A 115343-nucleotide genomic window follows, 5' to 3' on the forward strand; every position below is an offset into this window, starting at 1 on the left:
GTTTTTCCAGCCGTTTGGTTAACGCATCAACTGCGCGCTCAACTGCCGCGGTCTCTTCTGCAAACCAGGCGACTTCTAAAGGCCCCGGCGCCATACGCCACTCTTCGGTCAGCACCTCGGCAGCATAGCGCTGTTGACGGAGCAGACCTTTACGCAGAAAAGCGGAACCTGTGCGCAGCGTTTTGCTTATACCTTCAGCCGCGATATCGCCGATATACGGCGCCAGCAGTTCCGCCGGGTCGAATTCAGCCTGATCGCTGAGTGCAACGAAATTCTGAACCACCTGAATATCGCCTTCGACCTCCAGTTCACCGCTGCGAATAAGTGCCGTCATCTGCTGACGGTCACGCAGTTTTGGCAAAACGCTCATATGCGTAATTACCGAGCAGTCGGCCTCGCCTTCCCACTCCCCCAGAACGTCAAGCTGGCGTTCGCTGAAGACCAGCACAAGCGGCGTCGAGAACTCCTTTAAAACGATACGCAGTACCTTTCCGTTAAGCCGCTGACGTGCGGTTTTCAGCGCAGGTGCGCGATACAGAAAGGCATTCAGTACATTCTCGATGCCTGCGGTGACTAAGGGTTTAATGGGCACGGGAAACCTCCACTCAGAACTTGTAACCACGATGCAGCGCGACGACACCCGCCGTCATATTGAAGTATTCCACGTTCTCAAACTCCGCATCCTGCATCATTGCTTTCAGCGTGTCCTGATCCGGGTGCATTCGGATGGATTCGGCCAGATAACGGTAACTTTCTGCATCGTTCGCCACCAGCTCGCCAATGCGCGGCAGGACGTGGAAGGAATAGGCATCGTAAGCTTTGCTCAGCGGGTCGATAATCGGTTTAGAAAACTCGAGCACCAGCAGTCGGCCACCCGGCTTCAGCACACGGTACATTGAGCGCAGCGCTTTATCTTTATCGGTCACGTTACGCAGACCGAAAGAGATGGTGATGCAGTCGAACGTATTGTCCGGGAACGGCAGCGCTTCGGCGTTCGCCTGAACATATTCAACATTGCCTACCACGCCGATGTTACGCAGCTTTTCGCGCCCCATTTTCAGCATGGAGTCGTTGATATCCGCCAGCACCACACGACCGGTTTCGCCAACCAGACGGGAGAATTTTGCGGTCAGATCGCCTGTTCCCCCGGCTAAATCCAGCACCGTTTGTCCACGGCGCACGCCGCTGCAATCAATGGTGAAGCGCTTCCACAAGCGATGAATGCCGAATGACATCAAATCATTCATCACATCGTACTTCGCCGCCACGGAATGAAATACGTGGGCCACCATGTCAGCTTTCTGCGCTTTGGCGACAGTCTGAAAGCCAAAGTGCGTTGTGTCTTGTGAATCGTCAACCATCTCAGAGCCTGCTAATCAGTCAAATGTTCGTGAAGTGTAACAGATTGGGCGCATTTGCCCTACGTTTCAACTACCGTGAAAGAAACGCGCTGGCTGGGATTCAGGGGATAAACTCGCCGCTAAATCGTTGTCTTCATTGCGGGTCTTTTGTTCAGCGTCGCCTTCGCGAAGACGAAACTCTTCATCCTGAGCGGTAGCCTGCTCCACCAGTTCCGGATTAATCTCGCGTTTCACTTCCACCCCAAGGCTGCGAAACGCCTCCGCCTGCGCCAGCAAATTGCCGCGCCCGGAGGAGAGTTTTTTCATCGCCTGGCGGTAGTTATCCTGCGCGCGATCCAGGCTTTGCCCCACCGAGGACATATCGTCCACAAACAGCCGCATTTTGTCGTACAGCTTGCTGGCGCGATCGGCAATCTGCTGCGCGTTACGGCTTTGGTGCTCATAGCGCCACAGGTTGGCAATGGTACGTAACGCCACCAGCAGCGTGGTGGGGCTGACCAGCATAATGTTATTTTTCAGCGCTTCGGTGATCAGTTCAGGCTGTCTGTCGAGCGCCAGCAGGAAGGCTGGCTCGACCGGAATGAACATCAGCACATAATCCAGCGATCGCAGCCCCGGCAGTTGCTGATAATCTTTCCTGCCCAGCAGACGGATATGGTTACGCACGGAGGCGATGTGCTCCTGCAACGCGGATTCGCGGGTGTAGTCATCCTCCGCGTTGAAGTAGCGCTCATAGGCCACCAGCGTCATTTTGGCGTCGATGACCACATCTTTGCCCTGCGGCAGACGAACAATGACATCCGGCTGCATCCGCGAGCGGGCATCGTTCTCAATGCTGACCTGCGTTTCGTACTCGTATCCTTCGCGCAGGCCAGAGGCCTCCAGCACGCGCGTCATGACCACTTCGCCCCAGTTTCCCTGCGCTTTGTTATCACCTTTGAGCGCGCGCGTCAGGTTAACCGCCTCCTGCGCCATCTGGGCATTCAGCTGCTGGAGGTTACGAATTTCATGCGCCAGCGTGTGGCGTTCCCGGGCTTCCTGACCAAAGCTGTCCTGCACCTGACGGCGAAAGCCGTCCAGCTGTTCGCGCAGCGGTGTGAGCAGGCTGTTCAGACTCTGGCGATTCTGTTCGTCAACGCGGCGGTTGCTGTGCTCAAAAATGCGGTTGGCGAGGTTCTCAAATTGCTCGCTAAGGCGCTGCTCGCTGTTGATCATCTGGCGGATTTTGTCTTCCGCATGCAGTTGGGTGGATTCAAGGCGGGTAGTCACTTCGCGGAGATCGGCCTCCAGCGAGGTATTGATATCACGCAGGTTGCGTAGCTCGTTATTAAGCAGTTCGCACTCGTCGCGCCAGTGGTCGCTCAGTGCAAGCTGCTGTTTCGTCGCGCTGAGTTCGGCGACGATCTCTTCGCGCTCTGCCAGCTGTTCGGCTTTCTGCTGGGCGTGCTGGTAACTGGCAATGAGCCAGCCCATTCCCACGCTCACCAGCGCAATTACCATATAAATCAGGACTGAGATATCCACAATGCCCCCTGCATCCACGTCTGACCCGCACAAAATAGAATTGTGCTGTATAAACGTCCAGTTTGAAAGGGTTTTCCTGCGAGGCGCTACGCAAAAAATAAAGGCCGAACGTGTCGGCCTTTTATCTCAGAGAGGAGGACTAGATCAGACGACGAGCCGCTTCCACCACGATTTTCACCGCATGGCTTTCGGTCTGCTTCATGGTTTCGGCGTTCGGGATCTCCTGCTGGGTACGGTTGACGATAACGCCCGCCACCATACCGGCACGCAGACCCTGGCTTGCGCACATGGTCAGCAGCGTTGCAGATTCCATCTCGTAGTTCATCACGCCCATGGACTGCCACTCTTCCATAGAGCCTTTGAAGCGGCTCACCACGCGACCAGAGAAGGTGTCGTAACGCTCCTGGCCCGGGTAGAAGGTATCAGAAGAGGCGGTTACGCCCACGTGAGTGGTTGCGCCCACGGATTTCGCGGCTTCAACCAGCGCGGTGGTGCATTCGAAATCAGCCACTGCCGGGAATTCCATCGGCGCAAAGTGCAGGCTTGCCCCGTCCAGACGCACGGATGCGGTCGTAACCAGCACATCGCCGACGTTGATGTGCGGCTGAATGGCGCCGGTGGTGCCGATACGCAGGAAAGTACGAATGCCCAGCTGCGCCAGCTCTTCAACTGCAATAGAGGTAGACGGACCACCAATACCGGTAGAGCACACAATCACCGCTTTGCCATCCAGCTCTGCGCGCCAGGTGGTGAATTCACGATGGGCAGCCAGCTTGACCGGCTTATCCATCAGCGCGGCGATCTTTTCCACACGCTCCGGATCGCCAGGGACGATAGCGAGCGTAGCCCCTTGTAAATCGTTTTTAGTGAGGCCGAGATGAAAAACATCAGACTTAGACATAGGTGACTCCTCTGTGGGTCGGTTTGTCAGAAGAAGTAAAACGGTACTTTACAGAAGCGGTAAGCATAATTTCGTGACACACCTCACCATGAATGAAAATGATTGCATTAAATTTCCATCAAAAAGTGATTCACATCACATTAACAAGTTATATCGACAGGTGCTGCACAAAAGATAGACCGTTTAAGGCACTGTGGGTTGTTAACCTGGTGTCTATATTTACCTTTGCGCTAACTCATTGGTACGGAGAATGCCATGACTGAAAAAACCGGATTTGCACCTGCTGCGGCTCCGCATGCTTCAACCATCGTCTCAACCTCAGAAGAGGCCATTACCGCAGGCGAGACCTCCATTCCCTCACAGGGGGAAAATATGCCTGCTTATCACGCGCGGCCAAAGTCGGCAGACGGCCCGCTGCCCATCGTGATTGTGGTTCAGGAGATTTTCGGCGTTCACGAACATATTCGCGATATCTGCCGCCGTCTGGCGCTGGAAGGGTATCTGGCCGTTGCGCCAGAACTCTATTTTCGTCAGGGGGATCCCAATGACTACAGCGATATCCCAACGCTGTTCAGTAACCTGGTGAGCAAAGTCCCGGATGCGCAGGTGCTGGCCGATCTCGACCACGTTGCCAGCTGGGCGGCGCGCAACGGCGGTGACCCGCATCGCTTAATGGTGACCGGCTTCTGCTGGGGCGGACGCATCAGCTGGCTTTATGCCGCGCACAATCCGCAGCTGAAAGCGGCCGTGGCCTGGTACGGCAAACTGGTGGGCGAAAAGACCCTGAACTCGCCGAAACATCCGGTTGATATCGCAACGGATTTAAATGCCCCGGTGTTAGGGCTTTATGGCGGCCAGGATACCGGCATTCCGCTTGATACCGTCGAGACCATGCGCCACGCGCTACGCGCGGCAAACGCGACGGCGGAGATCGTGGTGTACCCGGATGCCGGGCACGCGTTTAACGCCGATTATCGTCCGAGCTATCACGCGGAGTCGGCGAAAGATGGCTGGCAGAGGATGCTGGCGTGGTTTAGCCAGTACGGCGGGAAGAAATAATTGCTTTGCAGCCCCGGCAAGCGTCGGGGCTGCGTCTGGCCTTAATTCAGGCCGAGATGTTTCCACAGATCGTCCATCGGCAGCGTGGCCAGTGCGATACACTCGTCCGCCGCGCCATACCAGATATGCAGCGTGTCATTACGGACCAGCGCCCCGCAGGTAAAGACGACGTTACCGAAAAAGCCTTCACGCTCATAGGGCGCACTCGGCTCCAGCAGCGGCACAGACGATTTGGCGATGAGGGTGAGCGGGTCTTCAGGATCCAGAAGCAGAGCGCCCAGGCAGTAACGCTGGCTGGCGTCCACGCCGTGATAAATTTCCAGCCAGCCGCGCGCGGTCTTGATCAGCGGCGCACCGCCGCCAGATTTAAGCGCATCCCATTCGTCTCCCGAGCGTCCCAACAGATGCCGATGGTTTCCCCAGTGCAGCATATCGGGTGACTCGCAGATCCATATTTCCGGGTGGCCGAAATGGCAGGGCGCAGGCCGGGTAAGCGCCCGGTAGGCTCCGCCAACCTTCTCCGGGAAGAAACAGACGTCGCGGTTATCAGGGCAGAAAATCAGCCCTTTCTTCTCGACGGAGACAAAATCTACGGTGGTCGCCAGAGCGGTGGAGATACCCAACGATGACACGGCGGAGTAATTGATGTACCAGACATCGTCAATCAGGGTAATGCGCGCATCTTCACAGCCAAACTCCTCATAGCGGCTGTCGGCAGTTATGAAAGGCTGTTCATCGATGGTAAAATTCACCCCGTCCCGGCTTCGTGCCAGGCGCAGGTGGGACATTGACGTCAGCCAGACCTGAGCCGGGTCGCTTTTCAGCACGATGGTACGCGGGTCGCTAAAATCATAGCGAGGGTCGTTGCGGTCAAACGTTTTTGTCGCTGGCTGCCAGCCGCCAGGCTGCTGCACCAGAAGCGGAACGACGATCTTCTGTGGGTCATCATTTATCACGCTCTCGGCAACCCGAAGCAGCAGGATAATCTCCCCGTGATATTCCGTTACCCCGGCGTTAAAGACGCACTCCACTTTCCGTCCTGGCAGAGAAGGCACCACGTCGCCTGGGGTGATCAGCGGATTATTACCGTGTCTCTTCATATACACTCCTTTTTATCAGAATTTGATTTTTGTCCAGCTGCGGCGCGTTTTGCCCGTACAGGACATCCGCTTCAATGGCCCACAAGGGGTTTTGTACCGGCTGGCCAAAATTCACGGCCACCCAGACCTGCTCCTGCGGCGTGGTTCGGGTAAACCAGACGCACTCCTTATGGCGTGTCAGTGGGCTGCACTCTCCATGCTGTAGCGCCCCGATGGCGGCACGAAGCGCAATGAAGGTCTGGTACTCACGCCATAACGATCCGGGCGTCGATAACTGATGTTCGGCATTGAGGAAGGGATAGTCCTGGCTGACGGGCATCCACGGCGTGCGGGTGGAAAAACCCGCAAACGGGGCGTCGCGCCAGAGGAACGGGCCGCGGGACCCATCCCGGGAATGCTCAATGGCCTGCGCCAGCGCGTCGGCGGCACTGCAACCCTGCCGCATGGCCGTGTCGTAGTAGGTTTTCCCCTGAATATCAAAAATCTGTTCGACCGTCTGCGGCACGTAGTCAGGCATCCCCAACTCCTCGCCCTGAAAAATAAACGGCACGCCGCGCACGGTCAGCTGTAGCGCCAGGACAGCCAACGCCCGGGCGGTGTCGTGCGGGCCTTCGCCGAAGCGGCTAATCATGCGCGGCATATCGTGGCTGGAAAAGAACAGCGTCGGCAGACCAGACTGCATCGCCAGCGTGGCGTTAATCTCGTCGCACAGGCGTGCCGCATCGAAGGTTTTCTGACTGCCAATATTGAAGTTAAAGACCACGTCCATCAGCGACGGAGCCTGGTAACGCGCCAGGATCTCCCTCTCCTCGCTGCCAATTTCGCCAATCAGGAAAACATCACGTTGCTGCCTGGCATGCTGGCACAGGCGTTGCAGCGTGCCGATAAGTCCCGGCTGATTCACGTCATGTTCATGCTGTTGCACGCCAGCTTTCGCCGGGTTATCAGGCCCGATGCCGCGAGTGCTGAGGAAGTTAATCACGTCGAAGCGGAAGCCATCGACGCCCAGCCCCTGCCAGAAATCAATCACCTGAAACATTTCCTGCTCTACCGCGGGGTTCGCCCAGTTTAGATCCACCTGCTCTGGCGCGAATTTATGGTAGTAGAACATGCCGGTGTCCGGCTCCTGGCTCCAGGCGCTGCCGGAAAAAAAGGACTCCCAGTTGTTAGGGTGGGCGCTGAAGATGAAATAGTCCCGATAGCGGCTTGCGGGATTATTCCAGGCATCCTGAAACCACGGATGCTGCGAAGAGACATGATTAAGCACAAGGTCGATAATGACGCGGATCCCCTTTTCATGGCAGCGATGAACGACGTCGCGAAAATCGTCCAGCGTGCCGAACCGTGGATCGACGGCGCAGTAATCGCTGATGTCATACCCGTTATCCACCAGAGGAGAGGGATAAAACGGGGTGATCCAGATGGCACCGATACCTAACGCGCCCAGGTAATCCACTTTTGAAAGCAGGCCGGGGAAATCACCCAGCCCATCGCCATTGCCATCGCAAAACGAGGGCAGATAAATTTGGTAGCAGGTGCAGGCCTGCCACCAGGGTTGCTTCTTCACCGTACGTTCCTTATTTCAGTGATAACGACATGCCCTGAAGGAAATATTTCCGGAACAGGATAAACAGCACGATGACCGGTAGCATTTGTACCACGGCCCCCGCCATCACAGGCCCCAGATAAACGCCGTAGGATTTGCTGAAGGTAGCCAGCAGCACCGAAAACGGCATCTTGTCGGCATCGCGCATGACAATCAGCGGCCAGAGGAAGTTGTCCCACGAGCTTGAGAAGGTAAATAACGCCACGATCGCCAGAATGGACTTGTTCAGCGGCATCATGACGTGACGCAGAATGGCCCACAGGCTGGCATGATCCAGACGCGCGGCATACAGGTAATCGTTGGGCGTGCCCTTGAAGCTCTGGGATACCATAAAGATCCCCCAGGCGCTCATCGCATAAGGCAGGATCATGGCACTGTAGCGGTTGATCAGCCCTAGCTCACGCATCAGCACAAACTGCGGAATGATGAACATAAACACCGGGAAAACCATCTGCACAATCAACAGATTACGGAAAGCGTTTTTGCCTCTGAATTCCGTTTTTGCCAGCGCATAGCCCACCAGCATGGAGGTGACAGTCACGCTCGCGGTCACGGTGGCGGAGACGAAAAGCGAGTTAAACAGCGTGCGCAGAAAGGGTTTATCTGCCCGGTTGCTGTTATCGAAAAGGAAGGTGTAATTTTCGAGCGTCAGCGTGCCCGAAAAGAGATCCGTGGTGTAAATCTGCGCCGTGGGCTTCAGGGATGACACCACCATCCAGACGAACGGATAGAGCCAGCTTAACGCCAGAATAAACATCAGCGCATGAATTAGCAGGCTCAGGGGCGTGAGTTTTTTCATTCATACAATCTCAATGTGCTTTTCGAATAACCGACGAAATAGCCAAATCATCAAAAAACTACAGGCAGCGACAATAATCGACATGGCAGCCGCCCAGGTGGGTTTCATATTTTGAAACGCGGCTTCGTACATCACCACCATGGGGCTGGTGGTACTGTTCAGTGGCCCGCCGCCGGTAATTAAATACGGTTCTGTAAAAATACTGAACGCCACCGTAATAGCCAGCACCATAACCATCACAATTTGCGGATTCATCATCGGCAGCGTTATTGCCCACCCTTTCTGAAAACGTCCGGTTTTATCGAGAATGGCCGCACTGTAAATATCTGCCGGGATAGCCTGCATACCGGAATAGAGAATTAACCCGTAATAGCCGACAAATTTCCAGGTCACAATAAGCGCAATAGAGAGCATCGCGCAGTCAGGGTTGGTAAACCACGGCACGGAAATACCAAACCATGCAGATAATAAGCGGTTGATCGGGCCATACTCATTAAACAGGCGCGAAAAGACAATAGAGTACGCCACCCCAGACGAGATATTGGCCAGCAAAAAACTTAAGGCGATAAACCCTCTGCCAAAGTTAATTCTGCGTAACCCGGCGGCAAAAAGCAGGGCGGTAATAAATACGATCGGGATATACCACATTAAAAAGCGGCAGATGTTCCACATGGATGTCCAGAATAGCGCATCGTGCAGTACGCCAATAATATTCTGCAACCCTGTAAATTGCGGCATGCCAATAAACTGCCAGCGGGTCACGCTCAGTACCATTAGCCAGGCAAGCGGGTAAAACCAGAACAGCAGCGAATAGCCAATCCAGGTGGAGGCCAGCAGGCCTCCGGTTCGGGATTCATATCCAGCCATTATGCCCCCTACTGGCCCGCGAGCGCGTTGATTTCCTGCTGAGATTGTTTCAGCGCGTCGGCAGGTGTACTGGTTTTGAATATCACGCGCTCAAGCATCTGCGTCATGCTGCGCTGGACTTCTGTCGTCTGGTTTGTTGCCGCAGGCGGAAGGGCGACGTCCACCCAGGAGGCAATCTGTTTCTCAAGCGGATTTTGTTTGAAGTAACTGACAAAGATCGGATTACTCATGAGATCCGCGCGCGCGGGCGGCATCCCCGTCAACTCAAGCCACAGACGGTCATGCTCCGGGTTGCTAAAGACCCACTTCATAAATTGCCAGGCCTGCGCCTTCCGCTTGCTGGAACTGAAGATCACCAGACCTTTACTGTCGCCGAACGTATACGGGTGTTCAATGCCCTTCTCGGTCAGCATCGGGCCGATCTGAATCGTTTTTAAAATATCCGGATACTGCTTGCGATAGCGGGCTAAATCCCACGGCCCGCGCGCAGAGGCGATAACCTGCCCCGTGGCGAGCGGATCCTCGGCGGAGGTGAAGTCGTAGCTGCTCCACTTATTATTAAACACGTTAGCCATGAAGGTCAGTACAGCCTCGCCAGCAGGCGTAGTCAGCGCAGGTTTTTTGTCGATGAGATACGGCTTGCCCTGGCTCTGGGCGTAAAACAGCGGAATGAAGTCGAACCAGCGCTCCCACCAGTTTTTACCGGCCGTAAGCTGTATCACGTAGCCGTGATTATCTGCCGCACGACGCTTCGCCAGCGCATAAAGCTCATCGTAGCGAACCGGTACCCGATCAAAGCCGTAACGCTTCAATAAATCACCGCGCCACCACCAGACAATCGGGTTGATATATACCGGCAGTACCGTTTGTTTACCGTTTAATTCCCATGCGGGCAGCAGAGAAGTCATTTGCCGTTTCTGAATCGTTTCCTGAAAACCCGGCATTTTGGATAAATCTTCTATCTGCCCGACATCCACCAGCTGGCTGGCAAAGCCAATAAATATATTGGTAGAAATATCCGGCTCAGTACCTGACGCCAGCGCGTTCATTATTGCTTCTTCTGAACTGTTTGCGGCAGGAATAGCGGTAAATTCGACGGGCATATGGGCGGGATCTTTATTCCATTCGGCAACAATTTTACTCCAGAATGCTTCTTCGTTGACGGTGGGCGTAACCCACATTTTGATTGTTTCGCGCGCCCCGGATTGCGCCTCTTTTTTATCATCAGGCCCGCAGCCGGTAAGAAAAAAGAGGAGTATTACCGATGCTATTAATTTCGCTGCTTCTGCAACTCTCACGTTATATCTCCCTGATGTCGATAAGTGTTAATCGCTAACTGCTGCCCTCTGTGAATGGTGCGTAAGCTAACACCCCTTTTTTATGTTTAACGTTAAACAAATCACAAAACTATTTATATTTAACGATAAACTCAGCCGCTATTATTTATTTAATCACATTCCATAAATAAGTTGCGTGAATATTAAATGCCCAAATCATTTAGCAAAATAAAGAATAAAAAGGTGACGATTAAATCGCTGGCAGCGGAGATGGGTATTTCACATACCACGGTGTCAAATGCGTGGAATAATCCCGAAAAGCTCTCTGTCGAATTACGTGAAAGGATACTCGGGCACGCCCGTCAGGTGGGATTTCAGGGGCCGGATAAACTCGCCCGGGCATTACGCACCGGAAAATCCGGTGCGATCGGCGTTATCTTTAACGATGCCATGAGTTATGTCTTTATCGATCCGCATGACGTCAGCCTGATGCGCGGCGTCGCGACCCGCTGCGAAGATCGTAATATCAATCTGGTTCTCATCCCGCTTCAAAAGGGGCCGTCATCGCTCACCACTCTGGTGGACGGGTATATTCTCAACGCCACGCATAACAGCGCCGCCATTATTCAGCAGACATTGGCCCGCAATCTGCCGGTAGTGACGCTCGATTTTCAGCTTCCGCAGTTCAGCAGCGTGTCGGTGGATAACATGCGCGCCATGCATGATATCGCCACCCTCCTGATTCAAAAAGGTCATCGCCATTTCGGCATTATTGCCTTCCCTTCTCACCCGAATGCGCGCGGGATACGCCCACTGACGCACCCCATAACGGGCGATAACCATCTCATGCTGACCCGCGTGAATGCCTGCCGCGATGCGTTTCTACAGCACGGTATCGCGCTCAGCAACTGCTGGCTGTGCGAAACCCATCACGATGAGCCACACGGTGAACAGGCAGCAGAAGCATTGCTGACGGCACACCCGGATATCACGGCGCTGATCTGCTTATCCGATCGTTTTGCCATCGGTGCGGTGAATTATTGCCAGCGGCAGCGTCTCGCTATACCTGGCCGGGTCGCCATTACCGGGTTCGACAATACCGCCCGGCGGCTCAACGGGCCGGGGCTTACCACCGTGGCGCAGAACGCCGAACGTAAAGGTGAAATTGCGGTTGATCTGCTTCTGAACACTGGCCCTGTCACCCACGTTGTGCTGGAACACCAGCTTATTGAGCGTGATACGGCATGAGATAACCCTGCTTAAGATAAGAGTGAACTATGGATGAACTAACGTGTTTTAAGACTTATGACATTCGTGGCGACGTTGGCGTCAATCTCACGCCCGACATTGCGCGTCGCATCGGGCGGGCGTATGCCGTCTGGCTGCATCCCCGGCGCGTGGTGGTAGGGGCTGATGTCCGTCTCAGTTCGGAGGCGCTAAAAACGGCCCTGATCGACGGGCTTACCGCAGGCGGCGTTGATGTCATCGACCTGGGCATGACCGGTACGGAAGAGGTCTATTTCGCCACCCGGGAATTGAGGGCAGACGGAGGGATCCAGGTGACGGCCAGCCACAATCCCGCGCATTACAACGGCTTTAAGCTGGTCGGTCTGGAGGCGCGCCCAATCAGTAATGACAACGGTCTGCTGGAGATCAAAGCACTGGCGGAGCAAAACCGCTTTCCGCCATGCGTGCGCCGTGGGGGGATTTTTCCCTATGACAATCGCCCGGCCTGGGTGAACTGTCTGCTGCGATTTCTCACTACGCCCCCGAAACGCACGTTACGCCTGGTGGTCAACGCCGGGCACGGCACCGCCGGTCCGGCGCTGGATGCCCTTGATGAGGGCCTGAAGCGTGCGGGCGTGCCGGTCGAGTTTATCCGTATACATCACCAGCCAGATGGCCGCTTTCCCGCTGGCGTACCTAACCCCATGCTGCCGGAAAACCGACAAAGTACCCGGCTGGCCGTCATCGAACATCACGCGGATGCTGGCATCGCCTGGGACGGTGATTTCGATCGCTGCTTTTTCTTCGACGAGCGCGGAAATTACGTTGAAAACTATTACCTGGTGGGGCTGTTTGCTGAACATTTTCTGCGGCGCTATCCCGGCAGCCGCGTCATTCTGGACCCCCGCTTAATCTGGAACACGCTCGACGTGGTCGCACACTGCGGCGGTAACGCAATCGTCAGTAAAACCGGGCATGCCTTCATCAAAGCCCGGATGCGCAAGGAAGACGCCATTTACGGTGGCGAGATGAGTGGCCATCACTATTTTCGCGATTTTAACTACTGCGATAGCGGTATGATCCCGCTGATCCTGATGCTCCAGATCCTGGGCGCGGCCGCGCAGCCGCTCTCTCATTGGGTGCGCCACGCGCAGGCCCGCTATCCGGTGTCTGGCGAGATCAACCTGACGGTCAACGACCCGGCTGCCCTCCTCCATGACGTCGCCGCGCACTATGCCCCCGCCGCAGACGGGCGCGACGACTGTGACGGCCTGAGCCTGGCCTTCGCAGACTGGCGTTTTAACCTGCGCGCCTCCAATACCGAGCCACTGGTTCGCCTGAACGTTGAAACGCGGGGAGATGCCGCCCTGCTTGTCCATAAAACCCATGAAGTTTTGATGCTGATTTCTGCCCTGCAAGCGGCTAAGGAGACGTTATGACCTCTCTGTCATTACGGCATATTCATAAAAAGTACGATAAAAACGTCATCGTGGCGGATCTGTCACTGGAGATAGCCTCGGGAGAATTTATCGTTCTCGTTGGCCCCTCCGGGTGTGGGAAATCGACGCTGCTGCGCATGATTGCGGGTTTAGAGACGCCCGACAGCGGCATGCTGATGATGGGCGATGAGGATGTCACCCATCTGGCGGCGGGCAAGCGAAGCCTGTCGATGGTTTTCCAGTCCTACGCCCTCTATCCGCATATGACCGTGCGGGAAAACCTCGCTTTTGGCTTGCGTAATATCCGTACCCCGGAGGCCTGCATTGCGCAGCGCATCTCTCATGCCGCCGCCATGCTCAGGCTGGACGAACTGCTCGACCGGCTTCCGCAACAGCTATCCGGCGGCCAGCGCCAGCGCGTGGCGATAGGTCGTTCTATCGTCCAGCAGCCCGCGCTATTCCTCTTTGACGAACCGCTCTCCAATCTGGACGCCGCTCTGCGGGTTGAAATGCGCCAGGAGATCCAGCAGCTCCACACTACCCTGAAAAACACCATGATTTACGTCACGCACGATCAGGTCGAAGCGATGACGCTGGCCGACCGTATCGTGGTGATGTGTAAAGGCAATATTGAGCAGACGGGTACGCCGCTTGAGTTGTACAACGCCCCGGCGAACCGCTTTGTGGCTGAATTTATCGGTACGCCAAAAATTAATATGCTTCCCGCCGTCTGGCAGCAGGGCGCATTGCATATCGACTCTGATACCGTTTTTCCGCTTTCGCGGCAGCCCGCAGGCATTCAGGAGGGAGCGCCGGTGTTTGTCGCGATCCGCCCTGAACACCTGCGTTATCAGCAGCCGGGGGATTTTAGCCTGACCGGAAAAACGCGGTTATGCGAACTGCAAGGGGATTCCACGCTGGTGTGGCTGGACGTAGCAGGGCACGCCGTGTGTCTGAAATCCTTCCAGCAGCTGAGTCTGCCCCCGCAACAGCGCATTACGCTGACCGTGCAGGAGGCTCATCTGCATCTCTTTGACGCGGCAGGTCAGCGGATTGCATTGTCCGAAAATGCCGCCTGAGCGCGATGTCAGGCGGCAAGGAACGCGCAAACTTACGCCTGACGCAAGTTCTGCGCCGCCTGCACCATATTCGCCAGCGCTGCACGCGTCTCCGGCCAGCCGCGGGTTTTGAGTCCGCAGTCCGGGTTCACCCACAGGCGTTCCGCCGGGATGCGCTGGGCGGCTTTTTTCAGCAGCGCTTCAATCCATTCCACGCTCGGCACGTTCGGGGAGTGAATGTCGTATACGCCCGGCCCGATTTCGTTCGGGTAGTCGAACTCTTCGAACGACTCCAGTAGCTCCATGTCTGAACGCGAGGTCTCGATGGTGATCACATCGGCGTCCAGCGCGGCAATGGAATCCATGATGTCGTTAAATTCGCAGTAACACATGTGGGTGTGGATCTGGGTGTCGTCCTTCGCCACGGCCGCGTTGAGGCGGAACGCCTCCACGCCCCACTGTAAATACGCATCCCAGTCGCTACGACGCAGCGGCAAGCCTTCACGCAGCGCCGGTTCGTCGATCTGAATAATGCCGATCCCTGCCGCTTCCAGATCCGCCACTTCATCACGCAGCGCCAGGGCGATCTGTCTGGCGATGGTTTCGCGGGATACGTCTTCACGCGGGAACGACCAGCAGAGAATGGTCACCGGACCCGTCAGCATGCCTTTTACCGGTTTGTCGGTCAGAGACTGGGCATACTTCGCCCACTCCACCGTAATCGGTTCCGGGCGGCTGACGTCGCCGATCACTACCGGCGGCTTCACGCAGCGGGAGCCGTAGCTTTGCACCCAGCCGTTCTGGGTAAAGACGAAGCCGTCCAGGTGTTCACCGAAGTATTCCACCATGTCGTTACGCTCGGCCTCGCCATGCACCAGCACGTCCAGACCCAGACGTTCCTGCTCGACGATCGCCTGCCTGATGTGTTCCGCAATGCCGGTGCGGTAGTGATTCGCATCCAGGTTGCCCTTTTTGAAGTCCAGACGCAGGCCGCGGATCTCGGTCGTCTGCGGGAAGGAGCCGATGGTCGTGGTAGGCCATGCGGGCAGGTTGAAACGGGCGCGCTGCGCTTCGGCGCGCACCTCATACGGGCTGTGGCGCTGGCTGTCCCGGGCGGTGATGGCCGCCAGACGTTTTTCGACTGCCGGGTTATGTACGCGCGTTGAGTGACGACGTGCCTGGATCGGGGCGCTCCAGTCGCTAATCGCTGCCGTGTCGCCGCTGTTCAGCGCGTCGCGTAGCAGGGCCAGCTCCTCACACTTTTGCAGGGCGAAGGCAAACCAGCTTTTCACCTCAGGGTCGAGGCGGGTTTCCACGCTCAGATCGATCGGACTGTGCAGCAGCGAGCAGGATGATGCCACCCACAATTCACGTTTGCCGACGATGTCCTTAATTTGTGCATATTTCTCGGTCAGATCGGCACGCCAGACGTTACGACCGTTCACCAGACCGGCAGAAAGCAGCCACTCCGCAGGCAGCCGCTTGTGCAGTTCTGTCACGTCGTCTTTGCCGTGAACGAGGTCAACGTGCAGGCCCTGAACCGGCAGCGCGGTAATGGTGTCGAGGTTCGGCGTTACGCCCTCGAAATAGGTGGTCAGCAGCAGCTTCACCTGGCCCGTGAGTGCGTCATACGCCGGTTTAAAGGCATCCAGCCACGCCTGCGGCAGCTCCAGCACCAGCGCCGGTTCATCGATTTGCACCCACTGAATGCCGCGCTTGCCCAGCTCAATCAGCACCTGTCTGTAGACCGGAAGAATATCGTTCAGCAGGCTGAGGCGGTCAAACTGTTCGCCCTTCACTTTACCCAGCCACAGGTAGGTGACCGGCCCCAGCAAAACGGGCTTCACCTGGTGGCCCAGCGCCAGCGCTTCGTCTACTTCGTCCAGAAGCTGGGTCCAGTTCAGCTTAAACTGCTGACCCTTAACGAACTCCGGCACCATATAGTGATAGTTGGTGTTAAACCACTTGGTCATTTCCGCCGCTGCCGCTGGCTCACCCGTTGGCGCGCGGCCACGGCCAATGCGGAACAGGGTATCGATATCCACCGATCCATCGCTGTTCTGATGACGAGCCGGCACGTTGCCCAGCAGCAGGCTGGTGGTCAGAACATGGTCGTACCAGGCGAAATCGCCCACCGGCAGCAGGTCTACGCCCGCCTGTTTTTGCTGATCCCAGTGGCGGGCACGCAGCTCGCGCCCTACCGCCAGCAGTTCTTCGCGGGTGGCGTTGCCCGCCCAATAGCTTTCTTGCGCTTTTTTCAGCTCACGACGCAGACCAACGCGAGGGAAACCGAGAGTGTGAGTGCGGATTGTCATTTTTTCTTCCTCTAATGTGTTGTAAATCCTTTGGATTTTGAATTCAGGGAAGGCGGCAAGTTTGCTCATCCCCGGGAGCTTACATGAGTAAGTGACCGGGGTGAGTAAACGCAGCCAACGCACCATAAATTTAAAAGACGAAGGATTTTAGCCGTCCAGATGTTTACACTTCTATAATTGGCGGGTACTGTATATTCCTCAAGCGCAAAATGTTCATGGCGGAGTGAAGGACTTTCATGATCGAGATAAAACACCTGAAAACGCTACAAGCGTTGCGGAACTGCGGTTCTCTTGCGGCGGCGGCGGCCACGCTGCACCAGACCCAGTCTGCCCTTTCTCACCAGTTCAGCGATCTGGAACAACGCCTCGGCTTTCGTCTGTTTGTGCGTAAGAGCCAGCCTTTGCGCTTTACGCCGCAGGGCGAAATTTTGCTTCAGCTGGCGAATCAGGTGCTGCCGCAGATTGCCAGCGCGTTGCAGTCCTGCAACGAGCCGCAGCAGACCACCCTGCGCATCGCCATTGAGTGTCACAGCTGTATTCAGTGGCTGACCCCCGCGCTTGAGAACTTCCGCCAGAAGTGGCCGCAGGTGGAGATGGACTTCAAATCCGGCGTCACGTTTGATCCGCAGCCGTCGCTTCAGCAGGGTGAGCTGGATCTGGTGATGACATCAGACATTCTGCCGCGCAGCGGTCTGCACTATTCGCCGATGTTTGATTTCGAGGTGCGTCTGGTGCTGGCCCCGGATCATCCGCTGGCCGCCAAGACGCGCATCACGCCGGAAGATCTGGCAACGGAGACGCTGCTGATTTACCCGGTGCAGCGCAGTCGTCTGGATATCTGGCGTCACTTTCTGCAACCCGCGGGCATCAGCCCACAGCTGAAAAGCGTGGATAACACGCTGCTGTTAATTCAGATGGTGGCGGCCAGAATGGGGATCGCGGCGCTGCCGCACTGGGTGGTCGAGACGGTTGAACGCCAGGGTCTGGTGGTCACCAAAACCCTGGGTGAAGGACTGTGGAGCCGTCTGTACGCCGCCGTGCGCGACGGCGAGCAGCGTCAGCCGATTACGGAAGCGTTTATTCGCTCAGCGCGGAACCACGCGTGCGACCATCTTCCGTTTGTGCGGAGCGCGGAGCGACCCAGCGGCGATGTACCCACAGTGAAGCCAGGATCACCGATCCCCCAATAAGGAAACTCGGCCAGTGCGGCTGCTCCTGCCAGATGGCGAGGTTTACCAGTAGCCCCGCTGGCACATGGACGTTGTTCATGATCCCCAGCGTCCCGGCGTCTACCTGCGTAGCGCCGTAGTTCCACATAAAGTAACCCAGCCCCGACGCCACCACGCCCAGCCAGACCAGAACGCTCCATTGCACGGTAGTGGTCGGCAGCTTTTGCGGATTGCCGAGCATAAACCACGCCGCTACCGCGACAATCGCCGCGCCCATATAGAACCACGCAAATGCGTTATGCTGCGGCATCGGGCGGGTTTCCATCAGGCGTTTGTAGCCCACCATCCCGATGGCGAAGCTGATATTGGCGAGCTGGACGAACATCAGCCCGGTCCAGAAGTGATCGCTGACTTTGTCATAGCGAATAATCGCCGCGCCAATCACCGCCAGCGCGGCGCTCAGCAGGTATCCCCAGCGCAGACGGCGCTTGCTGAGCAGGTCGTAAATCAGCGTGATGTAGAGCGGCGTCAGCACGGTAAAGAGCAGGAATTCGGAGACGGACAGATAGACGTAGGCCCGGAAGCTGAACAGATACATGATGCCGAGCTGCATCGCGCCCACCAGCATATAGAGCAGGATCGTTTTCAGCGATTGTCCCCGCGTGCGCAGAAACGGCAGGAACACCAGCGCCGCCAGCCCTACGCGCATCAGCACGGAAAAGTAGCTGTCGACCGATCCGGCAAGGTATTCGCCAATCAGACTAAAGGAGAAGGCCCACAGGATAGTGGTGATAATGAGTAGCGCCACAATGCTTGTCTCTGAGAAAGAAGGAGAGGCATTGTAGCGAACTCTTTAGTTGACATCTGAACAATAAACAACCGAATGAAGATTATTCAAGGAACAGTTTGCGCAGATACTTAGGCACGGCGTTATCGCCGTTGGTGCCGATCACTTCCAGCTCCGGGTGCAGATCTTTCAGACGCTGGTGTGCGTTCTGCATGATGCAGCCTTTGCCCGCCATCGAGAGCATCTCGGCATCATTCATGCCGTCACCAAAGGCGATGCAGTCTTTCAGATCGAAGCCCAGCCGTTTTGCTACCGCTTCCAGCGCATGGCCCTTGGAGACGCCGCCCGCCATCACTTCCAGACAGGTCAGCGTGGAGAAGCTTACGTTCACGCGATCGCCCCAGCGGGCGTTGATCGCCTGCTCCAGCGGCAGCAGCGCTTCATGGCTTTCACAGGTAAAGAAGACCTTGCTGATCCCTTCAGGATCCAGCAAACCCGGCTCGTACAGTGAGTACTGGAATACGGCTTCCTTGAAGAAACGCATTTCGTCCGGGCGATGACGGTTCATAAACCACTCATCGTCGCGGTAAACGTTAGTGACGATATCCGGGTTGCTATGCACAATGCCGAACAAATCGGTGGCGATGTCGCGATCGAGATTGTGGGTAAAGATCAGGTTGCCATCCGTGTCATGTACGCGCGCGCCGTTGGAGGTGATCATGTACGACTTGATCTCCAGATTATCGCGGATCTGCCCCACGTCCACGTGGTGGCGGCCGGTAGCGAAGACAAAGTTCACGCCACGGGCAGTCAGGAGTTTTAAGGTCTCTTTCGCGTAAGGCGACAGGGTGTGGTCGGGGGAAAGCAGCGTGCCATCTAAATCAGATGCAACAACCTGGTACATAGGGATTTCAACCTCTGGTGGAAAACAATAATCAGTTATGCCTGTTGAAAAATTCAACAATGGCGTTGAGCGCGACTGAGCGCATAGCGTCCTTTTCAAAAAGGATCTCATGGTACGCGCCGTTGATGACCAGCGGTTTACCCCCTTCACAGGGATGGCCCGCCGCGGCGCGCAGTTCACAATAGCGGTCATGCATGCGGTTATCCACCACACGCTCTTCTTCCGCCTGAATCAGAAGCGTCGGCGTGTCATCATCGCCTACGCCCGCCAGCACCTGCTCACCGGCATGAATACCTTCCCGCACCCAGTGCCAGGTGGGGCCGCCAACGCGCAGACGCGGTTCATCAGCATAAAAACGCAGGTTGCGGCGATAACGCTGCCGACTGTGGGTTAAGACGTTGATGGCAAACGGCAACGCCCGCCAGCGTCCTGTTCCGATGGCATAGCCTTCACGAATGCGCTGATGGCCCTCAGCCCAGTCGAGAAGATGGCGCACCATCCAGTCAGGAAAACGTATCACAATACCGTACATCGGCGCGGTCAACGCAATGGCATCGCACTGGTGCTGATGGCGCTGCAAAAACAGCGTCGAGATGGCGCCGCCCATGGAGTGGGCAAGAATATAACGCTTGCGCCACGGGCCGGGCTGCACTTCCTGCTGCCAGAACGCGGCCAGATCGTCGACGTAATCGCTGAAGTTATCCACGTGACCGCGATGGGTATCCGGCAACATCCGGCCAGAAAGCCCCTGCCCGCGATGGTCGATAATTAACACATCAAAGCCCAGATGGAACAGGTCATACGCCAGTTCAGCATATTTGATGTAGCTTTCGATGCGCCCGGGGCAGACCACAATCACCCGGTCATTTTTTTCATCACGGAAACGAACGAAGCGCACCGGGATATCCCCGACGCCCATAAACTCATCTTCCTCACGCTGGCGCCAGAAGTCGGTCAGCGGCCCCATGGAGAAAGCAGCAAATGCGTTTTCTCGTGTTTCCCAGTCCTTTTTCTGCTGAAACATTGGGTTTCCACCCCCGTAATTCAGGGAATATCGTTTTTTTCGTCACCGGTCACAAAATGACTCAACAATAGCGTATTGTGGCATAAAAACAGACGATCCGGGAGTTTCAAATGACCTTCGAGTGGTGGTTCGCTTACCTGCTGACATCCATTATCCTCAGCCTTTCGCCTGGCTCGGGTGCCATTAACACCATGACCACCTCCATCAACCACGGCTATCGCGGTGCGGCGGCGTCGATCGCCGGATTGCAGACCGGGCTTGGCATTCACATTGTGCTGGTGGGGATTGGTCTGGGGACGCTGTTCTCCCGTTCGGTGCTGGCCTTTGAGGTGCTGAAATGGGCTGGCGCAGCGTATCTTATCTGGCTGGGTATTCAGCAGTGGCGCGCCGCAGGCTCGATTGATCTGCATACGCTCTCCCGGACGCAAACACGCGGCCACCTGTTTAAACGCGCGGTGTTCGTTAACCTGACCAACCCGAAAAGCATCGTGTTCCTCGCCGCCCTGTTCCCGCAGTTTATCGTGCCGCATCAGCCACAGGTGATGCAGTACGTGGTGCTGGGCGCGACCACCATTATTGTCGATATCATTGTGATGATTGGTTACGCGACGCTGGCGCAGCGAATTGCGGCGTGGATCAAAGGGCCTAAACAGATGAAGGCCCTGAACAAAGTCTTTGGTTCGCTGTTTATGCTGGTTGGCGCGCTGCTTGCGTCAGCGCGTCATGCTTAGCGAGAAATGATGAGATGAATGCCGAAGCCGGCGAACAGCGCGCCGGCAAAGCCGTCGATCCACTTCGCGATGCGCTGGTAGCCGCGACGCATCGCCGGTAAGGCAAACAGGCTTGCCACAACGGTAAACCAGGCGAACGTCTCAACAACGATCAGCAGGAAGATCCCCCAGCGCGCGCCCGCGCCGACGTTATCCCCTACAAACAGCGAGAACACAGAGCCGAAGTAGATAATCGCTTTCGGGTTCGCCAGGTTGGTCAGCAGCCCTTTCACAAAGCTACGGCCGCCCGTTGCCAGCTCAACCTTTGGCTCTTCCGGCTTTTTCTCTTCTTTCTTCAGCGCCCCGCGCAGCATCTGGTAGCCCATCCAGCACAGGTACAGACCGCCGCCGACCATGATGATGTTATGCAGCCACGCCATTTTCGCCAGGATCAGGTTCAGACCGAGCAGCGCAACCGCCGCCCAGACCATGACGCCCATGGTAATACCGAGCACACCCATCATTGCCTCTTTGCGGGAGCGGCTGACGGCCGTTTGTGACACGAAGAAAAAGTCAGGGCCAGGGCTCATCAGCGCCACGATGTGCACTAACGCCACGGTGAGAAATAGCATTAACATAATTAGCTCGCGGGGAAATAATACAGTGAGTCACCATCCTGGCACTTTTTCGCCCGGCTGACTACTCCTCGTCATCACCGTCGGCGTGAGAGCGGATGAGCGCCATAAACTCTTTCCCGAAGCGCTCCAGCTTACGCGTGCCAACGCCGTTGACGCTGAGCATCTCGCTGGCGCTGAGCGGCATTTGCTCGGCCATCTCGATAAGCGTCGCGTCGTTGAACACCACGTATGGCGGGATGTTCTCTTCATCCGCAATGGCTTTACGCAGCTTACGCAGCTTGGCGAACAGCTTGCGATCGTAGTTACCGCCGTAGGATTTCTGCATCACGCGCGGCTTCAGGGCGACGACGCGCGGAACGGCGAGCTTCAGTTCAACCTCGCCACGCAGGACCGGTCGCGCCGCTTCGGTCAGCTGAAGCGCAGAATGCTGGGCAATGTTCTGCGTGGCAAAGCCGAGATGGATCAGCTGGCGGATGATACTCACCCAGTGCTCGTGGCTCTGGTCTTTCCCGATGCCATAAACCGGCAGCTTGTCGTGGCCCATGTCGCGTATACGCTGGTTGTTAGCCCCGCGCAGCACTTCGACGACATAGCCCATCCCAAAGCGCTGATTGACGCGATAGATTGTTGAGAGCGCTTTACGCGCGTCCATCAGGCCGTCGTACTGCTTCGGCGGGTCAAGGCAGATATCGCAGTTGCCGCACGGTGCCTGACGCCCTTCACCAAAGTAGTTGAGCAGCACCAGGCGGCGGCAGGTTTGCGCTTCAGCGAAGGCGCCCATCGCGTTGAGCTTGTGGCGCTCAATGTCCTGCAACTGCCCCTGCGGTTTCTCTTCCAGGCAGCGGCGCAGCCACGCCATATCCGCCGGATCGTAAAATAGCATCGCTTCCGCAGGCAGGCCGTCACGCCCGGCGCGGCCGGTTTCCTGATAGTAGGATTCGATATTGCGCGGAATGTCGAAATGCACCACAAAGCGCACGTTGGGCTTGTTGATCCCCATCCCGAACGCCACCGTTGCGACCACGATTTGCAGGTCGTCGCGCTGGAATTTCTCCTGCACGTCAGCGCGGATGTGGTTCTCCAGCCCGGCGTGATACGCCGCGGCGCTAAAGCCACGGTTTTGCAGACGCGCGGCGGTATCTTCCACTTTCGCGCGGCTGTTGCAGTAGATGATGCCGGACTTGCCGCGCTGCTCCTGCACGTAGCGTAAGAGCTGATCCAGCGGCTTGAACTTCTCCATCAGCATATAGCGGATGTTCGGGCGGTCGAAGCTGCTGACCTGAATGTACGGGTCGTTCAGCCCCAGCAGGCGAACGATGTCCAGACGCGTGGTGTCGTCCGCCGTGGCGGTAAGCGCCATAAACGGCAGTTCGGGGAAGCGCTGACGAAGCTGGCCGAGGGCGGCGTATTCCGGGCGGAAATCGTGCCCCCACTGGGAGATACAGTGCGCTTCATCCACCGCCAGCAGGACCGGGTTCCAGTGCGCCAGGTGATCGAGGAAGTTATCCAGCATCAGGCGTTCTGGCGCGATATACAGCAGGCGGATTTGTCCGGTGCGGCACCCGGCCATCACCTCCTGCTGCTGCTCGCGAGTTTGCGTCGAGTTCAGGCACGCCGCCGCCACGCCGTTGGCGAGCAGCTGATCGACCTGGTCTTTCATCAGGGAAATAAGGGGCGATACCACGACCGTCAGGCCGTTAAGCACCAGCGCGGGAACCTGATAACAGAGGGATTTACCGCCGCCGGTCGGCATGACCACCAGGCAATCGCGGCCTTCCAGCACGGTTTCAATGATGGTTTCCTGGCCGGGGCGGAACTGCTGGTAGCCAAAGGTTTCATGCAAAACCTGTTTAGCCAGCGACTCCTGATTCAATACTTCCGCCTGCGCCACATTAACCCCATATGCCAGAAATGAAACAGGCGCTATTTTCAGCGCCTGAGAGAGAAACTTCAACGTTTAACGCAAAAACATTCGAGCAGCTTAGAAAATATCGTTCAGCATGACGCCCACACCGACGCGGGTCTGGTTGAAGTTGTAGTCGATAAGCGACTCGCCGTAACCGCTGTACACCTGCGTATAGAGACGCACGTGTTTCGTCACCGGGTAGCTCAGGCCCAGCTCTGCGCCGCCGTAGCCGGTATTCCAGTTGTACTGGCCTTTGGCGCTCAGCACCGCGTCACCCAGCTGATAACCCACTTTAAGCTGATAGTAACCCATGTATTTGGTGATATCCGGGTTATCATCGGTGCTGCCCACCACGTACCACGGCTTCACTTCCACCATGAAATTGCCGTTCTGCGCCATCAGACGCGTATAAACGCGGTTCAAGCTGCGTGAGGTTGGGTCGGAACGACCGTTGGAATCGTGGTTATAGCCCACTTCGACGTCGCGCAGCGTCCAGCCTGCAAACTCATAATCGGTGGCGAAACCGAGGAACAGCTGCGGTTCATAGTTGGTTTCGCGGAACGGTGAAGATTCCCCGCTGTTGGAGAGTTGCCACCATGACTTCTGCGTGTAAGACGCACCAAGCACCGAGTTCGGCCCCAGGATACCGCGCCAGAACGGGAAGGCGAGGCTGAGCTGGAACTTCACCTCATCCTTACGCGCATTATCAGACCAGTTATAGGAGCTTATCGCCTCTTTGTTGAGATCGCTGGTCTGGGTGTAAATCACGTAGTTTGTGTCATACGGGTACAGCGTGAACGGATTGTCATGCTCCTGAAGCATATTGGCGATGATGCTGCCCTTAACGGCAGGTTTATCATGCACCTCTTTGATCGTCGCTTCCTGCGCATATGCTGTGAGGGGCAGCGCAACCGCCGCCAGTAACCAACCCAGATACGTCCGCATCGGTGGTGTTCTCCTGAAATGGTGACATTTAATGAATAGTTTTGTCCGGGCATTCTACAGACTTCTGCGATAACTTCCGCTTCCTCGTTTCTTAAAGTGGCATTCCTTTACCCTGAAGCATAAAATCAACATTTTATTAACAACAAGGATGCCACGTCAGATGTCAGCCACACTCACCGCCGAAGAAACCTTAAAGCTCGTGGGCGAGATTTTTGTGTACCACATGCCGTTCAACCGTGCACTGGGTCTTGAGCTGGAGCGATACGAAAAAGATTTTGCTCAGTTGAGTTTCAACAATCAGCCAATGATGGTCGGTAACTGGGCGCAAAGCATTTTGCACGGCGGGGTGATTGCCTCTGCGCTGGACGTGGCGGCCGGTCTGGTGTGCGTGGGCAGCACGCTGACGCGCCACGACACCATCAACGAAGACGAACTCCGCCAGCGCCTGTCGCGCATGGGTACCATCGATTTACGCGTCGACTACCTGCGTCCGGGACGCGGAAACCGCTTTACCTGCACCAGCAGCCTGCTGCGTGCCGGGAATAAAGTTGCCGTCGCCCGCGTTGAGCTGCATAACGAGGAGCAGGTTTATATCGCCAGCGCAACCGCCACTTATATGGTGGGTTGAGGCGGCAATTTCGGGTAAAATTACTTCACTTCTTTGTAACGGATTTTCCCGATGGATGCTAAACAGACGCGGCAGGGCGTTTTACTCGCCCTTGCCGCTTATTTTATTTGGGGTATCGCGCCAGCGTACTTCAAGCTTATCGCCTATGTACCGGCGGACGAGATCCTCACTCACCGCGTTATCTGGTCGTTTTTCTTCATGATTGCGCTGATGAGCATCAGCCGTCAGTGGTCCGGCGTCAAAACGCTGCTGAAAACCCCGAAAAAGGTCTTCCTGCTCGCGCTCTCTGCGGTGCTGATTGGCGGAAACTGGCTGCTGTTTATCTGGGCGGTGAATAACCATCACATGCTCGAAGCCAGCCTGGGCTACTTTATTAACCCGCTGGTGAATATTTTGCTGGGGATGATTTTCCTCGGCGAGCGCTTCCGCCGGATGCAGTGGGTGGCGGTGATTCTGGCCTTCTGCGGCGTGCTGGTACAACTGTGGACCTTCGGCTCACTGCCGGTTATCGCCCTCGGCCTGGCGTTCAGCTTTGCGTTTTACGGCCTGGTGCGTAAGAAAATCGCCGTGGAAGCGCAGACGGGAATGCTGTTTGAAACCCTGTGGCTGCTGCCGGTTGCCGCGATTTACCTGTTCGGTATTGCCGACAGCGCCACCAGCCACATGGGCAGCAACCCCTGGTCGCTGAACCTGATGCTGATGGCGGCGGGCGTAGTGACCACCATTCCGCTGCTGTGCTTCACCGGTGCGGCAACGCGTCTGCGCCTCTCCACGCTGGGCTTCTTCCAGTACATAGGCCCGACGCTGATGTTCTTGCTGGCGGTTGTGTTTTACGGCGAAGTGCCGGGTGCGGATAAGATGGTGACCTTCGCCTTTATCTGGGTGGCGCTGGCGATTTTCGTCGCCGATGCGATTTATACCCAGCGCAGAACCCGCAGAGGAATGTAGGTGTTTTGTAGGGCGGGTAAGCGCAGCGCCACCCGCCAGATTTTAAAGCCAGTTCTTCCGCTTAAAGTACAGATACGGCGCCAGCCCGGCGAGGATCATAAAGATAATCGCCCCCGGGTAACCAAAGCTCCACTTCAGCTCCGGCATAAACTCAAAGTTCATCCCGTAGCTGGACGCCACCAGCGTCGGCGGCAGGAACACCACGGACACCACCGAGAAGATCTTGATGATGCGGTTCTGCTCGATGTTGATAAAGCCCATCGCCGCCTGCATCAGGAAGTTCACCTTCTGGAACAGGGATTCATTGTGCGGCAGCAGGGATTCGATATCGCGTAAGATCTCACGCGCCTGCTCCAGCTGACCGCCCGGCAGACGCGCCTTGCGCACCAGGAAGTTCAGCGCGCGCTGGGTATCCATCAGACACAAACGCACCTTCCAGCCGATATCTTCCAGCTCCGCCAGCGTGGACAATGCTTCGTCGTACTCATCGCCCTGATGGCCTTCCATGATCACGCGGCTCAGCTTTTCCAGGTCGCTGTAGATGTTTTCGATTTCATCCGCCAGCTGTTCGATTTTGGTTTCGAACAGATCCAGCAGCAGCTCATAGGCGTTGCCGTCCATCATCGCCTGGCTGCGGGCGCGCATGCGATAGAGACGAAACGCAGGCAGTTCGCGCTCGCGCAGGGTGAAGAGGCGGCCATCGCGGATGGTGAACGCCACGGTGGAGTTCCCCGCGTGGTCTTCCGCATCTTCAAAGAAGAAGAAGGAGTGAATGTGCAGGCCGTCTTCGTCTTCAAAAAAACGGGCGGATGCTTCGATGTCTTCCAGCTCCGGGCGTGTCGCCAGACTTTGCCCCAGTTCAGATTGTACGCGAAGGCGCTCATCGTCGTCCGGCTCGACCAGATCCACCCATACGGCATCAATGAGGGGCTGTGACTCTTCGGCTTCAAGCCGAGTCAGTCGGTTATTTTCGAGTTGAAATGCGCTCAACATGACCGGGACTCCCAATGCAAAAAATATCGGACAGTTCGGTGGGCACACAGAAACAAATTGGGTTTCAGACCATTAAACAGCCTGACTCAGCGCGACGGGAATGATGCAGTCGCTGACAACCACTAAGGCCATCAGCAAGAGGAGATAGCCTTAGGAGTTGTTCCTGGATGACAGGGAATTGAGCCAGTATCTACTGGGTGTGTCCAAGGCGAATGTCCTCTTAGCGTAATCGTGCGCGCATGTTACGCCAGCAATAACTGTGGCGTCAACACGCAACGGAACGCTGAAGGGCATTAATTGACCTTCAACGTATAAGGCTAGCAGATTATTACAAAATAGTGATATTTTTCTGAAAGTTACACACTTTCCAGCTTAGCATAGGCTGCCACCAGCCATTTAATCCCCTGCCCCTGGAACGCCACCTGCAAACGGCTGTGCTCGCCGCTGCCTTCCAGATTCACGATGGTGCCTTCGCCAAACTTCGAGTGGCGCACGCGCTGGCCCAGCTTGTACCCGGTGTCGGTTTCAGAGATTGGCGACCCCATACGCTGATGGCTGACCGGACGGCTGATGCTGGCGCGCAGGCGCACCTCTTCCACGCACTCCTCCGGCAGTTCACCGATAAAGCGCGACGGACGGTGATACACCTCTTTCCCGTACAGGCGGCGGGTTTCGGCGTAGGTCAGGGTCAGCTTCTGCATCGCACGGGTCACGCCCACGTAGGCCAGACGACGCTCCTCTTCCAGACGCCCGCCTTCATCCAGCGACATCTGGCTCGGGAACATCCCCTCTTCCATCCCGACGATGAACACCTGCGGGAACTCCAGACCTTTCGCAGAGTGCAGGGTCATCAGCTGAACCGCATCCTGCCAGGTGTCCGCCTGCCCTTCACCCGCCTCAAGCGCGGCGTGAGAGAGGAATGCCTGCAACGGCATCAGGTCTTCGTCTTCTTCGTTGTAGCTGAACTGGCGCGTTGCCGTCACCAGTTCCTCTAAGTTCTCAATACGGGTCTGGCCCTTCTCACCTTTTTCCTGCTCGTACATGGTGCGCAGGCCGGAATCTTTGATCACCCGGTCGGTCTGGACGTGCAGCGGCATGTCGGCCGTTTCCTGCGCCAGCGCGTCGATTAACTCCAGGAAGCGCTGCAACGCGCTGGCGGCGCGTCCGGCGAGGGCTTTTTCCTGTAACAGCTCGCGGCACGCCTGCCACAACGTGAGCTGACGATCGCGCGAGGCCTGACGCACCACGTCCAGCGTACGGTCACCGATGCCGCGCGTCGGCGTGTTCACCACGCGCTCAAACGCCGCGTCGTCGTTACGGTTGGCAATCAGACGCAGATACGAGAGCGCATCTTTGATCTCCTGACGCTCGAAGAAGCGCATACCGCCATAAATGCGGTACGGCATGCTCACCTGCAACAGCGCCTCTTCCAGCACACGCGACTGGGCGTTGCTGCGATAGAGAATGGCGCACTGCTCCAGCGCGCCGCCGTTCTCCTGCCAGGTTTTAATGCGGTTCACCACGAAGCGCGCTTCGTCAAGCTCATTGAAGGCGCAGTAAATCGAAATCGGTTCGCCGTCGACGCCATCGGTCCACAGCTTTTTACCCAGGCGCCCGTTATTGTTCTCAATCAGGGCATTGGCCGCGCTCAGAATGTTGCTGGTTGAGCGGTAGTTCTGCTCCAGACGGATGGTTTGCGCGCCGGGGAAATCGTTGAGGAAGCGCTGGATGTTCTCTACCTGCGCGCCGCGCCAGCCGTAGATAGACTGGTCGTCATCGCCTACGATCATCACCTTGCCGGTATCCCCGGCCAGCAGGCGGATCCACGCGTACTGGATGTTGTTGGTATCCTGGAATTCGTCCACCAGGATGTTGGTGAAGCGTTCACGGTAGTGTTGCAGGATATGCGGTTTGTTCAGCCACAGCTCGTGGGCACGCAGCAGCAGCTCGGCGAAATCCACCAGACCGGCGCGATCGCACGCTTCCTGATAGGCCTTGTAGACGTTCTGCCAGGTCTGTTCGACTGGATTACCGAAGCTCTGGATATGATGTGGGCGCAGCCCTTCGTCTTTCTGACCGTTGATGTACCACATCGCCTGACGCGGCGGCCACTGCTTCTCGTCGAGGTTCATCGCCTTGATCAGGCGCTTCAGCAGGCGGAGCTGATCTTCGCTGTCGAGGATCTGGAAATCCTGCGGCAGGTTAGCGTCCATATGGTGCGCACGCAGCAGACGGTGCGCCAGGCCATGGAAGGTGCCAACCCACATGCCACCCTGGCTGGTGCCCATTAGCTGCGCGATACGGTGGCGCATCTCTGCCGCCGCCTTGTTGGTAAACGTCACCGCCATAATCGAGTACGGCGAACAGTTCTCCACGCTCTGTAGCCAGGCGATACGGTGAACGAGCACGCGCGTCTTACCACTGCCCGCTCCAGCCAGTACCAGCAGGTTTGTACGCGAGGCGGCAACCGCGTCACGCTGTTTATCATTAAGGCTGTCGAGCAGGTAAGAAACGTCCATTGGCACCGTCACGTCATGTCGGGCAGGCAAATGTTTCCATTCGCCAAAACCCTGTTAATTTATACAGAACAATTGATGATTATATCAGCGTCGTGAGGGATGCCAACCGTGAAATTTCCACGTGCGGCAGAAGACGGCTGTCCGGGGTGATCATCAGATCGGCGTTTTCCGGCTTGATCCAGCAGGCCTGCATGCCGCAGCGGATCGCCCCGGCGACGTCCGTGGTCAGGTCGTCGCCCACGTGCAGGATCTCACCGAGCGGCAAATCGAGTTTTTCCGCCGCCAGATGGTACATATCGTTGAACGGCTTCGAGCGACCGTGCGGACCCGCGCGCAATACGAACTGAAAATAGTTCCCCAGACCAAACAGTTCAGGCTGGGCGTTGCCGTTGGTGATGGCCACCAGCGGCCACTTTTCGGCGAGCTTTGCCAGCGTGTCGTGGGTCTCCTGCGGCACGTCGATCCGGCTGCGCCATTTGGCAAAGTTTTCCATAGCCGCTTCGGCTCCGGTGGCCGCATCCTGCGCGCTAAGGCCAGCATTGCGCATCGCCTGCTCAACCGCACGGCGGCGCCATTCGGTCACGTCATGATAAATGTCCGGTTCGGTTTCCCGCAGGGACTGACGCAGCTTCTGGAAGTCTTTGTTCTGCATCGTTTTCAGCGCAGGATGGTAGTTCTGCACAAACGCCAGCGACTCCTGCTCGGTACGCAGGATCACGGGACGGTTGTCGTAAAGAGTGTCATCAAGGTCAAACGTCAGGGCTGAGATCTGACCAAGTGGGCGGTAAAAACGCATTATTTCCCCCGTTTGGCGCGTGGATGCGCCGCGTCGTACACCGAGGCAAGGTGTTGGAAGTCTAAGTGGGTATAAATTTGAGTGGTCGACAGATTGGCGTGGCCAAGTAGCTCCTGTACGCCGCGCAGGTCGCCGCTTGATTCCAGCATGTGCGTCGCAAAGGAGTGGCGCAGCTTGTGCGGGTGAACGTGGCTGTTCAGCCCCTGTTTAATGCCCCATTCGGCAAAGCGTTTCTGCACGTTACGCGCCGAGATCCGCTTGCCGAGCTTCGATAAAAACAGCGCCTCCTCGTCGGTGCCAAACAGCCCGCGCAGGTCCAGCCAGTGCTCAATCCAGGAGACCGCGTTGCGGCCAATCGGCAGGCGGCGCTCTTTGCTGCCTTTGCCCATCACCCACACTTCACCTGTTTCCAGGTCGAGATGTTTTACGTCGAGATTGACCAGTTCAGACAGACGCAGCCCGGCACCGTACATCACTTCCAGCATTGCGCGGTCGCGCACGGCCAGCGGATCGTTAAGATCGATATCCAGCAGGCGGTTTACGTCGTCGACGTCGATATTTTTCGGCAGATGGCGCGGGGCCTTTGGCGTGGCGATACCTTTTGCCGGGTTGGCTTTCAGGTTGCCCTGGCTGACCAGCCAGTCGAAGAAACTGCGCAGCGCAGAAAGCCGGAGCGCCAGGCTCGCCGGGCTGAGATTTTTTTTACGGCTACGCACAACAAACCCGCGTACCGTAGCAGCGTCACATTGTTGCCAGCTTTTCAGGCCGATTTCATCGGCAATTTGCATGATGGCATCAAGCTGACGCTGATAGTTGAGTAGCGTAATGGGGCTGAGCTGGCGCTCAACGCCCAGATAGCGCAGAAAACGGGTGACGTCAGTGGCGAGCAGTCCGTCCGTCATACGCGTTCAATCCAGCGCTCCAGCAGCTCAGGCAGCATCAGGGCGATCTCCTGCAACAGTTGCGTGCCCTGCCCCTGTTCGTAATGATGCGCGTCGCGGCTGGTAAATAACATCACGCCCAGGTCACCATCGCGCCCCATCAGCGACATTGCCACTGAGCCAATCGCTTTGGCTTCCGGCAGCACCACCAGCAGTTCTGGCCCGTTAAGCGGCCCCAGATAGTGGTGCTCATGGCCCAGACGCTGAATGCGCAGCGGCTCAAATGCCTGACGGCTCAGCGCCAGATGGGTAAAACCGGACGGCGCGCCAATGCGCCAGCGGTCAGGGAACAGACGGATCGTTGCCCCCGCCAGCCCCAGCTCGCGCGCCCAGCGGTGGAAGCGGTTGAGGAACTCGTCGAGACTGTGTGCGGAAGCCAGACGCGCCTGGAGGTGCAGAAGGCGGTAGAACAGGCTTTCGTTATTGCTGGCCTGCTCCATCAGCAGCGTCATGTTCTCTTCGAGCTGATGGATGTGGTTGCGCGAGCGCGCCATGTGCCATTCCACCAGCGACACGGTCTCGCGAACCGGATGCGGCACGCGCATCCGTTCGACGACGCGTGCATTGCGGATAAAAAACTCAGGATTGTGCAGCAGGTAATCCACAACAGCGCTGTCGTCCAGCTCCGTTACGACTTCCCGCAGTTCTTCCCCTGGTTGCTTCATAGATGGATAAACCCGTCATAAACATGTGTCGCCGGGCCAGTCATATACAGTGGATGGCCCGCTCCTTTCCAGGCGATATCGAGACGCCCGCCCGGTAATTCCACGCGAACCTCTTCTGCCAGTAACCCCTGCGAGATACCGACGGCCACCGCCGCACAGGCGCCGCTTCCGCAGGCCTGGGTTTCGCCCGCGCCGCGCTCGTACACCCGCAGGCGAATGTGTTCACGCTTCACCACCTGCATAAAGCCGATGTTCGCCCGCTCCGGGAATCGCTCGTGGCTTTCCAGCACCGGGCCGAGCGTTTCGACCGCCGCGGTTTGCACATCATCCACCTGAATCACGCAGTGCGGGTTTCCCATTGAGACGACGCCGCACAATACTGTCTGCTCGGCGGCACGCATAATATAGGTCTTTTCCGCTTTGTTTGCGCGAAACGGCACGGCAGAAGGCTCGAAGTTCGGTTCGCCCATGTTCACGCGTACCAGTTCGTCGTCAGTGACGCTGAGCACCATCCGGCCATTGGCGGTGCTGACGCGGATATCGCGCTTGTTGGTCAGCCCTTTCAGCCGAACAAAGCGGGCAAAACAGCGTGCGCCGTTGCCGCACTGGGAAACTTCGCTGCCGTCGGCGTTAAAAATGCGATAGTGAAAGTCCAGGTCAGGATCGTAAGGCGGCTCCACCACCAGTAGCTGGTCAAACCCCACGCCCACGTGTCGATCCGCCAGACGACGGATCAGTTCCGGGGAGAAAAAGACATTCTGCGTTACCGCGTCGACGACCATAAAGTCGTTGCCAAGGCCATGCATTTTAGAGAACTGCATCATTTGCTCCATTGCGCGGGTACAGAACGTAATTGTCAGAGATTGACCTGAGTCGGGCCGCCGTTATTGCCGCGATCGTTGGTATCCGGCGTAGATGACTCGATACCACTTTGCACCGGTTTTGTCGGCGGTGGTGCGTTTTTATCCTCTGGCGGGAAGTAAAGTGGTCCCTTCAGTCCACAGCCGGTCAGGCTAAACAGAGTGACAAGAACGGCAAGCGTTCGGAAGACGTTTTTCATGTAGAGGTTGCCCGTAAGTTCAAATCTGTTTCTATCATCGCAGGAGAAGACACAAAAGCAAGAGTTTGCCGCTTTCCTGCAACGGGAATTATTTAGCGTTATACTGCCGCCATCACGAAAAACAGGAATAAAACCATGAACGACAGTGAATTTCATCGCCTTGCCGATACCCTGTGGATGACCATCGAAGAGCGTATCGACGACTGGGACGGCGACAGCGATATCGATTGTGAAATCAACGGCGGGATCCTGACCTTAAGCTTCGAAAACGGCAGCAAGATTATTATTAACCGTCAGGAGCCGCTTCACCAGGTGTGGCTGGCGGCGAAACAGGGCGGTTATCACTTTGATCTGAAAGGTGATGAGTGGGTCTGCGATCGCAGCGGCGAAACGTTCTGGGATCTGCTGGAGCAGGCGGCGACGGCGCAGGCGGGCGAGGCAGTGAGTTTCAGGTAGTTTCGTTGCCCGGTGGCGGCTACGCCTTACCGGGCCTACAACGGCTCTAACCGTAGGCCGGGTAAGCGTTAGCACCACCCGGCGAAAAGCCTCAGGAGAAATACTGCTGCAACAGCGGCGCGGTATCCTGGTTAGCAGGCGCCACAGGGGTAATCGCCTGCGTACGGAACGGGATCACCTGCGCTCGCCCATCTACGTTCACTATCTGGTAGAACTGCGGCAGGTTGAAGTTGATAAAGCTTGAGCCGTAGGTAAAGCGATCGTGCGAGGACGAATAGAAGCGGCTGACGTCGCGTACCAGCTCCTCTTTACTGCCCTCACAGTGGTGATACACCTCGGCGCGGTTAGTTTCATCCAGAATGTAGATGTTAAACCCGGCGTTATCGCCCGACTCTTCGAAGAAGAACTGAATAATCCCTTCACTCGCAAAGCCATCCACTACCTGCGGCAGTTTGACGTGGTTGGTTTCCACCTGAACGGACAGGCCATGCAGTTTGTTGTGTGAAATCGCGCCGTAGAATTCAATGGCGTTTTCCAGTTTTTGTACCGACACATTCAGGCGCTCAAAGAACAGGCCCCAGGTCTGCCCGGAGACGCGCAGCGCTTTAAAGCGCCCGGTTTCCTGACGGGTGCTGGAGAGACGCAGTTCGATGCACTCAGACACCAGCTGCTGCACGCGGGTACGAATCAGGCCGCGCAGGTGCTGGCTGTAGCAGAACACCTCCACGCTGTCCGGCGGCGCGGCGTCCTGGTGCATCTTGCCGAGGATCGTTTTCAGCGCCTCGATCATCGCCTGCTCGCCGTTAAAGTGCAGGGTACGCACTTCGTTCCACGAGTTGCGGTACAGCAGGTCAACGCTGCCCACCAGGCAGTTTTGCTGCTCACCGAAGCTAAAGACGTCCAGCTTGCGGAAGTCAAAATGGACCACCTGATTGCGGAAGGCCGCCGTCGGGTCGTATTCCAGGTTGACGATGATCGCCAGATGGCGAATCTCACACGGGCTGTAGAGCGCTTTTGGCGTTGGCGCAGGCAGACGCAGCGGGAAGTGGTGCGAGACATCCGCCACCATCTCCTGCAACTTGGCTAAATCGACCACCTCGTTGCCTTTGATAAACAACCGGGTGCGTGAGGTAAGAAGACCGTTAAACCACGCCCAGGCCACCAGCTTGTTCAGATAGCGGTTATATTCCAGCGGCTGATGGCTGATGATCGAATCCATGCTTGGCGCGCGGTTGTACAGATACCACCCGGTGCGGTTTGCACGGCCCGGCGGCACGTAGATAAAGGTCAGATTCGGTTCAGACAGGTCTGGCGAAATCTGCGGGTTCACCAGGGTCACTTTGCCCGGCAGCGCTTCAAAGGCAGCGTACAGTTTACGGGTCAGCACCCCGATATCCTGTGGGCTGGCCGAAACGCTGAGATTGTTACGACGCGCAAAGCGGATCAGGTTACGGTAGCTCTGCATCATCGCATCGAGCAGCTCGTTGTGCGCCTCACGCACCTGATCGATCTTCCAGTTGGCGCGGTTGTCGAGCATGGCGAGACGCTCTTCGTCCCATCCCCACTCTTTGACTAACTGGCTAACCACTTCACGACGCCAGCCCACGCAGGCGCGTTCGCGGCTCAGTTTTTCACAGACTTTGAGATAGAAACATCGACGCACCAGGTCAAGACGCGTGGCGTCCTCAATGGCTGTCAGGTATTCGGTAACGCGTTCCAGCATCATGCAGTAGGCATCAAGCCCGTAGGAGACGATCTCCCCGTCGTGCAGGCGCTGTTTAATATCTTTTGCCAGCAGGCGCGGCGTAGGGTATTCCCAGGAGTAGGCTTCCAGCAGCAGGGTTTTCAGCACCGCTTTGTACGGGGAATCAATGCTCTTGTACAGCTGCCAGAGGCTTGCGCCAAAGTACTCTTCGGCGGACAGGGAGCTTAAGCCGCCCAGGTCCAGCCACTCGTTTGGCGTCAGAACGCCCTGCGAGTAAAGCGACATGACGTAATCGTCATAATTCTCTTCTTCATCGCACGGCACCATATTCCACAGAATACGCTTCCCGGCCAGGCGAACGGCAGTACGGTAAAACTCATCCAGCAACAGAATGTGCTGAGTCGAGCCGCAGTCTTCACCACCCAGACTGCCGCTTTCGTTATGGCGGAAACGGTTTTCATCAATCAGGAAGAAACTCACTTCCACACCAAGCGATGCCGCCCAGCTCTCCAGCAGGCTGCATTTACGCTGCAACAGCTGGCGCTCTTCATTGTCGAGCCAGGACTGATGGCAGACCCAGATATCCAGGTCAGAAGAACAGCTCTGCCCTACCGATGAGGTGCTCCCCATCGAGTAAACCCCGGTAATCGGCAGCTCACCTTTCGGCGAGACCTGCGGCGGCATACCCCGGTAGAGTTCAAGTTCAGTCAGATAATGCTGTTGGGTTTCATCAGGCGTGAAGAGGCAAATGCCCTGGGGAACGTTACCATCGAGGTAACCCGGCATTAGCGGATGGTGATAGTGCAACAATGTCGGCAGTAGACTGTATACCTGCTGGAAAGCAGGGCCCATGGCAGCAAGCGCGCGATCGACACGCAATTGATTGATGGCATCCAGTCTCTGTTTCAGAGTCTCAATATAGAGGTACAAGACGTATCGCCTGATGTTTCCGGGTGTCGCATGCCAGTCAGAACACAAAAAGCAGCGGACCCGCAGTATTTCAAAAAGATAACCGTTACCCTTTTTCGCCTTTTGCTTTTCTGGTGGTACAGACGAAAAAATGGTCTAAAACGTGATCAATTTAACACCTTGCCGGTTGACCGTAAAGAAAGATGCGCTACATACAAGTGTAGCACCGTTCTGTACATGTAAATTCCTGAATACGGCGATGGCTGACGAGTACGCCGCCCTGTCCCTCTCACGCTTCATCAACCGTAAAACTGCCATCCGAGTGTCAACAATGTTAGGATGGTTAGCGATTGATAATGACGGTAACAAGCATGTTAGACAATGTTTTGAGAATTGCCACACGCCAAAGTCCTCTTGCGCTCTGGCAGGCACATTATGTTAAGCAGCGCCTGGAAGCCTGCCACACCGGATTGCGCGTTGAGCTGGTGCCAATGGTCACGCGTGGCGATGTCATTCTTGATACGCCGCTGGCCAAAGTGGGCGGAAAGGGTCTGTTTGTCAAAGAGCTGGAACTGGCATTGCTTGAGAACCGCGCCGATATCGCCGTGCATTCGATGAAGGATGTGCCCGTTGAGTTCCCGGAAGGGCTGGGGCTGGTGACCATCTGCGAGCGCGAGGATCCGCGCGATGCGTTTGTCTCTAATCGCTATGACTCGCTCGATGCGTTGCCAGCAGGCAGCGTGGTTGGCACGTCCAGTTTACGCCGCCAGTGTCAGCTGGCTGAACGTCGCCCGGATCTGGTGATTCGTTCGCTGCGCGGGAACGTCGGTACACGCCTTGGCAAGCTGGATAACGGCGATTACGATGCCATTATTCTTGCGGTTGCGGGCCTGAAACGCCTGGGACTGGAAGAGCGCATCCGCGTGGCGTTGCCGCCGGAGCTGTCGCTGCCCGCCGTCGGTCAGGGTGCCGTTGGCATTGAGTGTCGTCTGGATGATGCGCGCACTCAGGCACTGCTGGCACCGCTGAATCATGACGATACCGCCGTTCGCGTAAAAGCCGAGCGTGCGATGAATACTCGCCTCGAAGGAGGCTGTCAGGTGCCAATTGGCAGCTATGCTGAATTAACTGGCGATGAGCTGTGGCTGCGTGCGCTGGTTGGCGCGCCGGACGGCTCGCAGATGGTGCGCGGTGAACGTCGCGGCAAGCCGCAAGATGCCGAGGCGCTTGGCGTATCGCTGGCGGAAGAGCTGCTGAATAACGGCGCGCGTGAAATTCTGGCCGAGGTCTATAACGGAGAGCCCCCTGCATGAGCATACTTGTCACCCGCCCTTCTCCCGCAGGAGAGCAGTTAGTGAGCAGTCTGCGCGCACTGGGGCAGGTGGCCTGGAGTTTTCCACTGATTGAATTCTCCCCCGGTCGCGAGCTGCCTACGCTCGCTGACCAGATGCGTCTCTTGCAGGAAGGCGATCTGCTCTTTGCGCTGTCGCAGCATGCCGTGGAGTTTGCCCATGCGCAGCTGCAACAACAGGGCGTTACCTGGCCTCACGCCCCCCGCTATTTCGCCATCGGGCGCACCACGGCGCTGGCCTTACATACCGCGAGCGGAATCGATGTTCGTTACCCGTTAGATCGGGAAATCAGCGAAGTCTTGCTACAATTACCTGAATTACAAACTATTGCCGGAAAGCGTGCGCTCATTTTGCGCGGCAACGGTGGCCGTGAATTGCTGGGCGAAACGCTGCGGGAACGCGGCGCTGACGTGACGTTTGTGGAGTGTTATCAGCGCTGTGCGAAACACTACGATGGTGCGGAAGAGGCCATGCGCTGGCACGCGCGCGGCATTAATACGCTGGTGGTCACCAGCGGTGAAATGTTACAACAGCTTTGGTCGCTGATACCGCTCTGGTATCGCGAAAACTGGTTACTCCGCTGTCGGCTGCTGGTCGTCAGCGAGCGTCTGGCGAACCACGCCCGGGAACTGGGCTGGCAGGATATTCGGATCGCTGATAACGCCGACAACGATGCGCTGCTGCGCGCATTACAATAACTCTCAAATGGGAAGCCATAATGACGGAACACGAAAAATCCTCCGCCGTGGTTGAAGAGACCAGGGAGACTGTGGACACCACGTCACAGCCAGAGACGACAGACACAACCGTTGAGAAGAAAAACGGCAGCAACAAAACCAGCCTCACGCTGAGCGTGATTGCCATCGCGATTGCGCTGGCCGCAGGCGTGGGTCTCTACGGACTGGTGAAGAAACAAGGCACCAACCAGACGGCCACCAGCGACGCGCTGGTTAACCAAATCACTGCCCTTCAGAAAGCGCAGGAGACGCAAAAAGCGGAGCTGGAAGGCGTGATTAAACAGCAGGCCGCCGCTCTCGCCGACGCGAACAGCAAACGTGAAGAGTTGACCAAACAGCTGAGCGAAGTGCAGGAGAAAGTCGCCACGATTTCGGGGACCGATGCCAAAACCTGGCTGCTCTCACAGGCCGATTTTCTGGTGAAACTGGCCGGGCGCAAGCTCTGGAGCGACCAGGATGTCACCACCGCGGCCGCGCTGCTGAAAAGTGCCGACGCAAGCCTGGCGGACATGAACGATCCGAGCCTGATCAATGCTCGTCGCGCTATTACGGAAGATATCGCCAGCCTGTCTGCGGTTTCTCAGGTCGATTACGACGGTATCATCCTTAAGGTGAATCAGCTCTCCAACCAGATTGATAACCTTCAGCTGGCCGATAACAACGACGATGACTCCCCGATGGATTCCGACGGCACCGAGTTGTCCAGCTCCCTGAGTGAATGGCGTATCAACCTGCAAAAGAGCTGGCAGAACTTTATGGACAGCTTTATTACCATCCGCCGCCGCGATGAAACTGCCGTGCCGCTGCTGGCGCCGAACCAGGACGTCTATCTGCGCGAAAACATTCGCTCCCGCCTGCTGGTGGCTGCCCAGGCCGTACCGCGTCACCAGGAAGAGACCTACAAACAGGCGCTGGATAACGTTTCAACCTGGGTACGTGCTTACTACGATACCAATGACGCAACCACGACCGCGTTCCTTGAAGATATCGACAAGCTGAGCCAGCAAAACATCACCATGAACGTGCCGGACAAGCTGGAAAGCCAGCCGATTCTGGAGAAAATCATGCAGACGCGCGTGCGTAACCTGCTGGCCCAGCCGGGCGTTCCGGCAGAGCGTCCGGCTGAAGCACCTGCCGCCGCGCCAGCGCCTGAAAGCGCGCCGCAAGGAGAGTAATGATGCTAAAAGTCTTCTTACTCTTCATCCTGCTGATCGCCGGGATTGTGCTGGGGCCGATGCTTGCGGGTCACCAGGGTTACGTATTGATCCAGACCGATAACTACAACATCGAAACCAGCGTGACAGGGCTGGTGATTATCCTGATCCTGGGTGTGGTCGTCCTGCTGGCCGTGGAGTGGCTCCTGCGTCGTATTTTCCGCACCGGCGTACATACGCGCGGCTGGTTCGTTGGTCGTAAGCGCCGTCGCGCCCGTAAGCAGACCGAGCAGGCGCTGCTGAAGCTGGCGGAAGGCGACTATCAGCAGGTTGAAAAGCTGATGTCGAAAAATGCCGACCATGCAGAACAGCCGGTTGTTAACTACCTGCTGGCCGCTGAGGCGGCGCAACAGCGAGGCGATGAGGCCCGCGCCAATCAGCATCTTGAACGCGCGTCTGAGCTTTCTACTAAAGATCCGATTCCGGTTGAGATCACCCGCGTTCGTCTGCAACTGGCGCGGAATGAAAACCATGCGGCACGTCACGGCGTTGACCGTCTGCTGGAAATTACCCCTCGTCATCCGGAAGTGCTGCGCCTTGCTGAACAGGCATACATCCGCACCGGAGCATGGGGATCGCTGCTGGACATTATCCCTTCCATGGCGAAAGCCGACGTGGGCGATGATGAACACCGTGATGAACTTCAGCGTCTGGCGTGGATTGGCCTGATGGATCAGGCGCGTGCCGATCTCGGCAGCGACGGCCTGAAAACCTGGTGGAAAAACCAGAGCCGCAAAACGCGCCAGCAGGTCCCTCTCCAGGTGGCGATGGCAGAACATCTGATTGAGTGTGACGACCATGACACCGCGCAGGAGATCCTCCTCGACGGTCTCAAGCGACAGTATGATGACCGCCTGGTGATGGTCATCCCGCGTCTGAAAACCAACAATCCGGAACAAATTGAAAAAGCACTGCGCCAGCAGATCAAAACCGTGGGCGATCGTCCACTGCTGTGGAGTACGCTGGGCCAGTCTCTGATGAAACACGGCGAGTGGCAGGAGGCGAGTCTCGCCTTCCGCGCCGCGCTGAAGCAACGCCCGGACGCATTTGATTACGCCTGGCTTGCTGATTCGCTGGACAAGCAGCACAAGCCGGAAGAGGCCGCAGCCATGCGCCGGGATGGGCTGTTATTGACGTTGCAAAATAACGGAACGCAGCAGTAATTAACAGGAGGCCAGATGGCCTCCTTTTTTACGCCCATAAAAAAACGCCTGCTATAAAAGCAGGCGTTAAAACAGGTCTGTAAGACAACATATTTGGTGCTTCACTCAACGTTGTGTCCATGGTGTCTGATGAGGCCGAAGCGACATCTGTCAGTGGACGATAAGCACCGTAAACGGCTCTGCGTCATTCCTGAGTTTATGAGGCCTAAGGCGAACATAAGAGATGGAATGAGCATCTACACATATATTATTGCACGTAATGTGCCAGGTTTACACGCAGAACTTTTACATCGCGCAACATTTTAAGATAAAAGGAAATTATGCTGTTAAGAGCCGTCTTACGCCATACAACATCGCGCTGAAGGCGGTGATCTGTCGTCACCAGGAGACAGGTTAAGCGATAAAATAATAAATCATTTAATATTATGGACTTATATGTCGCTGAATCGCGACAAGGATGTAGAGTGTTGTCGGGGAAGGGCTACAGAATGAAAAAGCGCAGAAAACAAAAAACCCCGCCGAAGCGGGGTTCAAAATTGGTCGGCGAGAGAGGATTCGAACCTCCGACCCACTGGTCCCAAACCAGTTGCGCTACCAAGCTGCGCTACTCGCCGATGTACTGCTTTTTTGAATTTTTAGTTCAATTCATTAAAAGTCGTGGTGCGAGGGGGGGGACTTGAACCCCCACGTCCGTAAGAACACTAACACCTGAAGCTAGCGCGTCTACCAATTCCGCCACCTTCGCAATTCACAACTCTTTCAATAATGGGGTGGCTAATGGGATTCGAACCCACGACAACTGGAATCACAATCCAGGGCTCTACCAACTGAGCTATAGCCACCACTGTATTCTTTCACGCGGTTCTGACTACTTCTCAGACCACCGCAGCTCTAGCGCCGGGACTAAAATGGCGCGCCCGACAGGATTCGAACCTGAGACCTCTGCCTCCGGAGGGCAGCGCTCTATCCAGCTGAGCTACGGGCGCTTAGCGCCGTTGCGGGGCTGGATATTACGTACCTCCGCCCCCGCTGTCTAGTGCTTTTTTGAAAAAAATGCGCGTTTGGTTATGGTTTGCACATTTTGCCGCTTATTCCTCCACTTTATGGGCGGAGCCACGGCGACCCAGGCCAAAAAGTTTATAGGCAGCTGTCACGGCAGCCAGGAAGATCATCCCGACAAACAGCGACATGCGGGTATCTTCATTAAAGTACATTCCAATTAATACGCAAATCAGGAACGCCATCGTCAAATAGTTCGCATACGGGAACAGAATGGAGCGGAACGGATGGCTGGCGATCGCTTTTTTGTGCGCCTGCCGGAAACGCAGCTGGCTAATCAAAATCACAAACCACGGTACCATCCCCGGCAGCACGCTGGCGCTATAGACATAAACAAACACGCGCTGCGGATTCGGGATGATGTAGTTCAGGCAAGAGCCGATCAGCAGAATGGCAATTGACACCGCCACGCCCGCCACCGGCACACCCACGCGGGAGACTTTTCCCATCACTGCCGGTAACTGTCTGTTTTGCGCGAGGGCGTAAAGCATGCGTCCGCAGCTGTACATCCCGCTGTTACAGCCGGAGAGCGCTGCCGTCAGCACCACAAAGTTGATAATGGCGGCCGCCGCCGTGATGCCAATCTTCGCGAAGGTTAAGACAAACGGGCTGCCGGTGGTGCCGATCTCGTTCCATGGGAAAATGGTCACGATAACGAAGATAGCGCCCACATAGAAAATCAGGATACGCCACAGCACCTTGCCTACCGCGCTACGCAGCGTGACCTGCGGGTTTTTCGCCTCACCTGCGGTAATGCCGATCAGCTCAACGCCCTGATAGGAGGCGACAACAATACAGAGCGCCGTCAGGAAGCCTTTCCAGCCGCCAGCAAAGAAGCCGCCGTGCCCGGTCAGGTTGCCAAAACCAATCGCGTGCCCGCCGTTACCGAAACCAAAGAAGATGACACCCAGACCCACAACAATCATTACGATAATGGTGGTGACTTTGATCATCGCAAACCAGAACTCGATTTCACCGTAAAGTCGAACAGCGGCAAGGTTCGCCAGCGCCACCAGCCCTACGGCGATAAGCGCGGGTATCCACTGGGCCATCTCCGGGAACCAGAACTGCACATAGACCCCGATGGCGGTAATCTCCGAAATTCCGACGGCCATCCACATAAACCAGTACGACCAGGCCGTGAGATAGCCAAAGAACGGGCTCATATAACGGTGGGCGTAGACGGCGAAAGAGCCTGTTACCGGCTCCAGAAACAGCATTTCGCCCATGGAGCGCATGATGAAGAAGACGAACAGTCCGGCGATAATATACGCCAGCAGGACGGAAGGCCCCGCCCATTTCAGCGTGCTTGCCGAGCCCATAAACAGGCCAACGCCGATAGTCCCGCCCAGCGCGATCAATTCAATATGTCGAGCTTCCAGCCCACGCTGAAGCTCCGGTTTTTTCTCTGCCATAATTCCTCGGTTGTGTTTGCTGTTTCCCGACTTGTTGCCGGGTATTATTTTTGAGGGGTACTGAAATACGGAGCGAATGGTTTCTTAAATTCTGGCAAATGGCAAACAATGCATTAAAAAAATGAATGCATTGAACATAAAGTCAGCAGTTTTGCAGGGGGCGTTGCAGCGCGAACAGCAGATCGCGCTGCGTATTGATTACAATTTCCCGGTGTAGTGCCAGGCGAGGTAGCGCAGCAGACGAATCTGTCGTTTGATTCGTGTCGGTTGAGAGAGCAGGCGGTACAGCCACTCCAGCCCCAGGTTTTGCCAGACCCTGGGCGCACGCTTAACGTGGCCGGTAAAGACGTCGTAAGTGCCGCCAACGCCCATATAGAGCGCATCCGGGCTGACCCGGCGGCAGTCCCGCATCAGAATCTCCTGGCGCGGCGACCCCATGGCGACAGTGACAATTTTCGCGCCGCTGTCGCGCACGCGTTCATATAACCCCTGGCGATCTTCCGGCCTGAAATAGCCATCCTGACTGCCCACGATGTTAACATTCCACTGGCTACGCAGCTTTTGTTCGGTCTGCGCCAGCACCTCTGGCTTGCCGCCGATCAGAAATACCGGCGTGCCTTCAGCGCCTGCGCGTTCCATAAGCCGCTCCCAAAGGTCAGCCCCCGCCACGCGAGACACATTAGCGTCAGGAAACTTTTTACGAATTGAACGCACGACGCTAATACCGTCTGCGTATTTAAACTCCGCGGCCTCAATCAGGCTTTTCACTTCCGCATTATCTTCAACCGCCAGCATCTTTTCTGCGTTGATGGCCACCAGCGTGCCCGATTTCATCTGCCCGTCCGCGAACAGAAAATCCAGCGCGTGTTGCATGTCACGCCAGCCAATAAGCTGTAGCCCACGCAGCGCATAACGCGGGGCTGAAGTTGTATCCGTCATGATAATCCCTACTCATACTTGCGACAGCGATGTGCTGCCCTGTGGCTCACGTCTGTGCACAAGCCCTGCACTGTCAAACAACCAGTACAGCAGTTTTGCCAGCAGCAGACAGAGACCGAAAACGACCATAAAGAACACCACGCGTGAGACAAACGAATCCAGCCCCTCGCGTGCCAGAACGATCATATTGAAAATGGCACCAAAACAGAAACTGTGCAAAACAGCGGCTTTGTAGCGGTTGGTCTCTTCGTTACCCAGCGTGTACAGCCAGTCGAACCATTTTATGATCAGCCCGACCGCGATCGCGCCAGGCAGGATAAACCACGTTCCGCCCATCACCACCAGCGAGCCAATCAGCGTTGGGGAAATCGCCAGACCCGAATGGTTGTTCAGCACTTCCCAGGTGAAGTAGTTCGCCGTGTTCAGGACGATGCCGGGACGATCAGGCCACAGCCACGTCGGTATAAAGACATAGAAATCGCGAACAATCGGCGCCAGCCCCTGGAACTCGATCTTGTCGTAGTTTTGCAGCAGTAATGCCAGATTTTCCCACGGAGAGAAGGTATCGCGCGTCAGATACAGGAAGGTGTAAAACGCTTCGTCACCGGCCACGTTCAGCCCGTAGCGCTTCAGCGCCAGCCAGAACATCCCCACGATGCCAAAGACCCCTGCCGCCGCCAGCATCCACAGTGAGATCCAGCCACGAATGATGCCGATAAACAGGAAAATCGCGAAGGCGATAATGATATTGGCGCGGGTCCCGCCGACGATCATGTAGGTCAGAATGCCAAATGCGACGGTGCTGACCAGGAAGAACAGCCAGGCTTTGCTGTCCTGACGCAGGAAGAAGACCACCAGCATCGCCGGAATGAAGAAATAGAAGAAACGTTTGAGCGCGACGCCGGAAACTTCGGCGGAGAAAATCTGGCTATAGGACTGCAACTTAAAGAGTAAAAAGCCGTTATGCATGAAGAAAATCGCCACGCTGACGAGGGCGATGGTCATCAGCATCACCCACGTCAGATGGGTTTCTACCCGGTTCATGGTAAACAGCGGACGGCGGGGTGCAGTGTCTTTCGCCGCGCGCAGGCGCGTTTTATAGGTGACGTAGTACACCGCGTAGAAGCAGGTCGCAGAGAGCAGCGCCTGCAACAAGATGTCCGGCGGAGCGACGCCAACATCAAAGCGGAACACGAGGATGCTGGTCAGCGGGAAGCCAAAGAAAAAGGTCAGCAAAAACAGCAGCGAGAAGAATACGTTGAAGTTAAAACGTACGCGCCGGAACTCAAACCAGGTGAGCGTGGCGATAAACAGCGTGCTCAGCAGCCAGACCACCAGCAAGCCGCTAAATTGCAACTGGCTCATGCGTTGTCTCCTGAAGCAATACGCAGCGCGCGGTGCCACGGCGTGAGGTAGTTCGGGCTGAAAAAGTCGATGCTATTTTTATCCACCAGCGTGAGCTGACGCTGCGCTTCCCGTACCACCTCGACATTAAGCGTGTCAGAGGTAAACAGCACCGGAATATGCTGTTCGGCCATGTCCTGCCAGAACGGGTTTTCGCGGTTGAGCACGCACGGTACGCCCGCCTGAATCAGCAGACACAGCGTACCAATCCCCTGTTGACGGGCGAAGATGAAATAGCCCAAATCGCATTTTCGCAGCAGCGCGAGATAGTCATCAAATTCCAGCTTATCGCTAAGAATGTGCAGGTTTTCCGCGCTGAACAGCGCAAGCCCCTGCTGGCGAACCTCGTCGATGTAGGCGTCGTTATTGGCGGGATAGCCCATCGGCACCACCACGTTCACCGTGTCGCCAAACTGCTGATGCACCGCCCGCAGCGCCGCGACATGCTCGTTACTGCGATCGCCGGAATTTCCCACCAGGATGGTCAGTTTGCCCTCACGAACCGCGTCATTCGCCAGGGTGTTCAGCGCCGGATCCATACGGGTTGGGAAATAGAGCAGCTCACCGCGAACCTTCGGGTGCTGTTTAGCAAAATAGGTGAGATCGCCACGGGTAGCAAAAACGCAGCCCACGCGCGCCTGCGCCAGACGACGCAGCGGATAGAAAAGACGAAATTTCCAGCCACGGGAGACTTCGTAGAGATCCGCTCCCCAGATATGCCAGCTGAACTGGGAAGGTTTTATCCCGCCGCTTAACAGCGCCAGCCACAGGCCGGTATTGAACTGTCCGTGGAAGAAGAAACGCTGGCTTCGGTCCGCTTTGGCTTTCGCGACAACGGCTTTGGTCAGGGCCGCTTTGTCTGGCCAGAAAGTGATGTGCAATGCCGGACACGCCGCGCTCAGGCCGTTATCGCGTCCAACGACCATGAACTCGCGCGCATCGGGCGTACCGGATGCCAGCTCATCGTTGAAAAACCGCAGTACGGTCTGGTTATGATGCGGGATATCCGATCCCAGTATGTGTATCAGTGCAGTCATGCGCGTTTACGCCAAAGTAAAAATACGCCGCAACAGGCAGCGAAATAAACGATATAAGTTGCCATATAGGCCTGAGCCGCCCCCAGCGCACCGTGGGTGGGGATCAGCCAGTGAGAAAATGCCGTCAGCAGCGCAAACTGGCTAATCTCTGCCAGGATATACAACCGCAGCGACGCCTTCGCAATCACCAGATAGCCGAAAACGTATGCCCCCACTTTCAGCACATCGCCGACCAGTTGCCAGGCAAACAGATCGCGCATGGCGGTAAACTTCGCCGAAAACAGCAGCCAGATAGCGACATCGCGCAGTAACCAGACGGTAAAGCTGGCAACCGCAACCGCCGGCAACACAAAACGCAGGGAGCGAAAAATCTCGCGTGTAATATCCTGCCTGGAAGTCAGGCGCGATAAGGTTGGCAGCAAATAGACGCTAAAGGAAGCCGTAATAAATTGGAGGTAGGCATCTGAAATGCTGCTCACGCCCTGCCAAATCCCCACTTCATCCCAGCTGTAATGCGCTGCCAGCAGGTTTCGCATCATCACGTAAGCAACCGGAATGGTGATGGACGTAATGAGTGCCATCAGCGTAAATTTCGCGAGCTGGCCCGCCAGCATCTTGTCCCACTGCGGTTTAAGATAACTCAGCGGAACATCGCCCCTGCGGATCATCATAAACGCCGCCGGAATGACAACGAGTGCAGGCACCAGCGCCAGCCCCAGCAGCGCGCCTTCATAGCCGCCGAGACGATAGCAAACGTAATAGGCGATAACGCCGATAATGCTGCCGAGGATCAGCGCCAGCGCATTCCCCGCGGCATCACGGAAGCCTTTCATTAACGCCAGCAGCAGGTTCGCCCAGGCGATCCCCATCTGAACGAGCGCCACCAGGCGCACCAGCCCCTGATAGTGCGTGTGTCCGAACAGTCCCTGGCTAACAGGTGCCGCCGCCAGCAAAAAGACGAAGGCCAGCAACGTAGAGAAGCCCAGCACCATAGCAGAAGACGTACCCACCACCGTGCGGAGCTTTTCGGCATCGTCATGATGCTGCGCGACGTATTTGGTGACGCCATTGAATATCCCGGCCCCCGCCAGCACGCCAAGCACCGTGACCAGCTGGCGGAAATTCCCTGCCAGCCCAACGCCTGACGGACCAAATGAGACGGCCAGCAGCTTGACGACCAGTAACCCGGCGCCAATTTTTACAAGCGTGGACGCTGCCGTCCACACCGACGCTTTTGCCAGAGACATATCAGGCGAAATAACTCAGAAGCGAATTGATCACCGTACGCTGGTTCACCGGCGCGAGGTTGTAGAACAGGGGCAGGCGAAGCAGACGTTCGCTCTCTTTGGTGGTGTAGCGGTCTTCACCGGCAAACATCCCGAAGGCTTCGCCAGCCGGGCTGGAGTGCAGCGGAATGTAGTGGAATACCGCCATAATTTCCGCCTCTTTCAGCCAGGCAATCAGCTTGCTGCGATCGTCGTTATCGCGCAGTTTGATATAGAACATATGGGCATTGTGGACACAATCTGCCGGAAGGGTCGGCAGTTCAATACGTCCGGCTTTTGCCAGCGGCTCCAGCGCGTCGTAGTAGGTTTGCCACAGGGAGAGGCGTTGCAGATTGATGCGCTCTGCCGCTTCCAGCTGCGCCCAGAGATACGCCGCCTGCAAATCCGCCATCAGGTAGCTTGAACCGATATCGCGCCAGGTGTACTTATCTACCTGACCGCGGAAGAACTGGCTGCGGTTGGTCCCTTTTTCACGGATCACTTCCGCACGCTCCACCAGGGCACGATCGTTAATCAGCGTCGCGCCGCCTTCGCCGCCAGCGGTGTAGTTTTTGGTTTCATGGAAGCTGAAGCAGCCGATGTGGCCGATGGTGCCCAGCGCACGTCCTTTGTAGGTGGACATCACGCCCTGCGCGGCGTCTTCCACCACAAACAGGTTGTGCTTATTAGCGATGGCCATGATGGTGTCCATTTCACAGGCCACGCCCGCGTAATGCACCGGCACAATCGCCCGCGTTTTGTCGGTGATCGCCGCTTCAATCAACGTTTCGTCGATGTTCATGGTATCCGGACGGATATCCACAAACACGATTTTCGCCCCGCGCAGGACAAACGCATTCGCCGTAGAGACGAAGGTGTAGCTCGGCATGATCACTTCATCGCCGGGCTGGATATCCAGCAGCAGCGCCGCCATCTCCAGCGATGCGGTACAGGACGGCGTCAGCAGCACCTTGGCACTGTTAAAACGTTGCTCCATCCACTGCTGGCAGCGGCGGGTAAAACCACCGTCGCCACAGAGTTTGCCGCTGCCCATAGCAGACTGCATGTAATCAAGTTCGGTGCCCACGACGGGAGGCGCGTTAAATGGAATCATCTTGTCACCTGTATAACCAGTAGGCGGTGGCGTCGATGCTGGCACCACTCGCAATATAACGTTTAAGCGCAGCGGTGTTACCCATCTGGGTCGCTACCCGCAGCGTCGATACCTTTTGTTGCTCCGCCCAGTGCAGCGCCGCCTGCATGAGTTTCTCGCCCATGCCGCGCCCGGCTAATAAGCCAATGCGCGCCTCGTGCTCGTTGAGCCTGCGAAGCGAAACAAAACCCTGAATCTGTCCCCCGGCAGCACGGAACACCAGGCAGACGTGGTCAAACGTGCCTTTAACCGCATTCTCAATCCACTGAGCATAAAAACGGCCGCTGTCATCGGGTGCATACCAGGGCGTCCGGAAACGGCTCTGCGCGAAGGCCAGCGCCGCCATCTTGCGCAGCGCGGGGATATCCTGCTCTGATGCACTTTCCGCGCCCGGGGAGGCGTGCCGGGTTACGGTGATGGAGAGATCAACTTCCCCTTCAACCAGCCGGAATCCGTGCTGTTGTAGCGCGTCCAGGAGATCCGAGCGGTCCGCCGGGATCTTAGCCTGTATGCGCGGCCAGGCGCTGAAGTCTGCTTCCTGCAACGCTGGCGCATTGTCGCGCAGACGCACTATCGCTGAGGGACGCGCAAAGAATGCGCTTTCCCACTCAAGGGACTCCAGTACGCCGTTGAGGTTACTCAACGCCACACGCCTTTAGTATCAACAACATACTGCTGACGCACGGCATCACCGGAGACCGCTTTAAACGCATTGTGATCCACCAGCAGCACCAGCACATCCGCCGTCGCCAGCGCGTCATCCAGTGCGGTAAGGGTGCAGTGACCGGCAAGTTTTGTCGGCAATGCATGAATATTCGGCTCAACCACCAGCGTTTCACCGCTGTGCCAGGTAGCGATCATTTCGGCAATTTCCATCGCCGGGCTTTCGCGCAGATCGTCAATATTCGGTTTGAAGGCCAGACCAAAGCAGGCGATTTTCAGCTCACTGGCGCGTTTGCCGCTGGCGGCCAGGCAATCCGCAACCGTCGCTTTGACCTGATTGATAACCCAATGCGGTTTGTGGTCGTTCACTTCACGCGCGGTGCGGATCAGGCGTGCCTGTTCCGGATTTTGCGCCACGATAAACCACGGATCGACCGCGATACAGTGCCCACCCACGCCCGGCCCCGGCTGAAGGATGTTTACGCGCGGGTGACGGTTAGCTAGGCGAATCAGTTCCCAGACGTTAATCCCCTGATCGGCGCAAATCAGTGACAGTTCATTCGCAAACGCGATGTTAACGTCACGGAAGCTGTTTTCCGTCAGTTTACACATCTCGGCGGTGCGGGAGTTGGTCACCACGCATTCGCCTTCCAGGAAGATCTTATACAACTCGCTGGCGCGCGCGGAGCAGACTGGGGTCATGCCGCCAATCACGCGGTCATTTTTAATCAGTTCTACCATCACCTGGCCTGGCAGCACGCGCTCAGGGCAGTAGGCGATATTGATATCAGCCTGCTCGCCTGCCTGCTGCGGGAAGCTGAGATCGGGACGGGCCTCGGCCAGCCACTGCGCCATCTGCTCGGTTGCCCCAACAGGTGAAGTGGACTCGAGGATAACCAGCGCCCCTTTCTTCAGCACAGGCGCAATGGATTTTGCCGCCGCCTCGACGTAAACCATGTCAGGCTCATGATCGCCTTTAAAAGGCGTTGGCACCGCAATCAGGTACGCATCGGCCTCTACCGGCGTGGTGCTGGCGCGCAGGAAACCCCCGTCCACCGCCTTTTTCACCACGCGATCGAGATCAGGCTCCACGATATGAATTTCGCCACGGTTGATGGTTTCCACCGCGTGCGCGTTGATATCTACGCCAACGACCTGCTTTTGACGAGAGGCAAAGGCCGCCGCAGTAGGCAGCCCGATATAGCCAAGACCCACGACAGAGATGGTAGTAAAACTCATAGCGTTACCCGATTGTGTTTAAGTGCGTGCAAAATACGACCACAAGCCTGCCCGTCACCGTACGGGTTATGGGCACGGCTCATCGCCTGATACTCTTCATCGTCATGCAATAAGCGCGTGACCTCTTCGACAATACGACGCGGATCCGTTCCCACCAGACGTACGGTACCGGCAGTGACCGCTTCCGGACGTTCGGTGGTTTCGCGCATCACCAGTACCGGCTTACCGAGGGAAGGTGCCTCTTCCTGAATGCCGCCAGAATCGGTCAGGATCAGCCAGGCGTGGTTCATCAGCCAGACAAATGGCAGATAGTCCTGCGGCTCAATCAGGAGCACATTTTCCACGTGGCCGAGGATACGGTTGACCGGTTCGCTGACGTTCGGATTGAGGTGCACCGGATAGACAATCTGCACATCTTCGTTCTGCGCGGCAATTTCAGCCAGCGCGTGGCAGATTTGCTCGAAGCCACGGCCAAAACTTTCGCGGCGGTGGCCCGTTACCAGAATCGTTTTCTTGCCGTTGTTCAGGAACGGATAGCGCGCAGCGAGTTCTGCCTGAAGTTCGCTGTTAGCCAGCACGCGGTCACGCACCCAAATCAGCGCATCGATGACCGTATTGCCGGTGACGAAAATCTTGCTGTCGCTGATATTTTCTCGCAGCAGGTTCTGACGTGAGTTCTCGGTTGGCGCAAAATGGTACATCGCCAGGTGACCGGTGAGCGTACGGTTGGCCTCTTCCGGCCAGGGAGAATAGAGATTGCCGGTACGCAAACCCGCTTCAATATGACCAACCGGGATACGCTGATAGAACGCGGCCAGGCTGGTCGCCACGGTGGTGGTGGTGTCGCCGTGTACCAGCACCACATCCGGCTTGAACGACTCCAGAATAGGCTTTAATTCTTGCAGAATACGGCAGGTGATTTCCGTCAGTCCCTGCCCCGGTTTCATTATATTGAGATCGTAATCCGGGACGATAGAAAAGAGGGTTAAGACCTGATCGAGCATCTCGCGGTGCTGGGCAGTTACGCACACTTTCGCTTCAATATCAGGATCTCTGGCCAGCGCATGAACCAGAGGTGCCATCTTGATGGCCTCCGGCCTGGTGCCAAATACGGTTAGTACTTTCACATCGATTCTCTTCGATTAGACGATGAAGGCCGCAGCCTTCATCGTAGACGGCGTTCTTAGTTTGTGCGGCGACGCATTAAGGCCACGCCAGCGCCAGTCAGTGCGCCCACAATCCCCCACATGATCATCAGGAATGCGCGACGCGGACTATCGCGTTTTACAGGCTCTTCAGGCGTTCTTAAATAACGATAGGTCTGAAAACGCGGGTCCAGCGTTGGACCGACGTTGAGCGTGTTGAGCATGGCGCGGTTTTGGTCGTAATCGAGGTCAAAATCAGGGCCAACGGCCTGAATATTTTCAAGACGTGCCTGAAGCATCGGACGACCAAGGAGGAACATTTCTGAATCCGGGAGTTCGTCAGCCGGAACATCCGTTTCGCTACGGGAAATATTGTGCTGTTCCGCAATCTTCAGCGCCTGCTCAATATTATGCACGCGACGGGCGAAGATGGCCTTAGCGACCTCTTCCTGACGTTTGACCTGCGCTTTCATCTGGATAGTACGCGCAGCCCAGGCGCCTTTCAGCTCATCGTTCAGGTGACTGGCCGCGCGCTGGCTGGCGAACGCAACATACTGACGCAACAGGTTATTGGCGTCCGGCGCCGTTTCCGCAATCAACTTCACGCTGTCGCTCACATTACGGAGCACATCGCCAGGCATAAACTGAATGTTATTGATTAAATCATCCAGCAGCGCGGCATCCGCTTTGCTGTTACCGACCATGCGCTGCTTGTAGTAGTCCGTCTGAGACCAGAAATCGCGGCGTGTATCCCACGACGCCAGCTGCATCACGAACTCTTTGTAGGATTCATCCATCACCGAGGCCTGATCCGGGGTCGCCAGATTGGCCTTGATATCAAGATTACGCAGGAATTGCTGCTGGGAGTAGTAGCCCCCAAGCATATTCACCGTTGGTCGGTCTGTGATCGCCGTGGCGCTCCACTCTTGTTTTGCAAAGAAGGTGTAGGCAAGCGCTAACAGCGCAAACCCAAGGGCAATCCCCACAATCCACAGTTTGCCTTGCCATAACACTCGAAACAAACCACGAATATCCAGCTCGTTCTCAGTGCCCACTGATTTCGCTCCCGCCAACGGTTGAGTCATCATAGTCCCGGTTTTACTTAGTTAATGTTGTGTTTTTGCCACTGTTCCGACGCATCCTGCGTTTTAAGCGTTTAATAAAACGCGCGACTTTCCATGCACGCTTGATGCAGTAACCGTACATGAAAAATGCTAGCAAGAATAATACCAACATTACCCATTCAGGAATGAAATGTGCGTATTCTGCGGCAACGCCAATCGCAGCCAGAATAGCAGCCGCAAGCGTAATCAACACAAATGCCTGACGAGACGTGAAACCGGCGCGCATGATTAGGTGATGAATATGCTGCCGATCGGGAGAGAACGGGCTCATCCCTTTACGCAGACGGCGGTACATAATAGCAACCATGTCCATCAGCGGGATGGCGATAATCCAGAGAGCCGTTACCGGGCTAATAGGGTGAGTTTTACCCTGCGTGGTCTCCAGCAGAACCCAGATAACCGTAAAGCCAATCAGGGTACTGCCCGCATCGCCCATAAAGACTTTATAGCGACGCCCCAACACACCCAGGTTAAGGCAGATATAAGGCAGGATGGCTGCAATCATGGCAAAGCACCACATTGACAGGCTGTACTGGCCGTCAAACCATAAAATGATGCCGATTGCGCCAAACGAAACAGAGGACAGCCCGCCGAGCAGACCGTCGATACCGTCAACCATGTTAAAGGCGTTGATAGCCGCCCACACGGCAAACAGCGTCAGGAAGAAGCCGAATGGCCCAAGTACCAGCTCCCAGGGACCAAACACGTAGCCCAGGCTTCTGAGATAGAGGCCGCCTACCACCATCATAATGATGCCAATGGCCGCCTGTACCGTGGCGCGGAACTTCACACTGATATCAAAACGATCATCAAGGGCGCCGACCAGTACCAGCACACCGGCACACGCCAGATAGAGTGCGGCATGGGGGATATAGTAATCCGCGATCCCGAATGTGAAACAGATGCCTGCGTATACCGAAATGCCGCCCACCAGCGGAATAAGCCCCTGATGACGTTTACGGAAATTCGGTTTGTCCACTAACCCAATTCTTTTTGCTACCTTGCGCGCAATGAACAAAAAACAGGTTGTGAATAAAAAAATACTGATCAGCTCAGTTACTGCAGTGAGTAGATTCACAATGGATTGCTCTCAACAAATGTTAGTCCCGGAAGTATAACCATGAAGCCCCCTGCCTCAGAAGGATTAAAGACGGCCTCTCACAACTCCCTTTGTATGTTTTTCAATCAATTATTGCTTTGACTGTGCAAACCTTCTTATTGTCGCACCGACAGGTCAAAATTGGGAGTGTGTGGTAATAGCGTATAGTCCATAAATAAAAAACGCCACGTAAAAACGTGGCGTTGACTGGGATTATTTGCGTTACGAGCGTTTCATCATGTCGAAGAAATCGTCGTTCGTTTTGGTCATCGCCAGTTTGTTAATGAGGAATTCCATTGCGTCGATTTCGCCCATTGGATGGATGATTTTGCGCAGGATCCACATTTTCTGAAGCTCTTCCTGAGTGGTAAGCAGCTCTTCTTTACGGGTACCGGAACGGTTATAGTCGATCGCCGGGAAGACGCGTTTTTCTGCGATCTTACGAGAAAGGTGCAGTTCCATGTTGCCTGTACCTTTGAACTCTTCGTAGATAACTTCGTCCATTTTGGAGCCGGTATCGATCAGCGCCGTCGCGATGATGGTCAGGCTACCGCCCTCTTCCACGTTACGCGCCGCACCGAAGAAACGTTTCGGACGATGCAGGGCGTTGGCATCCACACCACCGGTCAGTACTTTACCGGAAGCTGGCACCACGGTGTTGTAGGCACGCGCCAGACGGGTAATGGAGTCGAGCAGGATGATCACGTCTTTCTTGTGCTCAACCAGGCGCTTCGCCTTCTCGATAACCATTTCCGCAACCTGAACGTGGCGAGATGCCGGTTCGTCAAAGGTAGACGCAACCACTTCACCTTTCACCAGACGCTGCATCTCGGTCACTTCTTCCGGACGTTCGTCAATCAGCAGCACCATCAGCACACAGTCTGGATGATTGTAAGCAATGCTCTGCGCAATGTTTTGCAGCAGCATGGTTTTACCTGCTTTTGGCGGCGCCACAATCAGACCACGCTGACCACGACCAATTGGCGATGCCAGGTCCAGCACACGAGCGGTTAAGTCTTCAGTAGACCCATTACCACGCTCCATGCGCAGGCGAGAGTTCGCGTGCAGCGGCGTTAAGTTCTCGAACAGGATCTTATTGCGGGAGTTTTCCGGTTTGTCGTAGTTAACTTCGTTAACCTTCAACAGCGCAAAGTAGCGTTCACCCTCTTTTGGAGGACGAATCTTACCTGAAATGGTGTCACCAGTGCGGAGGTTGAAACGGCGGATTTGGCTAGGGGATACGTAGATGTCGTCAGGGCCGGCGAGGTAGGAGCTGTCTGCGGAGCGGAGGAAACCAAATCCGTCTTGCAGTATCTCCAGCACACCGTCGCCAAAGATATCTTCGCCACTCTTAGCGTGCTGCTTCAGGATGGCGAAAATGATGTCCTGCTTGCGCATACGAGCCTGGTTTTCCAGTCCCATATTTTCGCCGAGAGTGATCAGCTCAGAAACCGGCGTATTCTTTAATTCGGTAAGATTCATAATGGTGTGGGTTCTTAAACTCGGGGTGATTCTCGAACTTAATGTTGTGAATGGTATGGCAGGGTCATCCATGCCTGTTTAGCGGCCATCACCTCATGTCTGTTCGCTGTCTGGTCACAGGGAAAGAACGCAGAACTGAAACGACAAGACGGATTGAGTGACAAGCCCGGAATCTAGCAACTTCACGCACTGTTTAAGTTAACAACGGGAAGTATCGGGTAAAACAAGATTCAAACAACAAGATATGTTTAAAACGTAGTCATAGCTAACTTAGCACGACTAAAGCCGGGCGTCCAGAGTTCACCATTAATTAGGCGCTCTGGACGCTCAGCTGAGAAACCTTACGCCAGGTTAGCGTCCAGGAACTCTTTCAGTTGACCTTTGGACAGTGCGCCCACTTTGGTCGCCGCCACGTCACCGTTCTTGAACAGCAACAGGGTCGGGATGCCACGGATACCGTATTTTGGCGCGGTGCCCGGGTTCTGGTCGATGTTCAGCTTGGCAACGGTCAGTTTGCCCTGATATTCGTCAGCGATTTCATCCAGAATCGGAGCGATCATTTTGCAAGGACCACACCATTCAGCCCAGAAATCAACGAGGATCAGCCCGTCAGCTTTAAGTACGTCCGTGTCAAAACTGTCGTCAGTCAGGTGAATAATTTTATCGCTCATATATAACTCCACAGGAATAAGCCTGGTACGTTGGTTTTGTCTCCACCAACGACGTGTTGATGTCGCATTAACCAACTAAAGGTTGACTTTATTTCACCGGATACGCTTTCGTAAAGCAATAGTAAGCTGATATTCTACCACACTATGAGCAAAACACATTTAACAGAACAGAAGTTTTCCGACTTCGCCCTGCACCCAAAGGTGATCGAAGCCCTTGAAACTAAGGGGTTTCATAACTGCACGCCCATTCAGGCTCTCGCCCTGCCGCTGACGCTGGCCGGTCGCGATGTTGCAGGGCAGGCGCAAACCGGTACTGGCAAAACGATGGCGTTTTTAACGTCAACGTTTCATTATTTACTTTCTCACCCAGCGATTGCAGACCGCAAAGTTAACCAGCCGCGCGCGCTAATTATGGCCCCGACGCGAGAACTGGCGGTACAGATCCACGCAGACGCTGAGCCCCTGGCGCAGGCCACCGGCCTGAAACTTGGCCTGGCCTATGGCGGCGACGGCTACGATAAACAGCTGAAAGTGCTGGAAAGCGGCGTGGATATCCTGATTGGGACCACCGGCCGTCTTATCGACTACGCCAAACAGAACCATATCAACCTCGGCGCAATCCAGGTCGTGGTGCTGGATGAAGCAGACCGCATGTACGATCTGGGCTTCATTAAAGACATCCGCTGGCTGTTCCGCCGTATGCCTGCGGCAAACCAGCGTCTGAATATGCTGTTCTCCGCAACCCTTTCTTATCGCGTTCGCGAACTGGCGTTCGAACAGATGAACAACGCCGAATATGTGGAAGTGGAACCGGAGCAGAAAACCGGGCACCGCATTAAAGAAGAGCTTTTCTATCCTTCAAATGAAGAGAAAATGCGCCTGCTGCAAACCCTGATCGAAGAGGAGTGGCCGGATCGCGCCATCATCTTCGCGAACACCAAACACCGCTGTGAAGATATCTGGGGTCACCTGGCGGCAGATGGTCACCGTGTGGGCCTGCTGACCGGCGACGTGGCGCAGAAAAAACGCCTGCGTATTCTCGACGAATTTACTCGTGGCGACCTCGATATTCTGGTCGCGACCGACGTGGCGGCCCGTGGCCTGCATATTCCAGCCGTGACGCACGTCTTTAACTATGACCTGCCAGATGACTGTGAAGACTATGTACACCGTATCGGTCGTACCGGTCGTGCTGGCGCAAGCGGTCACTCCATCAGCCTTGCGTGTGAAGAGTATGCGCTGAACCTTCCGGCTATTGAGACCTACATCGGTCACTCTATCCCACAGAGCAAATACAATCCGGACGCGCTGTTAAGCGAGCTGCCGCCACCTAAGCGCCTCACCCGTCCACGCTCCGGCAATGGCCCGCGTCGTTCAGGCGGTGCACCGCGTAATCGTCGTCGTTCAGGTTAAGAAAATATGCTCAGCTCCACCTCGCTTTATGCGGCAATTGATCTCGGTTCGAACAGTTTTCATATGCTGGTTGTGCGCGAGGTGGCGGGAAGCATACAAACGCTGACGCGCATTAAGCGCAAGGTCCGCCTCGCGGCGGGCCTGAGCAGCGATAATCACCTCTCTCCTGAAGCCATGGAACGTGGCTGGCAGTGTCTGCGCCTGTTTGCAGAACGTTTGCAGGATATCCCGCTCAGTCAAATTCGCGTTGTTGCCACGGCGACCCTTCGTCTGGCGGTTAACGCTGGCGATTTCATTGCCAAAGCGCAGGAAATTCTGGGCTGTCCGGTGCAGGTCATCAGCGGTGAAGAAGAAGCGCGTCTGATTTATCAGGGCGTGGCGCACACAACCGGCGGCGACGATCGCCGTCTGGTGGTGGACATTGGTGGCGCCAGTACCGAGCTGGTCACAGGCACAGGCGCGCAGGCGACATCGCTCTTCAGCCTGTCGATGGGCTGCGTGACCTGGCTGGAACGCTACTTTACCGATCGAAACCTCGCCAAAGAGAATTTTGACGAGGCGGAAAACGCGGCACGTGAGGTCCTGCGCCCGGTCATGGATGAACTGCGCTATCACGGCTGGAAAGTGTGCGTCGGGGCGTCCGGCACCGTTCAGGCGTTGCAGGAGATCATGATGGCGCAGGGGATGGACGAGCGGATCACGCTGGCCAAACTCCAGCAGCTTAAACAGCGCGCCATTCAGTGTGGTCGTCTGGAAGAGCTTGAAATAGAAGGCCTGACGCTCGAACGCGCGCTGGTTTTCCCAAGTGGGCTGGCCATTCTGATCGCCATTTTCACCGAGCTGAATATCCAGTGTATGACCCTGGCAGGCGGTGCGCTGCGTGAAGGTCTGGTTTACGGAATGCTGCACCAGTCGGTCGATCAGGACATCCGTAGTCGTACGCTGCGTAACGTTCAGCGCCGCTTTATTGTTGATACCGACCAGGCACACAGAGTGAGTCAACTCGCCTCACTGTTTGCCGATCAGGTGAAAAAAAGCTGGGATATTGAACCGTTAAGCCGCGATCTGCTGCTAAGCGCCTGTGCGCTACATGAAATTGGCCTCAGCGTGGAGTACAAGCAGGCACCGCTGCACGCGGCCTGGCTGGTACGAAATCTTGATTTACCCGGCTATACGCCCGCACAGAAGAAGCTGCTTGCCACCCTGCTGCTGAATCAGACCAACGCCGTCGATCTCTCTTCACTTCACCAGCAGAACGCTGTGCCGCCGCGGGTGGCGGAGCATCTGTGTCGTCTGCTTCGCCTGGCTATCCTGTTTGCCAGCCGCCGCCGTGATGATTTGCTGCCAGCCATTACGCTGGTGGCAGACGATGAGAAACTGACGCTGACGTTGCCGGAAAACTGGCTTGAAAATCATCCGCTTGGCGCAGAACTGGTTGAGCAGGAGTTCCAGTGGCAGAGCTATGTGCACTGGGCACTTGAGGTGAAGTGACCCTTTGAAGCGTGCCGGGTGGCGGCTTCGCCTTACCCGGCCTACAAATCGTTATCCCTTCTCTTTGGCCTTTGCCAGCATCGCGCGAATGTTTGCCACGTTTGCCTGCCCTTTGTGCATGCGCTCTTCAGCGGTAATGACTTTACGCTCCTGCTCCCAGATAAGATCGTCCTGAGGCAACTCCAGCAGAAAACGGCTCGGCTCCGGGCGCACCAGCTCGCCGTACTGACGGCGCTCTTTGCACAGCGTGAACGTCAGCTCTTTCTGCGCACGGGTGATCCCCACGTAGGCAAGACGGCGCTCTTCATCGACGTTATCTTCATCAATGCTGCTCTGGTGTGGCAATAAGCCCTCTTCCATCCCCACCAGATAGACATAGGGGAACTCCAGCCCTTTCGAGGCATGCAGCGTCATCAGCTGCACCTGATCGGCTTCTTCTTCGCTTTCGCCGCGCTCCATCATATCGCGCAGCGTGAAGCGGGTGACGACCTGCGTCAGGGTCATTGGCTCGTCAATCTCAGAACCTTCAAGCATTTCGGTCATCCAGCTGAAAAGCTGGTTAACGTTTTTCATGCGCATCTCTGCCGCTTTCGGGCTGGCAGAGGTTTCATAGAGCCAGGATTCGTAGTCAATGCCGTGGATCAGATCGCGCACTGCCGCCACAGGCTCGCGCTCAGCCAGACGCTGCACTTCACCCAGCCAGTGGGTGAAGCGGGTTAAGGCGTCATAGCCGCGACCGGTCAGAGTCTGGCTCAGCCCCATATCGAAGCTGGCAGTGAACAGGCTTTTGTTGCGGGTCATCGCCCACTCGCCCAGCTTTTGCAGCGTTGCAGAGCCAATCTCGCGTTTCGGCGTGTTCACAATGCGCAGAAACGCGCTGTCGTCATCCGGGTTGGTCAGCACGCGCAGATAGGCCAGCAGATCCTTAATTTCCGGACGCGAAAAGAACGACGTACCGCCGGAGATTTTGTAGGGAATGCGGTTCTGCATCAGCATCTTTTCAAAGACGCGCGACTGGTGGTTACCGCGGTAGAGGATCGCGTAATCCTTGTATTCGGTTTTGTTGACGAAGTGATGGGCAATCAGCTCACCCGTTACGCGCTCCGCTTCGTGCTCTTCGTTGTTGGCGCTAAGCACTTTCAGTTCGGTACCGTAACCCAGTTCAGAGAACAGACGCTTCTCAAAGACGTGTGGGTTATTGGCAATCAGGATGTTCGCCGCCTTCAGGATACGCCCGGAAGAACGGTAGTTTTGCTCCAGTTTAATGACCTGCAACGCCGGGAAATCTTTGCTCAGCTGCACCAGGTTTTGCGGACGTGCGCCACGCCAGGAGTAAATCGACTGATCGTCATCGCCTACGACGGTAAAGCGTGCACGCTGTCCTACCAGCAGCTTCACCAGCTCGTACTGGCTGGTGTTGGTATCCTGATATTCATCCACCAGCAGGTAGCGAATTTTGTTCTGCCAGCGCTCGCGCACCTCTTCATTCCGCTGAAGCAGCAGCGTCGGCAGCAGGATCAGATCGTCGAAATCCAGTACGTTGCAGGCTTTCATATGCGCGTCGTACAGACCGTAGCAATGAGCAAAGATGCGATCGCGCTCGCCTTTGGCACTTGCCGCTGCCTGGGCTGGCGTCATCAGATCGTTTTTCCAGTTCGAGATCGTCGAGATCAGCTGTTGCAGCAGCACTTTGTCATCTTCGATCAGCCCCTCCGTCAGCTCTTTAAGCAGCGCCACCTGATCGGTGTCATCGAAGAGAGAAAAGTTGGACTTCATGCCCAGCGCCGCGTATTCGCGCTTGATGATATCCAGGCCCAGCGTGTGGAAAGTGGAGATCATCAGCCCGCGCGCCTCTTTACGGCCCAGCGTCTGGCCGACGCGCTCTTTCATCTCACGCGCCGCTTTGTTGGTAAAGGTGACCGCCGCGATATGGCGTGCCTGGTATCCACAACCCCGAATTAAGTGAGCAATTTTATTGGTGATCACGCGTGTTTTACCGGATCCCGCTCCCGCCAGCACCAGGCAGGGTCCGGTGACGAATTCGACAGCTTGTTGTTGTCCGGGGTTTAAACGCATAAATGATCACTCAATGAAAGTCGGGAGAGGAGGAAAAACGCGTGGTAGTATACCGATCGTAAACTAGTCGACTCAAGGCACGATCATGGCAAAAACAGCAGCAGCACTGCATATCCTTGTTAAAGAAGAGAAACTGGCACAGGATCTGCTCGAACAGATTAAAAACGGCGCCGACTTCGGCAAACTGGCGAAGAAACACTCGATTTGCCCGTCAGGCAAACGCGGCGGTGACTTAGGTGAGTTCCGCCAGGGCCAGATGGTCCCGGCGTTTGATAAAGTGGTCTTCTCCTGCCCGGTGCTGGAGCCAACCGGCCCACTGCATACGCAGTTCGGTTATCACATTATCAAAGTGTTATACCGCAACTAATCAAAAGCCCGGTGCGTTAACTCACCGGGCTTTTTTTATTTCAGTGGACCAGCATTCAGATGCCGTCGCCGTATTCGAAGGTGTGATGAATACCGTTGAAGTGCTGATCCATATCCATCGACGGTTTATCGCTGTCTGGCTTACCGACGATGCGCGCCGGGACGCCAGCGGCGGTGGTGTGCGGCGGTACTGGCTGGAGGACAACCGACCCCGCGCCAATCTTCGCGCCGCGGCCAACTTCAATATTGCCAAGGATTTTAGCGCCTGCGCCAATCATCACCCCTTCACGAATTTTCGGATGGCGATCGCCGCTGGTTTTACCGGTACCGCCCAGCGTAACGGATTGCAGGATCGACACATCATCTTCAATCACCGCCGTTTCACCGACGACAATGCCGGTGGCGTGATCGAGCATGATCCCGCGGCCAATTTTCGCCGCCGGGTGAATATCGACCTGGAAGGACATGGAAACCTGGTTTTGCAGGAAGATGGCCAGCGCGCGGCGTCCCTCATTCCATAACCAGTGACCGATGCGGTACGCCTGTAAAGCGTGGAATCCTTTGAGATACAGCAGCGGTGTGGAGTATTTATCCACCGCCGGGTCACGGGTGCGCACGGCCTGAATGTCGCAGGCGGCAGACGCAATCATTTCCGGATCGGCGGCGTAGGCCTCTTCTACCACTTCGCGAATGGCGATAGCAGGCATGATAGGGGAAGCCAGTTTATTGGCGAGCATGTAGCTCAGGGCGCTGCCGAGATTTTCGTGCTTGAGTAGCGTCGCGTGATAGAAACTGGCCAGCATAGGCTCACAGTCGGCCAACGCTCGGGCTTCGGCTTTAATATTATTCCAGACGATATCCAGTTCTTCACACGGCATTGCTTGCTCCAGACGATAGTTAATGACCAGCCAGTTCTGCGCTGGCTGGGTCATTCAGGTGATGATACTTCCCGGCTAATTGCTGCTGCGCTCGTCCTTGCGCGCACGACCTAATAAGGTCAATGCTGCCTCGCGCGCATTTTTTCCGCAATACAATACCTGATAAATTTCCTCGGTTATTGGCATTTCGACACCGAAACGGTGCGCCAATTCGCGAACTTCTTTGGTATTGCGATAGCCTTCAACCACCTGACCAATCTTCTCCTGCGCGCTTTTTACATCGCTGCCCTGTCCGAGCATCATGCCAAAGCGGCGGTTACGCGACTGGTTGTCGGTGCAGGTCAGCACCAGGTCGCCCAGCCCAGCCATTCCCATAAAGGTGGCCGGATCGGCACCCAGCGCTTCGCCCAGGCGGGACATTTCGGTCAGTCCACGGGTGATCAGCGCAGTACGCGCATTCGCACCAAAACCGATGCCGTCAGACATCCCGGCCCCGATGGCAATGACGTTCTTCACCGCACCGCCCAACTGCACGCCGATAAAATCAGGATTGCTATACACGCGGAAGCTTTTGCCACAGTGCAGCAGTTGCTGAAGGTCGTCGGAAAATGCCTGGTCGGTGGACGCCAGCGAGATCGCCGTCGGCAAGCCCGCCGCCAGCTCTTTGGCAAAGGTCGGCCCGGAGATCACCGCCAGCGGGATCGCCGTTCCCAGCGCTTCGCGGGCAACGTCCTGCAACAGGCGTCCGGTTTCCGCTTCCAGCCCCTTCGTCGCCCACACAATACGCGCATCCGCACGCATCAGCGGCTTGATCTGACGCAGAACTTCGCCAAACACATGGCTCGGCACCACAATCAGAATATTGCGGCTGGCCGCCAGCGCGGTCGCGAGGTCGCTTTCCAGATACAGCGAGTCAGGGAACGGAACGTCCGGGAGAAACGCCACGTTGCAGCGGTCGTGTTGCAACGTGGCGATATGTTTGGGATCGTGGCCCCACAGGACCACGTCGTGACCATTTCTTGCCAGCGTGATGGCAAGAGCGGTGCCGTATGAGCCGGCACCGATCACAGTCATTGACGCATTAACAGTGCTCATCAGGCATCCTGATGTTGTTCGGCACCTTCGCCAGCCTGCTGCTGTAAATAGTTCATGAACAGCGCATCAAAGTTAACTGGCGCAAGGTTCAGTTGCGGGAATGTACCGCGAGAAACCAGGCTGGTGATGCATTCACGCGCATACGGGAACAGGATGTTCGGGCAGTATGCACCCAGGCAATGCGCCATCTGGTTGCCTTCGATGCCGCCGATGGAGAAGATGCCGCCCTGCTGGACTTCGCACAGGAATGCAGTTTCTTCGCCCAGAGAAGCGGTCACGGTGACACGCAGTACGACTTCATACACGTCATCCGCCAGCTGGGTGGATGCGGTATCCAGATCAAGTTTAACCTCTGGCTGCCAGTCTTTCTGGAAAACGTGCGGCGCATTTGGCGCTTCGAAAGAGACATCTTTGGTGTAGATGCGCTGGATCTGGAAAGTCATCTCGGTGTTGTTTTGTTCTGACATGGAAAAACCCTTTTTAATTGTCCTAAGTCTCTAGCTCAGCAGCGGATCGAGTCCACCACGGGCGTCGAGCGCATACAAGTCATCACAGCCGCCAATGTGCTGCGCATCAATAAAAATCTGTGGAACCGTTGTGCGACCACTGCGTTGGATCATCTCTTCGCGTTTAATCGCGTCACCATCGATCGGCAGTTCCTTGAACGTTACGCCTTTGCTGGACAGCAGCGCTTTCGCTCGGTGGCAGAACGGGCACGTTGCTTTGGTGTAGATCTCAATATTGGCCATCACTTAACTCCTTATTTACCGCGCACTAAAGGAAGATTCTCCCCGCTCCAGCCGGAGATGCCTTCTTTCAGCACCGTTACGTTTTCAAAGCCTGCTTTATGCAGTGCGTTGGCAGATTCCTGCGCCTGCATGCCAGTGCCGTCAACAACAATAATCGGCTGGGCTTTATGCTTCTCCAGCTCACCAATGTTGTTCGCTTTGATTTCCGCTGGCAGCAGGTTGATAGCACCTGCAATATGGCCCTTGCGGAAATCGTCGCGCTGACGCAGATCGACAACCACGGCGTCCTCTTTGTTGATCAGACGTGTCGCTTCACCGCGGGTGATCACCTTAATTTTAGACGTCAGTCCCTTAAATGTGGTGAACAGTACAGCGACCAGCAGGCCAATCCACGCGATGCTCAGAACCGGGTGGCGGCTAACGAATTGCATAATTTCTTGCATGGGGGGTAACAACTCCCGACTAAGTGATTAAAAAAACCAGGACAGGAGTATACCTGTGCGCTGTGGCAAATACAGCCAGCGACATAAAGCTAATCTATTTTCTGCGGCATGCCACGTAAAAAAAGCCTCAAAATAGCCTGAGAACTGCCTTGCCCCAACGCTTTCTTTGATCTTCTGCGGCTATTTTATCGATTCAGCTGTAGTAAAATTACGCAAATTTTTTGTCTCTTGAGCATGAGGTTGTCGCAATGTCGGTTTCTAAAAAACCTATGGTACTGGTGATTCTGGATGGCTATGGCTACCGTGAAGATCAGCAGGATAACGCCATTTTCAACGCCAAAACCCCGGTGATGGATGCGCTATGGGCAAAACGTCCCCACACCCTGATTGATGCCTCTGGCCTGGAAGTGGGTCTGCCGGATCGTCAGATGGGCAACTCTGAAGTGGGACACGTTAACCTGGGCGCGGGCCGTATCGTTTATCAGGACCTGACGCGCCTGGACGTTGAAATCAAAGAACGTACATTCTTTGCCAACCCAACGCTCACCGGAGCGGTTGATAAAGCCGTTGCCGCAGGCAAGGCCGTTCACATTATGGGCCTGCTCTCTGCGGGCGGCGTTCACAGCCACGAAGATCACATCATGGCGATGGTCGAACTGGCCGCTGAGCGCGGTGCGGAAAAAATCTATCTGCACGCCTTCCTGGATGGTCGCGATACGCCACCACGCAGCGCAAAAGGTTCTCTGGAAGCGTTTGAAGACAAATTTGCCGCACTGGGCAAAGGCCGCGTGGCCTCCATTATTGGCCGTTACTATGCCATGGACCGCGACAACCGCTGGGATCGCGTTGAGCAAGCCTATGATCTGCTGACCCTGGCAAAAGGTGAGTTCCAGTTCGCGACCGCCGTTGAAGCCCTCGAAGCGGCATACGCGCGTGATGAAAACGACGAATTTGTCAAAGCAACCGTGATCCGCGCTGAAGGCCAGGCCGATGCCGCCATGGAAGATGGCGATGCGCTGATCTTCATGAACTTCCGTGCTGACCGCGCGCGCGAAATCACCCGCGCCTTCGTTAACAGCGATTTCGACGGTTTCGCCCGTAAAAAAGTGGTGAAGATCGATTTCATCCAGTTGACCGAATATGCAGCGGATATCAACGCGCCATGCGCTTATCCACCTGCTTCCCTGGAAAATACCTTCGGCGAGTGGATGGCGAAAAACGATAAAACCCAGCTGCGCATCTCCGAAACTGAAAAGTATGCGCACGTGACCTTCTTCTTTAACGGTGGCGTAGAAGATCCGTTCAAAGGCGAAGACCGCATCCTGATTAACTCACCGAAAGTCGCCACTTACGATCTCCAGCCAGAGATGAGCTCTGCGGAGCTGACCGAAAAACTGGTGGCTGCGATCGAAAGCGGTAAATATGACACCATCATCTGTAACTACCCGAATGGCGACATGGTGGGTCACACCGGCGTGATGGAAGCAGCCGTTAAAGCGGTTGAAGCGCTGGACCACTGCGTAGAGCAGGTGGCGAAAGCGGTTGAATCCGTGGGCGGCCAGCTGCTGATCACCGCCGACCACGGTAACGCAGAACAGATGCGTGACCCGGCAACCGGTCAGGCGCATACCGCTCATACCAACCTGCCCGTTCCACTGATTTATGTGGGTGATAAATCAGTGAAAGCAGTGGAAGGTGGCAAGCTTTCCGACATCGCGCCAACCATGTTGTCGCTGATGGGCATGCCGATCCCTGAAGAGATGACTGGTAAGCCGCTGTTCATCGTGGAATAATCGCTCCCCATGAGGGGAAAGGCGATTTTTTCAATCACATGGGTCGTGAAGCCGCTTCGGCTATCAGTCAGACCTCTGTTTTACGCCAGCGCACTCAGCGCTGGCGTATTGCTGTGCGCCGCATCCGCCCACGCGGATGACCGCGATCAGCTTAAATCCATTCAGGCCGATATCGCCGCCAAAGAGCGTGCGGTACGTCAGCAGCAACAGCAGCGCGCCACCCTGCTCGCCCAGCTTAAAAAGCAGGAAGAGGCCATCTCCGCCGCTGCGCGGAAGCTGCGTGAAACCCAAAACACCCTTGCCCAGCTCAATAAGCAAATCGATGAAATGAACGCATCGATTGCGAAACTGGAGCGTCAGCGCGACGCCCAGGAGCGCAACCTCGCGGCACAGCTTGATGCCGCTTTCCGCCAGGGCGAGCACACCGGGCTTCAGCTGATCCTCAGCGGGGAAGAGAGCCAGCGTGGTCAGCGTTTGCAGGCCTATTTTGGCTATCTTAACCAGGCCCGCCAGGAGACCATTGCGCAGCTGAAACAGACGCGCGAAGAAGTCACCACGCAAAAAGCCGCGCTGGAAGAGAAACAGAGCCAGCAGCAAACGCTACTCTACGATCAGCAGGCGCAGCAGGAAAAGCTTGAGCAGGCGCGCAATGAGCGTAAGAAGACGCTCGCCGGGCTGGAGTCCTCTATCCAGGCAGGACAAAGCCAGCTGAGCGAAATGCGTGCCAACGAATCCAGACTGCGAAACAGCATTGCCCGGGCAGAAGCCGCGGCCAAAGCGCGCGCCGAAAAAGAAGCGCGCGAAGCGCAGGCGGTGCGTAATAAGCAGCAGGAAGCTTCCCGGAAAGGCACCACCTACAAACCGACTGAAAATGAACGTTCCCTGATGTCACGTACCGGCGGCCTCGGCTCCCCACGTGGTCAGGCTTACTGGCCTGTTCGCGGTACGATCCTGCATCGCTATGGCGAACAGTTGCAGGGTGAGCTACGTTGGAAGGGGATCGTGATCGGTGCGTCTGAAGGTAGCGAAGTGAAAGCCATCGCCGATGGCCGCGTGATCCTGGCCGACTGGCTACAGGGGTACGGGCTTGTGGTGGTGGTTGAACACGGTAAAGGCGACATGAGTCTCTACGGCTACAACCAGAGCGCGCTGGTCAGCGTCGGCACTCAGGTGCGCGCGGGTCAACCCATTGCCCTTGTGGGCAGCAGTGGCGGTCAGGGCCGCCCGTCACTCTATTTCGAAATTCGTCGTCAGGGTCAGGCGGTCAATCCACAGCCGTGGTTGGGAAGATAAGTTTTGCTTCAATTTCGTCGAATTGTTTTTTTCGTGGTCAGCGCAATGGCGCTGGCTGCACCGGTTTATGCAGGCAAACTCGCGATTGTGATAGATGACTTCGGTTATCGACCACACTATGAAAATCAGGTGCTGGCGATGCCATCAGCCATCTCTGTCGCCGTCCTGCCTAATGCGCCTCATGCGCATGAAATGGCGACCAAAGCTCACAATAGCGGCCATCAGGTCCTCATCCATCTGCCGATGGCCCCCCTCAGCAAGCAGCCGCTGGAAAAAGATACCCTGCGCCCGGACATGAGCAGCGACGAGATCGATCGCATTATCCGCGATGCGTACAATAAAGTGCCGTATGCCGTGGGGCTGAATAACCATATGGGCAGCGCGATGACCTCCAGCCTGTACGGTATGCTGAAAGTGATGCAGGCGCTGGAGCGTTACAATCTCTATTTCCTCGACAGCATGACCATCGGCAACAGCCAGGCGATGCGTGCCGCTCAGGGGACGGGTGTGAAAGTCATCAAGCGCAAAGTCTTCCTGGACGACTCCCAGAACGAAGCGGATATCCGCGTGCAGTTCAACCGCGCGGTACAGCTGGCGCGCCGTAACGGTTCGGCGATTGCCATCGGGCACCCGCATCCGTCTACCGTTCGCGTCTTGCAGCAAATGTTGCCGGGCTTACCCGCCGATATCACGCTGGTACGTCCGAGCGATCTGCTCAATGAGCCTCAGGTAGATACGTCTCGTCCGGGTAGTGCGCAACCACCGGCAACGCAGCCGCGTAATCCATTCCGCGGCGTGAAGAACTGTACGCTGAAACAGCCACCTGAACCGGTGCATGCAACCCGCTTCTTTACGGTTATCAGCGAAAGCGTAAGCCAGAGTACACTGGTGCAATACTTCCAGCATCAGTGGCAGGGCTGGGGAAAGAAATCAGCAGCGAGCCAATCCCAGTGACAGGCGATTAAGGTAGAAAGATGCCGCAACGACACAAAATTCTGCTCCTCGATACCGGTAAAGAGTGGGGAGGAGGTACCAACAGCATGCTCGAACTTCTGAAGCGCATTAACCGCGAGAAGTTCGATATTACCTGTTGTTTTTACAGGGACTATAGCCGGGCGGAAGGACAAACCATCGGCCAGGTGTTGAACGGCATTGGCATCCCCTTAATTGTCATTCCTCAGCATAAGCAGCCCGCATGGGCGAAAATTGCCAAAGAGCTGGGCCGCAGCCTGCTGTTTTTCTCGCGCAGCGCCCGGAAAGCGTTTACGCGCCATATTGATTCGCTGTGGCGCATTCGCCCCAACGTCAGCAAGATCGAGACCATTTTCAGAGAAGGTGGTTTCGATACGCTGTACATGAACAACCAGCCAGGCTCTAACGAAGAGGGTTATCTGGCGGGCGCAAACCTGCATGCGCGGATCATCCAGCACTGCCGCATTGAACCGGTGCTGACCCCGCCGCTGGTGAAGCTGGTGAATGCCCATGCCACAAAAATCATCGCTGTCTCGCACGGCGTTGAGCGCGTGCTCCTTCAGCATGGCGTCCGGCCAGAGCTGTGTACCACGGTCAACAATGCCATCGACATCCACCAGCCTTTGCCCGATCGACGCGCAATGCGCCAGCGGCTGCACATTGATGACGACACGTTTGTGTTCGGCAGTATTGGCTCGTTAATTCCTCGCAAGGCCAACCACCACACGCTGGAGGCGCTGGCCCAGTTCAGCCAGAGGCACCCGCAGGCAAAATGGAAAATGGTGCTGGTCGGTGAAGGGGCTGAACGCGGCGCGCTGGCGGCACAGGCTGACGCGCTGGGTATTGCTGAACACGTGATTTTTACCGGTTTCCAGAATACGCCTTTTGACTATCTCGCCACCTTTGACGCGTTTATTCTGGCCTCGCAGAGCGAAGGTCTGCCCCGCGTCGTACTGGAAGCGATGCTGCTGAACATCCCCGTCATTGGTTCAAAAGTGACCGGCACGGCAGAATTGATCGACCACGAGTCGACCGGGCTGTTATTCCCCTGGAGCGATGTGTCGCAACTTGCTCAACATCTGGATAATATCTGGCAGGATCCTGCTCTGCGTGCCCGGCTCGCCGCGGCTGCGCATCAGAATGTCTGCAACGTGTATGCCATTGAAAGCTATGTTAACGGTGTCGAGGCCGTTCTTGGCGCGCAATAACCAAACGAGAAGAACATGTTTAAATTTCTGAATGCTCGCTACCGCCACATCACCGGGCGACATAACATTCCGTACGCTTCCCTTCCGGCCACGCGCGATCTCGTTGCGGTTGATTCCATTGTGATCCCGTGTACGGGCGCGGATTTCGTCGAAGAGGCGTTATTGTCTGCGACCTTTGCAGAGCGTTATGCCACCGACGTCAGCGAGATTGTTATTGTCAGCGATCAGCCTGAATCCGCTTTCGGCGAGCTACCGCCAAAAACCCGCGTGGTCACGCTCACCCTTCCCGTACGCGAAGAGAATTATCGCTATAAGCAGATCTACCTCAGTCGTCTGGTGAAGCTTAACGCTCCGTTGCAGGCGCGCGGTGAAGGTGTGCTGATGATCGACTCCGATCTCAACCTGCTTAAAATGCCAGAGATCAACATGGCGGATATGCACATCTACTCCAGCTTCCGTCAGGGCAAAATGATTGCCAAGCTGGACGGCGCGCCAGCGGAGAAAGTGCCGGCGTATTACAAAGAAACGGTGCGCCCGTATCTGGTTGATCACGTTAACGGCGCGTTTCTTGCGGCGACCAAAAAGACCTGGCGCCGTATCTGCCCGCTGTGGCTGACGCTGTTCCAGGATACCTGGGAGCTGATGGACGATACGCAGCCGCCGACCGATCAGCTGCCGCTCGCTGCGCTGCTGGACATGCTGGATCTAAAAACGGTTAACCTGGGCGACTGGATGAACTGGCCGGTCTCCAAGAAGATCGGCGGTCAGGAAGCCGTTGTGCCGAAAGAGGTGATTGGCGCGCACGGCGGTTTCCCTCTGTCAGAATGGCAGAAGTATCTTGAATCACCGGATAATAAGCTGCTGTTCAAAGGTCAGGATTATACCCGCAAAGTGCGTTACCTGACGGACGAAGAGAAAAAGAATCAGTAAAAAAGGGGCCGCTGGCCCCTTTTTGATTACTTATCCCAGCTCAGGATCACTTTCCCTGACTGGCCGGAACGCATTGCGTCGAAGCCCTGCTGGAACTCATCGATGGAGAAACGGTGAGTAATAATCGGGGACAGATCCAGGCCGGACTGGATCAGCGCTGCCATCTTGTACCAGGTTTCGAACATCTCGCGGCCATAGATGCCCTTGATGAACAGCCCCTTGAAGATAACTTTGTTCCAGTCGATGGACATATCTGACGGCGGAATACCCAGCATCGCGATACGGCCACCGTGGTTCATGGTGTCGAGCATAGTGCGGAACGCCGGTGGCGCGCCGGACATCTCCAGACCCACGTCAAAGCCCTCGGTCATGCCCAGCTCTTCCATCACGTCGGTCAGGCTCTCTTTCGAGACATCCACCGCGCGGGTGACGCCCATCTTACGCGCCAGCGACAGGCGGTATTCGTTCACGTCGGTGATCACGACGTTGCGCGCCCCCACGTGCTTCGCTACGGCTGCCGCCATAATACCGATTGGGCCTGCGCCGGAGACCAGCACGTCTTCACCCACCAGGTCGAAGGAGAGCGCGGTGTGTACCGCATTGCCGAACGGGTCGAAGATGGAGGCCAGATCGTCAGAGATATTGTCCGGGATTTTGAAGGCGTTAAACGCCGGGATCACCAGGTACTCTGCGAAGCAGCCCGGACGGTTTACGCCCACGCCAACGGTGTTACGGCACAGGTGCGTACGCCCACCGCGGCAGTTACGGCAGTGACCGCAGGTAATATGGCCTTCGCCGGAGACGCGATCGCCAATGCTGAAGCCTTTTACTTCCTGGCCGATACCGACCACTTCGCCAACGTATTCGTGGCCGACAACCATCGGCACCGGAATGGTTTTCTGCGACCACTGGTCCCAGTTGTAGATGTGAACGTCAGTACCGCAGATGGCGGTTTTACGAATTTTGATCAGCAGATCGTTATGACCGACTTCCGGCTCCGGCACGTCGGTCATCCAAATCCCTTCTTCCGCTTTCAGTTTGGATAACGCTTTCATCACACGTCCTCAGGCAATTACGCCCAGCTGTTTGCCGATGCGGGTAAAGGCTTCCACCGCACGCTCAATTTGTTCAGGCGAATGCGCCGCAGACATCTGGGTGCGGATACGCGCCTGACCTTTTGGTACTACCGGGAAGAAGAACCCGGTTACGTAAATCCCTTCTTTCTGAAGCTCACGAGCAAATTTCTGCGCGACAACCGCGTCGCCCAGCATCACCGGAATGATCGCGTGGTCAGCACCGGCCAGGGTGAACCCTGCGGCACTCATTTTTTCACGGAACAGGCGGGCGTTAGCCCACAGGCGGTCGCGCAGCTCAGCACCGGATTCCACCATCTCCAGCACTTTAATGGAGGCGGCCACAATCGCCGGCGCCAGGGAGTTGGAGAACAGATACGGACGGGAGCGCTGACGCAGCCACTCGACCACCTCTTTTCGCGCAGCGGTATAGCCGCCGGACGCGCCGCCGAGCGCTTTGCCCAGCGTACCGGTGATGATATCCACGCGGCCCATTACGTCGCAGTATTCGTGGGAGCCACGACCATTTTCACCGACAAATCCGACCGCGTGAGAGTCATCCACCATCACCAGCGCGTCGTATTTATCCGCCAGGTCGCACACGCCCTTCAGGTTGGCGATCACGCCGTCCATGGAGAACACGCCGTCGGTGGCGATCAATACGTGGCGGGCACCAGCTTCACGGGCCTCTTTCAGACGGGCCTCCAGCTCAACCATGTCGTTGTTGGCGTAGCGGAAACGCTTCGCTTTGCACAGGCGTACACCGTCGATGATGGAGGCGTGGTTCAGGGCGTCGGAGATAATCGCATCTTCTGCGCCGAGCAGGGTCTCAAACAGACCGCCGTTGGCGTCGAAGCAGGAGGAGTACAGAATCGCGTCTTCCATTCCCAGGAAGCTCGCCAGCTTTTGCTCAAGCTGCTTGTGGCTGTCCTGCGTACCGCAGATAAAACGTACGGAGGCCATGCCGAAACCGTGGGTGTCCATGCCATTTTTCGCCGCGGCAATCAGCTCAGGGTGATTCGCAAGACCTAAGTAGTTGTTCGCGCAAAAGTTGATCACATGGCTGCCGTCGGCAACGGTGATGTCCGCCTGCTGGGCAGACGTGATAATACGCTCTTCTTTGAACAACCCTTCCGCACGTGCGGTGTCGAGGTCGCTGTTTAACTGTTTGTAAAAATCACCACGCATTGCAATTCTCCAGACTCGGCAAATTTCGGCACATATTACCCAAACCTATAGTTCATGACGAGATGACGCAGTATCTCTTCTCGTTTTTGCAGCATAAATCACGTGTAACCCTGCTGCATATCGGTGAATGGCTGAAGGGTCGCCATACTAATGATATGATATGAATATTAGCGTCCGGGATTGTCCCCGGGCTCCACACTTCAAAGGTTACAGTTATGATCATCGTTACCGGCGGCGCGGGCTTTATCGGCAGCAACATTATCAAGGCCCTCAATGACAAAGGCATCACCGACATCCTGGTGGTGGACAACCTGAAAGACGGCACCAAGTTCGTTAACCTGGTGGATCTGAACATCGCTGACTACATGGATAAAGAAGACTTCCTTATCCAGATTATGGCGGGTGAAGAGTTCGGCGAGATCGAAGCCATCTTCCACGAAGGTGCGTGCTCTTCCACCACCGAGTGGGACGGCAAGTACATGATGGACAACAACTATCAGTACTCTAAAGAGATCCTGCACTACTGCCTGGAGCGTGAAATCCCGTTCCTGTACGCCTCCTCTGCGGCAACCTATGGCGGCCGTACCTCTGACTTCATCGAATCTCGCGAATATGAGCAGCCGCTGAACGTTTACGGCTACTCCAAATTCCTGTTTGATGAATACGTGCGTCAGATCCTGCCAGAAGCGAATTCACAGATTGTCGGCTTCCGCTACTTCAACGTCTACGGGCCGCGCGAAGGGCACAAAGGCAGCATGGCGAGCGTGGCGTTCCACCTGAACACCCAGCTCAATAACGGCGAAAGTCCGAAACTGTTCGAAGGCAGCGACGGCTTCAAGCGCGACTTCGTCTATGTAGGCGACGTGGCAGCCGTGAACCTGTGGTTCTGGGAAAACGGCGTGTCCGGCATCTTCAACCTGGGCACCGGCCGCGCGGAATCCTTCCAGGCGGTGGCAGACGCGACGCTGGCGTACCATAAAAAAGGCAGCATCGAGTACATTCCGTTCCCGGATAAGCTGAAAGGCCGCTATCAGGCGTTCACGCAGGCTGACCTGACTAACCTGCGCGCCGCAGGCTACGACAAGCCGTTCAAGACCGTTGCCGAAGGCGTAACGGAATATATGGCCTGGCTGAACCGCGACGCATAAGTATGAAGATTCTGGTGATCGGCCCGTCATGGGTGGGCGACATGATGATGTCGCAAAGTCTCTATCGCACGCTCAAGGCGCGTTATCCCCAGGCGATAATCGACGTGATGGCACCCGCATGGTGCCGTCCGCTGTTATCGCGTATGCCGGAAGTGAACGAGGCGATCCCGATGCCGCTCGGCCACGGGGCGCTGGAAATCGGTGAGCGCCGTAAACTCGGCCATAGCCTGCGCGAGAAGCGCTATGACCGCGCGTACGTGCTCCCTAACTCCTTCAAATCCGCCCTCGTGCCTTTCTTTGCGGGCATCCCACACCGTACCGGCTGGCGCGGTGAAATGCGCTACGGCCTGCTGAACGACGCGCGGGTGCTGGATAAAGCGGCCTGGCCGCTAATGGTGGAGCGCTACGTGGCGCTGGCCTACGACAAAGGCGTGATGCGCAGCGCGAAAGATCTGCCGCAGCCGCTGCTGTGGCCACAGCTTCAGGTCAGCGACGGGGAGAAATCCCACACCAGCAACGCATTTGGCATTTCGTCTGAACGCCCGATGATTGGTTTCTGTCCCGGCGCGGAGTTTGGCCCGGCAAAACGCTGGCCGCACTATCACTACGCAGAGCTGGCGAAGCAGCTGATCGACGAAGGCTATCAGATTGTGCTGTTTGGCTCGGCGAAGGATCATGAGGCGGGCAACGAAATTCTCGCCACGCTGAGCAACGAGCAACAGGCATGGTGCCGCAATCTGGCCGGGGAAACGCAGCTCGAACAGGCGGTTATCCTGATTGCTGCCTGTAAAGCCGTGGTAACGAACGACTCCGGTTTAATGCACGTCGCTGCCGCGCTGGACCGTCCGCTGGTCGCGCTGTATGGCCCGAGCAGCCCGGACTTCACGCCGCCGCTGTCGCACAAAGCGCGCGTTATCCGTTTGATCACCGGCTACCACAAGGTTCGCAAAGGCGACGCCGCAGAAGGCTATCATCAGAGCCTGATCGACATTAACCCGCAGCGTGTTCTCGACGAACTCAACGCACTGCTGTTGAGCGAAGAAGGATAACGGATGCGGGTATTGATCGTTAAAACCTCCTCAATGGGTGATGTTCTGCATACGCTCCCGTCGCTGACGGACGCCATGCGGGCCATCCCCGGCATCCGTTTTGACTGGGTGGTGGAAGAAGGCTTCGCGCAGATCCCCACCTGGCATGAAGCCGTTGATCGCGTGATCCCGGTGGCCATCCGCCGCTGGCGCAAAGCGTGGTTCTCCGCACCGATTAAAGCCGAGCGCAAGGCCTTCCGCGAGGCGGTGCAGGCCCAGCGTTACGACGCAATCATAGACGCCCAGGGGCTGGTCAAAAGCGCCGCGCTGGTCACGCGTCTGGCGCATGGCGTAAAGCACGGCATGGACTGGCACACCGCCCGCGAACCGCTGGCGAGCCTGTTCTATAACCGTCGCCACCATATCGCAAAACAGCAGCACGCCGTGGAACGAACCCGCGAGCTGTTCGCAAAGAGTCTCGGCTATGCGAAACCCGACAGTCAGGGTGACTACGCCATCGCACAGCATTTTCTGCGCGAAGCGGAGAAGGATATCGAGCCGTATCTGGTCTTCCTGCATGCCACAACGCGCGACGATAAGCACTGGCCGGAAACGCACTGGAGAAGACTGATTGAACTAATGCAACCTTGCGGTATCCATATTAAACTCCCGTGGGGTGCAGAACATGAGCGGCAGCGTGCGGAGCGTCTGGCAGCAGGCTTTTCCCACGTCGAGGTGTTACCCAAGCTCACGCTGGCACAAGTTGCCGCACAGCTGGCGGGCGCTAACGCCGTCGTGTCTGTGGATACAGGGTTAAGTCATTTAACCGCCGCACTGGATCGGCCTAATATCACAATTTTCGGCCCGACCGATCCGGGGTTGATCGGGGGTTACGGTAAAAACCAGCATCAGATGGTCAGCCCTACGCAACAAACGAAGGATATTAGCGCAGATGCTATTTTTTCATTTTTACAGGGCAGCCATCGGCTTTCCAACAGGGATATTTAACCCATGAGTTATGTATTTCTGCTGATTTTACTCTTTCCGGTGAAACTCCTCCGGAAGCTGTTTCGAAAAGACACGGGCAAGAACCTTGTCATTCAGACAGCTAAAATCGGTGACTTTATTAATGCGACGCCTCTTCTGGCATATCTGCAAAAAAGCGATGTGTTGATCAGTCGCAGCGTTGGCGCGCTGGCGAAGCATGATGAGACTATCGAACAGATCTATTTTATCGAGCAGCATAAGCGCAACCTGTGGCGTAAGCTCTGCTTCGCGTGCAGGATCATGAACCGCTACGACAACGTCTACCTGCTTCAGCCCAACAGCGTGAACCTCTTTTTTGCCGCCGTCTGCAATGCCAAAAACAAACAATTTTTAAGCATCTACACGCGCAGGTGGTATCACGGGATTTTCTATCTCGCGGCCGACGGTACCGTTGAGCATGGCAAAAAAACGCTTTCGGTGACGAACTACCTGAAACTGGCCGACCGCTCGCTCACGTGGCAAGACTCTCCCAAGCACGCCACAAAGCCACTCTTCAAACCAACGACCTGGCCGGCCATTCTTGATAAACCAGACGTTATCCGCATCGGCATCAGTATTGCGGCAGGCAATAAAGCGAAAACCGTCCCGCCGGTTATCTGGAAGCAAATTGTGGATCGCCTCGCCGATTTACCCTGCGAGTTTTATGTCTTCGGCGCGCCAAACGAACAGTCGTGGATGGACGATATCACCCGCCTTTATGGTGAAATTCCCAACTTCATCAATCTGATTGGCAAACTTTCGCTCGAAGAGCTTCCCTGGGCCATTTCTAAGATGGACTGCTATATCGCGTCTGACTCGGGCAATGTCTACATCGCAGACGCCGTCGGCGTGCCGGTGGTCCTGCTGTTTGGGCCGTGTTGCCACTATGAACAACGTCCGCTTGGCAATGTGATGCTGATCGGGAATGACGACAATATTTGTTCTTATGTGTTTGAAACGCGCTATTACTTCCCGCAAGAACGGGAAGCACTTTTCTCTGTCACTGACTCCGCGTTACACGATCTTCAGCAGTTTATCCGTACATTACCAAAAGCCCGCTCACTGGCTAGCGCTCCCGACGCTCAAGGAAACTAATTTTTATGGCTTTTTTAAGCGTCATTATTGCTGCGCATAACGCTGAAGCTACGCTGCACGCCACGCTTTCGAGCCTGCTGGCAGCAACCGATCAAGACACTGAAATTATTATTTTTAATGACAGTTCTGAGGATGCCACGCAGGCAATAATTGATGAGTGGTTGCCTGAATTTCCGCAGGCCATAACCCGTACTGTGAACTTTCGTAACGTCGGCCGGGTACGAAACAGTGCTGTCGCACTGGCCTCGGGTGAGTATATTACGATGCTCGACAGTGACGATTGCTTAAAGCCGGGCAGCCTCAGGGACGCAATTACCTTCCTGAAAGCGCAACGTCCGGATATGTTACTGACACGTTTGCTTGAGATTCGCGATCCCAGGAAAATAACTTCAGACTGGCAGGGATTTAACCCTGTGCCCTTGTCACAGAATGAAGCAGTCGCGCGTTTCTTACGCCATAAAGACTTTCAGGCACATCTCATTGGCCAGTTTATTCATCGTAGCCTGTACGAGAATAACCCCATTCCTCCGATGTTATGTTATGAGGATTTCGCTGTCTTCCCTGGAATGCTGATGCAATCGAGCAAAATAGTCTATCAACGCCAGGGGCATTATTATTACATCAAGCGTCGCGACAGTTTGTCGAGCAGTCTGGACGCCAGCAAAATTTCGACGCTTGTCGAATGCACATTACAGATGGAAAGCACATTTCCGTCCAGCTTCAAACACCTCGTCAATTGCCACTGGTTTGATATTTACAGCAACCACCGGTCCTGTCTTACAGACCAACAATTGCAACTCGTGAAACAACGCGTAAAGGCCATGTATACATTGTCTTTTTTCCTGTCCACCGATGTTCGTTTTAGCTATAAAAAAAGGGTTATTGAGGCGTTATGGAAAAAATAAAACCACGGCTCTATCAACTGACAATCGCTTTGAGCCTTATCTCGTTGATGCTGGCATTAGTCAGTTCAGGGAAGCAAAGAGAGTTTTTCTATATTGCTATTTACGTCAGTATTATTGGTCTGGCTTTCGAATATAAAAAAATCACTCTGCGACCTTTTACTATAGCGCTGCCCATTCTGCTGATTGGGATACTTAACCTCGGCTGGTATTTCCTCTATGAGTATCATAACGAGGGTCTTAACCTTTACAGCGACTATCTCGGTGCCAGCAAAAAGTTAATTTTAGCGAGCATCCTGATTTTCTATATTGATCGCTTTAAGTTTTACATCGATAAAGACACCTTCAAAAAATTTTTCTTTTTCGCAACGGCCTTAGGGTTTGTGCTCGCCACAGGATATGGCTTATGGCAGGCCTCACAAGGTATGACTCGCGTTGAGATGGCAATTAACCGCGCCACCGTTTCGGCCTATGTTTATTCTGTCCTGTCACTGGCTTTCGTATACAGTCTTTACCTTCAGCGAAACGTGAAGCTGTATGTTGTCGCGGGTTTTACTATCTTACTCTCTTACTTCGTCATACTGTTGACGGGTACACGCGCTGCGATGGGTTTATATCTTCTTCTGGCGATTGTGCTCACGCTGTATCATTTCAGACGGATCCACCTTAAATCCGCCCTCATCTTTTTATGCATTGTCGCAGGCGTGGTAATCGTTAGCTACAAGCCATTAATTTCGCCGAAAATTCAACAAACCCAGCGTGAAGTTGAACGTTATCAGCAAGGTATTGACCGCACGTCACTCGGCGCTCGTTTCTCCATGTGGACGGTGGGTATTCAGAATGGACTTGCACATCCGTTAGGACAGTCACTCGAAGAGCGTGAAGTATGGACCCGACACTATATTAAAGACGGACATCCACACCTTGGCAGTGCGCTGGAATACATCAAAGTCCACCTGCATAATGAATTTATTGAGAAATACTCCTTGCAGGGGATCCCCGGCGTGGCGGTAATGCTCTTTTTCTTTGTGTCGATGATTGTGTATGCCCTACGAAACAGAAACGCACTGCTGCTAACGTCGATGCTTCTTTTGCTTTTGTATGGACTGACGGATGTGATACTGCTCAGTTCAGAAGCCTTAATCTTCTTTATGATTTTGTTTGCGTTAAGTACACCTTTCTCACAAACAAAGCAGCAATGACAACTATGCCCGCCTGGCGGGCATAATTATTTTTTGTACTGGTAAAACTCCGCCAGCGTCATCCCCACGGTCTTATCTGATAACCAGGTAAAGAGCTGCTCCAGATCCTGATACAGCCCCTCAATCGCGGCCTCGTCTTTAAAAGTAGGGCTGCCGCCAGGCATAAATTCCGACGAATGCAGCATGAACTCCACGTAGTCATTCCCCTGAGCCAGGCACTGCTGCGCCACCTTAATCATCTCCGCCGCATTTCCTCCGGACGGGCGTAACCAGTTAACTGACGGAGAACGGTATTTACCACGCAAACGATCATAACCCTGCTTCAGGGAATTCAGCCATGCCGGGTGTTTATACTGGATGCTCATCGGCACTTCGAGGAGAGGGCTGTTTCCCGGCCGGGAAATGTCGTCGACGTCCAAAAAGTAGGCGCGGTCGGGAAAATGCTGGTAATTCGTTCCGCCATTACCCTGTGGAGCGCCTTTCGCGTTGCGCCAGTTCACGCGCGGCGTAACGGAACAATCTACCTGATAACCCAGTTCAATCAGCAACTGGGCGTAACGACTGTCGAAAGCCCAGCGCCCGGCGCGATGGCTGAGCATTTTTGTCTGGAAAGTCTCTTCCAGTAAGCGGGTCATGAACAGCACTTTCTCACGCATGATCTCGTCTGAGAACTCAATCAGATAAGGCTGCCAGCGCCAGTCATCACCGGTCAGATCGTGCTCCGGAGGACTGTTCCAGGCATGGAGATGCATTCCCACCTCACCCTGACCGCGGGCGATGACCTCTTTCGCGAACTCAATGAACACCGGTTCGACGGCCATCTCGTAGTTGGTCAACCAGACGGGCTTAAAGCCGAAACGTTCACAAAGTGCCTGAAACCGCGCCAGGTAGCGCGCGTTTTCCGTTTTGATCACCCGGTGGTTCTGCCAGAGATTATCCCCTTCGGTATCGATCGTGATGATAAACGCTGGTTTTTTCATAATGAGTCCGCAAGACAAAATAGTTAGCGCTATGTTACGCACGCCCGAAAGCAGGAGTAAACCCTTCCCGGGAAATTCCTGACATTATGGAGAAAGAGTGCAAGTCGTTACCAGGTCTATTAGAATTGCCAATAGTACAACGCCGATAAGATGATGATGAATAACTTACCTGACACGCCTGATTTGCGCATTTTACTGATTAAACTTCGCCATCATGGTGACATGTTACTCACCACCCCCGTCATCAATTCATTACGTCAGAAATGGCCTGAAGCCCGAATCGACGTGCTTCTTTATGAAGAGACGCGAGACATGCTCGCCGCGCATCCGGCAATCGGGACGATCTATGGTATCGATCGAAAATGGAAGCAGCTGGGGACGCTGAAGCACCTGCAAAAAGAGTGGCAGCTGCTTCGTGCTTTACGCGCTCAGCATTATCATCTGGTGATCAATCTGGCCGATCAGTGGCGCAGTGCGATTGTCACCCGCTTCACCGGCGCACCGGTTCGGCTCGGGTTCGCCTTTAACAAGCGCAATAATGCATTCTGGCGTTTTTGTCACAATGAACGGGTCTCAGTCGCCGGTCATCAGTCACTCCACACCGTTGAACAAAATCTCTCCATACTGTCAGCGCTGCCGGTTACGGCCAACCCTACCGTGACCATGGCTTACAGCGCGGATGACTGGCACCACGCTCACCAAAAGCTGACGCAAAAGGGCGTGGGAGAACGCTACATTGTTATTCAACCCACTTCACGCTGGTTCTTTAAGTGCTGGGATGAAGGCAAAATGGCGCAAACTATCGCCGCGTTGCAGCAGGACGGCCATACCATCGTCCTGACGGCGGGACCGGACAAGAAAGAGCTGGCGATGATTGACCGCATTCTTGCCGCCGCCCCGCAAACGGGAGTGGTATCGCTGGCAGGGCAGTTAACGCTGCGCCAGCTGGCTTCGCTTATCGATCACGCCTGCCTGTTCATCGGCGTTGACTCCGTACCCATGCACATGGCCGCCGCCCTTCAGACGCCCTGCGTGGCGCTGTTTGGCCCGTCAAAATTGACGTTCTGGTCGCCATGGCAGGTTAACGGCGAGGTTATCTGGGCTGGTGACTACGGCCCGCTTCCCAACCCTGACGCCATTGATACAAAAACGACGGAACGTTATCTCGACGCCATTCCCGTTGATGCCGTCGTCTCCGCCGCAAGGAGATACCTGCAATGAGGCTTCATCGTCTGGCCATTGTGCGCCAAAAATATCGTCCGGATGGGGGGGCAGAACGTTTTGTCTCCAGGGCACTTACCGCGTTGAGCAACCAGAATCTGGAGCTTAACGTCATCACTCGCGAATGGCAGGGCGAAAAGCAGGACGACTGGCATATTCATATTTGCGATCCACGAAAGTGGGGCCGCATCAGCCGTGAGCGCGGCTTTGCACACGCCGCGCGCGCGCTGTGGCATCAACAGCAGTTTGATATCGTCCAGAGCCACGAACGTATTCCGGGCTGCGATATTTACCGCGCCGGGGATGGTGTACATCGACGCTGGCTGCTACAGCGTACGCGTATTCTCCCCGCCTGGCGCGCGAAGCTGCTTATGCACGATCGCTATCACCGCTACGTGATGCGCGCAGAACGTGAAATGTACCAGGCACCCGAGTTGAAAGCCGTTATCTGTAATGCGGAGATGATCAAACGCGAAATCGTCGAAGACTTTGATATTGACGCAAAAAAGATACATGTGATTTATAATTCAATAGATTCCAGCCGCTTCGTTCCGGCAGAAGAGATGCAGCGCGCTGTCCTGCGTCAGCAATTTGGCTTACCCGCTGATGCCGTCATTTTCTGCTTCGTGGGTTCAGGGTTTGAGCGTAAGGGGCTGGCAAGCGCTATTCGGGCTATAGCAGGAACATCGGCGTGGCTGGTTGTGGTCGGTCAGGATAAAGCGGAGAACCGTTATCGCGACCTCGCCCGTTCATTAGGCTGTGAGGGGCAAATCCGTTTCCTGGGGATGCAAAAAGAGACACTGCCATTTTATCAGCTTTCTGATGGTTTACTGCTGCCGACGCTGTATGATCCTTTCCCTAACGTCATACTTGAAGCAATGGCCTGTGGATTGCCCGTCATTACGTCAGAGAGTTGCGGTGGTTCAGAATTTATTGAGCAAGGCCAGAACGGGTTTTACTGTGATGCACTTGATATCCGCACATTGAAGGAGGCCGTCATGTCGATCCCTTCACTGGAAAAAAATAACAATATGGGGCTTGCGGCGCGTGAACGCGTCAGAGAAGCAACCCCTGAAAAACTATCAAGTCAGCTTATTTCGCTTTATCAAAAATTACTGGATTAATAATGCGCATCCTAATGATTATTGATGGTTTACCCGGTGGAGGAGCCGAAAAAACGGTTCTCACCCTCTCCAGCGGACTGACAGAACTGGGGCATCAGGTCACCCTTTTCTCCTTGCGGAAGGTGTGCGACTACGCCATTCCGGAAGGCATCGATTTTCAGGTGGTGCAGGATAGCTGTAAAAAACCCTGGCGGAAGCTGACCGAGATCCCGCGTCGCGCACGTTTGTTGGATCGCGCCATCGAGCAGGCAGAACGCAACGGTAAATTTGACGTCGTCTTCTCGCATCTGCATAAAACCGACCGTATCGTGGCGCACAGCCGCGTGCTGGATCGGGATAAGGTCTGGTTCTGCGTACACGGGATGTTCTCCTTCTCCTATTTACGCCATCGCAGCGGGCTTTCTCGCTGGTTTAAGCATTATAAAATTCGTCATACCTATGAAAACCGCAACGTGGTGGCGGTTTCCGGCGCCGTGCTGCACGATCTCTCTGAAGTGCTCGCTATCCCCCTGCGGCGCAAAGCGGTTATCCATAACCCGTTTGATATCCCTGACATTCAGCGTCTGGCGGAAGCGCCCTTTGAGATGCAGGGGCAGGATTACATCATCCACGTTGGCCGTTTTCATGAACACAAACGTCACGACCGGCTGCTGCGAGCATTCGCGCTGAGCAAAATCGACGCATCGCTGGTGTTGATGGGTAAAGGTTCCGACGCGAAAATAGACCAGCTCAAACAGCTTGCCGCTAAGCTGGGAATTGAAAACAAGATCGTCTTCCGCCCGTTCGAAACCAATCCCTACCCGTGGATCAAAGGGGCACGCCTTTTAGTATTAAGTTCCGACTGCGAAGGTTTTGGTAATGTACTGGTAGAGTCCATTATCTGTCAGACCCCACCGGTGAGTACAAACTGCCCTGGCGGCCCTGCTGAGATCCTTACTGGCCCCCTGGCGCGTGGTCTGACAGCGTTAACCGACGAATCACTGGCGAAAACACTGGCAGAACTGTATGCCTCTCCGCCGGTTGTTGATCGCGACACGATCGCATCGTTCGGTATCAACGCCATTTGCCAGCAATACATTGCTTTGGTCGACAACCAAAAATAATCAGGTTTCATATGCAAAATTCAGCGCCTTTATTAAGCGTGGTGGTTGCCGTTTATAACGGTAAAGCCTTTCTTGATCAGTTCTTTACCTGCCTTGTAAATCAACATATCGACAGTATGGAAGTCATCATCGTGAATGACGGCTCCACTGACCGTTCGATGCAGATTGTCGAAAAATGGCGCGAAAAGCTGCCGCAGATGCAGGTAATTGAACAACCTAATCAGGGCGTGTCCATCGCGCGTAATACCGGCCTGGCCGTTGCGACCGGCCAATATCTCTCTTTCCCGGATATTGATGATGTCTTCAAACCCGGCATGTACCAGCGTTTGCTGGATATGGCCGTCACGCAGAATCTGGATGTCGCCACCTGTAACGGCAACTACGTCTGGGAAAATAACAAAAAACCGTCCCGCCCTATCTTCCCTGAAGATAAGCTCGCCTCTACGGGCGTCATGAATGGCGCGGCATGGTTAAAAAAGGCGCTGGATTCACGTAAGTTCCTGCATGTGACCTGGCTGAATATCTATCGTCACGATTTTATTCGTCAGCACGGCTTCCGTTTCGAGCCTGGCCTGCGTCATCAGGATATCCCGTGGACTACCGAGGTGCTGCTTGCCGCGGAACGCGTTCAGTACACCAGCGAACGCTTTTACAACTACTACATTCACTCCGCCTCGGTATCGCACACCCCGGATAATGACGACACGCTGATTCGCTCAGCGCGTCATTACATGAAGATCCTGAAGATGCTTGATGCCATAAACCAGCGTTACCCGGATAAAGTGAAAAATATCCCCGCCTGCCACTGGCAAATCGCCAAAGAGGGTCTGGGCATTATTCATACCTTCGACAACATGAAGGATGAGACGAAGAAATCAATGATTATCAAAGAGTTCTTCGACACCGGGATCTGGAAGCTCATCTGGAAAAGCGCCAAAAGCCCGCGTTTGCGCTGGCGTCTGGGCCGACGTTACTTCCGTTTAAAACGGTATCTGGCATAAGAGATAGCTTTAGCACGCTTAAATGCTTAGAATTTCCCGGCCGAAACTAAAAAACGGATAATCGCTTGGAATTGTTGTATACCGCCCTGCTCTACATCATTCAGCCACTGGTGTGGCTGCGACTGTTGCTTCGTAGCCGTAAAGCGCCTGCGTACCGTAAACGCTGGGCCGAACGTTATGGCTACTGCCGCAATAAAGTGGCGCCGGACGGTATTCTGCTGCATTCCGTGTCAGTCGGGGAAACGCTGGCCGCCATTCCGCTGGTACGTGCCCTGCGCCACCGTTATCCGTCACTGCCCATCACCGTCACCACGATGACGCCAACCGGCTCAGAGCGCGTGATGTCTGCCTTCGGTAAAGACGTGCATCACGTCTACCTGCCGTACGATCTTCCCTGCGCCATGAACCGTTTCCTGAATACCGTTCGCCCTAAACTGGTGATCGTCATGGAAACCGAACTGTGGCCGAATATGATTTCCGCCCTGCATGCCCGTAAAATTCCTTTGGTTATCGCCAACGCGCGTCTGTCGGAACGCTCGGCGAAAGGATATGGCAAGCTGGGTAAATTTATGCGTCGCCTGCTCAGCAAAATCACGCTGATCGCCGCGCAGAACGAAGAAGATGCCGCGCGCTTTATCGCCCTCGGCCTGAAGCGCAACCAGCTTGCGGTCACGGGTAGCCTTAAGTTCGATATTTCCGTCACCCCTGAACTCGCCGCCCGTGCGGTAACGCTGCGTCGTCAGTGGGCGCCGCGTCGCCAGGTCTGGATCGCTACCAGCACCCATGACGGCGAAGAAGCCATTATTCTTCAGGCTCACCGCCAGCTGCTGGAAAAATTCCCTGATTTACTGCTGATTCTGGTTCCTCGCCACCCGGAGCGTTTCAAAGATGCCCGCGAGATGGTGCAAAAAGGCGGTTTCAGCTTCACACTGCGCAGCAGCGGCGAAATCCCCTCTGGCAGTACGCAGGTGGTGATTGGCGATACGATGGGCGAACTGATGTTGCTCTACGGCATTGCAGACCTCGCCTTTGTCGGTGGCAGCCTGGTGGAGCGCGGTGGTCATAATCCGCTGGAGCCGGCAGCCCATGCCATTCCTGTGCTGATGGGGCCACACACGTTTAACTTCAAAGACATCTGCGCAAAATTGCAGCAGGCCGATGGTTTAATTACCGTGACCGACGCGGATTCGGTGGTCAAAGAGGTCTCTACCCTTCTGACTGATGAAGATTACCGTCTGTGGTACGGTCGTCATGCCGTTGAAGTTCTGCATCAGAACCAGGGCGCACTGACCCGTCTGCTGCAACTTCTGCAACCTTATCTGCCGCAGCGGAGCCACTAATGTCAACGCGTCTGTCGGTCGTGATGATCGCCAAAAACGCCGCCGACCTGCTTCCGGATTGCCTGGCCTCTGTTGCCTGGGCTGATGAGATCGTCATTCTCGACTCCGGAAGTACGGACAACACGGTGGAGGTTGCCCGTGCAGCGGGTGCAAACGTCTTTACCAACACCGACTGGCAGGGCTACGGTATTCAGCGTCAGCGCGCGCAGAGTTACGCCACGGGCGATTACGTGCTGATGATCGACACCGACGAGCGTGTCACCCCGGAACTCCGACAGGCCATTCAAACGGTGCTTGCCGCGCCGCAGCCCGGCGCGGTCTACAGTATCGCGCGTCGTAACTATTTCCTGGGCCGCTTTATGCGCCACAGCGGCTGGTACCCCGACCGCGTGATGCGCCTCTATCCGCGCGAGCGTTATCAGTACAACGACAACCTGGTCCATGAGTCTCTGGCCTGCGATAACGCTCAGGTCATTCCCCTGACGGGCGATCTGCTTCATCTGACCTGCCGCGATTTCGCCAGCTTCCAGCAAAAGCAGCTCAACTATGCCACCGCCTGGGCACAGGAGCGGCATGCGCGCGGCAAGAAGGCCACGCTGACCGGCATTTTCACCCATACGCTGGGCGCATTTTTGAAAACGCTGCTGCTGCGTGGCGGCGTGCTGGACGGTAAGCAGGGCTGGTTACTGGCGGTGGTGAATGCCCAGTATACTTTCAATAAATACACCGAGCTGTGGGCGCTCTGCCGCGGCTACTCAGAGAAAACGTGAGCCATGAGCACAAAAGCGATTTATCCGGGTACCTTCGATCCGATCACTAACGGTCATCTTGATATCATCACCCGTGCGGCGAGTATGTTCGACAAGGTGATTCTGGCCATTGCCGCCAGCCCAAGCAAAAAGCCGATGTTCGACCTGAACGAACGCGTGCAGCTCGCCATCGATGCGATTGCGCACCTGCCGAATGTTGAAGTCGTCGGGTTCAGCGATTTGATGGCAAACTTTGCCCGTGCCCAGCAGGCTAATATCCTGATCCGCGGTCTTCGCGCGGTGGCAGACTTCGAGTATGAGATGCAGCTGGCGCACATGAACCGCCATCTGATGCCGGAGCTGGAGAGCGTATTCCTGATGCCCTCCAAAGAGTGGTCCTTCATCTCTTCTTCGCTGGTGAAAGAGGTGGCGCGGCATCACGGGGACGTTACCCACTTCCTGCCGGTTAACGTCCACCAGGCGTTGATGGAAAAGCTAAAGTAACCTTACTTCTGGCACTGACGGCAGTAGAACGTGGCCCGCTGGGCGTGCTTGGTGGCAATAATCGGCGTTCCGCAGGCTCTGCACGGTTCACCCTTACGACCATAAACCTGCAACTCCTGCGCAAAATAGCCCGGCTTCCCGTCGCTTTGCAGGAAGTCCTTCAGCGTTGTCCCGCCCTGCTCAATTGAGCGCAGCAGTACCGCTTTTATCACCCTGACCAGCAGCTCGCACTCCTGCGCAGACAGCGAAGAGGCCAGCCGATCGGGATGGATCCCGGCGGCAAACAGCGATTCGCTGGCATAGATATTCCCCACGCCTACCACCAGCTTGTTATCCATCAGCCAGGGCTTGATCGGGGTTTTCTTTTTCGCGCACTTCTCTTTGAGATAATCCGCGTTAAATGCCTCCGAGAGCGGCTCAGGTCCGAGATGCGCCAGCACGTTGTGCCCTTCCAGCTCTTTTGTCCACAGCCATGCGCCAAAGCGGCGCGGGTCGGTGTAACGCAGCACTTTGCCGTTACTCATGACCAGATCAACGTGGTCGTGCTTTTCCGCAGGCAGTTCTTCGGTGAGGATGCGCAGGCTCCCGGACATCCCCAGATGGATAATGATCCAGCCGTCAGGCAGTTCCAGCAGCAGATATTTTGCGCGGCGCTGCACGCTCAGGACGGGTTTGTCGCTTAACGCGTGGATCTCATCGGACACCGGCCAGCGCAGACGCCCGTTGCGAACGACAGCATGAAGAATAGTCGCGCCAACCAGATGAGGCTCAATGCCGCGGCGGCTGGTCTCTACCTCAGGTAATTCAGGCATGGTTCCTCCGTTGAGATGCAGAATGCAAAAAACCCCGCAGTTGCGGGGTTTTTCAATACAAGGAGACTAAAATTATTTGATTTTAGCTTCTTTGTACAGTACGTGCTGGCGTACAACTGGATCGAATTTTTTCAGTTCCAGTTTTTCCGGCTTAGTACGTTTGTTCTTCGTGGTGGTGTAGAAGTGACCTGTACCAGCAGAAGAAACCAGCTTGATTTTCTCGCGAATACCTTTAGCCATGATTTATTTCCTCTTTAAGTACTTAGTACTTTTCGCCACGGGCACGCAGTTCGGACAGAACTGTATCGATGCCTTTCTTATCGATTACACGCATACCTTTAGCAGATACGCGCAGGGTGACAAAACGCTTCTCGCTCTCAACCCAGAAACGGTGAGAGTGCAGGTTCGGCAGGAAACGGCGTTTAGTCGCGTTCAGTGCGTGGGAACGGTTGTTACCGGTCACCGGACGCTTGCCAGTAACTTGGCAGACTCGGGACATGTCTATTCTCCAAAAATCAAATTAGCTCGAGCTTCGTATGGGGTATCGGCGCCTCGTCAGGCTTTACAGCCCGGTCATCGCATAGTTCTATTGAACTCTCGATTGCCAGGCCCAAATGCCAAACCCGAGATTCTCAAAGGTGGCGTAGTATACGCTGACTCGGCGGTGTGCTCAAGTCCCGAACAGACAAAGATCCCGATGGATCGCGAGAAAAGGCCTAAATCCAGCCACGTTCGGCAAAAGAAATGTACTCTCCGCGGCCAATTATCAGATGGTCCAGCACACGAATGTCCATGAATTGACAGCATTTGATAATACGTTCGGTAATTGCTTTGTCAGCTCTGCTTGGTTCTGCACAGCCAGAGGGGTGATTATGCGCGAGGATCACGCCGGCTGCATTCACTTTTATCGCTTCCCGCACAATTTCACGCGGATGCACCTCAACGTGGCTCAATGTTCCCGAAAAAAGGCGGGTATGTTTCAGTACCCGGTTTTTGTTGTCGAGAAAGATCACCATGAAGATCTCCCGCTCCAGGTCGGAGAGCTGGCTTTGCAGAAATTCGCGGGTCATGTCAGGGGTCAGGATCGGGTCTTCTTCCTCCATACGCACGTTGTAAAATCGTCGGGCCAGCTCCGCAATGCCCCGCAACTGGGCATATTTCGCCACGCCAATCCCCTCAACGTGCGTAAACGCCTCCAGTTCGGCGGTCAGTAAACCATACAGTGAACCGAAATGGTCTATCAGCTCTTTCGCCAGCGTAAACACCGTTTTTCCCGGCGTGCCTGTGCGTAAAAAGAGCGCCAGCAGCTCGTCATCTTTTAACAATGTGACGCCATGACGCAGCATTTTTTCACGCGGTAACAGCAGTTCAGTCTCTTCCATGCCCGGCCTCCTTCTGTTTGCCATTATGCTGCCACAGGCAAATTCGAGGCTCGACGCTAACGTTTCGTTCTTGCGTAACGCCTCGCAAAGTGAATAAAGGACATCATCACCCCGTTTTAGGGATTGTGATAAAATGCCCGCTCTCTGGTGAAACCCAACAGGAAAGAATCATGATGAGCCTGGCCGGTAAAAAAATCGTTCTTGGCGTCAGCGGCGGTATTGCTGCCTATAAAACGCCAGACCTGGTGCGCCGTTTGCGCGAGCGCGGGGCCGACGTACGGGTCGCGATCACCGAAGGCGGCAAAGCCTTTATCACCCCGCTGAGCCTGCAAGCCGTCTCGGGATACCCGGTATCCGACAGCCTTCTCGACCCGGCGGCCGAAGCCGCAATGGGCCACATTGAGCTGGGGAAATGGGCCGATCTGGTTATCCTTGCCCCCGCCACGGCAGATTTAATTGCCCGCGTGGCGGCCGGTATGGCGAACGATCTGGTTACGACCATTTGCCTCGCCACGCCAGCCCCCGTCGCGGTTGTGCCCGCCATGAACCAGCAGATGTACCGCAACGCCGCCACCCAGCATAATCTGGACACGCTGGCCTCGCGCGGGCTGCTGATTTGGGGCCCGGACAGCGGCAGCCAGGCCTGCGGCGACGTGGGGCCGGGTCGTATGCTCGACCCACTGACGATTGTTGATATGGCCGCCGCCCATTTCTCGCCTGTCAACGATCTGCAACATCTCAACATCATGATTACCGCGGGCCCCACGCGCGAGCCGCTGGATCCGGTGCGTTACATCACCAACCACAGCTCCGGCAAAATGGGCTTTGCGATTGCTGCCGCGGCAGCCAAACGCGGCGCAAACGTCACGCTGGTGAGCGGCCCGGTGTCACTTACCACACCTGCGTTTGTGCAGCGTATCAATGTGACTACCGCGCTGGAGATGGAAGCCGCCGTACAGGCGCATGCTCAACAGCAGCATATTTTTATCGGCTGTGCGGCCGTCGCTGATTACCGTGCTGAAACCATTGCTGACGCCAAAATTAAAAAGCAAGGTGATGAATTAACAATAAAAATGGTGAAGAACCCGGATATCGTTGCCGGTGTCGCCGCATTGAAAACTCATCGTCCTTACGTTGTTGGGTTTGCCGCAGAAACGAATAATGTGGAAGAATATGCCCGGCAAAAACGTACCCGCAAAAACCTCGATTTGATTTGCGCGAACGACGTATCGCTGTCCACGCAAGGATTTAACAGCGACAGCAACGCATTGCACCTTTTCTGGCAGGATGGAGATAAAGTCTTACCGCTTGAGCGCAAAGAACTCCTGGGCCAACAATTACTGGACGAGATCGTTACCCGTTATGATGAAAAAAATCGACGTTAAGATTCTGGACCCGCGCGTTGGCGAGCAATTTCCGCTGCCAACGTATGCCACCTCCGGCTCTGCCGGTCTTGACCTGCGCGCCTGTCTCGATGACGCCGTAGAACTGGCGCCGGGTGCAACGACCCTGATCCCGACAGGGCTGGCGATTCACATTGCTGACCCGTCACTGGCCGCGGTGATCCTGCCGCGCTCTGGCCTGGGCCACAAGCATGGCGTCGTGCTGGGTAACCTGGTCGGCCTGATTGACTCTGACTATCAGGGTCAGCTGATGGTATCCGTCTGGAACCGTGGTCAGGACAGCTTCACCATTGAACCGGGCGAGCGTATCGCGCAGATGGTGTTTGTACCGGTGGTGCAGGCAGAATTTAACCTGGTGGCAGACTTCGACGCTACCGACCGTGGCGAAGGCGGCTTCGGCCATTCCGGGCGCAGATAACCGCCCGACAAACACGCACCTCACAGCGCCATAATGCAATAACAAACCGCAAACGTCAGTTTGCGGGTCGCTGTGTGGTTGCCAGCCTGGCAAGTGCTTATTTTTCAGGGGTATTTTGTAACATGGCAGAAAAACAAACCGCGAAAAGGAATCGTCGCGAAGAAATACTTCAATCTCTGGCTCTGATGCTTGAATCCAGCGACGGCAGTCAACGCATCACCACCGCAAAACTGGCGGCCTCTGTGGGCGTGTCAGAGGCGGCGTTGTATCGTCATTTCCCGAGCAAAACCCGGATGTTTGACAGCCTGATCGAGTTTATTGAAGACAGCCTGATCACGCGCATCAACCTGATCCTGAAGGATGAAAAAGACACCAGCGCGCGTCTGCGTTTGATTGTGCTGCTGATTCTGGGTTTTGGCGAACGTAACCCGGGTCTGACCCGTATTCTGACCGGCCACGCGCTGATGTTTGAACAGGATCGTCTGCAAGGCCGTATAAACCAGCTTTTTGAGCGTATCGAAGCCCAGCTGCGTCAGGTTCTGCGCGAGAAGAAAATGCGGGAAGGCGAGGGATATGAGACTGATGAGACGCTGCTGGCAGGCCAGATCCTGGCATTTTGCGAAGGGATGCTCTCCCGGTTTGTGCGCAGCGAATTTAAATATCGACCAACGGACGATTTTGACGCCCGCTGGCCGTTAGTGGCTGCTCAGTTACAGTAACGCCATCGCCGGATGGCGGCTTCGCCTTATCCGGCCTACGACTGGTAGGCCCGGTAAGCGTAGCGCCACCAGGCAATGTCATTAAACCCCGAACGCTTCGCGATACGCTTTTACCGCCGCCAGATGATCCGCCATCTCAGGCTTCTCTTCCAGATACACAATCAGGTCTTTCAGCGTGATAATCGATGTGACTTTGCAGCCATAATCACGTTCCACTTCCTGAATAGCAGAGATGTCGCCGCGCCCACGCTCCTGACGATCAAGCGAAATCAGCACACCCGCAAGCGTCGCTCCGTTAGCCTGGATAATCTCCATCGATTCACGGATCGCGGTGCCTGCGGTGATCACGTCATCCACCAGCATCACGCGGCCCTGCAAGGCGCTCCCTACCAGATTGCCGCCTTCACCGTGGGTTTTGGCCTCTTTACGGTTAAAGCAGTACGGCACGTCGCGGTCATGGTGCTCCGCCAGCGCCACCGCCGTGGTGGTTGCAATCGGAATGCCTTTGTACGCGGGGCCGAACAGCAGGTCGAAATCAATCCCGGAATCCACCAGCGCTTCGGCATAGAAGCGGCCTAACAGTGCCAGGTCACGCCCGGTATTAAACAGCCCGGCGTTGAAGAAATACGGGCTTTTACGCCCGGATTTCAGCGTGAACTCGCCAAACTTAAGTACCTGCTTGTTAAGCGCAAACTCAATAAACTGGCGCTGATACGATTTCATGGATTTGCTCCTTTGTTTTTTCTGTCTTACAGGCAAAAAAAAGGCGACTCATTGGTCGCCTTTAAAATCAATTTTCTAACGCCGCTTTCTGCGTCGTGACAATAGATTCGATACCCCCTCGGGCCAACGCCAACAGGGAGAGAAGTTCTTCATGGGTGAACGGCTCGCCTTCTGCCGTCCCCTGCACTTCAATGATGCGACCATCTTCAGTCATCACCACGTTCATGTCGGTTTCTGCGGCAGAATCTTCAACGTATTCCAGATCGCAAAGCGCTTCGCCGTTAACGATACCGACGGAAACCGCGGCAACCATCCCTTTCATTGGGTTGGTTTTCAGCTTACCGGCGGCAACCAGCTTGTTCAGCGCATCGGCCAGCGCTACGCAGGCACCGGTAATGGACGCGGTACGCGTGCCACCATCGGCCTGAATGACGTCGCAATCGAGAGTGATGGTGAACTCACCCAGCGTTTTCAGGTCAACCGCAGCGCGCAGCGCACGTGCGATCAGGCGCTGGATCTCCATGGTACGGCCGCCCTGCTTACCTTTTGCCGCTTCACGGGCATTACGGGTATGGGTTGCACGCGGCAACATACCGTATTCGGCGGTGATCCAACCCTGGCCCTGACCTTTCAGGAAGCGAGGCACGCCCTCTTCGATGGAGGCAGTGCAAAGCACTTTGGTGTCACCAAACTCAACCAGCACGGAGCCTTCAGCGTGTTTTGTATAGTTACGGGTCAGGGTGACGGGACGCACCTGATTGGCGCTACGACCTGATGGACGCATGATGGATTCTCCGGCTTGAAACGAATGTGGCTGCGCATTATACGGATAAAGGACGCTTATTCCTATCCTGAGAAGCCCCTGAAAGCTATAATCCCCCCATCTCTCCTTTAAAAACGGGAATGTCTATGATCCGCAGTATGACCGCCTACGCCCGGCGTGAAATCAAGGGTAGCTGGGGTAGCGCTACCTGGGAAATGCGCTCGGTAAACCAGCGCTATCTGGAAACATATTTCCGTATGCCGGAACAGTTCCGCAGCCTGGAGCCTGTGGTGCGTGAGCGTATCCGTACGCGTCTGACCCGTGGCAAAGTGGAATGCAACCTGCGTTTTGAACCCGATGCCAGTGCACAGGGCGAACTGATCCTTAACGAAAAGCTGGCAAAACAGCTGGTTAATGCGGCGAACTGGGTCAAAATGCAGAGTGATGAAGGCGAAATCAACCCGGTTGATATTCTGCGCTGGCCTGGCGTGATGGCCGCCGGAGAGCAGGATCTGGACGCGATTACCGCCGAAATCCTGGCTGCACTCGATGGCACGCTGGATGACTTTATCGTTGCCCGTGAAACCGAAGGTCAGGCGCTGAAAGCGATGATTGAGCAGCGCCTTGAAGGCGTGAGCGCCGAAGTCGCTAAAGTGCGCGCTCATATGCCAGAAGTGCTGCAATGGCAGCGTGAGCGTCTTGTCGCCAAACTGGAAGAGGCGGAAGTCCAGCTGGAAAACAACCGTCTGGAACAAGAGCTGGTGCTGATGGCGCAGCGTGTGGACGTGGCTGAAGAGCTGGATCGTCTGGAAGCGCACGTTAAAGAGACCTACAACATTCTAAAGAAGAAAGAAGCGGTAGGCCGCCGTCTCGACTTTATGATGCAGGAGTTCAACCGCGAGTCGAACACGCTGGCGTCTAAGTCTATCAATGCAGAGGTAACCAATTCAGCGATTGAACTGAAGGTCCTGATTGAGCAGATGCGCGAGCAGATCCAGAATATCGAGTAATTCCTTTCAGGGTGGTGCTGCCTCGCACACCACCCATTACTTTTTCTAATCCTTATTTAGCCTGACTTTCTTTCTCTCCCGCCTGATAACAAGCCTGCCGGGCATGCGTTGATAAATGTCTGTAGGGCAAACCGCCTCGCCTTAGAAAATCTCAATCGTGATCTTCCGCACAAATCGCTAATCTCCTCCTCTTCATTCCGGAGGTTTTATGCTGCTTCACATTCTCTATCTCATTGGCATTACCGCAGAAGCCATGACCGGCGCGCTCGCCGCCGGGCGTCGCAGGATGGACACCTTCGGCGTGATCATTATTGCCACAGCCACTGCACTCGGCGGCGGGTCCGTGCGCGATATCCTGCTTGGCCATTATCCGCTCGGCTGGGTCAAAAACCCTGAGTACGTCATTATCGTGGCAACAGCAGCGGTGCTAACGACGATTGTGGCCCCGGTGATGCCCCATCTGCGTCGTTTGTTCTTGGTGCTGGATGCGCTTGGCCTGATAGTTTTTTCCATCATTGGCGCACAAATCGCACTCGATATGGGTGAAGGCCCGGTTATCGCCACCATTGCTGCGGTGATCACGGGCGTGTTTGGCGGGGTGTTGCGGGATATGTTCTGCAAACGTATCCCGCTGGTTTTCCAGAAGGAACTGTATGCCGGCATCTCTTTTGCCGCGGCAGTGCTTTACGTCGCCTTGCAGCACTATGTCACCAGCCACGATGTGGTGGTTATCTCCACGCTGCTGTTTGGTTTCACCGCGCGTATGCTGGCATTGCGCCTGAAGCTGGGCCTGCCCGTTTTCCATTACAAACACAATGCGCATTAATGTCAGAGCGGGCAGGTGCCGGATAATCAGTTACTCGAATAGTTGTAACCGTAGTGATGGTAGCCGTAGCCGTAAGCGTTGCTTGCCCGCTTAACGACGCCGTTGAGAATCACCCCTTTGGTGTTGACGCCACTCTGCTCCAGACGCTGTACACAGACCAGCATCTCCTTCACGCTGTTCATTCCGAAGCGGGCGACCAGCAGCGTGGTGCCTGCGCGACGGCCAACAACCGCCGCGTCGGTGACCGCCAGGATCGGCGGCGTATCGATAATCACCAGATCATAGCGTTCGTTCGCCCAGTCCAGCAGCTTCCGGAAGCGCATATGCATCAGAAGCTCCGCCGGATTAGGGGGGATCTGCCCGCGCACGATGGTATCGAATCCGCCTTTATCAAAGGTCTGAACGCCCTGCGCATACTCCGCCTTACCGGACAATATCTCCGACAAGCCGCAGGTATTGTCGAGCTTAAACAGATCATGGGCATACCCGCGACGCATATCCGCATCAATATAGAGCACTTTCTGGCCCGCCTGTGCCACGACTGCCGCCAGGGTACTGCTGACAAACGTTTTTCCGCTGTCCGGCGTGGCGCCAGAGATCATCAGTATATTGTTCGCTGACTCCATCATCGCGAAATGCAGGCTAGTGCGCAGGCCACGAATCGCCTCCACGGAGAGATCGACAGGATTATCCGCCGCCAGGAAGGGGATATGTTTTGTCTTATGGCTCAGACCCCGGGACAAAAAGTCTTTTTTGCGCAACCGCATCTTTTTAGCCAGCCATTCCGACAGCGGCACGGTGGCATAGACGTTAATCCCGTGCTCTTCCAGCTGCTCCGGCGTTTCAATGCCCATACGCAGCATACTGCGCGCCAGGATCCAGCCTGCTGAGACGAACAGACCCAGGAGAACCCCCAGAACAACGACCAGCGCTTTTTTCGGCTTAACTGGCTGCGGCCGGGTCACGGCCGGATCGATAATGCGGACGTTGCCAATCGCACTCGACCGGGCGATGCTCAGTTCCTGTTCGCGGTTAAGCAGCTGCTGATAGATAACGCGTCCCGACTCCACATCGCGGCTCAGGCGCAACACCTCCTGCTGGGTTGCGGGCATGGACGATACCCGTTTATTCAGGCGGTTTTTTTCCTGCTCCAGCGTCTGGCGTTTCTCAATCAGCGCCCGGTAAGTAGGGTGATCTTTTTTGTAGAGCTGCGAAATTTCCGCTTCCCGGAAGGTCAGTTCATTGAGCTGATTGTCTGCATTCACAATCTGCTCCAGCACCGCTTTTGCCTCCAGGTTCAGGTCAACGGAGTCGTTTTGCTGACGATAACGGTTGAGCTTCTCCTCGGCCTGGTCCAGTTCGCTTCGCACCTGCGGAAGCTGCTGCTTCAAAAATTGCAGGCTTTTCGCATCCTGCGCCGCCTGGCGAGCCACGTTCTGTTGTAAATAGTTGTCGGCGATGCAGTTAAGCACGCGGGCCATCTCGTCGGGATCTTCCCCCGTGATGGTCAGGCCAAGCATCCCGCTATCCTTGCTGCGCTCGCTCACGGAAAAACGCAGCTGTAGCGCGTCAATGGCCTCCAGCTCGCTCAGCTGTGAAATCGTAAATTGCGTACCCGGCTTCGCCTGGATATCGGCAATGTTAATGGCGATATTCGCCGCGCTCAGGGGGTGTCCCACAACGCCCTGTAACGTCACGTTATCGCCCTCCAGCTGATAGTGGCCCTTCTCGCCGACGGTCAGCGTCAGCTTTTGCGCCTGGCCTGCGACAGGAGGGAGATTGAGCATACTGATATCGACGATGCCCGGCTGCTGGCCGGTGAGCCGCGCCCAGCCGCGTCCGACAAGGGGAAAATAGTTTTCACTCACCTGTGTGCGCATGTTCAGGTCATCAATCGTTTTACCGAGGATCATGCGCGACTGGAGAAGCTGAAGCTCCGGCGCCGACTCCGGCGAGGAGTCAGGGATGAACTCGCTAAGGTTACTGAGTAGCGCGTTGCCCTGCTTCTGCTCCACCTGTATCAGCGCATCGGCCTGATAAACCGGCGTGGCAAAGAACGCATAAAGCAGGGCCGCCAGCGTGAACAGCGCGGTAAGGATGAGAATAAATTTTCGGTGGTCGAGCAGCTCACCCAACAGGCGCACCAGATCGATCTCGTTATTCGCGGCAGACGCATCATGGGCGTGAAGGTTATTTGTTGACATAAAACGTAACTATCCCGTGTGATTAACTGAGCCGTTTTGCCCATTCCAGACTGGCCTGCTCCAGCAGCCCATAAACATATTCAAATGCGTCCCGGTTTTTACGGTAGGGGTCCGGGATCTCTTTTCTGCCCGTCCAGTGACCAAAGAGCATCATTTTGCCGCGCGCCTCCGGTGCGATAGCCGTGACCTGCTCGATATGTTCCAGCTCCATCGCCAGAATCAGATCGTAGTCGCGTACCATGGCGGGGGTGAGCCTGCGCGCTACGTGGCCCTCAAGCTGGGTGCCGCGTTCGGCGGCGATCTCTGCCGCCTGTGAATCGGCTGTGCGTCCTTCCAGGCCACAAATACCCGCTGAATCGACCCGGGCGGCGGGAAGCAGCTGGCGCAGCAGCCGTTCCCCAATGGGGGAGCGGCAGATATTGCCGGTACAGATCACCAGGATGGCGTTAACCGTTAATTTGGCCATGTTCTGATATATCTCCCTGTTTCAGTCAGGTCATGTACACCCGTAATGGTCGGTACAAGCTGAGAGATCACGCGGTTCCAGCGCACCAGCGGCGCGGTGGTGACATAGACGATGTCGTAAGGCTCCAGCTGGAATTCGGTGCTCAGTACCATTGCGGTGGCATCCCGGGCGTTAAGCTGGTAGACGTTGGCGATTTTGCCGTTCTGCTTGCCCTGCAACGGACGAATCACAAAGATCCCCGTGGCGTCGGCCATATCCTGATTCACACCCTGGGCATTACCCAGCGCTTCCGCCAGCGTCATCCCGCTACGATCCATCTTCAGGGTGCTCTGTTTACCCACCTCGCCCATGACAAACACTTTCAGGTCGTCATTACGCGGAATGAAGAGAATATCGCCCGGATAGAGGAGTTTGTTCTGGGTGAGATCGCCGCGCTGCATCAGCGCGTAGAGAGAAATGTGCGTGTCCTTGCCGTTGTGGGTCAGCACCACGTGGCGCCAGTCCGCCTCCGCCGTCAGGCCGCCTGCCGCATTGATCGCATCCATTATCGTCAGCGGAATATTGGTGATGGGCTGCTGGCCCGACTTAGCCACTTCGCCCGTCACGTAGGCTTTTTGTGAGCGGAACGCCGCCACGCTGACATCCACCTGCGGGCTTTCAATCACCGAGTCCAGCCGGGCGGCGATCTCATCGCGCACCTGGGCCAGCGTTTTGCCGACGACGTGGATTTTGCCGATATAGGGATAGAAGATCGTGCCGTCGGCGTTCACCCAATTGCCCGTATCGCTGGCGCTACGGTACTGGCCTGCGGGGGTGGTCAGCTCCGGGTGGTCCCAGACGGTAACCATCAGCACGTCGCCGACGCCGATGCGATATTGATAATTCTGGAGCTGGCGATCCAGTTCAGGATTGGCGCGGGAGTCAACTTTGCCAGGCAGCAATTGCTCGACCAGCCCCGGCGTGAGCGGATAGACGTTGACCATCTTCTCCAGATCGTAATTGCTGTCAGGCAAATCAATAATATCTTTGCCCTGGGTGCTGAGTCCCTGGCCCGGTACGATAGTACAACCGCTTAACGCCATCATAGCCAACGCAAGCACGGAAAATTTAACGTTTTTCATTCAGGAAAATCATCTGGTTAAGTAATGCCTAATTCATCCGGTACTACTGCCCTACCGGGGTTTCGCGTTCTGACGTCATGTCATAGAGCTGGTATTTACGGCCTAACATCTGGCCGCCATCACGCGTAAGAGGCGTCCACGAGACCACCGCCCGGTTGCGGTTTGGGCCGATCGTCATCAGATCAAGCGGGATCGAGATGTAGAAGCCTTTGCTAAAGCCGCCTTCGCCATAATCCTCTTTCGAGACGTTCGTCAGCGCCGCCCAGACGCCTACCGTCACGCCGCTGTCGAATCGCTTCGCGACGTCGAGGGTGGCGCCTTTATCCTTCGCCAGGTACTGCCCGACGCTCAGCTTCATCAGCACACTGTTGAGCTTCGCCGGGTTCCAGTAAGCGGTGATAAATCCGGTTGGCACGCTGTAATCGGTAAAGCGCATCATGTCGTCCCAGTCGCGCTGTTTGACGTAGTTCGCATCCACGCCCAGCGCCCAGTCGTTATCCAGCGGACGCCAGAGCGCCTCTGCACCCACACCGCCGTACATGGTTTCGAGGTAGCCGCCATAAATCTGGGCATAGAAGCCGTGCCCCAGCGCATCGACATAGTTGGCCTGTAAGTTGTTGATGTAGACGTCATTGCTGACGTAATCGCGAATGTGGGTTCTGACGCGCGGCAGGCTGGAATCTGCGGGGAGTAGCGAGGATTTGAACTTGTCGTAGTTGTTATAAAGGTTGGCGAACACGCCGCCGTCGAGCAGCAGACGGTCGGTCAGCCAGTAGTTGGCGCTGGCCATCACGCCCACCTGGAACATATAGAAATCTTCCGGACCGCCCAGCGACTGCGCCAGCGTCGGTTTGACGCTGTAGCTGAAGCGATCGGCGCGAATACGGTAGCCGCGCCCGAACGCTGTGGTATCCACAGGCTCGACGCGCTGCTGCTTCAGCGTCTCCTCCTGACCGAGCGGTTGCCCGATCAGCTGTTTGCGCAGGCTGGCGACATCGGTTTGCGTCGTGACCAGCGGCAGATGGTCACGCTGCTGGGTGATAGCGATCGTGTCGACCCCATCAGGCAGGTTATTGATCAGAATACGGTTGGCGCGATCCACCGCTTCGCGCGGATCGCGATAGCGATACTGTTCGCCGGTCACGTATAAGGTATTGCCGTGCTGAAGGATCTCCGGCGCATCGAAGCCTGCGTTGTACTTAAGCGCGGTGAGCTGGTTTGCCGCCGAGGTATAGTCCAGCGTCTCGCCTGTCGGTGCCGGTTGCCAGGCCGGTTTCGGGTTATCACGCAGCGCAGGGCGCAGGTCGTTGAAGTTGGTCCGCAGGGTAAAGCCAAACATCAGCGTATTGCCGCGCTCATAGCTGAGATTGAGATCGGCCCAGTCGGCAACTCGATAGACCGCCCCCACGTTGATATGGCTCGACTGCTTAAGGGAGCCGGCAAAATCATCGGCATAATTGTTGCCGTCATACTCCAGCTTCAGGCGCAGGGGCTGCCAGGGCGTCTGATACTGTAGGCCGCCAAACAGCGACGCCGGACCACGAAACATATCGCTAAAGCTGATATCCCCGGCATCATGCGACTCGGCGCGGGTGCAATACTTATTGTTGTCGTGGCAAAGCGGGTTGCCCACGTTATCGCTATTACCGGGATATCCCCAGGCTATTCCAAAGGTAAAATCGACCGGTCCGGCCATTTTGCTGGCAACCAGATATTCACCGTCGAACAGGCCAGTGCCTGCAATATCACGCTTGCCGAGTGCCACCTGCGGCAGGCTGTAGTCCTCTTCCCACAGACGAACCTTAAAGTCGAACGACTTATCCTTGTAGCTTTGATCGCCGCTGAAATCCTCGTCGCCGCTGTATTTGCGTGTGCGGACGTCGGTATAACGGATCGTCCCTTCCAGCCACGGGAAGAGGACGACCGAAGAGGAGTAAAAACGGTACTGGTCGTTATCGCGGTAATTGACGCTGAATTCCCCTTCCCGGCCAAAGCGCGCGTCGGGCATTTGCATCAGGCCGGTGCCGCCAAAGTCGGACTGCGAAGGTCCAGTCGGATCGGGCCAGGTACGCAGCTCCGCGTGGCAGGCAGAAGAGATCGCCAGAGCAAGGCCGCTCAGTAAAAAAAGTTTGTTCATTAGTCAGGTATCCGCCGCGTCAGGAGCGCAACGATTTGCTCATTCAGCCCGGTAAAATCATCCGGCACCGCCCGGGGATCAAACCCCACCCACAAAACAGCGCCCGGCTCTGCTTCGATATGGCGTGCGTTCCAGTACCCCACCTGCGCAACAACCGTACTGCCGTCCGGATCGATCACGGTCACGTTATTCCTGTCAGCACCGGCCAGCCGCGGCTGCCCCTGTAAGTAATCCCGAATGCTTGCGCCCGGTCGCCAGGCCCGTTTTCCCGGCGTTGCGACCGCCCCCATCAGCGTAACGGTGCGGGGTGCAGGCGAAAGCCACAGATCGTAACGGCCTTCCAGGGGACGATCGCCGTGGGCGTCGGTACGCACGGCGTCTGGATCGAGGTTGACAAACTGCCGTCCGACGATCCGCAGGGATCGGATTTGTGCAGCGACAGCGCGCACGGTCGCGGCCCGCTCGTCATTGGCGCGATTCTGCCAGGCTGTAAGCAGCGCCAGTACCTGCTGTTGCGTCTGTTGTGCGCGCCGCGTGGCGGAAGGGGTTGCGATCGCTGCCCCCTGCCACCAGACGTTGTTAAACTGCGGCTGGGTGACCAGTCGGGAGAGCGTATCGGCCTGTTCAGCAGACCACGTTTTTCCCGGCTGATGCACGGTAACCACGCTTGCACCTAAGGCGGACAGGCTGAAGAGAGATAGCCCTACGCCTGGTAACCATTTTTTGTGTCCGTTCATGGGGCGGGCTTCAACATCGTCATGGCGACAGGAAATACGCCAGCGCCGAGCATCTGTTCACTCTGCCGTACCTGGCCGGTGGCGGAATCAATCCAGAAGGTGTTATGCCAGCGACGATCGAGGCCGTCGGCCTGCACCGTCTCCTGCCAGACCTGACAACGTAGCGTGTTTCCGGCAATGGTCAGGTTTTCTGTTCCACTCAAAGAGAAGTGCGAGGTCAGGTGTGCGGAGCGATGCCGCCCCTCCTCTTGCCAGCGCACATCGCGCGACCACTGGCTGCCGTTGTGGAGCTGCGGCGTGTGGCGCAGCGGATCGTGCTCAAGGTTTGTTACCTCAAGCAGGTTATAAGGGAGCTTGAGCGTGCGGATAAGGCGACCGTTATGCGTGACGATCATCGCATTATCCTGCGATAACCATTTACTGTTTCCCTGTTCGATATATCCGAGAACCACCAGGATCCTCGGGCCATCATCAAGACGCAGGTACATGGTTGAGTAAGGGAGCGCCTGAATCTGACCGTCCGTTACCGTCACATCCTGGCGCCCGTCCAGGCTGGCGTTAAAGGTCTCAATTATGCTCTGCTGGCTCGGCGTACATCCCTGGATCAGCAGAATCATGATGAGCAGAATAAACAGTCTCACCAGGAATCCTTTATTAAATAACATTGAAATCAATTAAATACCCGGCTTTGATATCGCCACCGGGTCAAGTCGTTGCGCTGTTCAGCACAAGGCTGCATCGCCTTGCGCACCAGCCTTAGCGGGTTACTGTCGTCGTTGAAGTACCATTGCCTGAGTCATCGCCACTGTCGCTTGCCGCGACAACGGCTAACGTCGCTACACCGGCAATCGCAGCGGTGGTGACTACAGCGGTTGTTCCAATCGCGCCTGCTGCCAATCCCCCCGTGGTGCCAGCGGTGGTTCCCACCGTTGCTCCGGTTGTTGTTCCGGTCGTTGCTGCACTGGTGCTACCTGCTTCGGTGGTAGCGCCCATAGCAGGCAGGGCAGTCGCCAGCGTGAGTGCCGTCAGCACTGTACAAAGCGTCCTTTTCATTTTTGGTCCTCATTCAAATGAAGGAAAAGATGAGCACCTGGAAACCAGGTCCCGGTTAACGGGCATAAAGCCCGGGGCTGAATCCCGACCCGACAGGGACGGAAAATCATCCATGTAAAAGCCCTGGGCTCTGAACACCAGCGCATATAAACCGCCAGGATATATTTCGATACCCTTAATGGCTTCAATTGGAGTTCAGATAGTTAACTCCCTCACGGGGCGCAAAAAGAAAGGAAAACGCAGATGTGATGCAAATTGCACCCCAGCGGTAACTACCTTAAAAATTTTGGATAAGATAATTCTTATAATAATTTGACGCAATGATTTCCGCCAGAATAAATATGACCAAGTGTTAACCAGGGAAAAACGCAATACGCTATTAACAGCTCAGCTAACACAATGAAATAACAGAAAACATCATGAGTCACTTTCAGGCTGCATCGCCAATAACACCTTCATTGCTGGCTACTGCTCTCGATTAATAGTGATTGAGATCAATTAAGCCAGTCGTCTAAAAAAAATAAAAACCAAAACAGAACAAATTCTGAAATCAGGTTCAGGGATAATATTCTCTCAAAATATATTTACCATGAATGTTTTATTTATATTCATAATTACTGCGTATATAAACGCGTGTCATAAAGACGCTTTTTCACGGCTGCGGAATTGTGCGCCCCTCGCCAGACTGTCCAGAAGCGCACGCAAATTAAAATCCACCGATGTGCTCTGCGGCCAGCCACTTCGCCAGCGCATCAATCTGGGGCTGATGCAGCCAGTTGACGATCTGGCGGGCCTTCTCCTGTCCGACACCCGGCAGCCTCCGCCACTCCGCTTCGCTTCGCTGAATCAGCGCCTGCCAGGTGCGATCCCCTGCCGCCTTGAGCGTCGACCGGGCCAGCGGTATTCCCATCGCGGTGCTCCAGCGGATAAAAGGACGCTCCCGCGCCAGGTTAAACTGATGCCATAGCGCAGCGCCATGCGTTGCTGATATCCCCGGCGTCGCGGTGAGTTGCTCCTGCGTGAGCTGTAACCAGGAGAAGAGGTGCTCAAACCGATGCGCCTGATAGAGGGTCCGCCATCCTGATTCACCTATTCCTTCGATATCTAACGCCTGTCTCGAGCTTAACCACGTCAGCCGGGCAAAGAATTGCTCCATGCATTCCGGGGAGGCGTAGAAACAGGTTAAGCCGTTATAGCGCGATGAGGGTGGCTGCGGTTTACGGCGATCGACATTGCGCCACACCACGTTATCCAGCCGGGGAATACCTTGTCCCGCCAGGCTTACCAGCACCTGATCGCCGGGGGCAATATCCAGCCTCTGCCAGCGGTTAACCGACCCCAGGCTGACGCGCTGTACGCGTTTGTCGTCGAGCATCAGCGGCTCAAGCTGCGCAATCGCGGTGATCCGCCCGGTACGTCCCACGGTAAAGTGGATTGCTTTGACTTCCGTCACCTGGGCCACAGGAAGGTATTTCCATGCGACGACCCAGCTCCCTTCACCCGGCAGCCACTGCTCGCCCGGCGGCTCTGCGGAGGCGCGGACCACGATGCCATCCGTGGCAAACGGTAGCGAAGCCTTAAACCAGGCCGCCCGCTGCGCCTCCACGTCAGCCGCGTTTTTTACCGGTAGGGTATAGCGCGCCGTCAGGGTAAAACCTGCCTCCGCCAGCGCGGAAAGGCGTGCCTTCATCGTTTTTGGGCCGTTCGGCCAGGCCCAGATAAAAATGCCTGTCTGCTTCAGCGCTGCGCGATCGGTGGCGCGCATCATCGCTCCTGCCACCTTCGCACGCGCGTTCATACCGCCCATCCGCTGCTGGATATGCCCCTCGCGCAGCAGAAAAAGTTCACCCTGCAACACGCTGTTGGCAAGCGGCCCGGTCAGCGTTTGCGGGATAGCGGAGATCATTCGCGCCTGTGCCGTCCACTCTTCCCCCTGTAAACCGTCGCCCCGGCTAATCGCCTGCGCCAGCTTGCCGTTTTTGTAAACCAGGGTGACCGCTACGCCATCCACCTTTGGCTGGACCCAGAGATCCTGCTGCGTCGCCATCCAGCGGCTAAGCGCCTGCTGGCTTTCTACTTTATGCACGCCAGTATGGGCGAAAGGATGCTTCACCGTCCCGCTGGCGGCAGGGAGATCGTCGTGCAGCGGCTCATCGTGAAAACAGCGCTGCCACTGTTTTAAGCGGGCGTTAAGCCTGTCGTAAACGTCGTCGCTTACCTCGCTGCTGCCCTGCTTCCAGTAATCATCATTCCAGCGGGTCAGCTGCGCCTTCAGGGCCGCGATCTCCTGCCCGGCTTTAGCCGGTGACCAGACCGGGCAGATTGCCATCGCCCCGCTGCTTAAGAAGATCATCAGTATGCTTATCCATCTCACCATCATTATCCCTCCCTGTTTTGCGAAGGGTATACCCTGCCCGCCCGCCGCAGACCAGCTGCAAAAATGCATTTTACGAGCGCGCTTCAGCGCATTGTTTTTGTTGCAGCAAAAGGAAGGGAAAAGCTGAAAACGGCACGCAAAATTTAATCATCCACGGGAAAAAGTGTGACAAAGGCTACGTCACACAGCGGCGACGTGTATAATAAGCCCGTATGTAGGACTTCTTCGTTAACACATACAAAAGACTCTCATGGCTCAAGGCACGCTTTATATTGTTTCTGCCCCTAGTGGCGCGGGTAAATCCAGCCTTATTCAGGCACTGTTAAAAACCCAACCGTTGTACGATACGCAGGTTTCTGTTTCTCACACCACGCGAGCACCGCGTCCGGGTGAAGTGCACGGTGAACACTATTTCTTTGTGAATCACGACGAATTCAGGGCGATGATTGGCAGAGATGCGTTTCTTGAACACGCAGAAGTATTCGGTAACTACTACGGTACCTCGCGTGAAACCATTGAGCAGGTTCTGGCGACCGGCGTGAACGTGTTCCTGGATATCGACTGGCAGGGCGCGCAGCAAATTCGTAAGAAAATGCCTGATTCGCGCAGTATCTTTATTTTACCGCCATCGAAAGATGAACTGGATCGCCGCCTGCGTGGTCGCGGCCAGGATAGCGAAGAAGTTATCGCGAAGCGTATGGCGCAGGCTGTTGCAGAAATGAGCCATTACGCGGAATATGATTACCTTATTGTGAATGATGATTTTGATGCCGCGCTGAGCGATCTCAAAACTATCCTTCGCGCAGAACGTCTGCGTATGAGCCGCCAGAAGCAGCGACATGACGCATTAATCACCAAACTGTTGGCAGACTGAACCCACTTTCAGTATCATGCCCAGTCATTTCTTCACCTGTGGAGCATTTTAAGTATGGCACGCGTAACTGTTCAGGACGCTGTAGAGAAAATTGGTAACCGTTTTGACCTGGTGCTGGTCGCCGCGCGTCGCGCTCGTCAGATGCAGGTAGGCGGTAAAGATCCGCTGGTACCGGAAGAAAACGATAAAACCACCGTTATTGCACTTCGCGAAATCGAAGAAGGTCTGATCAACAATCAGATCCTCGACGTGCGTGAGCGCCAGGAGCAGCAAGAGCAGGAAGCCGCTGAATTACAAGCTGTTACCGCTATTGCTGAAGGTCGTCGTTAATTAAACCTGCGGGTCGCCCTTGTATCTGTTTGAAAGCCTGAATCAACTGATTCAAACCTACCTGCCTGAAGACCAGATTAAGCGTCTTCAGCAGGCGTATCTCGTTGCACGTGACGCTCACGAGGGCCAGACACGTTCAAGCGGTGAACCCTACATCACGCACCCGGTAGCGGTGGCCTGTATTCTGGCCGAGATGAAACTCGACTACGAAACGCTGATGGCCGCCCTGCTGCATGACGTGATCGAAGATACCCCTGCCACCTACCAGGACATGGAACAGCTGTTTGGCAAAAGCGTTGCCGAGCTGGTGGAAGGGGTCTCTAAGCTTGATAAGCTGAAATTCCGCGACAAGAAAGAGGCGCAGGCCGAAAACTTTCGCAAGATGATCATGGCGATGGTGCAGGATATCCGCGTCATTCTCATCAAACTTGCTGACCGCACCCATAACATGCGCACGCTGGGCTCACTTCGCCCGGATAAGCGTCGCCGCATCGCCCGTGAAACCCTCGAAATCTACAGTCCGCTGGCGCACCGTTTAGGTATTCATCACATTAAAACCGAGCTGGAAGAGCTGGGTTTTGAAGCGTTGTACCCAAACCGCTACCGCGTGATTAAAGAGGTGGTTAAAGCCGCTCGCGGTAACCGTAAAGAGATGATTCAAAAAATCCTCTCTGAAATCGAAGGGCGTTTGCAGGAAGCCGGTATTCCATGCCGCGTGAGCGGTCGTGAAAAGCATTTGTACTCTATCTACTGCAAAATGGTGCTCAAAGAGCAGCGTTTTCACTCGATCATGGATATTTACGCGTTCCGCGTGATCGTCCATGACTCTGATACCTGCTACCGCGTGCTGGGGCAGATGCACAGCCTGTACAAGCCACGTCCGGGGCGCGTCAAAGATTACATCGCCATTCCAAAAGCGAACGGATATCAATCTTTGCATACCTCCATGATTGGCCCGCACGGCGTCCCTGTTGAGGTGCAAATTCGTACCGAAGATATGGATCAGATGGCGGAGATGGGTGTCGCGGCGCACTGGGCTTATAAAGAGCACGGCGGCGAAAGCAGCACCACTGCGCAAATCCGTGCCCAGCGCTGGATGCAGAGCCTGCTGGAGCTGCAACAGAGTGCAGGTAGTTCGTTTGAATTTATCGAGAGCGTTAAATCCGATCTCTTCCCGGATGAGATTTACGTTTTCACGCCGGAAGGGCGCATTGTCGAACTGCCTGCGGGCGCGACGCCGGTCGACTTCGCTTACGCCGTGCATACCGATATCGGCCATGCCTGCGTAGGTGCCCGCGTCGACAGGCAGCCTTATCCGCTGTCTCAGCCGCTCTTTAGCGGGCAGACGGTGGAGATCATTACCGCGCCGGGCGCACGTCCTAACGCCGCCTGGCTGAACTTTGTTGTAAGTTCAAAAGCGCGCGCAAAAATCCGCCAGTTGTTGAAAAACCTCAAGCGCGATGATTCCGTCAGCCTGGGGCGTCGTCTGCTCAATCATGCGCTGGGTGGCAGCCGCAAACTGGCCGAGATCCCGCCTGAGAACATTCAGCATGAGCTTGAGCGCATGAAGCTCGCCTCGCTGGATGACCTGCTGGCAGAGATTGGCCTCGGCAACGCCATGAGCGTGGTTGTGGCGAAGAACCTGCAACAAGGCGAAACGACAGCCGTTCCAGCCAACACGCAAAATCATGGTCACCTGCCGATCAAAGGCGCTGACGGGGTGCTCATCACCTTCGCCAAATGCTGCCGTCCTATCCCGGGCGACCCGATTATTGCGCACGTCAGCCCGGGTAAAGGGCTGGTGATCCACCACGAATCCTGCCGTAACATCCGTGGCTACCAGAAAGAGCCTGAGAAGTTCATGGCGGTCGAGTGGGATAAAGAGACGGCGCAGGAATTTATCACTGAAATCAAGGTGGATATGTTCAACCACCAGGGTGCACTGGCGAACCTGACGGCAGCGATCAACACGGCCTCCTCCAACATTCAGAGCCTGAATACGGAAGAAAAAGATGGTCGAGTTTACAGCGCCTTTATTCGCCTGACCGCCCGTGACCGCGTGCATCTGGCCAATATTATGCGCAAGATCCGCGTGATGCCGGATGTCATTAAAGTCACCCGTAATAGAAACTAGCATCATGAATTCAAAACGTTACGAGCGAATCTGCGAAATGCTCGCCAGGCGTCAGCCTGATCTGACGGTCTGCATGGAGCAGGTCCATAAACCTCATAACGTCTCTGCTATCGTCCGCACCGCAGATGCCGTCGGCGTGCATGAAGTCCACGCCGTCTGGCCCGGCACACGTATGCGCACCATGGCCTCCACCGCCGCAGGCAGCAACAGCTGGGTATCCGTCAAAACTCACCAGACCATTGGTGAAGCGGTCTCACACCTGAAAGGGCGTGGTATGCAGGTTCTGGCAACCCACCTCTCAGAAAAAGCCGTGGATTTCCGTGAGATCGACTATACCCGTCCGACCTGCATTTTGATGGGACAGGAGAAAACGGGGATCACCCAGGAAGCACTGGATTTAGCCGATCGGGATATCATCATCCCGATGATCGGCATGGTCCAGTCACTGAACGTGTCGGTCGCCTCTGCGCTGATCCTGTATGAAGCGCAGCGCCAGCGTCAGAACGCCGGAATGTACGAGCGCAGCAACAGCATGCTGCCGGAAGATGAACAGCAGCGCCTGCTGTTTGAAGGTGGCTATCCGGTGCTGGCTCGCGTTGCGAAGCAGAAGAAATTGCCTTACCCCCACGTCAACGCGCAGGGCGAAATTGAAGCCGATGCCGAGTGGTGGTCCACCATGCAGTACGCAGGGTAAACCATGAAAGGCCGCCTGCTGGACGCCATACCGCTCAACAGCCTGACGGGTGTGGGCGCGGCACAAAGCAGTAAACTGGCGAAGATTGACCTGCATACCGTGCAGGATCTCCTGCTCCACCTCCCCCTGCGTTACGAAGACCGCACCCAGCTTTATAAGATTGGCGATCTGCTGCCTGCCATTTATGCCACCGTTGAAGGGGAAGTGCTGAACTGCAACATCACCTTTGGCGGACGCAGGATGATGACCTGCCAGATCAGCGACGGCACCGGCATTCTCACCATGCGCTTTTTCAACTTCAATGCGGCGATGAAAAACAGCCTTGCCACTGGACGACGTGTGCTCGCGTACGGCGAAGCCAAACGAGGCAAATACGGCGCGGAGATGATCCACCCGGAATACCGCGTGCAGGGCGATCTCAGCTCACCGGAGCTACAGGAGACGCTCACGCCGGTCTATCCAACCACCGAAGGTATTAAGCAGGCCACGTTGCGCAAGCTCACCGACCAGGCGCTGGAGCTGCTCGATACCTGCGCCATTAACGAGCTGCTGCCACCGGAACTGGCGCAGGGGATGATGAGCCTGCCAGAGGCGTTGCGCACCCTGCACCGTCCACCGCCAACGCTTCAGCTTGTTGATTTAGAAAGCGGTAAACACCCCGCCCAACGGCGTCTTATCCTTGAGGAATTACTGGCTCATAATCTGAGCATGCTGGCACTGCGCGCAGGTGCGCAGCGTTTCCACGCGCAGCCATTAAGCCAGCGTGATGAGCTCAAAGATAAGCTGCTGGCCTCACTGCCGTTTAAACCCACCGGCGCCCAGGCACGGGTGACTGCCGAGATCGAGCGCGATATGGCGCTGGATGTGCCGATGATGCGCCTGGTGCAGGGCGACGTGGGTTCCGGGAAAACGCTGGTCGCCGCGCTGGCTGCTTTACGCGCCATCGCCCATGGCAAGCAGGTGGCGCTGATGGCGCCGACGGAACTGCTGGCCGAGCAGCACGCCAACAATTTCCGTAACTGGTTCGCCCCGCTGGGAATCGAAGTGGGCTGGCTGGCCGGGAAGCAGAAGGGCAAAGCACGCCTTGCGCAGCAGGAAGCCATTGCCAGCGGGCAGGTGCAGATGATTGTCGGCACGCACGCCATTTTCCAGGAACAGGTGCAGTTTAACGGCCTGGCGCTGGTCATTATCGACGAACAGCACCGCTTTGGTGTTCATCAGCGTCTGGCGCTGTGGGAGAAAGGTCTGCAACAGGGCTTCCACCCGCATCAGCTGATCATGACCGCCACGCCTATTCCGCGCACCCTGGCGATGACGGCCTATGCCGATCTGGATACCTCCACCATCGACGAGCTGCCGCCTGGCCGTACGCCGGTGACGACGGTCGCCATTCCGGACACGCGCCGCAGCGACATCATTGACCGCGTGCGCAACGCCTGTACGCAGGAAGGGCGTCAGGCGTACTGGGTCTGCACCCTGATTGAAGAGTCGGAGTTGCTGGAAGCGCAGGCTGCCGAAGCCACGTGGGAAGAGTTAAAGCTCGCCCTGCCGGAGCTGAACGTCGGTCTGGTTCACGGGCGCATGAAGCCTGCCGAGAAGCAGGCGGTGATGCAGTCGTTCAAACAGGGTGAGCTGCATTTACTCGTTGCGACCACGGTCATCGAAGTGGGCGTGGACGTGCCAAACTCCAGCCTGATGATTATTGAGAACCCGGAGCGTCTGGGCCTGGCACAGCTCCACCAGCTGCGAGGCCGCGTGGGTCGTGGCGCAATCGCCTCTCACTGCGTACTGCTGTATAAAGCCCCGCTGTCGAAAACCGCGCAGATGCGTTTGCAGGTATTACGCGACAGCAATGACGGCTTCGTTATTGCGCAAAAAGACCTGGAGATCCGCGGCCCGGGCGAACTGCTGGGCACGCGTCAGACGGGTAACGCCGAATTTAAAGTGGCGGATTTGCTGCGCGATCAGGCCATGATCCCCGAAGTACAACGCCTTGCGCGTCATATTCATGAACGCTACCCCGAACAGGCGGCAGCGTTAATTGAACGCTGGATGCCGGAAACCGAGCGGTATTCCAACGCCTGACGGTCAGCCAAACATCGGCAGCATCAGGTAAAGCTTAATGACCAGCGCGTTGACGATATCAATGAAGAATGCGCCCACCATCGGCACCACCAGAAACGCCATATGCGACGGGCCGAACCGTTCGGTGATCGCTTGCATATTCGCGATGGCCGTTGGTGTCGCTCCCAGACCAAATCCACAGTGACCCGCAGCCAGTACCGCCGCATCATAGTTTTTGCCCATCATGCGCCAGGTAACAAAGATGGCGTACAGCGCCATGAACACAGCCTGCACCGCCAGGATCGCCACCATCGGCAGCGCCAGCGAGGCCAGTTCCCACAGCTTGAGGCTCATCAGCGCCATCGCCAGGAACAGCGACAGGCTAACGTTCCCGAGCACGGACACCGCGCGCTCAAAGACGCGGTAGAAGCCCATCTGCGCCAGACCGTTGCTCAGGATCACCCCGATAAACAGCACGCAGACAAAGGTTGGCAGTTCGAAAGCCGTTCCCGCCAGCCATTGCGCAACAATTTTGCCCACGGTGAGACAGATAGCAATCATGGCGATGGTTTCAATCATTACCAGCGAGGTGATGCTGCGGCCAACGTCCGGTTTTTCGAAGGCGGTCGGCACCATTTCATCGTCTGGTCTGCCTTCCGGCGTGGTGGAGTGTTTAACCAGATAGCGCGCCACCGGGCCGCCAATCAGCCCGCCGAGCACCAGGCCAAAGGTCGCGCAGGCCATCGCCACTTCCGTTGCGTTTTCAAAGCCATAGCGTTCGATGAACAGCTTGCTCCACGCCGCGCCCGTTCCGTGGCCGCCTGACAGGGTAATCGACCCCGCCAGCAGACCCATCAGCGGATCCAGCCCCAGCAATGACGCCATACCGATACCGATGGCGTTTTGCATCAGCAGCAGGCCCACCACGACAATCAGAAACACGCCCAGCACCTTGCCGCCCGAACGAAGGCTTGCGAGGTTGGCGTTCAGGCCGATTGTGGCAAAGAAGGCCAGCATCAACGGATCTTTCAGGGACATATCAAAATCGATTTCCCAGCCCATGCTTTTTTTCAGTACCAGCAGGGCCAGCGCCACCAGCAATCCACCGGCGACAGGTTCAGGAATGGTGTACTTTTTCAGAAAGGAAACACTGTGTACCAGCTTGCGACCAAGCAGAAGAACCAGCGTTGCAGCAACAAGGGTCGATAACGTATCGAGATGAATCATAGAGGCTCCTGTTATGCGCGTGTTCCATACACACGCGGCGTTATCCTGGGCCGGGTTACACTCGTCATGAGCCACCGGCGCGAAAAGTGTAATTTTTTTTTCCTCTTCGTTGTAGAAAACCTGCTCACATCGGCAGATTTTCTCTCTTTTTTTGCTGGCAATCGTTTGCTTTTACCAGGTGGTCAGATAAAATGCCCGCTTTTCCACCGTGGGATTGCCGCCGATGTCTGTTAACACTCTGGAGTCTTCTGATGCGCAACCGATTGCGCAGAAGCAAAACAGCGAACTGATTTACCGCCTTGAAGATCGTCCCCCGTTGCCTCAGACCCTCTTTGCCGCCTGCCAGCATCTGCTGGCGATGTTCGTTGCGGTCATTACGCCGGCGCTGTTGATTTGCCAGGCGCTGGGGTTACCGGCACAGGATACCCAACATATCATCAGTATGTCGCTGTTCGCTTCCGGCGTGGCCTCCATTATTCAAATTAAAGCGTGGGGTCCGGTGGGTTCGGGGTTACTGTCGATTCAGGGCACCAGCTTTAACTTCGTGGCGCCGCTGATCATGGGCGGCACGGCACTGAAAACCGGCGGCGCAGATGTCCCGACCATGATGGCAGCGCTTTTCGGCACCCTCATGCTGGCAAGCTGCACAGAGATGATCATCTCCCGCGTTCTGCACCTGGCGCGCCGCGTGATCACCCCGCTGGTCTCCGGCGTGGTGGTGATGATTATCGGCCTGTCGCTGATTCAGGTGGGTCTGACCTCCATCGGTGGCGGCTACGCGGCAATGAACGACCACACCTTCGGCGCGCCAAAAAACCTGCTGCTGGCAGGGGTGGTGCTGGCGATCATTATTCTGCTTAACCGCCAGCGTAACCCGTATCTGCGCGTGGCATCGCTGGTGATCGCCATGGCGGCCGGTTACCTGCTGGCGTGGGCGATGGGTATGCTGCCGGAAAACACCGCACCGACCAACAGCGCGTTGATTACCGTGCCAACGCCGCTTTACTACGGTCTGGGCATTGACTGGAGCCTGCTCCTGCCGCTGATGCTGGTCTTTATGATCACCTCGCTGGAAACCATTGGCGATATCACTGCCACCTCCGACGTATCCGAGCAGCCGGTCTCTGGCCCGCTGTATATGAAGCGTCTGAAGGGCGGCGTGCTGGCGAACGGTCTGAACTCGTTTGTCTCGGCGGTGTTCAACACCTTCCCGAACTCCTGCTTCGGCCAGAACAACGGCGTGATCCAGCTGACCGGCGTGGCCAGCCGCTACGTGGGCTTCGTGGTGGCGCTGATGCTGGTGGTCCTCGGCCTGTTCCCGGCGGTGAGCGGCTTTGTCCAGCACATTCCCGAGCCGGTACTGGGTGGCGCGACGCTGGTCATGTTTGGCACCATCGCCGCCTCCGGCGTGCGTATTGTTTCACGCGAGCCGCTGAACCGCCGCGCTATCATGATTATCGCGCTGTCTCTCGCCGTAGGGCTTGGCGTTTCCCAGCAGCCGTTGATTTTGCAATTTGCCCCGGACTGGGTGAAAAACCTGCTCTCTTCCGGCATTGCCGCGGGCGGTATTACCGCTATCGTGCTGAATCTCATTTTCCCGCCTGAAAAGAACTGATCCCCCACACGGCAGGCTGTCAATGCCTGCCGTGACATCTCTTTACACCATTCCCGCCTTGAGCATTGCGCATAAATCGTGCATAACACCCTTATGTGCGTTTCGCGGGAAGGAAGACCATGAAATTTATTGGAAAGCTGCTTATCTCTCTTCTGGTAGCCCTGCTCATTGTAGTGCTCGCCTTCTATTTTCTGCTCCAGACCCGCTGGGGCGCATCGCAGGTCAGTAGCTGGATCACGGTAAATACCGATTACGAGCTTAACTTTGACCTGATGGATCACCGCTTTTCATCCCCTTCTCACATCCTTCTGGAAAATGTCACCTTCGGGCGAGATGGCAAACCGGCCACGCTGGTCGCTAAAAAAGTGGATATTGGCTTAAGCAGCCGCCAGATCACCGACCTGCTGCATATGGACGCCATCACCCTGTTCGATGGCACGCTGAATTTATCGCCGCAGACAGCGCC

Annotated in this window: 108 protein-coding genes and 4 tRNA genes (2 of these 112 only partly in view); 46 read left to right on the forward strand and 66 right to left on the reverse strand. The window is 55.9% G+C overall.

All coding sequences use genetic code 11. The features are described from left to right. The 4 genes from ubiJ to udp all read right to left on the reverse strand — a co-directional run. On the reverse strand, nt 1-592 hold the 5' portion of the coding sequence (ubiJ, locus tag BH712_RS13435) for a ubiquinone biosynthesis protein UbiJ (protein ID WP_003860788.1). It extends 14 nt beyond the left edge of the window; the window shows 592 of its 606 coding nt (coding positions 1-592); the start codon lies at nt 590-592; its stop codon lies off the left edge, out of view. 13 nt (nt 593-605) lie between these two features. Continuing rightward, nucleotides 606-1361, reverse strand: a complete 756-nt coding sequence (ubiE, locus tag BH712_RS13440) for a bifunctional demethylmenaquinone methyltransferase/2-methoxy-6-polyprenyl-1,4-benzoquinol methylase UbiE (RefSeq protein ID WP_003860790.1) — start codon at nt 1359-1361, stop codon at nt 606-608. 66 nt (nt 1362-1427) lie between these two features. Further along, on the reverse strand, nt 1428-2885 hold the full coding sequence (rmuC, locus tag BH712_RS13445) for a DNA recombination protein RmuC (RefSeq protein ID WP_032674161.1): 1458 nt from the start codon (nt 2883-2885) through the stop codon (nt 1428-1430). Nucleotides 2886-3024: 139 nt separating this feature from the next. Further along, entirely contained in the window at nt 3025-3786 is a 762-nt protein-coding gene (udp, locus tag BH712_RS13450; RefSeq protein WP_003860792.1) for a uridine phosphorylase, read from the reverse strand. A 255-nt stretch (nt 3787-4041) separates the two neighbouring features. On the opposite strand from udp, the gene BH712_RS13455 reads away from it, so the two are divergent. Then, nucleotides 4042-4845, forward strand: a complete 804-nt coding sequence (locus tag BH712_RS13455) for a dienelactone hydrolase family protein (protein ID WP_006812349.1) — start codon at nt 4042-4044, stop codon at nt 4843-4845. A 41-nt stretch (nt 4846-4886) separates the two neighbouring features. Here the strand turns inward: BH712_RS13455 and BH712_RS13460 are convergent, their stop codons facing one another. From BH712_RS13460 to BH712_RS13480, 5 genes are read right to left on the reverse strand one after another with little or no spacing between them, the layout of a single operon-like run. Next, entirely contained in the window at nt 4887-5945 is a 1059-nt protein-coding gene (locus BH712_RS13460; protein WP_006812350.1) for a glycoside hydrolase family 130 protein, read from the reverse strand. After that, nucleotides 5929-7512 carry an alpha-glucosidase gene (locus BH712_RS13465; RefSeq protein WP_006812351.1) on the reverse strand — a complete coding sequence of 528 codons (1584 nt, stop codon included), beginning with the start codon at nt 7510-7512 and terminating at the stop codon, nt 5929-5931. The genes BH712_RS13460 and BH712_RS13465 overlap by 17 nt, the downstream gene beginning before the upstream one ends. Nucleotides 7513-7522: 10 nt before the next feature. Beyond that, nucleotides 7523-8350, reverse strand: a complete 828-nt coding sequence (locus BH712_RS13470; RefSeq protein WP_006812352.1) for a carbohydrate ABC transporter permease — start codon at nt 8348-8350, stop codon at nt 7523-7525. Next, nucleotides 8351-9217, reverse strand: coding sequence for a carbohydrate ABC transporter permease (locus tag BH712_RS13475; RefSeq protein WP_006812353.1), 867 nt, complete (start codon nt 9215-9217; stop codon nt 8351-8353). 8 nt (nt 9218-9225) lie between these two features. Then, nucleotides 9226-10515 (reverse strand): ABC transporter substrate-binding protein, encoded by a 1290-nt coding sequence (locus BH712_RS13480; RefSeq protein ID WP_006812354.1) that lies wholly within the window; start codon nt 10513-10515, stop codon nt 9226-9228. A 186-nt stretch (nt 10516-10701) separates the two neighbouring features. On the opposite strand from BH712_RS13480, the gene BH712_RS13485 reads away from it, so the two are divergent. Genes BH712_RS13485 through BH712_RS13495 form a run of 3 tightly spaced genes read left to right on the forward strand, consistent with a single transcriptional unit; the run spans nt 10702 to nt 14239 of the window. After that, nucleotides 10702-11742, forward strand: coding sequence for a LacI family DNA-binding transcriptional regulator (locus BH712_RS13485; RefSeq protein WP_006812355.1), 1041 nt, complete (start codon nt 10702-10704; stop codon nt 11740-11742). Between the two features lie 29 nt (nt 11743-11771). Then, entirely contained in the window at nt 11772-13160 is a 1389-nt protein-coding gene (locus tag BH712_RS13490; RefSeq protein WP_006812356.1) for a phosphohexomutase domain-containing protein, read from the forward strand. Further along, nucleotides 13157-14239 carry an ABC transporter ATP-binding protein gene (locus tag BH712_RS13495; protein ID WP_006812357.1) on the forward strand — a complete coding sequence of 361 codons (1083 nt, stop codon included), beginning with the start codon at nt 13157-13159 and terminating at the stop codon, nt 14237-14239. The genes BH712_RS13490 and BH712_RS13495 overlap by 4 nt, the downstream gene beginning before the upstream one ends. A 32-nt stretch (nt 14240-14271) precedes the next feature. Here the strand turns inward: BH712_RS13495 and metE are convergent, their stop codons facing one another. Beyond that, a complete protein-coding gene (gene metE / locus BH712_RS13500) occupies nt 14272-16533 on the reverse strand; it encodes a 5-methyltetrahydropteroyltriglutamate--homocysteine S-methyltransferase (protein WP_032674162.1) in 2262 nt (753 codons plus the stop codon). A gap of 236 nt (nt 16534-16769) precedes the next feature. Here metE and metR point away from each other — a divergent pair, with 236 nt between their 5' ends. Then, nucleotides 16770-17723 carry an HTH-type transcriptional regulator MetR gene (metR, locus tag BH712_RS13505; RefSeq protein ID WP_006812359.1) on the forward strand — a complete coding sequence of 318 codons (954 nt, stop codon included), beginning with the start codon at nt 16770-16772 and terminating at the stop codon, nt 17721-17723. On the opposite strand, the gene BH712_RS13510 is transcribed toward metR, so the two are convergent. The 3 genes from BH712_RS13510 to pldB all read right to left on the reverse strand — a co-directional run bounded on the left by BH712_RS13510 (nt 17611) and on the right by pldB (nt 20417). Beyond that, on the reverse strand, nt 17611-18510 hold the full coding sequence (locus BH712_RS13510; RefSeq protein ID WP_006812360.1) for a carboxylate/amino acid/amine transporter: 900 nt from the start codon (nt 18508-18510) through the stop codon (nt 17611-17613). The genes metR and BH712_RS13510 overlap by 113 nt on opposite strands. A gap of 82 nt (nt 18511-18592) precedes the next feature. After that, on the reverse strand, nt 18593-19393 hold the full coding sequence (gene yigL / locus BH712_RS13515) for a sugar/pyridoxal phosphate phosphatase YigL (protein WP_006812361.1): 801 nt from the start codon (nt 19391-19393) through the stop codon (nt 18593-18595). Between the two features lie 31 nt (nt 19394-19424). Then, on the reverse strand, nt 19425-20417 hold the full coding sequence (pldB, locus tag BH712_RS13520; protein WP_006812362.1) for a lysophospholipase L2: 993 nt from the start codon (nt 20415-20417) through the stop codon (nt 19425-19427). A gap of 110 nt (nt 20418-20527) precedes the next feature. Here pldB and rhtB point away from each other — a divergent pair, with 110 nt between their 5' ends. After that, nucleotides 20528-21148 (forward strand): homoserine/homoserine lactone efflux protein, encoded by a 621-nt coding sequence (rhtB, locus tag BH712_RS13525; protein WP_006812363.1) that lies wholly within the window; start codon nt 20528-20530, stop codon nt 21146-21148. On the opposite strand, the gene rhtC is transcribed toward rhtB, so the two are convergent. The 3 genes from rhtC to pldA form a co-directional block, all read right to left on the reverse strand. Next, nucleotides 21145-21765, reverse strand: coding sequence for a threonine export protein RhtC (gene rhtC / locus BH712_RS13530; protein WP_006179256.1), 621 nt, complete (start codon nt 21763-21765; stop codon nt 21145-21147). The genes rhtB and rhtC overlap by 4 nt on opposite strands. 61 nt (nt 21766-21826) lie before the next feature. Continuing rightward, the gene (gene recQ, locus BH712_RS13535) at nt 21827-23656 is read right to left on the reverse strand and encodes an ATP-dependent DNA helicase RecQ (RefSeq protein ID WP_032674163.1); all 1830 of its coding nucleotides are present in this window, start codon (nt 23654-23656) and stop codon (nt 21827-21829) included. Between the two features lie 90 nt (nt 23657-23746). Next, nucleotides 23747-24616, reverse strand: a complete 870-nt coding sequence (gene pldA, locus BH712_RS13540; protein ID WP_006812365.1) for a phospholipase A — start codon at nt 24614-24616, stop codon at nt 23747-23749. A 160-nt stretch (nt 24617-24776) separates the two neighbouring features. On the opposite strand from pldA, the gene yigI reads away from it, so the two are divergent. Both yigI and rarD read left to right on the forward strand, forming a co-directional pair. Continuing rightward, the gene (gene yigI / locus BH712_RS13545) at nt 24777-25244 is read left to right on the forward strand and encodes an acyl-CoA thioesterase YigI (RefSeq protein WP_006812366.1); all 468 of its coding nucleotides are present in this window, start codon (nt 24777-24779) and stop codon (nt 25242-25244) included. Between the two features lie 51 nt (nt 25245-25295). Further along, on the forward strand, nt 25296-26192 hold the full coding sequence (rarD, locus tag BH712_RS13550; RefSeq protein ID WP_006812367.1) for an EamA family transporter RarD: 897 nt from the start codon (nt 25296-25298) through the stop codon (nt 26190-26192). 42 nt (nt 26193-26234) lie between these two features. On the opposite strand, the gene corA is transcribed toward rarD, so the two are convergent. From corA to lptM, 8 genes are all read right to left on the reverse strand, one after another. Continuing rightward, complete coding sequence (gene corA / locus BH712_RS13555; protein WP_003860807.1) at nt 26235-27185, reverse strand: magnesium/cobalt transporter CorA; 951 nt, start codon at nt 27183-27185, stop codon at nt 26235-26237. Between the two features lie 150 nt (nt 27186-27335). Beyond that, nucleotides 27336-27392, reverse strand: a complete 57-nt coding sequence (ysgD, locus tag BH712_RS25150; protein WP_212743980.1) for a YsgD/CorL family protein — start codon at nt 27390-27392, stop codon at nt 27336-27338. Nucleotides 27393-27541: 149 nt separating this feature from the next. Beyond that, nucleotides 27542-29704, reverse strand: a complete 2163-nt coding sequence (gene uvrD / locus BH712_RS13560) for a DNA helicase II (RefSeq protein WP_017383586.1) — start codon at nt 29702-29704, stop codon at nt 27542-27544. A gap of 79 nt (nt 29705-29783) precedes the next feature. Then, on the reverse strand, nt 29784-30500 hold the full coding sequence (yigB, locus tag BH712_RS13565) for a 5-amino-6-(5-phospho-D-ribitylamino)uracil phosphatase YigB (RefSeq protein WP_006812369.1): 717 nt from the start codon (nt 30498-30500) through the stop codon (nt 29784-29786). Next, the gene (gene xerC, locus BH712_RS13570) at nt 30500-31402 is read right to left on the reverse strand and encodes a tyrosine recombinase XerC (protein WP_006812370.1); all 903 of its coding nucleotides are present in this window, start codon (nt 31400-31402) and stop codon (nt 30500-30502) included. The genes yigB and xerC overlap by 1 nt, the downstream gene beginning before the upstream one ends. Continuing rightward, nucleotides 31399-32106, reverse strand: a complete 708-nt coding sequence (locus tag BH712_RS13575; protein ID WP_006812371.1) for a DUF484 domain-containing protein — start codon at nt 32104-32106, stop codon at nt 31399-31401. Before BH712_RS13575 ends, xerC begins: the two co-directional genes overlap by 4 nt. After that, nucleotides 32103-32927 carry a diaminopimelate epimerase gene (gene dapF, locus BH712_RS13580; RefSeq protein ID WP_022646661.1) on the reverse strand — a complete coding sequence of 275 codons (825 nt, stop codon included), beginning with the start codon at nt 32925-32927 and terminating at the stop codon, nt 32103-32105. The genes BH712_RS13575 and dapF overlap by 4 nt, the downstream gene beginning before the upstream one ends. 35 nt (nt 32928-32962) lie before the next feature. Next, complete coding sequence (lptM, locus tag BH712_RS13585; RefSeq protein WP_006812373.1) at nt 32963-33166, reverse strand: LPS translocon maturation chaperone LptM; 204 nt, start codon at nt 33164-33166, stop codon at nt 32963-32965. Nucleotides 33167-33301: 135 nt separating this feature from the next. Between lptM and cyaY the strand changes: the two genes are divergently transcribed. Beyond that, nucleotides 33302-33622 (forward strand): iron donor protein CyaY, encoded by a 321-nt coding sequence (cyaY, locus tag BH712_RS13590; protein ID WP_006812374.1) that lies wholly within the window; start codon nt 33302-33304, stop codon nt 33620-33622. A 91-nt stretch (nt 33623-33713) separates the two neighbouring features. On the opposite strand, the gene cyaA is transcribed toward cyaY, so the two are convergent. Continuing rightward, complete coding sequence (gene cyaA, locus BH712_RS13595) at nt 33714-36257, reverse strand: class I adenylate cyclase (RefSeq protein ID WP_006812375.1); 2544 nt, start codon at nt 36255-36257, stop codon at nt 33714-33716. A gap of 350 nt (nt 36258-36607) precedes the next feature. On the opposite strand from cyaA, the gene hemC reads away from it, so the two are divergent. The 4 genes from hemC to hemY are packed head-to-tail and all read left to right on the forward strand — an operon-like array spanning nt 36608 to nt 40702. Further along, nucleotides 36608-37549 carry a hydroxymethylbilane synthase gene (hemC, locus tag BH712_RS13605; RefSeq protein ID WP_032674164.1) on the forward strand — a complete coding sequence of 314 codons (942 nt, stop codon included), beginning with the start codon at nt 36608-36610 and terminating at the stop codon, nt 37547-37549. After that, complete coding sequence (gene hemD / locus BH712_RS13610; RefSeq protein ID WP_006812378.1) at nt 37546-38286, forward strand: uroporphyrinogen-III synthase; 741 nt, start codon at nt 37546-37548, stop codon at nt 38284-38286. The genes hemC and hemD overlap by 4 nt, the downstream gene beginning before the upstream one ends. Before the next feature lie 20 nt (nt 38287-38306). Continuing rightward, nucleotides 38307-39500, forward strand: a complete 1194-nt coding sequence (gene hemX, locus BH712_RS13615) for a uroporphyrinogen-III C-methyltransferase (protein ID WP_006812379.1) — start codon at nt 38307-38309, stop codon at nt 39498-39500. A gap of 2 nt (nt 39501-39502) precedes the next feature. Continuing rightward, nucleotides 39503-40702 carry a protoheme IX biogenesis protein HemY gene (gene hemY / locus BH712_RS13620; RefSeq protein ID WP_026080629.1) on the forward strand — a complete coding sequence of 400 codons (1200 nt, stop codon included), beginning with the start codon at nt 39503-39505 and terminating at the stop codon, nt 40700-40702. 537 nt (nt 40703-41239) lie between these two features. Here the strand turns inward: hemY and BH712_RS13625 are convergent. The 17 genes from BH712_RS13625 to trxA all read right to left on the reverse strand — a co-directional run bounded on the left by BH712_RS13625 (nt 41240) and on the right by trxA (nt 56397). Beyond that, nucleotides 41240-41316: transfer RNA gene (locus tag BH712_RS13625), tRNA-Pro, on the reverse strand. Between the two features lie 44 nt (nt 41317-41360). Continuing rightward, a tRNA-Leu gene (locus BH712_RS13630) sits at nt 41361-41447 on the reverse strand. A 21-nt stretch (nt 41448-41468) separates the two neighbouring features. Then, a tRNA-His gene (locus BH712_RS13635) sits at nt 41469-41544 on the reverse strand. A gap of 67 nt (nt 41545-41611) precedes the next feature. Then, a tRNA-Arg gene (locus BH712_RS13640) sits at nt 41612-41688 on the reverse strand. Nucleotides 41689-41790: 102 nt separating this feature from the next. Next, entirely contained in the window at nt 41791-43176 is a 1386-nt protein-coding gene (gene thrP / locus BH712_RS13645; protein WP_006812382.1) for a bifunctional threonine/serine APC transporter ThrP, read from the reverse strand. A gap of 198 nt (nt 43177-43374) precedes the next feature. Further along, nucleotides 43375-44115 (reverse strand): lipopolysaccharide N-acetylmannosaminouronosyltransferase, encoded by a 741-nt coding sequence (gene wecG, locus BH712_RS13650; RefSeq protein WP_006812383.1) that lies wholly within the window; start codon nt 44113-44115, stop codon nt 43375-43377. Nucleotides 44116-44127: 12 nt separating this feature from the next. Beyond that, nucleotides 44128-45480 carry an ECA oligosaccharide polymerase gene (wzyE, locus tag BH712_RS13655; RefSeq protein WP_006812384.1) on the reverse strand — a complete coding sequence of 451 codons (1353 nt, stop codon included), beginning with the start codon at nt 45478-45480 and terminating at the stop codon, nt 44128-44130. Beyond that, entirely contained in the window at nt 45477-46556 is a 1080-nt protein-coding gene (locus BH712_RS13660) for a TDP-N-acetylfucosamine:lipid II N-acetylfucosaminyltransferase (protein WP_006812385.1), read from the reverse strand. The genes wzyE and BH712_RS13660 overlap by 4 nt, the downstream gene beginning before the upstream one ends. Then, nucleotides 46553-47803: a lipid III flippase WzxE gene (gene wzxE / locus BH712_RS13665; protein ID WP_006812386.1), complete on the reverse strand. Its 1251-nt coding sequence runs from the start codon at nt 47801-47803 to the stop codon at nt 46553-46555. Before wzxE ends, BH712_RS13660 begins: the two co-directional genes overlap by 4 nt. Nucleotide 47804: 1 nt before the next feature. Next, complete coding sequence (rffA, locus tag BH712_RS13670) at nt 47805-48935, reverse strand: dTDP-4-amino-4,6-dideoxygalactose transaminase (RefSeq protein ID WP_006812387.1); 1131 nt, start codon at nt 48933-48935, stop codon at nt 47805-47807. 4 nt (nt 48936-48939) lie between these two features. Further along, a complete protein-coding gene (gene rffC / locus BH712_RS13675) occupies nt 48940-49617 on the reverse strand; it encodes a dTDP-4-amino-4,6-dideoxy-D-galactose acyltransferase (protein ID WP_032674165.1) in 678 nt (225 codons plus the stop codon). After that, entirely contained in the window at nt 49614-50876 is a 1263-nt protein-coding gene (gene wecC, locus BH712_RS13680) for a UDP-N-acetyl-D-mannosamine dehydrogenase (protein WP_006812389.1), read from the reverse strand. The genes rffC and wecC overlap by 4 nt, the downstream gene beginning before the upstream one ends. Next, complete coding sequence (gene wecB / locus BH712_RS13685) at nt 50873-52003, reverse strand: non-hydrolyzing UDP-N-acetylglucosamine 2-epimerase (RefSeq protein ID WP_006812390.1); 1131 nt, start codon at nt 52001-52003, stop codon at nt 50873-50875. Before wecB ends, wecC begins: the two co-directional genes overlap by 4 nt. Before the next feature lie 56 nt (nt 52004-52059). Next, entirely contained in the window at nt 52060-53106 is a 1047-nt protein-coding gene (wzzE, locus tag BH712_RS13690; RefSeq protein ID WP_032674166.1) for an ECA polysaccharide chain length modulation protein, read from the reverse strand. A 13-nt stretch (nt 53107-53119) separates the two neighbouring features. Further along, a complete protein-coding gene (gene wecA, locus BH712_RS13695; RefSeq protein ID WP_001050933.1) occupies nt 53120-54223 on the reverse strand; it encodes a UDP-N-acetylglucosamine--undecaprenyl-phosphate N-acetylglucosaminephosphotransferase in 1104 nt (367 codons plus the stop codon). Nucleotides 54224-54466: 243 nt separating this feature from the next. Then, nucleotides 54467-55726 carry a transcription termination factor Rho gene (gene rho, locus BH712_RS13700; RefSeq protein ID WP_001054528.1) on the reverse strand — a complete coding sequence of 420 codons (1260 nt, stop codon included), beginning with the start codon at nt 55724-55726 and terminating at the stop codon, nt 54467-54469. A gap of 341 nt (nt 55727-56067) precedes the next feature. After that, complete coding sequence (gene trxA, locus BH712_RS13705) at nt 56068-56397, reverse strand: thioredoxin TrxA (protein WP_006812392.1); 330 nt, start codon at nt 56395-56397, stop codon at nt 56068-56070. Between the two features lie 144 nt (nt 56398-56541). On the opposite strand from trxA, the gene rhlB reads away from it, so the two are divergent. Further along, the gene (rhlB, locus tag BH712_RS13710) at nt 56542-57810 is read left to right on the forward strand and encodes an ATP-dependent RNA helicase RhlB (protein ID WP_006812393.1); all 1269 of its coding nucleotides are present in this window, start codon (nt 56542-56544) and stop codon (nt 57808-57810) included. 6 nt (nt 57811-57816) lie between these two features. Further along, nucleotides 57817-59301, forward strand: coding sequence for a guanosine-5'-triphosphate,3'-diphosphate diphosphatase (gene gppA / locus BH712_RS13715; protein ID WP_006812394.1), 1485 nt, complete (start codon nt 57817-57819; stop codon nt 59299-59301). Nucleotides 59302-59352: 51 nt separating this feature from the next. On the opposite strand, the gene rep is transcribed toward gppA, so the two are convergent. Then, nucleotides 59353-61377 carry a DNA helicase Rep gene (gene rep / locus BH712_RS13720; RefSeq protein ID WP_006812395.1) on the reverse strand — a complete coding sequence of 675 codons (2025 nt, stop codon included), beginning with the start codon at nt 61375-61377 and terminating at the stop codon, nt 59353-59355. An 85-nt stretch (nt 61378-61462) separates the two neighbouring features. On the opposite strand from rep, the gene ppiC reads away from it, so the two are divergent. Then, entirely contained in the window at nt 61463-61744 is a 282-nt protein-coding gene (ppiC, locus tag BH712_RS13725; protein WP_006812396.1) for a peptidylprolyl isomerase PpiC, read from the forward strand. A gap of 55 nt (nt 61745-61799) precedes the next feature. Here ppiC and cysE read toward each other — a convergent pair whose 3' ends face one another. From cysE to BH712_RS13750, 5 genes are all read right to left on the reverse strand, one after another. Then, nucleotides 61800-62621 (reverse strand): serine O-acetyltransferase, encoded by an 822-nt coding sequence (gene cysE / locus BH712_RS13730; protein ID WP_032674179.1) that lies wholly within the window; start codon nt 62619-62621, stop codon nt 61800-61802. Nucleotides 62622-62696: 75 nt separating this feature from the next. Beyond that, nucleotides 62697-63716, reverse strand: a complete 1020-nt coding sequence (gene gpsA, locus BH712_RS13735; RefSeq protein WP_006812398.1) for an NAD(P)H-dependent glycerol-3-phosphate dehydrogenase — start codon at nt 63714-63716, stop codon at nt 62697-62699. After that, nucleotides 63716-64183 carry a protein-export chaperone SecB gene (gene secB, locus BH712_RS13740; protein ID WP_003860835.1) on the reverse strand — a complete coding sequence of 156 codons (468 nt, stop codon included), beginning with the start codon at nt 64181-64183 and terminating at the stop codon, nt 63716-63718. Before secB ends, gpsA begins: the two co-directional genes overlap by 1 nt. Nucleotides 64184-64213: 30 nt before the next feature. Continuing rightward, nucleotides 64214-64465 (reverse strand): glutaredoxin 3, encoded by a 252-nt coding sequence (gene grxC, locus BH712_RS13745; RefSeq protein ID WP_003860837.1) that lies wholly within the window; start codon nt 64463-64465, stop codon nt 64214-64216. Nucleotides 64466-64476: 11 nt separating this feature from the next. Beyond that, the gene (locus BH712_RS13750) at nt 64477-64908 is read right to left on the reverse strand and encodes a rhodanese-like domain-containing protein (protein WP_003860840.1); all 432 of its coding nucleotides are present in this window, start codon (nt 64906-64908) and stop codon (nt 64477-64479) included. Between the two features lie 248 nt (nt 64909-65156). Here BH712_RS13750 and gpmM point away from each other — a divergent pair, with 248 nt between their 5' ends. The 5 genes from gpmM to BH712_RS13775 are packed head-to-tail and all read left to right on the forward strand — an operon-like array spanning nt 65157 to nt 71104. Continuing rightward, nucleotides 65157-66701, forward strand: a complete 1545-nt coding sequence (gene gpmM, locus BH712_RS13755) for a 2,3-bisphosphoglycerate-independent phosphoglycerate mutase (protein ID WP_006812399.1) — start codon at nt 65157-65159, stop codon at nt 66699-66701. A 33-nt stretch (nt 66702-66734) separates the two neighbouring features. After that, complete coding sequence (envC, locus tag BH712_RS13760) at nt 66735-67994, forward strand: murein hydrolase activator EnvC (RefSeq protein WP_229690302.1); 1260 nt, start codon at nt 66735-66737, stop codon at nt 67992-67994. 3 nt (nt 67995-67997) lie between these two features. Further along, nucleotides 67998-68948, forward strand: coding sequence for a divergent polysaccharide deacetylase family protein (locus tag BH712_RS13765; RefSeq protein ID WP_032674167.1), 951 nt, complete (start codon nt 67998-68000; stop codon nt 68946-68948). A 20-nt stretch (nt 68949-68968) separates the two neighbouring features. Continuing rightward, entirely contained in the window at nt 68969-70174 is a 1206-nt protein-coding gene (locus BH712_RS13770) for a glycosyltransferase (protein ID WP_006812402.1), read from the forward strand. A gap of 15 nt (nt 70175-70189) precedes the next feature. Continuing rightward, complete coding sequence (locus BH712_RS13775; protein ID WP_006812403.1) at nt 70190-71104, forward strand: hypothetical protein; 915 nt, start codon at nt 70190-70192, stop codon at nt 71102-71104. A 26-nt stretch (nt 71105-71130) separates the two neighbouring features. On the opposite strand, the gene tdh is transcribed toward BH712_RS13775, so the two are convergent. Together tdh and kbl are read right to left on the reverse strand one after the other, a co-directional pair. Further along, complete coding sequence (gene tdh / locus BH712_RS13780; RefSeq protein ID WP_006812404.1) at nt 71131-72159, reverse strand: L-threonine 3-dehydrogenase; 1029 nt, start codon at nt 72157-72159, stop codon at nt 71131-71133. Nucleotides 72160-72168: 9 nt separating this feature from the next. Next, nucleotides 72169-73365 (reverse strand): glycine C-acetyltransferase, encoded by a 1197-nt coding sequence (gene kbl / locus BH712_RS13785; protein WP_006812405.1) that lies wholly within the window; start codon nt 73363-73365, stop codon nt 72169-72171. Between the two features lie 215 nt (nt 73366-73580). On the opposite strand from kbl, the gene rfaD reads away from it, so the two are divergent. Genes rfaD through BH712_RS13815 form a run of 6 tightly spaced genes read left to right on the forward strand, consistent with a single transcriptional unit; the run spans nt 73581 to nt 79766 of the window. Continuing rightward, nucleotides 73581-74513, forward strand: a complete 933-nt coding sequence (rfaD, locus tag BH712_RS13790) for an ADP-glyceromanno-heptose 6-epimerase (RefSeq protein WP_006812406.1) — start codon at nt 73581-73583, stop codon at nt 74511-74513. A 2-nt stretch (nt 74514-74515) separates the two neighbouring features. Beyond that, on the forward strand, nt 74516-75562 hold the full coding sequence (rfaF, locus tag BH712_RS13795) for an ADP-heptose--LPS heptosyltransferase RfaF (RefSeq protein WP_006812407.1): 1047 nt from the start codon (nt 74516-74518) through the stop codon (nt 75560-75562). A gap of 3 nt (nt 75563-75565) precedes the next feature. Next, the gene (gene rfaC / locus BH712_RS13800; protein WP_006812408.1) at nt 75566-76549 is read left to right on the forward strand and encodes a lipopolysaccharide heptosyltransferase RfaC; all 984 of its coding nucleotides are present in this window, start codon (nt 75566-75568) and stop codon (nt 76547-76549) included. Between the two features lie 3 nt (nt 76550-76552). Further along, entirely contained in the window at nt 76553-77662 is a 1110-nt protein-coding gene (locus tag BH712_RS13805) for a glycosyltransferase family 9 protein (RefSeq protein ID WP_006812409.1), read from the forward strand. 5 nt (nt 77663-77667) lie between these two features. Then, nucleotides 77668-78567, forward strand: a complete 900-nt coding sequence (locus BH712_RS13810) for a glycosyltransferase family 2 protein (RefSeq protein WP_006812410.1) — start codon at nt 77668-77670, stop codon at nt 78565-78567. Beyond that, entirely contained in the window at nt 78555-79766 is a 1212-nt protein-coding gene (locus BH712_RS13815; protein WP_006812411.1) for an O-antigen ligase family protein, read from the forward strand. The genes BH712_RS13810 and BH712_RS13815 overlap by 13 nt, the downstream gene beginning before the upstream one ends. Before the next feature lie 26 nt (nt 79767-79792). On the opposite strand, the gene BH712_RS13820 is transcribed toward BH712_RS13815, so the two are convergent. Beyond that, nucleotides 79793-80746 carry a polysaccharide deacetylase family protein gene (locus tag BH712_RS13820; protein ID WP_006812412.1) on the reverse strand — a complete coding sequence of 318 codons (954 nt, stop codon included), beginning with the start codon at nt 80744-80746 and terminating at the stop codon, nt 79793-79795. A 150-nt stretch (nt 80747-80896) separates the two neighbouring features. Here BH712_RS13820 and rfaQ point away from each other — a divergent pair, with 150 nt between their 5' ends. The 7 genes from rfaQ to coaD all read left to right on the forward strand — a co-directional run bounded on the left by rfaQ (nt 80897) and on the right by coaD (nt 87788). Beyond that, nucleotides 80897-81967 (forward strand): putative lipopolysaccharide heptosyltransferase III, encoded by a 1071-nt coding sequence (gene rfaQ, locus BH712_RS13825; protein ID WP_006812413.1) that lies wholly within the window; start codon nt 80897-80899, stop codon nt 81965-81967. Further along, on the forward strand, nt 81964-83091 hold the full coding sequence (locus tag BH712_RS13830; protein ID WP_006812414.1) for a glycosyltransferase family 4 protein: 1128 nt from the start codon (nt 81964-81966) through the stop codon (nt 83089-83091). The genes rfaQ and BH712_RS13830 overlap by 4 nt, the downstream gene beginning before the upstream one ends. 2 nt (nt 83092-83093) lie before the next feature. Continuing rightward, a complete protein-coding gene (locus tag BH712_RS13835) occupies nt 83094-84194 on the forward strand; it encodes a glycosyltransferase (protein WP_006812415.1) in 1101 nt (366 codons plus the stop codon). Nucleotides 84195-84205: 11 nt separating this feature from the next. Then, nucleotides 84206-85195, forward strand: a complete 990-nt coding sequence (locus BH712_RS13840; RefSeq protein WP_006812416.1) for a glycosyltransferase — start codon at nt 84206-84208, stop codon at nt 85193-85195. A 65-nt stretch (nt 85196-85260) separates the two neighbouring features. After that, a complete protein-coding gene (gene waaA, locus BH712_RS13845) occupies nt 85261-86535 on the forward strand; it encodes a lipid IV(A) 3-deoxy-D-manno-octulosonic acid transferase (RefSeq protein WP_003860874.1) in 1275 nt (424 codons plus the stop codon). Continuing rightward, a complete protein-coding gene (locus BH712_RS13850) occupies nt 86535-87305 on the forward strand; it encodes a glycosyltransferase family 2 protein (RefSeq protein WP_006812417.1) in 771 nt (256 codons plus the stop codon). The genes waaA and BH712_RS13850 overlap by 1 nt, the downstream gene beginning before the upstream one ends. 3 nt (nt 87306-87308) lie before the next feature. Next, a complete protein-coding gene (coaD, locus tag BH712_RS13855) occupies nt 87309-87788 on the forward strand; it encodes a pantetheine-phosphate adenylyltransferase (protein WP_006812418.1) in 480 nt (159 codons plus the stop codon). 2 nt (nt 87789-87790) lie between these two features. On the opposite strand, the gene mutM is transcribed toward coaD, so the two are convergent. The 4 genes from mutM to radC form a co-directional block, all read right to left on the reverse strand. Continuing rightward, entirely contained in the window at nt 87791-88600 is an 810-nt protein-coding gene (gene mutM / locus BH712_RS13860) for a bifunctional DNA-formamidopyrimidine glycosylase/DNA-(apurinic or apyrimidinic site) lyase (RefSeq protein ID WP_003860879.1), read from the reverse strand. Between the two features lie 72 nt (nt 88601-88672). Beyond that, on the reverse strand, nt 88673-88840 hold the full coding sequence (gene rpmG / locus BH712_RS13865) for a 50S ribosomal protein L33 (RefSeq protein WP_003024094.1): 168 nt from the start codon (nt 88838-88840) through the stop codon (nt 88673-88675). Nucleotides 88841-88862: 22 nt separating this feature from the next. Continuing rightward, complete coding sequence (rpmB, locus tag BH712_RS13870) at nt 88863-89099, reverse strand: 50S ribosomal protein L28 (protein WP_002436699.1); 237 nt, start codon at nt 89097-89099, stop codon at nt 88863-88865. A 217-nt stretch (nt 89100-89316) separates the two neighbouring features. Next, nucleotides 89317-89982, reverse strand: coding sequence for a RadC family protein (gene radC / locus BH712_RS13875; RefSeq protein WP_006812419.1), 666 nt, complete (start codon nt 89980-89982; stop codon nt 89317-89319). Nucleotides 89983-90155: 173 nt separating this feature from the next. Between radC and coaBC the strand changes: the two genes are divergently transcribed. The 3 genes from coaBC (at nt 90156) to slmA (ending at nt 92522) form a co-directional block, all read left to right on the forward strand. Continuing rightward, nucleotides 90156-91367: a bifunctional phosphopantothenoylcysteine decarboxylase/phosphopantothenate--cysteine ligase CoaBC gene (gene coaBC / locus BH712_RS13880; RefSeq protein WP_169313211.1), complete on the forward strand. Its 1212-nt coding sequence runs from the start codon at nt 90156-90158 to the stop codon at nt 91365-91367. Further along, a complete protein-coding gene (gene dut, locus BH712_RS13885; protein ID WP_006812421.1) occupies nt 91345-91803 on the forward strand; it encodes a dUTP diphosphatase in 459 nt (152 codons plus the stop codon). Before coaBC ends, dut begins: the two co-directional genes overlap by 23 nt. A 122-nt stretch (nt 91804-91925) precedes the next feature. Further along, nucleotides 91926-92522, forward strand: a complete 597-nt coding sequence (gene slmA / locus BH712_RS13890; protein WP_006812422.1) for a nucleoid occlusion factor SlmA — start codon at nt 91926-91928, stop codon at nt 92520-92522. An 81-nt stretch (nt 92523-92603) separates the two neighbouring features. On the opposite strand, the gene pyrE is transcribed toward slmA, so the two are convergent. Further along, a complete protein-coding gene (pyrE, locus tag BH712_RS13895) occupies nt 92604-93245 on the reverse strand; it encodes an orotate phosphoribosyltransferase (protein ID WP_006812423.1) in 642 nt (213 codons plus the stop codon). Nucleotides 93246-93312: 67 nt separating this feature from the next. Beyond that, the gene (gene rph / locus BH712_RS13900; RefSeq protein WP_006812424.1) at nt 93313-94029 is read right to left on the reverse strand and encodes a ribonuclease PH; all 717 of its coding nucleotides are present in this window, start codon (nt 94027-94029) and stop codon (nt 93313-93315) included. A gap of 125 nt (nt 94030-94154) precedes the next feature. On the opposite strand from rph, the gene BH712_RS13905 reads away from it, so the two are divergent. After that, a complete protein-coding gene (locus tag BH712_RS13905) occupies nt 94155-95018 on the forward strand; it encodes a YicC/YloC family endoribonuclease (protein ID WP_003860907.1) in 864 nt (287 codons plus the stop codon). 208 nt (nt 95019-95226) lie between these two features. Beyond that, nucleotides 95227-95844, forward strand: a complete 618-nt coding sequence (locus tag BH712_RS13910) for a trimeric intracellular cation channel family protein (RefSeq protein WP_006812426.1) — start codon at nt 95227-95229, stop codon at nt 95842-95844. Between the two features lie 26 nt (nt 95845-95870). On the opposite strand, the gene etk is transcribed toward BH712_RS13910, so the two are convergent. The 8 genes from etk to ligB all read right to left on the reverse strand — a co-directional run bounded on the left by etk (nt 95871) and on the right by ligB (nt 105939). Next, complete coding sequence (gene etk, locus BH712_RS13915) at nt 95871-98048, reverse strand: tyrosine-protein kinase (RefSeq protein WP_006812427.1); 2178 nt, start codon at nt 98046-98048, stop codon at nt 95871-95873. A gap of 22 nt (nt 98049-98070) precedes the next feature. Further along, entirely contained in the window at nt 98071-98514 is a 444-nt protein-coding gene (locus BH712_RS13920; protein WP_006812428.1) for an arsenate reductase/protein-tyrosine-phosphatase family protein, read from the reverse strand. Beyond that, entirely contained in the window at nt 98502-99635 is a 1134-nt protein-coding gene (locus BH712_RS13925) for a polysaccharide export protein (protein ID WP_006812429.1), read from the reverse strand. Before BH712_RS13925 ends, BH712_RS13920 begins: the two co-directional genes overlap by 13 nt. Nucleotides 99636-99678: 43 nt before the next feature. Next, the gene (locus BH712_RS13930; protein WP_006812430.1) at nt 99679-101772 is read right to left on the reverse strand and encodes a YjbH domain-containing protein; all 2094 of its coding nucleotides are present in this window, start codon (nt 101770-101772) and stop codon (nt 99679-99681) included. Beyond that, a complete protein-coding gene (locus tag BH712_RS13935; RefSeq protein ID WP_006812431.1) occupies nt 101772-102509 on the reverse strand; it encodes a capsule biosynthesis GfcC family protein in 738 nt (245 codons plus the stop codon). Before BH712_RS13935 ends, BH712_RS13930 begins: the two co-directional genes overlap by 1 nt. Beyond that, a complete protein-coding gene (locus BH712_RS13940) occupies nt 102506-103150 on the reverse strand; it encodes a YjbF family lipoprotein (RefSeq protein ID WP_032674181.1) in 645 nt (214 codons plus the stop codon). The genes BH712_RS13935 and BH712_RS13940 overlap by 4 nt, the downstream gene beginning before the upstream one ends. A gap of 115 nt (nt 103151-103265) precedes the next feature. Further along, nucleotides 103266-103562 carry a hypothetical protein gene (locus tag BH712_RS13945; RefSeq protein WP_032674168.1) on the reverse strand — a complete coding sequence of 99 codons (297 nt, stop codon included), beginning with the start codon at nt 103560-103562 and terminating at the stop codon, nt 103266-103268. A 706-nt stretch (nt 103563-104268) separates the two neighbouring features. After that, the gene (gene ligB, locus BH712_RS13950) at nt 104269-105939 is read right to left on the reverse strand and encodes an NAD-dependent DNA ligase LigB (protein ID WP_032674182.1); all 1671 of its coding nucleotides are present in this window, start codon (nt 105937-105939) and stop codon (nt 104269-104271) included. 250 nt (nt 105940-106189) lie between these two features. On the opposite strand from ligB, the gene gmk reads away from it, so the two are divergent. From gmk to recG, 5 genes are read left to right on the forward strand one after another with little or no spacing between them, the layout of a single operon-like run. After that, nucleotides 106190-106813: a guanylate kinase gene (gene gmk / locus BH712_RS13955; protein WP_006177710.1), complete on the forward strand. Its 624-nt coding sequence runs from the start codon at nt 106190-106192 to the stop codon at nt 106811-106813. Between the two features lie 54 nt (nt 106814-106867). After that, on the forward strand, nt 106868-107143 hold the full coding sequence (gene rpoZ / locus BH712_RS13960; RefSeq protein ID WP_000135058.1) for a DNA-directed RNA polymerase subunit omega: 276 nt from the start codon (nt 106868-106870) through the stop codon (nt 107141-107143). 19 nt (nt 107144-107162) lie between these two features. Next, nucleotides 107163-109277 (forward strand): bifunctional GTP diphosphokinase/guanosine-3',5'-bis pyrophosphate 3'-pyrophosphohydrolase, encoded by a 2115-nt coding sequence (spoT, locus tag BH712_RS13965; protein ID WP_006812435.1) that lies wholly within the window; start codon nt 107163-107165, stop codon nt 109275-109277. A gap of 4 nt (nt 109278-109281) precedes the next feature. Continuing rightward, nucleotides 109282-109971, forward strand: coding sequence for a tRNA (guanosine(18)-2'-O)-methyltransferase TrmH (trmH, locus tag BH712_RS13970; protein WP_006812436.1), 690 nt, complete (start codon nt 109282-109284; stop codon nt 109969-109971). Nucleotides 109972-109974: 3 nt separating this feature from the next. Further along, nucleotides 109975-112056 carry an ATP-dependent DNA helicase RecG gene (gene recG, locus BH712_RS13975; protein WP_006812437.1) on the forward strand — a complete coding sequence of 694 codons (2082 nt, stop codon included), beginning with the start codon at nt 109975-109977 and terminating at the stop codon, nt 112054-112056. Between the two features lie 3 nt (nt 112057-112059). On the opposite strand, the gene gltS is transcribed toward recG, so the two are convergent. Next, nucleotides 112060-113262 (reverse strand): sodium/glutamate symporter, encoded by a 1203-nt coding sequence (gene gltS / locus BH712_RS13980; RefSeq protein ID WP_006812438.1) that lies wholly within the window; start codon nt 113260-113262, stop codon nt 112060-112062. Nucleotides 113263-113485: 223 nt separating this feature from the next. Between gltS and xanP the strand changes: the two genes are divergently transcribed. Together xanP and BH712_RS13990 are read left to right on the forward strand one after the other, a co-directional pair. Then, complete coding sequence (xanP, locus tag BH712_RS13985; RefSeq protein ID WP_006812439.1) at nt 113486-114877, forward strand: xanthine/proton symporter XanP; 1392 nt, start codon at nt 113486-113488, stop codon at nt 114875-114877. A 119-nt stretch (nt 114878-114996) separates the two neighbouring features. Then, nucleotides 114997-115343: the 5' portion of an AsmA family protein gene (locus BH712_RS13990; RefSeq protein ID WP_006812440.1), read on the forward strand. It continues 1348 nt past the right edge of the window; 347 of the gene's 1695 nt are visible here — the first part of the coding sequence; it begins with the start codon at nt 114997-114999; its stop codon lies beyond the right edge, outside the window.

The sequence above is a fragment of the Enterobacter hormaechei ATCC 49162 genome, from assembly GCF_001875655.1.
GTDB classification, from domain to species: Bacteria; Pseudomonadota; Gammaproteobacteria; order Enterobacterales; family Enterobacteriaceae; genus Enterobacter; species Enterobacter hormaechei.

Coding starts and splice junctions, on each gene's coding strand:
- hemC (WP_032674164.1), top strand. CDS start 36,608: ATGTTAGACAATGTTTTGAGAATTGCCACACGCCAAAGTCCTCTTGCG.
- rfaQ (WP_006812413.1), top strand. CDS start 80,897: ATGATGATGAATAACTTACCTGACACGCCTGATTTGCGCATTTTACTG.
- rho (WP_001054528.1), bottom strand. CDS start 55,726: ATGAATCTTACCGAATTAAAGAATACGCCGGTTTCTGAGCTGATCACT.
- BH712_RS13475 (WP_006812353.1), bottom strand. CDS start 9,217: ATGGCTGGATATGAATCCCGAACCGGAGGCCTGCTGGCCTCCACCTGG.
- xanP (WP_006812439.1), top strand. CDS start 113,486: ATGTCTGTTAACACTCTGGAGTCTTCTGATGCGCAACCGATTGCGCAG.
- rarD (WP_006812367.1), top strand. CDS start 25,296: ATGGATGCTAAACAGACGCGGCAGGGCGTTTTACTCGCCCTTGCCGCT.
- rhtB (WP_006812363.1), top strand. CDS start 20,528: ATGACCTTCGAGTGGTGGTTCGCTTACCTGCTGACATCCATTATCCTC.
- grxC (WP_003860837.1), bottom strand. CDS start 64,465: ATGGCCAATATTGAGATCTACACCAAAGCAACGTGCCCGTTCTGCCAC.
- wzzE (WP_032674166.1), bottom strand. CDS start 53,106: ATGACTCAACCGTTGGCGGGAGCGAAATCAGTGGGCACTGAGAACGAG.
- rhlB (WP_006812393.1), top strand. CDS start 56,542: ATGAGCAAAACACATTTAACAGAACAGAAGTTTTCCGACTTCGCCCTG.
- BH712_RS13775 (WP_006812403.1), top strand. CDS start 70,190: ATGTTTAAATTTCTGAATGCTCGCTACCGCCACATCACCGGGCGACAT.
- rep (WP_006812395.1), bottom strand. CDS start 61,377: ATGCGTTTAAACCCCGGACAACAACAAGCTGTCGAATTCGTCACCGGA.
- rpmB (WP_002436699.1), bottom strand. CDS start 89,099: ATGTCCCGAGTCTGCCAAGTTACTGGCAAGCGTCCGGTGACCGGTAAC.
- corA (WP_003860807.1), bottom strand. CDS start 27,185: ATGTTGAGCGCATTTCAACTCGAAAATAACCGACTGACTCGGCTTGAA.
- hemY (WP_026080629.1), top strand. CDS start 39,503: ATGCTAAAAGTCTTCTTACTCTTCATCCTGCTGATCGCCGGGATTGTG.
- rfaD (WP_006812406.1), top strand. CDS start 73,581: ATGATCATCGTTACCGGCGGCGCGGGCTTTATCGGCAGCAACATTATC.
- etk (WP_006812427.1), bottom strand. CDS start 98,048: ATGTCAACAAATAACCTTCACGCCCATGATGCGTCTGCCGCGAATAAC.
- BH712_RS13770 (WP_006812402.1), top strand. CDS start 68,969: ATGCCGCAACGACACAAAATTCTGCTCCTCGATACCGGTAAAGAGTGG.
- BH712_RS13470 (WP_006812352.1), bottom strand. CDS start 8,350: ATGAAAAAACTCACGCCCCTGAGCCTGCTAATTCATGCGCTGATGTTT.
- BH712_RS13935 (WP_006812431.1), bottom strand. CDS start 102,509: ATGAACGGACACAAAAAATGGTTACCAGGCGTAGGGCTATCTCTCTTC.
- pldB (WP_006812362.1), bottom strand. CDS start 20,417: ATGTTTCAGCAGAAAAAGGACTGGGAAACACGAGAAAACGCATTTGCT.
- pyrE (WP_006812423.1), bottom strand. CDS start 93,245: ATGAAATCGTATCAGCGCCAGTTTATTGAGTTTGCGCTTAACAAGCAG.
- radC (WP_006812419.1), bottom strand. CDS start 89,982: ATGGAAGAGACTGAACTGCTGTTACCGCGTGAAAAAATGCTGCGTCAT.
- BH712_RS13490 (WP_006812356.1), top strand. CDS start 11,772: ATGGATGAACTAACGTGTTTTAAGACTTATGACATTCGTGGCGACGTT.
- ppiC (WP_006812396.1), top strand. CDS start 61,463: ATGGCAAAAACAGCAGCAGCACTGCATATCCTTGTTAAAGAAGAGAAA.
- uvrD (WP_017383586.1), bottom strand. CDS start 29,704: ATGGACGTTTCTTACCTGCTCGACAGCCTTAATGATAAACAGCGTGAC.
- yigB (WP_006812369.1), bottom strand. CDS start 30,500: ATGCGTTTTTACCGCCCACTTGGTCAGATCTCAGCCCTGACGTTTGAC.
- BH712_RS13750 (WP_003860840.1), bottom strand. CDS start 64,908: ATGCAAGAAATTATGCAATTCGTTAGCCGCCACCCGGTTCTGAGCATC.
- BH712_RS13830 (WP_006812414.1), top strand. CDS start 81,964: ATGAGGCTTCATCGTCTGGCCATTGTGCGCCAAAAATATCGTCCGGAT.
- rfaF (WP_006812407.1), top strand. CDS start 74,516: ATGAAGATTCTGGTGATCGGCCCGTCATGGGTGGGCGACATGATGATG.
- udp (WP_003860792.1), bottom strand. CDS start 3,786: ATGTCTAAGTCTGATGTTTTTCATCTCGGCCTCACTAAAAACGATTTA.
- ubiE (WP_003860790.1), bottom strand. CDS start 1,361: ATGGTTGACGATTCACAAGACACAACGCACTTTGGCTTTCAGACTGTC.
- trxA (WP_006812392.1), bottom strand. CDS start 56,397: ATGAGCGATAAAATTATTCACCTGACTGACGACAGTTTTGACACGGAC.
- BH712_RS13495 (WP_006812357.1), top strand. CDS start 13,157: ATGACCTCTCTGTCATTACGGCATATTCATAAAAAGTACGATAAAAAC.
- thrP (WP_006812382.1), bottom strand. CDS start 43,176: ATGGCAGAGAAAAAACCGGAGCTTCAGCGTGGGCTGGAAGCTCGACAT.
- BH712_RS13835 (WP_006812415.1), top strand. CDS start 83,094: ATGCGCATCCTAATGATTATTGATGGTTTACCCGGTGGAGGAGCCGAA.
- wecG (WP_006812383.1), bottom strand. CDS start 44,115: ATGACGGATACAACTTCAGCCCCGCGTTATGCGCTGCGTGGGCTACAG.
- dut (WP_006812421.1), top strand. CDS start 91,345: ATGATGAAAAAAATCGACGTTAAGATTCTGGACCCGCGCGTTGGCGAG.
- hemX (WP_006812379.1), top strand. CDS start 38,307: ATGACGGAACACGAAAAATCCTCCGCCGTGGTTGAAGAGACCAGGGAG.
- BH712_RS13815 (WP_006812411.1), top strand. CDS start 78,555: ATGGAAAAAATAAAACCACGGCTCTATCAACTGACAATCGCTTTGAGC.
- ligB (WP_032674182.1), bottom strand. CDS start 105,939: ATGGTGAGATGGATAAGCATACTGATGATCTTCTTAAGCAGCGGGGCG.
- yigL (WP_006812361.1), bottom strand. CDS start 19,393: ATGTACCAGGTTGTTGCATCTGATTTAGATGGCACGCTGCTTTCCCCC.
- gpsA (WP_006812398.1), bottom strand. CDS start 63,716: ATGAGCACTGTTAATGCGTCAATGACTGTGATCGGTGCCGGCTCATAC.
- BH712_RS13455 (WP_006812349.1), top strand. CDS start 4,042: ATGACTGAAAAAACCGGATTTGCACCTGCTGCGGCTCCGCATGCTTCA.
- cyaY (WP_006812374.1), top strand. CDS start 33,302: ATGAACGACAGTGAATTTCATCGCCTTGCCGATACCCTGTGGATGACC.
- rffA (WP_006812387.1), bottom strand. CDS start 48,935: ATGATTCCATTTAACGCGCCTCCCGTCGTGGGCACCGAACTTGATTAC.
- BH712_RS13460 (WP_006812350.1), bottom strand. CDS start 5,945: ATGAAGAGACACGGTAATAATCCGCTGATCACCCCAGGCGACGTGGTG.
- slmA (WP_006812422.1), top strand. CDS start 91,926: ATGGCAGAAAAACAAACCGCGAAAAGGAATCGTCGCGAAGAAATACTT.
- BH712_RS13945 (WP_032674168.1), bottom strand. CDS start 103,562: ATGAAAAGGACGCTTTGTACAGTGCTGACGGCACTCACGCTGGCGACT.
- wzyE (WP_006812384.1), bottom strand. CDS start 45,480: ATGAGCCAGTTGCAATTTAGCGGCTTGCTGGTGGTCTGGCTGCTGAGC.
- yigI (WP_006812366.1), top strand. CDS start 24,777: ATGTCAGCCACACTCACCGCCGAAGAAACCTTAAAGCTCGTGGGCGAG.
- gppA (WP_006812394.1), top strand. CDS start 57,817: ATGCTCAGCTCCACCTCGCTTTATGCGGCAATTGATCTCGGTTCGAAC.
- BH712_RS13925 (WP_006812429.1), bottom strand. CDS start 99,635: ATGAAAAACGTTAAATTTTCCGTGCTTGCGTTGGCTATGATGGCGTTA.
- pldA (WP_006812365.1), bottom strand. CDS start 24,616: ATGCGGACGTATCTGGGTTGGTTACTGGCGGCGGTTGCGCTGCCCCTC.
- lptM (WP_006812373.1), bottom strand. CDS start 33,166: ATGAAAAACGTCTTCCGAACGCTTGCCGTTCTTGTCACTCTGTTTAGC.
- secB (WP_003860835.1), bottom strand. CDS start 64,183: ATGTCAGAACAAAACAACACCGAGATGACTTTCCAGATCCAGCGCATC.
- BH712_RS13910 (WP_006812426.1), top strand. CDS start 95,227: ATGCTGCTTCACATTCTCTATCTCATTGGCATTACCGCAGAAGCCATG.
- mutM (WP_003860879.1), bottom strand. CDS start 88,600: ATGCCTGAATTACCTGAGGTAGAGACCAGCCGCCGCGGCATTGAGCCT.
- BH712_RS13840 (WP_006812416.1), top strand. CDS start 84,206: ATGCAAAATTCAGCGCCTTTATTAAGCGTGGTGGTTGCCGTTTATAAC.
- metR (WP_006812359.1), top strand. CDS start 16,770: ATGATCGAGATAAAACACCTGAAAACGCTACAAGCGTTGCGGAACTGC.
- BH712_RS13905 (WP_003860907.1), top strand. CDS start 94,155: ATGATCCGCAGTATGACCGCCTACGCCCGGCGTGAAATCAAGGGTAGC.
- rph (WP_006812424.1), bottom strand. CDS start 94,029: ATGCGTCCATCAGGTCGTAGCGCCAATCAGGTGCGTCCCGTCACCCTG.
- rpmG (WP_003024094.1), bottom strand. CDS start 88,840: ATGGCTAAAGGTATTCGCGAGAAAATCAAGCTGGTTTCTTCTGCTGGT.
- BH712_RS13660 (WP_006812385.1), bottom strand. CDS start 46,556: ATGACTGCACTGATACACATACTGGGATCGGATATCCCGCATCATAAC.
- BH712_RS13810 (WP_006812410.1), top strand. CDS start 77,668: ATGGCTTTTTTAAGCGTCATTATTGCTGCGCATAACGCTGAAGCTACG.
- cysE (WP_032674179.1), bottom strand. CDS start 62,621: ATGCCGTGTGAAGAACTGGATATCGTCTGGAATAATATTAAAGCCGAA.
- rfaC (WP_006812408.1), top strand. CDS start 75,566: ATGCGGGTATTGATCGTTAAAACCTCCTCAATGGGTGATGTTCTGCAT.
- coaD (WP_006812418.1), top strand. CDS start 87,309: ATGAGCACAAAAGCGATTTATCCGGGTACCTTCGATCCGATCACTAAC.
- BH712_RS13850 (WP_006812417.1), top strand. CDS start 86,535: ATGTCAACGCGTCTGTCGGTCGTGATGATCGCCAAAAACGCCGCCGAC.
- hemD (WP_006812378.1), top strand. CDS start 37,546: ATGAGCATACTTGTCACCCGCCCTTCTCCCGCAGGAGAGCAGTTAGTG.
- wecC (WP_006812389.1), bottom strand. CDS start 50,876: ATGAGTTTTACTACCATCTCTGTCGTGGGTCTTGGCTATATCGGGCTG.
- coaBC (WP_169313211.1), top strand. CDS start 90,156: ATGAGCCTGGCCGGTAAAAAAATCGTTCTTGGCGTCAGCGGCGGTATT.
- trmH (WP_006812436.1), top strand. CDS start 109,282: ATGAATTCAAAACGTTACGAGCGAATCTGCGAAATGCTCGCCAGGCGT.
- BH712_RS13485 (WP_006812355.1), top strand. CDS start 10,702: ATGCCCAAATCATTTAGCAAAATAAAGAATAAAAAGGTGACGATTAAA.
- rpoZ (WP_000135058.1), top strand. CDS start 106,868: ATGGCACGCGTAACTGTTCAGGACGCTGTAGAGAAAATTGGTAACCGT.
- metE (WP_032674162.1), bottom strand. CDS start 16,533: ATGACAATCCGCACTCACACTCTCGGTTTCCCTCGCGTTGGTCTGCGT.
- gpmM (WP_006812399.1), top strand. CDS start 65,157: ATGTCGGTTTCTAAAAAACCTATGGTACTGGTGATTCTGGATGGCTAT.
- dapF (WP_022646661.1), bottom strand. CDS start 32,927: ATGCAGTTCTCTAAAATGCATGGCCTTGGCAACGACTTTATGGTCGTC.
- BH712_RS13575 (WP_006812371.1), bottom strand. CDS start 32,106: ATGAAGCAACCAGGGGAAGAACTGCGGGAAGTCGTAACGGAGCTGGAC.
- wzxE (WP_006812386.1), bottom strand. CDS start 47,803: ATGTCTCTGGCAAAAGCGTCGGTGTGGACGGCAGCGTCCACGCTTGTA.
- BH712_RS13820 (WP_006812412.1), bottom strand. CDS start 80,746: ATGAAAAAACCAGCGTTTATCATCACGATCGATACCGAAGGGGATAAT.
- rhtC (WP_006179256.1), bottom strand. CDS start 21,765: ATGTTAATGCTATTTCTCACCGTGGCGTTAGTGCACATCGTGGCGCTG.
- gltS (WP_006812438.1), bottom strand. CDS start 113,262: ATGATTCATCTCGATACGTTATCGACCCTTGTTGCTGCAACGCTGGTT.
- BH712_RS13920 (WP_006812428.1), bottom strand. CDS start 98,514: ATGGCCAAATTAACGGTTAACGCCATCCTGGTGATCTGTACCGGCAAT.
- BH712_RS13930 (WP_006812430.1), bottom strand. CDS start 101,772: ATGAACAAACTTTTTTTACTGAGCGGCCTTGCTCTGGCGATCTCTTCT.
- xerC (WP_006812370.1), bottom strand. CDS start 31,402: ATGACGGACGGACTGCTCGCCACTGACGTCACCCGTTTTCTGCGCTAT.
- tdh (WP_006812404.1), bottom strand. CDS start 72,159: ATGAAAGCGTTATCCAAACTGAAAGCGGAAGAAGGGATTTGGATGACC.
- kbl (WP_006812405.1), bottom strand. CDS start 73,365: ATGCGTGGTGATTTTTACAAACAGTTAAACAGCGACCTCGACACCGCA.
- gmk (WP_006177710.1), top strand. CDS start 106,190: ATGGCTCAAGGCACGCTTTATATTGTTTCTGCCCCTAGTGGCGCGGGT.
- BH712_RS13805 (WP_006812409.1), top strand. CDS start 76,553: ATGAGTTATGTATTTCTGCTGATTTTACTCTTTCCGGTGAAACTCCTC.
- recG (WP_006812437.1), top strand. CDS start 109,975: ATGAAAGGCCGCCTGCTGGACGCCATACCGCTCAACAGCCTGACGGGT.